The organism is Stagnimonas sp. FW305-C-60 (assembly GCF_058782965.1).
Genome location: NZ_JBYSYF010000001.1, coordinates 1,438,205 through 1,522,993, shown reverse-complemented (window position 1 = coordinate 1,522,993; position 84,789 = coordinate 1,438,205). Strand labels below are relative to the sequence as shown.

Sequence of the window (84,789 nt, the reverse complement as noted above, 5' to 3'; positions counted from 1 at the left end):
GCCCATGCATGGCCGATGGCGTTCGGCGGGGCGAAGTCATGCTTCGCCCATTTCCGCCTCACCCCCGCAAAGGGGAGTGGGACTTGGGAGGCTGCACGGCCCACGGCGCTTGGCGGGGCGAACGTTTGAGAGGCATATGATTCCCCAATCAGCCCCCGCCTCCCCCGGCCCATGCCCGCCTGCCCCAGCTGCTCCGCCGAAAACCCCGAAGGCTCGCGCTACTGCAACCAGTGCGGCGCCCGGCTCGGCGTGGCGGCGGCGCCGGAGCGCAAGAGCTACACGCCGCGGCATCTCGCCGAGCGCATCCTCAGCCAGCGCGCCAGCCTGCGCGGTGAGCGCAAGCGGGTGACGGTGCTGTTCTGCGACCTGAAGGGCTCGACCCGGCTGGCGCAGCAGGCCGGCGCCGAGGCCTGGCACGGCATCCTCGACCGCTTCTTCGGCATCCTGAGCGCCGCCGTGCACCGCTACGAGGGCACGGTCAACCAGTACACCGGCGACGGCATCATGGCCCTGTTCGGCGCGCCGCTGGCGCTGGAAGACCACGCCCAGCGCGCCTGCCTGGCGGCGCTGGAAATGCAGCGCGAGCTGCGCCGCTACGCCGACGAGCTGCGGCTCTCCAGCGGCCTCAACCTGAGCCTGCGCATCGGCCTCAACAGCGGCGAGGTGATCGTCGGCGCCATCGGCGACGACCTGCGCATGGACTACACCGCGCAGGGCCTGACGGTGAACCTGGCGGCGCGCCTGGAGCAGATCTGCGAACCCGGCCAGGTCTACCTCTCGCGCGACAGCGCGCGGCTGGTAGACGGCTACTTCGCGCTGCGCGACCTAGGCCGCATGCGCGTCGCCGGGCTCGACGAGCCGGTGGAGGTCTACGCGCTGGAAGGACCGGGCCGCCTGCAAAGCCGGCTAGCCCGCTCGCTGGCGCGCGGCAGCTCGCCCTTCATCGGCCGCGAGGCGGAACTCGCGCAACTCGGCGCCGCGCTGGAAAACGTGCGCGCCGGCCAGGGCCAGATCGTCTCGGTGGTCGGCGAGGCCGGCATCGGCAAGTCGCGGCTCTGCTACGAGTTCGCGCAGCTGTGCGGCGAGGCCGGCTTCGAGCTGCACCGCGCCAGCGGCCTGCCCTATGGCAACGCCCTGCCGCTGCATCCGCTGCGGCACCTGGCGCTGTCGCGCCTGGGCCTGCCGCCGCAGGCGACGCCGACCGAGATCCGCCGCCTGGTCGCCGGCACCTTCCTGCTGGAACATCCCGAACACGCGGCGGCGCTGCCGATGGTGTTCGACTTTCTGGGCGCCGGCGAGGCCGCCGAGACCGCGCCCGAGCGCGCGGCGGCGGCCCGCGAGCAGCTGTTCGAGCTGCTCGCGCACTACCTGCCCTGCCCTAGCGAGCGGCCGCTGGTGCTGCTGATCGAAGACCTGCACTTTCTCGACCGCGCCAGCGAGGAGTTGCTGAGCCGGCTGTGCGAAAGCGTGCGCGGGCACCGCGCGCTGCTGCTGCTCAACCACCGTCCGGACTACGCCGACGACTGGCTGCGGCCGGAGCTCGATGCCCGCATCGGCGTCTCGGCACTGGCGGCGCCGCAGCTGAGCGAGCTGGCACGCAATCGCCTGGGGCCGGATGCGAGCCTGGCCGCACTCGCCGCCGAGCTGGGCGCACGCGCCGCCGGCAATCCCTATTTCGTCGAGGAGGCGGTGCAGGCCCTGGCCGAGGCCGGCCATCTGCGCGGTGCGCCCGGCGCCTATCAGCTCAGCCAGCCGATCGAAAGCTGGCCGATCGCGGACAGCGTGCACGCGCTCCTGGCGGCGCGCATTGACCGCCTGCCCGAGGCCGCCAAGCAGCTGCTGCAGACCGCAGCGGTGATCGGCCAGGAATTCAGCCCCGAAGAGCTGGCCGCGCTGCTCGCGCCGGAAACGCCGGCGCTCGAATCGGCGCTGGCCGCACTGGAAAACGGCGGCTTTCTGCACCAGGAGACCGGGCCGGCCGGCGCGCGCTACGCGTTTCGCCACCCGCTGCTGCGCGAGGTGGCCTATGACGGCCAGCTGGAAGCGCAGCGCGCGCAGACCCATGCGCGGCTGGCGCAGGCGCTGGAGCGGCAACACCCCGCCCGCGCCGGTGGCAATGCCGCCTCGGTGCGCATCGCCCACCACTGGCAGCACGCCGGCGACTGGGCGCGCGCCGGCGAATGGAACCTGCAGGCGGCGCGCTGGGCCGCCACCCGCGACACCCGCATCAGCATCGAACAGCAGCAGCTGGCGCTGCGCCATCTCGACCTCGCTCCCGCCGGGCCGGAGTTGCAGGGCCTGCGCATCGCCGCCCGCGCCGGGCTGATCCGCATCGCGCTGTTCACTCCGGTGCCGGAAGCCGAGGTGGAGCGCGCCTACGCGGAAGGGCGGCAGATGGCCGCGGCCAGCCGGAATCTGGCCGGCACCGCCGAACTGCTGATCTCCTACGGCAACGAGCAGCTGCACCGCGGCCATGCCGATGCCGCCGTCGCGCTGCATGCCGAGGCGGTGCGGCTGTGCCTGGCCGAGGGCGAGCTGGAGCTGGTGCAGCGTTTCCGGCTGGCGATCCTGCTCAGCCATTTTTCCGCCGGCCAGCTGCGCGAGGGCATCGCCCTGGTCGACACCGCCGACGCGGGCCGCTGGCGGCAGGAGGCGATCGGCGAGGACAACTTCGTTTCCCGCGGCTTCCATGCCCTGATGCTGGCCTGGATGGGCCAACTGCCGCAGGCCCAGCGGCAACTGCAGGCGGTGCTCGACTACGCCAGTCGCGAGGCGCGCAATGCCAGCTGGATGCATGCCTTCAAGGTCGATCTGGCCTGGTTCAGCGGCGACTACCGCGAGGCGCTCAGCCATGCCGAGCTCGCCATGGAGCGCGCCCAGGCCACAGGCGGGCCCTATTTCCAGGCCATCGCCGGCCGCGCGCTGGGGCTGGCGCTGAGTTTCCAGGGCCAGCATCAGCAAGCCATCGCGCTGCTCGAAAACCTGCGGCCGATCACCGCGCCCGGCGGCCTCGCGCACCAGTTCGAGGCCAGTCACTACGCGGCGCTGGCCCTGGTGCACCGGCGTGCGGGGCTCTTCGAGTCGGCACGCGAGCACGCCGAACGCGGCATCGCCAGCGCGCAGGGCTCGCAGTCGCGCATCTGGGAGATCTACGCCTGGCTGATGCTGCTGGAGCTGCCGCAGGAGGCGCTCGCCGCCGAGCGCGCCGCCGAGGGCCTGGCGCGCATCGCGGTGCTGATCGACGAGGCCGGCGCCGAGGGCTTCCAGGCCTGGCTGCTGCTGCACCGGGCGCGCTGGTGCCCGAGCTGCGCCGAGCGCGAGGACTGGCTGGCCCGCGCCGCCGAGCAGTTCGAGCGCGTCGGCGCGCCGGCCCAGGCCGCGCGCCTGCGCAACAGCCGGCAAGCGGAACGGACCTTGCTTGAGGCATAGTTTCCCGGGTTCCCCGAGGCACACCATGCGCATCCACCGCTCCCACCCCGGCGCCACACTGGCGCTCGTCGCCGCCAGCGCGCTGACGCTCGTCGCCTGTCACAAGAACGAGACACCGCCAGCGCCCTTCCCCAGCAGCTACAGCGCGCCCGCCGCGCCGGCGCTGCTGATCACCCATGCCAGCATCCTCACCGGCACCGGCCGCAAGCTGGAAGACGCCTCGCTGCTGATGCAGGACGGCAAGATCGTCGCCGTCGGCGAGGAAGTCGCGCCGCCGCCGCAGGTGGAGGTGATCGACGCCCGCGGCCGCTGGCTCACGCCCGGCCTGATCGACGCCCACTCGCACCTGGGCGTCTACCCCAGCCCCGACGTCTGGGCCACCGCCGACGGCAACGAAATGGTCGATCCGGTGACCCCCGGGGTCTGGAGCGAACACGCGGTCTGGCCGCAGGACCCGGGCTTCGAGACCGCGCGAGCCGGAGGCATCACCAGCCTGCTGGTGCTGCCCGGCTCCGGCAATCTGATCGGCGGCCGCGGCACGGTGCTGAAGAACGTGCCCTCCACCAGCTATCAGGGCATGAAGTTTCCCGGCGCGCCCTACTCACTGAAGATGGCCTGCGGCGAAAACCCCAAGCGCGTCTACGGCAAGGACGGCAACAAGGCGCCGATGACCCGCATGGGCAATGTCGCCGGCTACCGCGCCGCCTTCGCCAAGGCCAAGGAATATCTGAAGAAGGAAGAAGCCGGCGGCGTCGAGGAGCGCGACCTGGGCATGGAAACCCTGGTCGGGGTGCTCAAGGGCGAGATCCTGGTGCAGAACCACTGCTACCGCGCCGACGAGATGGAGACCATGCTCGACGTCGCCAAGGAATTCGGCTTCAAGATCACCACCTTCCACCACGCGGTGGAGGCCTACAAGATCGCCGACCGGCTCGCCGAGGAAGGCGTCTGCGGCGCGCTCTGGGCCGACTGGTGGGGCTTCAAGCTGGAGGCCTTCGACGGCATCCGCGAGAACATCGCCATGGTCGACGCGGCGGTGAGCAAGGACGGTGCGCGCGGCTGCGCCATCGTGCACTCCGACGATCCCTACGGCATCCAGCGCCTCAACCAGGAGGCTGCCAAGGCGATGGCCGCCGGCCGCCGCGCCGGCTATGTGATCCGCGACGAGGACGCCATCGCCTGGATCACCAGCAATCCCGCCAAGGCGATCGGCATCGGCGATCTGACCGGCAGCCTGGAACCGGGCAAGGCCGCCGACCTCGTGCTGTGGAACGGCACGCCGTTCTCCAGCTATGCCCGCGCCGACCGCGTCTACATCGACGGCGTGCTGCGCTTCGACCGCTACACCCCGAAGCCGGTGGAAAGCGACTTCGCGCTCGGCCTGGCACCGCCGGAGGAGCAGGAAGCCGGCACGCCACTGACCGCGCCCTCGGCGGCGGTGCCCGCCAGCGCCGCACCGAACACCGACCTCGCGCCGGCCGCCAGTCCCGCCGAACCCGCCACCACCGAACCGGCTGCTGCCGCCGCCTCGGAGACCCAGCCATGAACCGCCATCCCTGGTTGCGCCGCGCCCGCGTGCTGGCGCCGCTGGCCTTAGCGCTGGCGCTGCCGGCGCAGGCCGGCCTGCTCGCCATCACCAATGCCAAGCTCTACACCGTCAGCGGCAGCGCGCTGGAAAACGCCACCCTGCTGATCCGCAACGACCTGATCGAGGCGGTCGGCGTCGGCCTGACCGTGCCCGAGGGCGCCAAGCTGATCGACGCCGGCGGCGCCAGCATCACCCCCGGCCTGTTCGACGCCTACACCCACATCGGTCTCGAAGAGATCAGCGGCATCGACGAAACCCGCGACGACGCCAGCGGCAACCCGCGCTACAGCGCCGCGCTCGACGTGCTCGACGGCCTCAACCCGCGCTCGGTGCTGATCCCGGTCAACCGCATCGAGGGCATCACCCAGGCGATGAGCGCGCCCACCACCGGCGAAGGCGGCCCCTTGCTGGCTGGCCGTGGCGCGGTGATCAACCTCGGCCAGCTCGGCCCGCAGAACTTCATCGCCCGCGCCCACGCCGCGCAGTTCGTGCCCTTCGGCGAGGCGGCAATGGCGCAGCTGCACGGCGGCCGACCGACGGTGCTACTGGCCCTGCGCGAAGCTTTTGAAGAAGTGCGCAACGGCGGCCACAGCGGCGTGCAGCGCGACTCGCTGCTGGGTGCGCTGGACATCGAAGCCCTGCGGCCGGTGCTGAACGGCGAGCAGCCGCTGGTGGTCGATGCGCAGCGCGCCGCCGACATCCGCGCCCTGCTCAAGTTCGCCGACGACTACGGCATCAAGCTGGTGATCCACGGCGGCGCCGAGGCGCACCTGCTCGCCCGCGAGCTGGCCGAGAAGCAGGTGCCGGTGATTCTCGACCCCACCTACAACCTGCCGATCCACTTCGAAGCCCTGGCCGCGCGTGCCGACGCCGCCGCCATCCTGCATCGCGCCGGCGTGCTGCTGGCCTTCTCCGCCGCCAGCGACATGGGCAGCCACAACAGCCGCAACATCCGCCAGCTGGCCGGCAATGCCGTCGCCTACGGCCTGCCCTGGAGCGCGGCGCTGGCGGCGGTCACGCTCAACCCCGCCAAGGTCTACGGCCTCGACTCCACGGTCGGCAGCCTGGAGGCCGGCAAGCAGGCCAACTTCGTGATCTGGGACGGCGATCCGCTGGAAGTCACCAGCTATCCCAAGCAGGTCTACGCCGCCGGCGTGGCCATCCCGATGAGCAGTCGGCAGACGCAGTTGCGGGATCGTTATGGCAAGCGCTGACAGCGAGCTCTCGCGCTGCCCCTGGAGCCTCTCTACGCCCCAGTACCAGCAGTATCACGATGAGGAATGGGGCCGAGCGCGACACGGTGCCGCGCAGCGTGGGTGCGGGAGCGCGAGGAGGCGGCCCCATGACTGAACGTTGCCCCTGGAGCCTCTCTACGCCCCAGTACCAGCAGTATCACGATGAAGAGTGGGGCCGCCCCTGTCATGACGAGCAGCGACTGTTTGAGATGCTGTTGCTCGAAGGCGCGCAGGCGGGCTTGAGCTGGCGCACCATCCTGGAAAAGCGCGAGGGCTATCGCCTGCTGTTCGACCACTTCGACGCGAAGAAGATGGCGCGCTACACCGACGCGCAACTGGAAAAGAAACTGCTGGACGCCCGCATCGTCCGCAACCGGCTCAAGGTGTTCGGCTTCCGCCGCAATGCGCGGGCTTATCTGAAGCTCTGCGAGGAATTCGGCAGCCTCGACGCCTGGCTGTGGCAGCAGGTCGGCGGCCAGCCGGTCATCAACCGCCGGACCGCGATGGGACAGATCCCCGCCAGCACGCCGCTTTCGGATTCGATCAGCAAGGCCCTGAAGAAACGCGACTTCACCTTCGTTGGCTCCACCATCATCTACGCCTATCTGCAGGCGGTGGGCGTGGTCAACGACCATCTCACCACTTGCTTTTGCTACCGCGAGAAGTAGCGCGCCGTGATTCCCCTCCCCCTTGTGGGGGAGGGGCTAGGGGAGAGGGGAACAGTGCGTAGGGTGGGCGCAAGCCCACCGTGCCAGCTCAAATGGGTATGCGGTGGGCTGCGCCCACCCTACGACAAGGAGAGAGGGGAACAGCATCTAGCTCGGCAGGATCAACCGCACTTCCAGCCCGCCGCCCTCGCGATTGGCGAGCACCAGCCGCCCCTCGTGCGCCTCGACGATCTCGCGGCAGAGGGTGAGGCCCAGGCCGGTTCCCTCGCTCTTGGTCGAGTAGAACGGCAGCAGCGCGTTGGCGAGCACCGTCTCCGACATGCCGGGGCCGCGGTCCAGCACCCGCAGCACAAAGACACTGCCCTCGTCGCGCACCGCCAGCGTCACCGCCTCGGCGGCACTGCCGGACTCGTGGGCGTTCTTGATGAGATTGATCAGCACCTGCTGGATCTGCGCGGCGTCGAAGCGGCCGGCGCGCGTCGGTGGCGGTTCACTCAGCCGCACCGCCACCGCTGCCTGTAGGCCGGCCAGGAACGGCGCCCATTCCACATTCTCCAGCCGTGGTCGCGGCAACTTGGCGAAGCGCGCGTAGTCCTCGAGAAAGCCCTTGAGCCGCTGGGCGCGGTCGTCGATGGTGTCGAACACCAACTTGAGCTTGTCGGTGCGGCCCTGCTCGGCGAGCAGGCGGCCGCTGTGCGCCATCGAGGCGATCGGCGCCAGCGAGTTGTTCAGCTCGTGGCTGATGACGCGGATCACCTTCTTCCAGCTCTCCAGCTCCTGCCGGTTCAGCTCGCGGGTGAGGCGCTTGAACAGATGCAGGTGATGCTCGCGGGTGTTGAGCATGAAGCGGCGACGGGTGACGTGATAGACCTCCGGCTCCTCGCCGCCGGCAATGGTGTACAGGCCATCGACCTCGGCCCTGGCCGCCTCGCGCAGCGTCTCGGGCGCCTGGTCGAGCAGGGTCGAGAAATTGAGCCCCTCCATCTTGCGGCCCTGGTGGAAGAGCTGGCGCGCGGAGGCATTGGCATAGAGCACCGCGCCCTGGGCATTGGTCAGCACCAGCGCCCAGGGCGTGGTCTGGATCACCGTGTCCAGCAGCAGCTCGCGCTGGAACAGCTCCTGGCGCTCGCTGCGCAGCACGTCGCCGATGTGGTTGTAGAGCTCGCCCAGCTCGCCCAGTTCATCGCGGCGGTCCACCGCGATGGACAGCGAGTAGTCGCCGTCGCGGAAGCCGGCGACGCCGTCGCGCAGCACCCGCAGGTAGCGGTTGATCGGCCGCATCACCCGGCGCAGGGCGAGCAGCGACAGCGGCAGCAGAATCAACAGCGCGAACAGCGCGGCCTGCGGCAGCGGCGCATCGATCCGCGACATCAGGGCGGTGACGACGACGGCCGCGACCACCACGACCGCCAGCAGCAGGCCCAGGCGGGCTTCGAGCGACAGGGATGGACGGGAGGGGCGGCGGTTCATGAGACGGAAGGGTACGGCTTTCCTCGGTCGGCGCGTCGCAGATTGGCGCGAGTTGGAGGGGCTTCAGGCGGTCGCCAACCCGAACTTCTCCATGCGCCGGTACAGCGCCTGCCGGGACAGCCCCAGCTCGCGGGCGGCGATGGCGATGACGCCGTTGGCGTTGTCCAGCGCGCGCTGCACCGCCTCCTTGTCGGGCTCGCCGGGCGCCGGTTCGGCGCCGGCGGCGGCGGGCCTCTGCAAGCCCAGGTCGGACGGCTGGATCTCGGCGCCGGCGGCGAGGATGCAGGCGCGCTTCACGCTGTTCTGCAGCTCGCGGACATTGCCCGGCCAGGGATGCGCCAGCAGCGCGCGCTCGGCCTCGGCGCTGAACTGGTGGGCGCCGTCGAGAAAGGCGCGCGCCAGCGGCAGCACGTCGTCGCGACGGCTGGCCAGGGCCGGCACGTGCAGCTCGATGACGTTGAGGCGGTAGTAAAGATCCTCGCGGAAGGTCCCGGCCTTGATCGCCGCGCGCAAGTCGGCATTGGTGGCGCTGATGACACGCACCTGCACCTTGCGGGTCTGGCTGCTGCCCAGGCGCTCGAACTGGCCGGTCTGCAAGACCCGCAGCAGCTTCACCTGCCCTTCCAGCGACAGCGTGCCCAGCTCGTCGAGAAACAGGGTGCCGCCGTCGGCGGCCTCGAAGCGCCCCGGCCGCGCCTTGTTGCCGGCGCCGGTATAGGCGCCGGGTTCGGCGCCGAACAGCTCGGCGCTGACCAGTTCGGCGGGGATGGCGCCGACGTTGACGCGGATGAAGGGGCCGTCGGCGACGCTGGAATTGGCCTGGATGATCTCGGCGATCTTCTCCTTGCCGGCGCCGTTGGGGCCGGTGATCAGCACCGGCACCTCGGCGCGCGCGACGCGGGTGGCGAGCGACACCGTCTCGTGCATGGCATCGCTTTCATAGACCAGGCCGCAGAGGTCAAAGGCGCCCGCCACCTTGCGCCGTACCACCTGCCGCGCCGACTGCAGGCGGCGGTTCTCACGGGTGGCGGCGTGCAGGCGCAGCAGGTTGTGTACCGTGGTGAGCAGCTTGCGGTCGTCCCAGGGCTTGCCCAGGTAGTCGGCCGCACCCTCCTTCATCAGGTTCACCGCCGTCTCCAGATTGGTCCAGGCGGTGAGCAGGATGATCGGCAACTCCGGCTCGCGGGCGCGGATGGCGCGGAACAGCTCCACGCCCTCCTCGCCGGAGGTGGTGTCGCGCTGGAAGTTCATGTCCTGCACCACCAGATCGACCGCCGACTCGTCGAGCACCGCCAGCGCCTCGTCCGGCGAATGCGCCAGGCGCGTCTTCAGGCCGTGCAGCGAGAACAGCAAGTCCAGCGCGGTGCAGACCGCGAGGTTGTCGTCAACAATCAGAACCGTGCTCACACCTCAGACCCCAAGACTCACCCCGAACAGGATCATACGCTGCGGGTCGCCAGCGCCGGCGATAGCTGCGCCGCGCGCAGGGCCGGGCCGAGCACGGCGATCACGCCGAGCAGCAGCATCAGCAGCACGCCGACCAGCAGGTAATCCAGCGGCAGGCGCGGCACCGACAGCTCGCTCATCAGCACCCCGTTGAGACCCCAGGCGGCGAGCACGCCGACGGCGATGCCGGCGCTGGTGATGATGAGGTTCTCGGTGAGGAAGTAGCGCACGATGTCGCCACGGGTGGCGCCGAGCGCGCGGCGCACGCCGATCTGCTTGCGGCGCAGGTTCACCCAGAGGCTGGCCATGCCGACGATGCCGCTGGCGGTGACGCCGAGCAGGAACACCGTCACCGACACCAGCAGCCAGGCCAGGGCGCGCTCGCCACGGTAGCGGCGGTCGCGCATCTCCTGGATCGAATACTGGCCGACGCTGACGCGGCCCGGCTCGTTCTTTTCCAGCGCCGCCTCCATGGCCTTGCGCACCTCAGCCTCGGCGCCCGGCTCGGCGCGCACGACGTAGTGGTTGTAGGGGTTGAGATAGCGCGCCGGGAACACCACCGCGTACTCGTTCTCCGGGCCGGTCTGCGCCCAGGGCGTGGTGAAGCGCTCGATCACGCCGACGATGCGCATCTCCTCGGCATCCGGGCTGTTGCCCTGGTAGAAGATGCGCCCGACAAACTGGCTCTGCCCCGGGAACAGCGCCTCGGCCAGGCGGCGGGTGAGCAGCACGCCGTTGGGTGGCGGGTTCTGCACCTTGGGGTCGATGTTGACGATCTCGTCGTCGCGAAAGCCGCGACCCTCGACGATCTTCAGGCCGAAGGTTTCCAGCAAATGGCCGCCGTCGAAGTACAGGCCGGCGCTCTGGCTGGGCGCGGTCGGCACCCGCTCGGTGGCGAAGGTCGAGCTCCAGCCGCTGCGCCCCATCGGCACCTGGTTGGTGATGGTGACCGATTCCACGCCGGGGATCGCGCGCAGGGCGTCGAGATCGGTCTGGATCAAATTGGCGAGGTCGATCTGCGAGAACAGGATCGGCCGCTGGGTGATGATGCGCGACTCGGCATCGACGCCGGAGTCGCGCTGCGAAACCGCCAGGCGGTCGCGGATCACTGAGGCGGAGTTGCTGATGATCGCCAGCGTCAGCGCCACCTGGGTGGCGATCAGCAGCGCGCCGGTCATGTTGTGGCGCAGCGCCGAGAGGATGGGACGGATTTCCATGCGATGGCTCCTTGTGGGCTCGCGGATTACTGCGATTTGAGTTGCAGGGCCGGCACCACCTGCGTCGCGCGCAGGGTGGGCAAGAGACCTGCGATCACCGCCGCCAGCACCGACAGCACCACGGTGGTCGCCAGCATGGTCGGGTCCATGCGCGCGTACTGCTCGAGGTCCGGTGACTGCTTGGCCAAGAGGTGCAGCATGCCGAAAGCGCCGGCCACGCCGATGACGCTGCCGACCAGGCCCAGCGCCGCCGCCTCGCTCAGGTATTGCAGAAAGATCTGCGCGCGGGTGGCGCCCAGGGCGCGGCGCACGCCGATCTCCGCCGTGCGGGCGGTGAACTTGGCGAGCAAGAGGCCGATGGTGTTGACCAGGCAGACGCTCAGAAAGCCGAAGGCCAGCCAGGTTTGCAGGCGGGTGTCGTCGTCCACCACCTCGATCTCCTGCAGCCATTCGCGCACGTTGTAGAGCCCGCTCTTGTCCGGGCGCGGCAGGCGGCCGAGCTGCTTCTGCCGCTGCACGTAGGCGCTCAGGTAGTCGCGGTATTCGGCGCGCTCGGACGCCGAGCCCAGCTCCACCCAGTAGCGCAGCCAGATGCACTCGGAGCGCATCAGGCCCTCGAAGCCGGGGTCGGCATTGCTGAAGCAGCTGGTGTTGCCGGACACATCCCGATGCGCCGCCAGGGCGGCGCTGAGCGGGATGAAGATGTCATCGGCATCGTTGCCGCCGCTGGCACTGCCGTCCATGCGGTAGAACTTCGGCGTCGGCTTCCACTCGTCGAGCACGCCGACCACGCGGAAGTCCTCGCTGTCCATGCGCAGGCTGCGGCCAATGGCGGACTCCTTGCCGAAGAGCTTCTCGGCCAGCGGCTTGGCGATCACCGCCACCCGCGCCTCGCTGCGGTCCTCGGCGGCGGTCCAGGCGCCACCGGCGATGAAGGGCGCATCCATCATCGGGAAGAAATCGGCATCCACCGCCACGCCGTCGGCGAAGAAGTTCTTCACGCCCTCCTGGTTGGGGTAGACGATGCCGGAGATGCCGTAGAGCCCGGTGCGGCGCAGGCCCTTGCCGTCCTCGCGCAGGTTGCGCACGTCGGTCCAGGTCAGGATCGAGGGCAGCTTCTCCTCGGTATCGACGTAGTCCAGCGGATAGTTGTCGAGCTTGAGCGTGAGCAGGCGCGAGCTTTTCTGCGGGATCGGGTCGCCGGACATCATGTACAGCACGGTGAGCGTGGACATGCTGGCGGCGACGCCGACCGCGAGCGTGAGGATGATCAGCGCGGTGAGCACCGGCGAGCGCCGCAGATTGCGGAAGCCAAGCTGGAGGTAATAGCCGAGCATGGGCGGCTCCTAGGCGGCGAGGCGCTGGTCGAGGTCGGACACCTGGCCATCCATCACATGGATGTTGCGGTGCACGCGGCGCGCCAGCTCCGGATCGTGGGTGACCATGACGATGGTGGTGCCCTGGGTGTTGATCTCTTCCAGCATGTTCATCACCTCGCGCGCCATCAGCGAGTCGAGATTGCCGGTGGGTTCGTCGGCGAGCAGGATGCGCGGCGAGCCGGCCAGGGCGCGGGCGATGGCGACGCGCTGCTGCTGACCGCCCGAGAGCTGCGAGGGCAGATGCTGGTGGCGCGAGGCGAGGCCCACGCGCTCCAGCGCCTCGCTGATCCGCCGCTTGCGCTCGCTGCCGGCCATGCCGCGGTAGCGCAGCGGCACGTCGACGTTGTCGTAGACGTTGAGATCGGGGATCAGGTTGAAGGACTGGAAGATGAAACCGATCTTGACGTTGCGCAGCCGCGAGCGCGCGTGGTCGGAGAGCTTGCTGACATCCTCGCCGTCGAGCCGGTAGCTGCCGGCCTCGAAGGTTTCCAGGAGGCCGGCGATGTTGAGGAAGGTGGTCTTGCCCGAGCCGCTGGGGCCGGTCACCGCCACGAACTCGCCTTCGGCGACGCGCAGGCTGAGCGAGCGCAGGGCATAGGTCTGGACCAGATCGGTCCGGTAGATCTTCTGTACGCCATCCATCTGCAGCATGTTGTGGTCCTCGCTCTAGTTACGAATCGAAACGGTGTCGGCCGCTTCAAAGGCCTGGTCACCGGAAATCACCAACTGCTCGCCAGCCTCGACGCCGGAAACAATCTCCACCTGGTTGATCGAGATCGCGCCCAGCGTCACCGGCGTGCGCACCGCCAGGCCGTCGCGCACCACGTAGGCGTAGCGCCCGCCGCCGGCCTCGATGAACGGCCCGCGCGGCACCCGCAGCACGTCCTGGCGCTGGTCGAGCACGATGCGCACGCTCACCCGCTGGTTCTGGCGCAGCTCGGGCGGCTTGTCGCCGGTGAAGGCGACGCGGCCGGTGACCTGGTTGTTGGCCACCTCCGGCGAGATCGCGGTGAGCCGCGCCGGGAAGGTCTGGCTGCCCAGGCGCACCTCCGCCGGCATCTCCAGGCCCAGGCTGTCGGCATAGGTCTCCGGCACTTGTATCTCCACCTCCAGCGCCGAGAGATCGACCACCGTCATCAGCGCCTGATTGGCAGCCACCGCCGCGCGCTGCAAGACCGACAGCGTGCCGATCACGCCATTCACCGGCGCGGTGATGCGCAGCTCCTCGGCGCGGCGGCGCATGTTGTCCACCACCAGTTGCTGGCGCTCCAGCTCCAGGGCGCGGCCGCGTAGTTGCAGGTCCAGGCTCTTGGCTTGCAGGCGCACTTCCTCCTGGGCGTGGCGGTGGCGCAGCTGGGCGTTGATCAGCTCATCGGCGCGGCGGTCCACTTCCATGATCGGCAGCACGCCCATGCCATAGGCCTCCTGGGCGCGCTTGCGTTCGCGCTCGGCGCCTTCCTCGGCGACCTTGGCGAGATCGACCGCCTGCTGGTTTTGCAGGCGGCGGGTTTCCACCTCCAGGCGCTCGCGCTGGTAGCTGGCGCGCAGGCCGGCGAGATTGGCCTCTTCCTGCGCGTACTGGTTCTGGATTTCCGGGCTGTCGAGCTCGGCCAGCAACTGGCCCTTTTCGACCCGGTCGCCGGCATTGACCTTGAGATTGATGGTGCCCACCGCCGGGGCGTACAGCGTGGGGCTGACCGCCGCCACCACCCGGCCCTGGGCGGAGACATCGGCGATGAACTCGCCACGGCTCACCGTCGCCATCCGCAGGCTCTCGGCCGCCACCGCGCGCTGGCCGCCACCGGCGCGCAGGGCGGCCCAGACCAGCAGGGCCAGCAAGGCCGCGACGGCGGCGAGAATCAGCCCGCGCCGGCGTCGGCCGGGCGCGCGCTCCAGCGGGATGTCCTGCCCCGCCGTGCTGGGGATGCCTGCCATTAGCCCTGCACCTCCAGCGGCTGGCGCTTGAAGCCCAGGCTGCGCCAGACCGCGTGCAGCCAGTTGCGCGACTTGGCCGGGCGCTGCTGCAGCGCCACGAACTGCCGCTCGGCCTGCTGCGCGCGCCACTCGGCCACGCTGTAGTTGCGCGCCGGCGTCACGATCAGCTTGTCGAGCAGCACCGGCGCCGCCTCGGCGACCAGTTGCTGACGGCGGGCCTGACGGCTCTTCCACTCGGCGGCGGTGTAGCGGCCCTTGGGCGTGACGATCACCCGCTCCAGCACCACCGGCTGCACGGCGGCGGTCTGGCTCAGGCCAGCGGCGTAGGTCACCCCGGCGCTGTAGACGACCGGCGCGGTATAGACCACCGGCGCGGTGTAGGTGACCGGCTGGTTGTAGGTGATGCCCGCCGCGCTGGCGGTGGTGGCGGCGGTGCCCAGCGCGAGGCCGAGGGCGGCGAAAGCGGTGAGGGACTTGAGCGAGTGGGTCATGGCGGAACTCCTTGCGGTGGCTTGCAAGACGATTAAAGCCAGGCGCGTGCCAAGCTTGCCAAGTTCGCTAACTCGTTAATTTGTGGACGTTTTATGTTTCACGTCCGCCCCAAAACGCTGTCCGAGGGCGGACAGCGGACACTGTCGCGGACACTTTTCGCCGACCGGCGGACAGCTTGTCCGGACCTCGGCCGACAACACGACCGCTTGCAAGCGGCCAGGCCCAGACCTGCGCATGGCTAGCCCCGCGCAAGGCCGTCGCCCCCGGAGCGTCCATGACGCAAGAGCCCGGCATCGCGACGCGCTGGACGCCGGTTACGGACCTCTACTAGGCTCCTCACAAAGCGCGGGTGGGACCGCGGCTTTTTACCAAACAGGGGAAAGACAGGGATGACGGATTCGCTGACGTATAACTCGGGGCCATTGTCTGGCTCCGGTTCCTATTCTTTATTTCCGTCAGGCACTTGCCTGACATTTCATGCCGAATTGCGCGCAAGATTCTGTCAAGTTAGCCGTCACGGGCGACAGATTAGGCGTCACGGCGTGCAACCTAATCAGCGTTAGGCAATGCAAGAAGGCGCTTTGCCCCAGACCTTCCTGTATCTCAACTTGGGGCTCACCGGAGTAATAGAGATGAGCGATACAGATAAAGAAGCAGCAGCGGCTGGCGTAGTTGGCGGCGTAGCTGGTGCCGCTGGGTCAGTCGGAACCGTGGCAGCAGCTGGCGCTGTTGGAGGCTTGAGCGCAGCCGGAATTACCTCTGGTCTCGCAGCAGTCGGCAGTGTCGTTGGTGGTGGCATGGCTGCTGGTCTTGCCATAACTGCCGCTGCGCCGCTGGCGGTCGGCGCTGCTGCTTACGGTCTTTACAAGTGGATTAAAGATTAGTCCCAATGCTTTGTTGGGCCAGATAAATGCCTAACAAGGCGCTGCACCGGAAAAACCTGCCTTCGCTTCGCTACGGCAGTTTTTCCGGTGAGCTTGGGCGTTGAGGCTGTAGAAATGCCCTCGAATCCCTGCTGATTTGGAACACAAGCCGCTGCGTCTCCGCAGCGGCTTCATCGCTTCTGGAGGAAGCGATTCATGGCCTGAGGGAGGCGCCACCATCACCGCGCGGCATCACGCACGAAGCGTACGTTGGCGTAGCCGCTCTTGTCGTGCAGCGTGTCCTCACCGCTGTAGAAATCGACGATCCAGACACTGTCGCCGCCGCTTTCGCCGGCGATGTACGGGGTGGCGCTGAGCACCTGGCCGCTGATCGTGGAGTCGAAGATCAGCGTGAACACCGACTGGTTCAGTGCCGGCTCCTTGCAGCTGGTTTCCAGCAGCGTGCGCAGTTCGTTGATGTTGGGCAGGCGCCAGCCACCGGTCTGCGCGGAGGCGCGGGTCAGCGCGCCGTTCCAGTCGTGGCCGGTCGGCCGGCCGTCGCATTGCTGCGTGTCGGCGTTCCAGCTCGCGCCGTCGAGGCAGCGCTGCCAGACCAGGCTGGTCTTCAGATCGGTGACTTCGCGGCCGTCGCCGCTGATCTGGTAGCGGCTGTCCGGGCGGCTCGGCGACAGGCTGGCGTTGCAGGTCTGGGTGCGGGTGACGGCATGGGCGCTGCCGGCGGCGAGGCTCAGGCTCAGCGCGGCCAGCAGGGGCTTGAACGGGGTCATGGTCGTGGTCTTCCGGTGGCGGTCGTGATGATCGTGGCGCTCAGCGCGTCGCGGGGGCCGGCTTGCGCACCAGGCGCAGCGAGGCATTGGTGGTCTTGCGCAGCGCTCCGCGACGGCCGTCCGCGAGGTTGATGCCCCAGACCCGCGTGCTGTCCGAGGTCGTGGTCGAGGACCAGTAGGCGGTGGCGTTGAACCACTGCGTGTGGCTGAAGTAGCCGGGGTCGATCATCGAACTCAGTTCTGGCTCGGCGCCCCAGCGGCGGCCGTGGTCAATCAGGCTCTGCAGCTCCTCGATGTCCGGCATGCGCCAGTCGCTGGCGCCGCACAACTGCTGCGCGTTGCGGGTGGCGATGGCCTTGACGGTGTCGCACTGCCCGGCCGGGGCGCAGACGCCGTTGGCGGCGGTGCCGGCGTTGCCGCCGTTGCTGGTCGGCTCCGGGTCGTACCAGCTGTAGGTGTTGTCCTTGTCGCGGCCTTCGATGTCGCCGCGGTCGGCGCCGGAGGGGATGGCGGGATCGCGCTCGTCGGTCTTGTTCTCCCAGATCAGGCCGGTGACGTTGTCGCGGATGCAGCTCCAGAACGGCGCGTCGGCCGGCAGCTCGCTGCCGTCGCCGGCGATCTTGGTGTAGTCGAAGCCGTTGTTGAGCGCCGGCGACAGGTTGGCGTTTGGCGTGCTGGCGCCGATCTTCACCAGCGTGCCGCTGCCGGCCTGGGCATCGCGGCCACGGGTGCCGTCCTGCTGCGCGGCGAACAGCACCGAAGCATCGCCGCTGCAGCGCTTGAGGTTGTCGCCGCCGGTGTCGCGGTTGGTGGTTGCCAGCCCGCAGAAGACCATGCCGGTGTCGTTCATCGGGATCGCCGCGGGCGCGGGGGCGTCGGCCTCGAAGCTGGCGGTGATCGCGCAGTCGGCGCTCATCGCGGCGGTGGTGTAGGTGCTGCCGGCCAGCGTGCCGCCGCAGCCGCTGACGGTGGCGATGAAGAAGCCAGTATCGGCGGTGACCGTGAAGCTGGCGGTCGCACCGGCAGCGACCGTCTGCGAAGACGGGGCGATGCTGCCGCCGCTGCCGGCGGTGGCGGTCGCGGTGTAGTTGCTCGGCGGCGGCGGCTCGTCGGCGATGAACTGGGCACTGACGGCGCAGTCGGCAGTCATCGCGGCGGTGGTGTAGGTGCTGCCGGCCAGCGTGCCGCCGCAACCGCTGACGGTGCCGATCGAGTAGCCGCTGGCGGCGGTCAGCGTGAACGCCGCCGTGCTGCCGGCATCCACGGTGACGCTGCCTGGCGCGATACTGCCGCCGGTGGCGGCGCTGCCGGTGGCGGTGTAGCGCGCCGTGGGGGTCGGGGGCGTCGGCGTGGTGCCGTAGCCGCTCGTGCCGCCGCTGCCGCAGGCGCCTAGGGCCAGCGACAGCAGGGCAGCCAGACTCAGCCGGTCGAGTTTCATGCGGGTTCTCCGTGCAGCGATCGAGGGTCGGTGCACGGATGCTGAGGCCGGTGGCAGTCCGGGCAGCAGTCCCCATATAGGGGGTATTGGTTCAACCCGCCCGCTATCCGGCTTCGGCGCAACCGTACTCGGGTAGTCTTGGCGTATTCAGCTTGGAGATCACATGACCATCGAAACCGAAGACGACGTCGCTGCGCTCAAGCGCATCGGCAGGATCGTTTCCTACGTGCTGCAGGAAATGCTCGACGCCGCCGAGCCCGGCATGACCACGCGCGAGCTGGATGCCCTGGGTGAGCAGTTGCTGGCAAGACACGGCGCCCGCTCGGCACCGAAACTCACCTACGACTTCCCAGGCTCGACCTGCATCAGCATCAACGAGGAAGCCGCGCACGGCATCCCGGGCGACCGGGTGATTCGGGCGGGCGACGTGCTCAACGTCGATGTATCCGCCGAGCTGGACGGCTACTTCGCCGATACCGGCGGGACCCGAGTGGTGCCGCCGAGCAACCCGCAGAAGACCCGCCTGTGCCATGCCACCCGCACGGCTCTTGAAAACGCCATGAAGCAGGCCCGCGCCGGTCGACCGATCAATGGCATCGGCGCCGCCATCGAGCGCACCGCGAAGACCTACGGCTTCCGCGTCATCGAGAACCTCGCCAGCCACGGCGTCGGGCGTGCGCTGCATGAAGCCCCCGAGCACATTCCCGGCTACTTCGATCCGGCCGACCGGCGGGTGCTGAAGGAAGGCATGGTGATCACCATCGAGCCCTTCCTCTCAACCAAGAGCCGCCTGGTGAATGAGACCTCCGACGGCTGGACCCTGGTCGGGGTACAGGGCAACCTGTCGGCGCAGTACGAGCACACGATGATCATCACCAAGGGCGAGCCCATCGTCGTCACGCTGCACTGAGCGGCCGCCTGCAACAGCTTAAGCCGTCCGACACGCGCTCGCGTTCGGACGGCTTTGTCGCTTCTGGGGCTGCGATGCAGGTTGGACCGGCGGGCACGGCTGCCCGCCAGTCGAGGTCAGTCCGCTAGCGCTTGCTCAGCGAGCCCAACACCCCGCGCAGCAACTGCCGCCCGATCTCGCGACCGACCTGCGAGCCGGCGCTGCGGATCACGCTCTTGATCGCCGCCTCGGTCACGCTCTGGCGGTTGGACGCCCGTGGCGCCGGCGCCGGGCGGCTGGGCGCAGGCGCACGCGCCACCGGCGGCGCGCGGCGGGCGCTGGGTGCCGGCTCGGGCTCCGGCGCGCCGGGCGCGCGCTGACGCGACATCGCCTCCCACCAGTTGCCCAGGCTGCCGCCACCGCTGCTCGGTGCCGCCGGTGCGGGTGCGGCGGCGGGCGCGGGCTCGCTCAGCAGCTCGTAGGCGGACTCGCGGTCGTGCAACTGGTCGTACTTGCCGGCAAAGGGGCTGTGTTGCAGGCATTGCGCGCGCTCCTCGGCGCTGAGCGCGCCCATGCGCGAACGCGGCGGGCGGATCTTCACGCGGTCCACCACCGCCGGCACGCCGCCGTCCTGCAAGGTGCTGACCAGGGCCTCGCCGACGCCCAGCTCCATGATCGCCTCGGCGGTCTTGAAGCGCGGATTGGGGCGGAAGGTTTCGGCAGCCGCCTTCACCGCCTTCTGGTCACGCGGGGTGAAGGCGCGCAGCGCGTGCTGCACGCGGTTGCCGAGCTGGCCGAGCACGCTTTCCGGCAGGTCCAGCGGGTTCTGGGTGACGAAGTACACGCCCACGCCCTTGCTGCGGATCAGGCGCACCACCTGTTCCACCTTCTCGACCAGGGCCTTGGGCGCGTCGTTGAACAGCAGATGCGCCTCGTCGAAGAAGAACACCAGCTTGGGTTTGTCGAGGTCGCCGGCCTCGGGCAGGTTCTCGAACAGCTCGCTCAAGAGCCAGAGCAGGAAGGTCGCGTACAGGCGCGGCTTGCGATAGAGCACGTCGGCGGCGAGCACGTTGACGATACCGCGACCGCCCGGTTCGCAGAGCAGGAAGTCATTGAGGTCCAGCGCCGGCTCGCCGAAGAAGTGCTCGGCACCGTCGGCTTCGAGCTGGATCAACCCGCGCTGGATAGCGCCGACGCTGGCGGTGGAGACCAGCCCGTAATCGGCGCCCAGCGACTTGGCGTTGGCCGACACGTGGTTGAGCGCGGCGCGCAGGTCCTTGAAGTCGAGCAGCAACAGGCCCTGGTCGTCGCAGTACTTGAACACCAGGGAGAGCACGGCCTCCTGCACGTCGGAGAGATCCAGCAGGCGCCCCAGCAGGATCGGCCCCAGCTCGCTGACGGTGGCGCGTACCGGATGGCCGCTCTTGCCGAACACATCCCAGAACACCACCGGATTGGCGCTGGGCGACCAGCCCGGTAGGCCGGTGGCGGCGGCGCGCTCCAGCAGCTTGGGGCTGGAGACACCGGGCGCGGCGATGCCGGAGAGATCGCCTTTCACGTCGGCGGCGAACACCGGCACGCCGATCTCGCTGAAGCCCTCGGCCAGAATCTGCAGGGTGATGGTCTTGCCGGTGCCGGTAGCCCCCGCGACCAGGCCGTGGCGGTTGGCGTAGCGGGCCAGCAAGTAGTGCGCGGTTTCGCCGGTGCCGATCAGAAGGTCTTGGGACATGGACGGGGCTCGAAGAGGAGCCGCTATCTTTCCCCCTGCGTCGCCACTCGGCAATGGCCGCGGCGATGGCGGTTGCGCGCGCAGCGGGGCGAACCTGGCTCGATGGCCTCGAAGGCGACCGGCGCGCAGGCCCGAGAGCCTGCGCGCCAATACTCGGGCGAACGCCCCCACCCCGGCCCTCCCCCGCTGGCGGGGGAGGGAGTTTCGGAGTGCGGGCCTTACCGCAGTATCAGGAGGCCTTGGCCTTGCGGCTGGCGATCCAGGCATCCACCTGCTGCTCCAGCACCGGCAGCGGCAGGGCGCCGCCGCTCAGCACCACGTCGTGGAACGCCTTGAGATCAAACGCAGTGCCCAGCTCGGCCTGGGCCCTGTCGCGCAGGCGGAGGATGCTGATCATGCCGGTCTTGTAGGCCAGCGCCTGCGCCGGCATCACGAGGTAGCGCTCGATCTCGGCGGTGACTTCCTTCTCGCCCATGCCGGTCTTCTCGCGCATGTAGTCGATGGCCTGCTCGCGGCTCCAGCGCTTGTGGTGCATGCCGCTGTCCACCACCAGGCGCACCGAGCGGAACATTTCGGCTTGCAGACGGCCGAGGTTGCTGAGCGGCTCCTTCTGAAAGCCCAGCTCCCAGGCCAGGCGCTCGGCGTACAGCGCCCAGCCTTCCACATAGGCGGTGAACGGCAGCACCTTGCGGAAAAAGGGCACGCCCTCGATGTTCTGGGCGATGGCGATCTGGAAGTGATGGCCGGGAATCGCCTCGTGATAGACCAGCGTGCGCATGCCGAACTTCGCCACCTCGCCCATGTCGCGCAGGTTGGCGTAGAAGATGCCGGGACGGCTGCCGTCGAAGGCCGGCGGGTTGTAGTAGGCGCCGGGCGAGGTGGCCTCCTTGAACACCGGGATGCGCTCCACCTTCACGCCCTGCGGCGGCCGCAGGTTGAAGGCGCTGCCCAGGCCCTGGTCCACCTCGTCGATGATCGCCTGGTAGTCCTTGAGCGCTTGCGCGCGGCCGGCCTCGTCATTGGGGTAGAGCTGCGCCGGGTCGTGCGCGAGCTGCTGCACGCGCGCGCCGATGCTGCCCTCGCTCAGGCCCTGTGCGCGCAGGATGGCGTCCATCTCGGCCTCGATGCGCGCCACTTCCTTCAAGCCGATCTCGTGCACCTCATCGGGTGTCATTCGCGTGGTGGTCTGGTTGCGCACCGCGTAGGCGTAGTAGGCATCGCCGTCGGGCAGCGCCCAGACGCCGTTGTTGCCGGTCGCCTTGGGCAGCAGCGCCTCGCAGTAGGCGATCAGCCGCGCATAGGCGGGGTAGACCGACTCCTCGATGGCGGTCTTGGTACCCGCCAGCAGCGGCCCGCGCTGCTCGTCGCTGGCCTCGACCTTGCCCAGCTTCTCGGCGAACTGCACGTAGAGATCGTTCTGCTCGGCCGGCTTGCCGACGAAGGCGCGCATTTCCACCAGCACCTTCTCCAGCACGAAACGCGGCGGCACGATGCCCTTGTCCTCGCGGATCTTCAGGCCGGCCAGCAGCTGGTCGAACTTGAGCGGCACGGCGTTGAGGCGCGAGACGTAGTCGCGGGCGTCGCGCAGATCGCCGACCTGGTGGATGGTGAGCAGGAAGGTCGGCAGCTCGTTCTGCACGCCGAACAGCTGGTTGACCGGATAGTTGTGCCAGCGCCAGCGCTCGCCCTCGACCGCGTCGCTGAGGAAGAACTCCATCACGTCGTAGGAGAGCTTGGTGCCCTCATCGAGCGAGGCGCGGTCGTAGCGGTGCAGGGTCTCCAGCTCGGAGCGGGTGAAGGCCAGCATCTTAGTCTCGTGTTCCGGCGAGATGTCGGTGAGCCTGGACTGATGCCCCTTGATGCCGAAGCCTTCCAGCAACCGCAGGTTGGAGAGCAGCTCCGGGTCTTCCAGCACGATGCGCAGGAAGGTGCGATTGAACAGCGCGTTGATCGACAGCGGCTTGAAGTACCAGGCGTTGACGCCCAGCGCCGCCACCACCGCCAACAGGCCGAGCAGACCCAGGCCCAGCCACTTGAAGAATTTTTTCACCGTCACTCCCTGTCGTCGGATATTCGCGGGTCAGTTCCGAGCCCGCATACCGGGCTTCGATGCCGCGGCGCACGCCAGGGTTTATACAAAACCCGCGCCGATCATGATCGACGCGGGCTTCGGGTCTTGCAGAGAACCGCCCGGCTAGAGCTCGGTGAAGGCGAAGTCCACCTCCGGCTTGCGGCCGGAGACGATGTCCGCCAGCGCGCGGCCGGAGCCGCAGCCATGGGTCCAGCCCAGGGTGCCGTGGCCGGTGTTGAGGTAGAGCCGGCCGAGCTTGCTCTTGCCGATATAGGGCACGTTGGAGGGCGTGGCCGGACGCAGGCCGCACCAGAACTGCGCCTGGCTGGTGTCGCCGGCACCGGGGAACAGCTGCTCGACGCGGCGGACGATGGCCTGGCAGCGCACCGGGTTGAGGTCGCGGTCGTAGCCGTTGAGCTCGGCGGTACCGGCGATGCGCAGCTTGTCGCCCAGGCGCGAGAACACCAGCTTGTACTCGTCGTCGGTGAGCGAAACCTGATGCGCCAACGCGGCATCGCGCACCGGCATGGTCACCGAATAGCCCTTGGCCGGGTAGATGTTCAGACGCAGGCCGGCGCTGGCCGCCAGCAGCGGGCTGAAGCTGCCCAGCGAGAGCACATAGGCATCGGCCTTGAGCCGGGTGAAGCGGCCCTCGCCGTCGATGGCCTCGACGTAGTCCAGCTCGCCGCCGGCGCTGCGTAGGGCGGTGATCTGATGGTTCATCAGAAACTGCACGCCGCGCTCGGCGCACAGCGCCGCCAGCTTGCGGGTGAACATCAGGGCATTGCCGGACTCGTCCGCCGCCGTGTAGGTGGCGCCGGCGAGTTGCGGATGGATGTGGCGCAGCGCCGGCTCCAGGGCCAGCGCCTCGTCGGCGCTGATGAGACGACGGTCGCAGCCGAGCGCGCGCATCTGCTCGGTGGGGCCGATGGCGGCGTCGAACTCCTTGGCGCTGGTGTAGAAGTGCAGGATGCCCTGGGTGCGCTGCTCGTAGTCGATGCCGGTGTCGGCGCGCAGCGCCTGCAAGGACTCACGGCTGTAGGTGCCCAGCCGCACCATCTGCGCGATGTTGTGGCGGGTGCGCGAGGGCAGGCACTCGATCATGAAGCTCAAGCCCCAGAGCCACTGGCGCAGGTCGGCGCGCAGGCGGAACAGCAGCGGCGCGTCCTCCTTGGCCAGCCATTGCAGCACCTTGAGCGGCGCGCCGGGATTGGCCCAGGGCTCGGCGTGGCTGACCGAAATCTGGCCGCCGTTGGCGAAGCTGGTTTCGGCGCCGGCCTGCGCCTGGCGGTCGACCACCGTGACTTCGTGGCCCTGGCTCTGCAGGTAATACGCGGTGTTGATGCCGACCACGCCGGCACCCAAGACGATGACTTTCATGCACGCACTCCAAAAGCAACGGGACTAGCGGCGCCAGGGGTCCGCCCTGGACCCCGCTTTGCGCCGCTCCCCCTGTCCCGGATGCCTGAGAGTTTCCGTCGCGCCGGGGAGAACCCAGGGGCGGCGTTGCTCCGTCGGCGGACCCGCGCCGTTGTGCCACGGGTCGCTCTTCAGACGGCTATGTCGATGACCGCAGTAACTGGACCTGAGCGTTCATGGGAGTTTGCGCCTTCGGTGGGCGACGCCTAAAGGCGCCGCCGCTCTTCTGCGTGCATCTGCTGTGCTGCTGCGCACCCGATACCACCAAGGGGCGCGGCATTGGACAGCAAATCGCAAGCCAAGGCGAGCCCTGGCAGGCCGATCGAGGCGAAATATTTGCCGACTGCCCGAGTCGCCTTTCAGCGATCCCAGTCGGAGTGACCGCCGCCGGTATTGGCACCTAGCCAGGCGGCCAGGGCGATGCTGGCGAGGACATCGATGGTGAGGAAGATTGCCAGTTCCATGCTGCACTCCTTGCCCTGCGCACAGGGCCCAAGCCTTTAGAGGGACGCTGGCCGACGCGAAAGCGCCGAGAGGCTGGCAGTCAGCAAGCTACGCCTGGCCGCCAACAAGTGCAACCAATTCTCATTTGAGAGCTGCCGCCGACCTTCGCCACAGACGGCGGCCCGATACCTGCCGGAGCTAATCCCCCAACAGGGTCTGCCGGAGGAACAGCACGGTTGCCGCCGTCTGGTAGTCGCGGTTGGATTTCTTCTTGAAGCCGTGGCCCTCGTCCTTGGCGGCCAGATACCAGACCTCGCCGCCATTGCCGCGCATCTTCGCCACCATCTGCTCGGCCTCGCTGGCCGGCACGCGCGGGTCGTTGAGGCCCTGCACCACCAACATCGGCTTGGTGATCTTCTGGGCGTTGTTGAGCGGCGCGATCTCTTCCAGGTAGGCGCGCATCTCGGGGATGCGCTCGTCGCCGTATTCGACGCGGCGCAGGTCGCGGCGGTAGTCCTGGGTGTTGGTGAGGAAGGTGACGAAGTGGGAGATGCCGACCACGTCGACGCCGGCGCGCAGGCGCTCGTTGTAGTCGACCATGCTAGCCAGCGTCATGTAGCCGCCGTAGCTGCCGCCCATCACCAGCGCGCGGCCGGCGTCGAGGTCGGGCTGCTGCGCGATCCAGTCCAAGAGGGCGCCGATGTCCTTCACCGAATCCTTGCGCTTGAACCCGTTGTCGAGCTTGAGATAGCTCTTGCCGTAGCCATCGCTGCCGCGCACGTTCGGCGTGATCACCGCCACCCCCAGCTCCTTCAGGTAGTACTGGGAGATCGGCGAGAAGCCGGGCAGCGCCTGCGCCTCCGGGCCACCGTGGATGCTGACGATCACCGGCGCCTTCGCGCCCACCGCCAGCTTCGGCTTGTAGACGAAGGCCGGGATGCTCAGGCCGTCGAAGCTCGGGTAGCGGATCAGCTGCGGCTCGATGAAGTCGGCGGTGTTCAGGCCGCCGACCTCGCTCTCGGTCCAGCGGCTCAGCTTCTGCTCGCCGACGCGGAAGCTGTAGATGTCCGAAGGCGCGGTGGCGCGATCCAGCGAGAAGGCCAGCCGGCGACCGCGCGCATCAAAGTCGATGCCGCCGATCTGCCCGGCCGGCAGCTTCGGGGTGGCGATGCGCTTGCCGGTCTTGAGATCAATGAGGTGCAGGACGGCGAGGCCGTCCTCGTTGCTGACGAAGGCCAGCCGGCTGCCGCCGCCGGAGAGGCTGAACTCCTCCACATTCCAGGGAATGTCGGCCGACAGCACTTTCGCCTTCCAGTCGTCCAGACGCTGGTAGTGCAGGCGCATGAACTCGCTGCCCTCGTCGCTGACGAAGTAGATGCCCTTGCCGTCCTTGCCGAACTTGGCGCTGCCGAAGGCCACCGGCTGCTCGCTGTCGTGGAAGCGGGTCAGCGCCTTGCTATCGAGATCCAGCAGATACAGCTCGCTCTCGTTGATCGAGATCGACTTCAGCACCAAGAGCGTGCGGTTGTCTGGCGAGAAGTCCAGCGCCGTCCAGCTGCCTTCGCGCTCCAGCACCGGCAGGCTGTCGGTCTCGCCGAACTTCAGGACATGCAGGTCGGTGTCCTTGCCGTTGCGGCGGGTGGTGCTGAGCGCCAGCAGGCTGCCGTCGCCCGACCACTGCGCGCCGCCATTGCGCGATTTGCCGTCGGTGAGCAGGCGGGTTTCGCCGCTGGCGAGATCCTGCCAGTAGAGCTGGTAGAACTCGTCGCCGCCCTGGTCCTTGGCGAACACGAAGCCCAGCTGCCTGGGATGCGGAGCCACCGCGGCCACCGGCTCGGGGAAAAAGGTGAGCTGACTGCGCGCGCCCAGCGGCGTCTTCACCCTATGTACCTGGCTGGTTTCGCCAAAGCGAGTGCTGATCAGCAGGCTGCCATCCGGCAACCAGCCGCCCAGGCCGGCACCGCGCACCTGCTGGTAGCGGTTGAGGCGCTCGTTCAGCTCGGCCGGAATCGCCGGGATGCCCTCGATCAGCAAATTGCCACGCTCGACGCGCGGCGGCGCCTCGGTGGCCTGGGCCAGCGGCGCCAGCAGGCTGGCCAGCAGTACGGGAAGGAAACGGCGCATGGGCAACTCCGGTGATCGGGGCAGCGTCAGTTCTTGATCTTCATCACCACACCGTTCAGCCCCTGCGCTTGCAGGCTGCGCTGCGCGGCCTGGGCGGCGGCGGTGTCGGCATAGGGGCCGAGCCGGACCCGGAACCAAGTCTGGCTGTTGTCGATGGTGACCTGCTCGACCCGCGCGGCCAAGCCGACCAGGGCCAGGGCGGCGCGCTGCTGGTCGGCATCGGCGCGGTTGCGGTAGGAGGCCACCTGGATCAGATAGCGCTCGCCGCCGCCGGGCTTGGCGGTGGCGGCGGTGCTGGCAGCAGGCGCGGGCGCGGCGCGGCTGCGCTCTTCGGCGGCCACCGCCGCCTGCAAAGCCGCCAGGCGCTCGGCCGTCGCTGCGGTCGAGGTCGTAGCCGTGGTCGTGGTCGCGGCCGGCGCCGGGCCGGATGGCGGCGCTTGCGTAGCCGTAGCCGCCGCGGGCACCGGCGGCGGCTTGGTGGCCGCACGGTTCAGCTCCTCATCCGGCACCACCACCTCGTAGCTGGGCAGCATTTCGTAGAAGGCAAAGCGCGACGGCTCCTTGGGCGGCAGCGCGATGGTCTTGGGCTTGTTCTTTTCCGCCGTGCTCGGCGCCAGATCCATGGGCTTGGCCGGGCGGCCGATGTAGACCAGCGCCGCCACCACCAGGCCCAGGCTCAGGCCCAGCACCATCCAGGCCCAGGCCGGCAGTCCGGACTTGCCACCCTTGCCGCCGCGCGAGGGCGGCTTGCGCGCGCCCGAGCGCGCCGGCTTGCGGCGGCTGCCGTTGCGCGGATGACGGTCGGCGTAATCGCGGGCGATGCGCAAGCTCACATCGAGTCTTTCGGTTCCACACCCAGCAGGCCGAGGGCGCCGCGCAGCACGGTGCGGGTGGCCTCGATCAGCACCAGCCGGGCGTTCTGCAACTCGGCGTCGTCGATCAGGAACTTGTGCTGGTTGTAGTAGGCGTGCAGCGCCGCCGCCAGATCCTGCACGTAGAAGGCCAGACTGTGCGGTGTGCGATTGGCGGCCGCCACCCGCAGCAGCTCGGGGTACTTGCCGAGCACGGTGAGCAGGCTCTTTTCCTCCTCGGTGCTCAGTCGGGCAAGCGCGGCCAGGCCGGCGTCGCGATCGTAGGCGCCGCCCTTCTCGGTGAGCTGGCGGAACACCGAGCAGATGCGCGCATGCGCGTACTGCACGTAGTAGACCGGGTTGTCATTGCTCTGGCTGCGCGCCAGGTCGATGTCGAATTCCAGATGCTGGTCGTGCGAGCGCGCCAGGTAGAAGAAGCGGGTGGCATCGGCGCCGACCTCGTCGATCAGATCCTGCAAGGTCACGAAGTTGCCGCTGCGCTTGCCCATCTTGCCGCTGGAGAGCGTCACGAACTGCATCAGCGCGACATGCAGGGCGTCCTTGCGCTGGGTGAGCATCTCGATGGCGGCGCGCACGCGGGCGATGTAGCCATGGTGGTCGGCGCCCCAGACATCGACCAGCAGCGGATAGCCGCGATCAAGCTTGTCGACGTGGTAGGCGAGATCGTTGGCGAAATAGGTGGCGGCACCATCGGCCTTGAACAGCACACGGTCCTTCTCGTCGCCGTAGTCGCTGGTCTTCAGCCACTGCGCGCCGTCCTTCTCGTAGACGTAGCCGGCGGTCTGCAGGCGCTCGATAGCGGTCTTGGCAAAGCCGGACTCGACCAGCGCGCGCTCCGAGTACCACTGGTCGAAGCGCACATGGAAGGACGCCAGGGTGGCGCGGATCACCGCCAGCTGGTCGTCCAGCGCGGCGCGGGTGATCTGGGCATAGCCTTCACCGCCGAGCAGGGCACGGGTGCGCTCGATCAGGCGGTCGAGGTAGGCCTCCTGCTGCAGCTTGATGGCGTCCTTGGTCTTGTCGTCGGCGCCCTCGGGCAGCTGCGGCTCGGGCGCCAGGTCGGCATACAGCTCGGCCGCCGGACGCTGGAAGGCCGCGCCATAGGCGGCGCGGATGTTCTCCGCCGAGCGGCGGATGTAGTCGGCCGGATAGCCGCGCTTGGGGAAGCTGAGCGTCTCGCCACCGGCCTCCAGATAGCGCAGCCAGACGCTGACGGTGAGCACGTCCACCTGCCGGCCGGCGTCGTTGATGTAGTACTCGCGGTGCACCGCGTAGCCGCTGGCGGCGAGCAGGTTGGCGAGGGTGTCGCCGTAAGCGGCGCCACGGCCGTGGCCGACGTGCATCGGCCCGGTGGGGTTGGCGGAGACGAACTCCACCATCACCTTGCCCTTGCTGCCGCTGCGGTCCTGGCCCCAGGTCTCGCCGGCCGTGAGGATCTCCGGCAGCAGCGCGCTCAGCGCATCGCTGGTGAGGAAGAAGTTGATGAAGCCCGGCCCGGCGATCTCCACCTTGGCAACCCGCGGCGAGGCCGGCAGATGGCGCACCAGGGCTTCCGCGAACTTGCGCGGCGGCTGGCCCAGGCCCTTGGCGCAGACCATGGCCAGGTTGCTGGCGAAGTCGCCGTGCGCCTTGTCCTTGGTGGCATCGATGACGATATTGGCGGCGGGTGCGGCGGCACCCAGTTCGGCGCAGGCGGCATTCAGGGCCGCGCGCAGCAAATCTTGCAGATGGGGTTTCATCGGAACTACAGCCTGGAACGAGCGCCGATTTTAGCCGCTACGGCCACCGCGCTGGCTGCACGGCCCGGCACGCGTCAGGATAGGCGCCCCGCTAGCCGCATCCGACGCTTACGCCACCCATGATCCGCATTCTGTTTCTGGCCCTGCTGGCCTTCATCGCCTGGCAGCTGCTGCGGCGCTGGCTTGCCCAGCAACGCTCCGGCCCACAAGCCCCGCCGCCTGGCTTCTCCGCCGAGCCGGAAGCCCTGGTGCGCTGCGAGCGCTGCGGCATCCGCATCCCGGCCTCGCAGGTCGCGGCGGTACGCGCCAACTGCCGACAGTGCGGTGATGGCCAGCAGGGTGGCTGAGCTCAAACCGCCGGTCATCGCCATCACCGACGACTGGCGGCTGCTGCAGGCACAGAACGTCTACCGCCTGCTGCTGCTGGCGCTGCTGATCAGCCTGCAGCAGACCGGCACCCTGGACCTGCTGTTCGAGGACAGCCGCCCGCGACTGTTCTACAGCGTCTGCATCGCCTATGCCCTGGCGGCCCTGGGCATCCTGGTGCCGGCCCTGTACCGGCGGCCGGCGCTGAGCGCGCAGGCATTCGCCAACTTCACGCTCGATACCGGCGCCCTCGTGTTGCTGGTCTACGCCAGCGGCGGCGTCGCCGGCGGCCTGGGCATCCTGGCGATTCCACCGGTGATTGCCGCCAGCCTGCTGCTCTCGACCCGGCTGGCGATGGCGGCGGCGGCGATGGCCACTCTGGCAATGTTCGGCGAGGAGGTGCTGGGGCACTACCCCAACCTCTATTCGACCTCCAATTTCACCGGCACCGGCGTGCTGGGCATCATGTTCTTCATCACCGCCGGCGTGGCCAACGCGGTGGCGCGGCGCGCTCGTGCCAGCGAGGCGCTGGCGCTGCGGGTGGGCAGCGAGTTCGAGGATCTCGCCCGGCTCAACGAGACGGTGATCGACACCATGCAGACCGGCGTGCTGGTGGTCGATGCCAGCGACACGGTTCGCGCCCTCAATCACGCCGCCGCGCGCATGCTGCACTGTGGGCCGGACGCTGTCGGCACGGCTCTGCTGCAGCATTCGCCGGCGCTGGTGGAGGCGGTGGCACGCTGGCGCGACGGCAGCGCCGCGCCGGAAGAAGCGATCAGCCCCAAGCGCCAGGGCACCTCGGAGCTACTGCCGCGTTTCCGCCGCCTGGGCGCGGGCCCTGACTCCCCCACCCTGGTGCTGCTGGAGGATGCCCAGCGGGTGCGCGAGCAGGCGCAGCAGATCAAGCTGGCAGCGCTGGGCCGGATGTCGGCCAGCATCGCCCACGAGATCCGCAATCCGCTGGCGGCGATCACCCACGCCGGGCAACTGCTGGCGGAATCGACCGCCCTGCCGGCCGCCGACCGGCGGCTGCTGGACATCATCCAGCGCCATGGCCAGCGGATCGACCGTATCGTCAAGGACGTGCTCAACCTCTCGCGCGGCGCCGCCGACCCGCAGGTGTTCGCGCTCGCCCCCTGGCTGAAGCAGATGTTGGCGCAGTACCAAGAGGCCCATCCCGAACGCCAGCCGCAACTGGAGCTGCGCGAGCCACTGCTGGTGCGCTTCGATCCCCACCATCTGCAGCAGGTGCTGTTCAACCTGCTGGACAACGCCTGGCTGCACGGCCGCCAGGGCGAGCGTACGCCGCAGGTGCGGGTGCGGGTCAGCCAGCGCCACCCGCGCGGCGGCGCACTGGACGTGCAGGACAACGGCCCAGGCATCCCGCCGGAAACCGCCCAGCACCTGTTCGAGCCCTTCTTCACCACCACCACCCAGGGCACCGGACTGGGGCTTTATCTGGCCCGCGAGCTCTGCGCCTACAATCAGGCCCGGCTGTCCCTGCTCGCGCCCGAGGCGCCGGCGGGCGACGGCGCCCACGCCACCGGCGCGCTGTTCCGCATCGCCTTCGTGGCCCCCGAATCCGAAGAATCCAGCCGCTGATGTCCACCGCTCCCACCGCTCCCGCCCTGGCCCTGATCGTCGATGACGAGGCCGACATCCGCGAGCTGGTCGAGCTAACCCTGATGCGCATGGGTCTGCGCACCCAGGCCGCCGGCGATCTCGCCCAGGCGCGCGAGTTGCTGGCCGCGCAGAGCTTCGACTTCTGCATCACCGACATGCGCCTGCCCGACGGCCTCGGCCTGGAGCTGGTGCGCGAGTACAGCGGCCGGCTACCGATCGCGGTCATCACCGCCTACGGCAATGCCGAGATGGCGGTGGAAAGCCTCAAGGCCGGCGCCTTCGACTTCGTCAGCAAGCCGGTGGATCTCGGCATGCTGCGCAAGCTGGTGGATAGCGCGCTGAAGCTGCGCGCGCCCGCACCCCCGGCGGCCGCTGCGGTCACGCCGGCCGCGGCCGCGCCTGCACGCGCCGATTCGGCCAGCGGCGGCGACAGCGGCGGCCTGCTTGGCGAGGCACCGGCGATCCAGCAGTTGCGAGGTCTGGTCGAGCGGCTGGCGCGCAGCCAGGCGCCGGTGCACATCGCCGGCGAGTCCGGCACCGGTAAGGAGCTGACCGCCCGGCTGATCCACGCCAAGAGCCCGCGCAGCGCCGGTCCCTTCGTGGCGGTCAACTGCGGCGCCATCCCCAGCGAGCTGATGGAGAGCGAGTTTTTCGGCCACCGCAAAGGCTCGTTCACCGGCGCCAGCAAGGACAAAACCGGTCTGTTCCAGGCCGCCGAGGGTGGCACCCTGTTCCTCGACGAAGTCGCCGACCTGCCGCTGCACATGCAGGTGAAGCTCCTGCGCGCGGTGCAGGAGCGCGCGGTGCGGCCGGTGGGTGCGGACAGCGAGCTGCCAGTGAACGTGCGCATCATCTCCGCCACCCACAAGAGCCTCACCGACCTGGTCGCCAAGGGCGCTTTCCGGCAGGACCTCTACTACCGCCTCAACGTCATCGAGGTACGCACCCCGGCGCTGCGCGAACGGCGCGAGGACATCCCGCTGCTGGCCAACGCGATCCTCAAGCGGCTGGCGGCGACCAATGGCCTGGGCAAGCCGCCGAGCCTGGACCGCAGCGCGCTGGAACTGCTGAGCGGCTACAGCTTTCCCGGCAATGTCCGCGAGCTGGAGAACACCCTGGAGCGGGCGATCACCCTCAGCGACGGCGCCCGCATCACCGCCGACGACCTGCAGCTGCGCCCCTGCCTGCCGACCGAAGGGACGTCCGAGACCGTCGCCGTCCCCGCCAGCCCGGCGGCGGCCAAACCCGCCGGCCTGCCGGTCGTGGGTACCGGCGCACTCGACGCCCATGTCGAGGAGCTGGAAAAGCAGGCGATCCGCGAGGCCCTGGAAAAGACCCGCTGGAACAAGACCAAGGCCGCCGAGCTGCTGGGCATGAGCTTCCGTTCACTGCGTTACCGCATCAAGAAGCTGGGCATCGAGTAGGCTGGCCTGGGGTTTGCGTTTCCTTTCGACGAGGGGCTCAAGCACAATGAACCCGTCGTCACCTTTGGGATGGGTGGGAACCACGATGCAGGACATACTCTGGCTGGTCATCAATCGGACGGACAGTTGCGAACGCCTGCGCCTGATGCAGGAGCAGGCGGAGCGCCTGCGACTGCCTCTGGTCCGGGTACCGGCGGTCTGCAAGAAGACCCTCAGCACGCGGCAGTGCCATGAAGCGGTTCGCCAGAACCGCTTCAAGCGTCGGCTCACCACCGGTGAGCTGGCCTGCGCCCTGAGCCACCGCAAGGCGATGCGCCAGTTCCTCGACAGTCCGCAGCGCTACTGCGTGCTGCTGGAAGACGACGCGCTGCTCTCGCCCGATATCGAGCGGGTGGTGCGGGCGGCGATCGAGGCCCGCAACGGCCCGGGCCAGGCCTGGGATCTGCTCAAGCTCGATGGCGCCCGCCGTAGCCGCTTCGTGCACCGGCCGCTGGCCGGTGAGTTCCAGCTCGTGGAATATTTCTTCGAGCCGCCGCCTTCGGCGATGGCAGTGGCGATGAGCCGCGAATTCGCCGAGCTGTTCCTGCGCGCCAGCCCGGAAGTCACCCGCCCCATCGACGAGGACTACAAACATCACTGGCAGTACGGTTTCCGCCTGAAGTCGGTACACCCGGCGCTCGCTCGCCCCGCCGATCTCGGTTCGGAAATTGGTGGCCGCAGCAAGCTGGTGGTGCCACACCGCAATGCCGGCTACATGCTGCGGCTGGTCGCGGGGCTCTGCGGCTATTACCTGCGTGCCTACCCGCTGCGTGACCTGGGCCGCATCCTGTTCCACAGCGTGGTCAGCTACCCGCAGGCGCGACGGGCGCGCGCCGGCGGAAGGGCGACGGCTCAGGCCGTCACCACCACCACGATCACCCCCAGCACCGCCAGCCCGCAGCCGACCATCTGACGGGCCTGCAGCTTTTCCTTGAGCACCAGCGCCGCCAGCAGCACGATGAAGATCGCCGACAGCTCGTTGAGCACCGCAGCGATCGAGGCATCGGCGTACTTGTAGCCGGCCAGCCAGAACAGGTTGGAGACATAGGTGCCCATCAGCGAGCCGGCGACCACCTGCGGCCAGTGGCGCACGCCGCGATAGGCCTGCGCCAATGCCGACCACTGGCGGCGGACGCTGAGCAGCAGGGTCATCACCGCCACCCCGCCAAGCAGGCGCAGGAACACCACCCAGAGAAAATCCTGGCTCTCCAGGATCGGCTTGGCGATCACCACGCCGGCGGCCATCACCGCCACCGAGGTCACGCCCAGCAGCACGCCGCGGCGCAGGGTCTGGGCGTCGAGCCTGCCCACGGTCTTCACATAGGTGACCAGGGCGATGCCGCTCAAGGTGATGGCGACGCCGGCGATCTGCAGCGGCGACAGGCGCTCGCCGAGGAAGATCGCCGCCAGCAGGATCACCGAGGGCGAAAAGGCGGTGCCGGCGACGCCCATGCGCGCGGCGCCGATGCTGTTGAGGGCGCGGAAGTAGAGGGTATCGGCCAGTGCGATGCCCAGGGTGCCGGAGAACAGCGCCAGCGCCACCTGCTCGCCGGGCATGCCCGGCCAGCGGCCGCCATGAGTGACCAGCAGGGTCAGCGCCAGGGCCAGCAGGCAGAGCAGGTTCTTGATGTAGTTGAGCGCGAAGGGGCTCAGGCTCTCGCCCGACTTCTTCAGCAGGATCACCGCGATGGCCCAGCACAGCGCGCAGGCCAGTGCGCACCACTCTCCAAAGCCCAATATCATGCGGATGTCCCCGAGCGAAGGCGCGCAGTTTAGGCGGGCTGTCGCGCTCGGCAAGTGCCAGCAGGAAGCCGAGCCTTGATTCCATCCCGCGGTCTAGTCGCTGTATCGAGCTGGCTGCTGGCCGGTGCGGCGCTGGCCGATCCGCCTTCGGCCACCCCACCCGCGGCTCCGCCGACAGCGAGTGCCGCCGAGCCCGCGCCCGCCGCCAGGCCGCTGCTGCAATGGAACCTGAAGAGCGCCACCCAGGCGCCGGCCGGGTCGGTGCTGCTGCCCGAAGTCAAGGTCACCGGTCACCGCGACGCCTTCCAGGAAGCCGACGAGAAGCTGCGCAAGGCCGCCGCCGCCCTGCCCTGCACCGGCTGCGGCGGCAATACCGCGCAGGAGCGCCAGAGCCTCACCGAGAAAGTCGTACGCGGCGCGGTCGGGGTACTGGAGAGCGCCCTGGTGGCACCGGAGAACGCCGGCGAGAAGGCGGCGGTGGAAGATCAGGCGGCGGCGATGGCCAACGACCATCGCTTCATCCGCGACGGTCAGGACCCCTGAAGGCGCAACCGGGACTCAGCCGCGTGCGCGCTCGATCAGCCGGGTGGTGGAGTATCCGTCGTGGAAGCTGAGCACCCGCACCTCGCCACCGTGGGCGAGCACCGCCTCGTGGCCGGCGATCTGCTCGATCCGGTAGTCGCCGCCCTTCACCAGCACGTCCGGCAGCACCGCCTCGATCAGCCGCGCCGGCGTGTCTTCGCCGAAGGGCACCACCCAGTCCACGCATTGCAGCGCCGCCAGCAGGGCCATGCGGTCGGCGGTGTTGTTGAGCGGCCGGGTCGGGCCCTTGAGCCGCTGCACCGAGGCGTCGGTATTGACCGCGACGATCAGCACATCGCCCAGTTCGCGCGCCGCCTGCAGATAGCGGACATGACCGACGTGGAGGATGTCAAAGCAGCCATTGGTCATCACCAGGCGCCGGCCACGGGCGCGCGCCTCGGCGACTCGCGCCAGCAGCTCGGCCTCGTCGAGCACGCCGTCGCCACCGGCCCGCTGCGGATTGGCGGCGCGCGCCAGCTCCTCGCGGCTGACGGTGGCGGTGCCCAGCTTGCCGACCACCACGCCGGCGGCGATGTTGGCCAGCCGGCAGGCCTGCGGCAGCGCGGCGCCGGCGGCGAGCGCCGCCGCCAGGGTGGCGATCACGGTGTCGCCGGCGCCGGTCACGTCGTAGACCTCGCGTGCCTCGGCCGGCAGGTGCAAGGGCGGCTTGCCGGCTTCCAGCAAGGTCATGCCGTGCTCGCTGCGGGTCACCAGCAGCGCGGCCAGCCCCAGGTCGGCGAGCAGGGCCTGGGCCTTGGCGACCAGGGTTTCGACATCCGGGCAGGGGCCGACCACCGCTTCCAGCTCGCCGGTGTTCGGCGTCAGCAGGGTGGCGCCGGTGTAGGGGCGCCAGTCACTGCCCTTGGGGTCGACCAGCACCGGCTTGCCGGCGGCGCGGGCGGCGGCGATCAGACCGGCGACACCGGCCAGGCTGCCCTTGCCGTAGTCGGAGAGCACCAACACATCTACCGCCGGCAGGCGCGCGCGCAGACGCCGTGCGAATTCGGCACCGTCGTGCGCCGCCGCCAGCGGCTCCTCGAAATCCAGACGCAGCAACTGCTGGTGCCGCGACATCACCCGCAGCTTGGTGATGGTGGGGGCCGTGCCGGTCAGCAGGTCGGCGGCGACACCGCGCTGCTCCAGGCTGCGCGCCAGACCCACGCCGGCTTCGTCGGCGCCGACCACGCCCAGCACGCTGGCCTGCGCCCCCAGCGCCGCGAGGTTGAGCGCGACGTTGGCAGCGCCGCCAGGGCGCGCCTCGTCCTCGCGCACCCGCACCACCGGCACCGGCGCCTCCGGCGAGATGCGCGAGGTGCTGCCGGACCAGTAGCGGTCCAGCATCACGTCGCCCGCCACCAGAACGCGGGCGGAGCTGAAATCGGGAACGGCGGTGCTCATGAGTTGACCGGGCGGGCGCCGTGAGCGGCCCAGCCGCCAGCGGCTGGGCGTTCGCCGCTGCCGGCCATGCCATTCAAGGCATGGCCGAAGCGCAGCGCCTCACCATCGCCCGCCACCAGGACGCAGGCCAAGCGGAAATCGGGGAGCGGCGTGCTCACCGGCGAGCGATCAGACCGCCGCCAGCCACTGCGGATAGCTGTCGCTCTCGCCCTTCACCAGCGACAGATAGGCCGCCTGCAGCTTGGTGGTGATCGGGCCGCGCTTACCGCCGCCAACCTGCTTGTTGTCCACCTCGCGGATCGGCGTGACCTCGGCGGCGGTGCCGGTGAAGAAGGCCTCGTCGGCGATGTAGATCTCGTCGCGGGTCAGGCGCCGCTCGCGCACCTCGTAGCCGAAGTCCTTGGCCAGCTGCATGACCGTGCGGCGGGTGATGCCGTCCAGGCAGGAGTTGAGGTCGGGCGTGGAGATGATGCCCTCGCTGATGACGAAGATGTTCTCGGCCGAGCCTTCGGCGATGTGGCCGGAGGTGTCGAGCAGGATGGCCTCGTCGTAGCCGTCGCGCATCACCTCGTTGAGCGCCATCATCGAGTTGATGTAGTTGGCGTTGGCCTTGGCGCGGCACATCACGCTGTTGACGTGGTGGCGGGTGAAGGAGCTGGTGCGCACGCGGATGCCGCGCTCCATCGCCTCGGCGCCCAGGTAGGCGCCCCAGGGCCAGGCGGCGATGATGATGTGCACCTTGAGGTTGTCGGCGCGCAGGCCCATGCCTTCCGACCCGTAGAACACCATCGGCCGGATGTAGCACTCGCGCAGCTTGTTGCTGCGCACCACTTCCTTGATCGCCTCGTTGATCTGGTCCTGCGTGTAGGGGATCTTCATCCCCAGGATCTTCGCGGAGTTGAACAGGCGCTTGGTGTGGTCTTCCAGGCGGAACACCGCCGGACCGCGCGGGGTGTAGTAGGCGCGGACGCCCTCGAAGCAGCCGACGCCGTAGTGCAGGGTGTGGGTCAGGACGTGGGTGGTGCACTCGCGCCAGGGCTTGAGGTCACCGTCATACCAGATGAAACCGTCACGATCCGCCATGCTGCTCATCGGAACACTCTCCAGAGGGGTATAGAAACGCTTGGTCTGCGCCCATGCGGCGCAAGCCGATATTGTACGCCGAGCCCAAAGGCCGGCGACCTGTGCCCAGGGGTAACAGGCCATAGAATGCGCGACGTCGCCACCGACCAGCCTACGAATCCGCCGTGCCTTTCCCGACAGTACCGACCGCCCCACGCCGCATTCTGCTGGTGCGCCTGTCGGCGATGGGCGATCTGGTGATTGCCACCGCCTTGTTCGAGGGTCTGCGCCAGGCTTGGCCCGAGGCCGAGATCGACTGGCTGGTGCAGTCCGAATTCGCCGGACTATTGCGCACCCAGCCGGCGATCCACGAGGTGCACACCTGGGAGCGCCGCAGCTGGGCCGAGCTGCTGCGCCGCGGCCACTGGCGGAGCCTGCTCAGGACCATCCTGGAATTCCGCCGCCGGCTGCGTGCGCGCCGCTACGATTGGGTGATCGACGCCCAGGGCCTGGCGAAGTCGCGGGCGCTGGCCTGGCTGGCCGGCGGGAAGCAGCGCATCGGCTACACCTCCAAAGAACCGCTGACCAGCCTGCTGCACCAGACCGTGGTGCGCCAGAAGGAGGCCGCACCGGGGCGCGAACGGATCGGCGACGAGCACGCGCCGCTGCTGCGCCAACTCACCGGCGGTGAGATCGGCGCACCGCGCCTGAGCCGCCCGGACGGCCAGTCACCACGGCCGGCCACCCTGGTGCTGGCACCCTTCACCACCCGCCCGCAGAAGCACTGGCCGGAAGCCTACTGGCGGAAACTGATCGAGCAGCTCGCCGCCCGTGGCGAGGCGCTGAGCCTCTTGGGCGGCCCCGGCGACCGCGCCGCCGCCGCACGCATCCTCGACGGCCTGCCGGCCGGCACCGTCAACAACCTGGTCGGCGCCACCAGCCTGCCCGAGGCGCTCGCCTGGATCGCCGACGCCCGCGCGCTGATCGGCGTCGATACCGGTCTCACTCACATGGGCATCGCCTACGACCGCCCGACGGTGGCGATCTTCGGCTCCACCCTGCCCTACCGCGCCGGCGGCCGCGCGCCGCTGCGGGTGCTGTGGAAGGGCCTGCCCTGCTCGCCCTGTGCGCGCAAGCCGACCTGCGGCGGGCGCTTTGACTGCCTGACCGGCATCAGTCCCGCCGAGGTGCAGCGGGCACTGGACGAGGTGCTGGCCGGAAAGCCGGCCTAAGTCGCCGCCACCGCCCGCTGCAAGGCGGCACGGATCGCCGGCAGATAGGGTTCGATCGGCCAGCGGCGGCTGGCCTGCAGCACCAGGAAGTCGGTGTCGGGCTCGCTGAAGGCAGCGTCGATGGCGGCATGCACCGCGGCTTCGTCCTCTGCGGACAAGACCCAACGGGTGCGGGCATTGGCCGTCACCTCGTAATGGTGGGCGCCGGCGGCGACCCAGCGCACATAGGCGCCGTAGATGCTGAATTCCGACAGATCGCCGGGCTTGAGGTCCAGCAGCGCCCGCCACCAGGGCTTCTGGTGTCGGGCCTCCAGATGTGCGTGCAGGCCGCGCACGGCCTGGGGCTCGAACACGAAGGGGTGGGCGACGAAATTGCTGCCGCGCACGGTCTCGGCCGGCAGCCCCAGCACCTCGGCGGCGGCATCGGCCCAGTGCCGAAAGCTGGGATTGTCCTCGGCCATCAGTGCGGCGCGACCGTCCTGCCAGTAGCGGTCGGCATGCAGCGGCGCGGTCGGCACCAGGTCGGAGTCGAGCACCAGGTAGGCGTCGTGCTCGCCGCGCGCCGGCACGGTCAGCTTCACCAGCTGCTGGGCATGCCAGCCGTCGCAACTGGCATCCGGAAACCAGCCGAAGCGCTTCTGCAGGCTGCGCCGGAAACGGCGCAGGCGTTCGGGCATCGCGCTCAGGCGCCGGCGCGCGGCCTCCACTTCAGCCGGCAGCACCTCGGCGCTGGCCAGCCAGTGCACGCGATCTTCACCCAGGCGCTGCCGGAACAGCGGCAGATCCTCGGTCTGCACCACCGCGTAATGCGGCCAGTCGCAGCCCCAGGCCTCCAGCGCCTCGCGCAGCATGGCGAAGCGCTCCAGATCGCCCCGGTAGGTGGGCGTGAGCAGGGCGATGCGGGGTGCGGCGGCGGCGGTCACGGCGGGCTGGGCCTAGGGCGGTCATGGAAGGGCCGAAGGATATACTTCGCGCACTGCCGCCGGCTCGAAAACTCAACCGCGATGCCTCGCACCACGCCCCTGGTCATCGTCGACAACCCCTATCACCAGCAGACCGCGAGCAGCCGCTTTTTCCTGGAGCTGTTCGCTGAGCTAGAGCCGGTGGTGCTGCACCAGGACCTCGGCGAGCCGGCCCTGCTCGAACAGCTGCGGCAGACACCCAGCGCGGCCCTGGTGTTCTTCCAGATCCAGCCCAAGCCGCGCCTGCTGCGGGCGCTCGGCCACCGCAATGTCACCTGGGTGCCGATGCGCGACGACCTCCGCTACGACGCCAGCCGGGTACGACAGCTGCGTGGCAGCACGCTCAAGTTCGTGAACTTCTGCCAGGAGGCGCACCGGGTATTCGAGAGCCGTGGCCAGTCCTCGCTGGCGGTGCAGTTCTGGCCCCAGGTCCCCGAGCCACCGCCACGCCCGGCGCGCGCGGCGCCGCGCATCTTTCTCTGGGATCGCGGTTATCTGCAGTGGCCGCTGCTCAAGCAGTTGCTGGGCGAGCAGGCAGTGGACAGCGTGGTGCTGCGACTCTCGCCCGACCCCGGCCGGCAGGCGGCGCGTCCCAGCGCGGACGACATCCGGCGCTACCGCATCGAACTGGTCGAGGGCTGGCTGCCGCGCGAGGACTATCAGGCGCTCTTGGCCGGCTGCGACCTGTTCTTCGCGCCACGCCCGCTGGAGGGCATCGGCATGGCGACCCTGGAGGCGATGGCGCTCGGCCAGGGCGTGATCGCGCCCGACCGGCCGACCATGAACGAATATCTGCGCACCGGCGAAAACGGCGCGCTCTACGACCCCGAGCAGCCACGGCCGCTGGATCTCTCCGGCTGGCGCGACTGGGGCGCGCAGGCCCGGCGCGACTGCCTGGCGGGCACCGAGCGCTGGGCCGCACAAGGGCAGCAGATCGTCGACTTCGTGCGCCGGCCGCCGGCAGGCCGGAGCGCGCTTTGGTGGCGACTGGCTGCGACAATGGGCGTATGAAGCCGCTCCCACCTCCGCTTGCTCCCCTGCGCCTGCCGCCCGCCTGGCCGGGCGCTCGCCCGCCACCGGTCGCCAGCGCGCAGGGCGAGCTGCCGCGCATCACCGTGGTCACGCCCTCCTACAACCAGGCGGAGTTCCTGGAAACCACGATCCGTTCGGTGCTGGAACAGGGTTATCCGGCGCTCGACTACTACGTGGTCGACGGCGGCAGCCGCGACGCCTCGGTGGAGATCCTGCGCTACTACGCGCCCTGGCTGAGCGGCTGGGTGTCGGAGCCGGATCGTGGCCAGGTCGATGCCATCGTCAAGGGCCTGGCTAAGGCGCAGGGCGAATGGTTCAACTGGATCAATTCCGACGACCTGCTGGCCCCCGGCGCGCTGTGGGAAGTGGCGCGCCTCGCCGACGCCGATCTGATCGCCGGCCGCACCCAGAACTTCTACGCCGAGCGGCTCGACCGCCTGCGCCTCAGCCGTGGTTTCACCGCTCGCGAGTTCGTGCGCCTGCCGGTGGAATCGCGCACCCGCTGGCACCAGCCCGGCATCTGGTACCGCACCGCCGCGCTGCGCGAAATCGGCATCGACGCCAGCCTGCACTACCGCTTCGATCTCGACCTTTTGATCCGCTACTGCCTGCGCTATCCACGGGTGTGCTACAGCGAGGCGGTGCTCGCCTACTTCCGCCTGCACGGCGCCTCGAAATCGCTGAGCCAGGCCGAGAAGTTTGGCCAGGAGCATGTGCAGTTGCTGGAAAAGCTGCTGCGCCTGCCGGAAGCCGCCAGCCTGCACGGCGACGCCCGTGACGCCTTGGCGGCACTGGCCTGGCGCCAGACGCTGGAGGAACTGCAACTGGATCACCAGCGCCCGCGCCTGCAACGCGCCGGCGAGCTGCTGCGCAGGGCCGCAAAGACGCCCGGCGCCTGGGGCATCAATGCCACCGTCGATACGTTGGGGCGCATCCTGTTCCGCAAGCCGCGTAGCTGAGCGCTTCGTCGCCGACCGCCCCCACCCAGCACTCCCCCGCAGACGAGGAGAGGGGCCGTCAAAAGCGAAGCCGCTTCAGCCTCCGCGCAGCCAGCGGCGCAGGCGCCGGCTCCAGGCCTTGCGCAGGGTTCTGGGCCGGTAGCCGTGCATGCGCTCGGTGAACTGGTCGGCCTGGTCGTCGCGGATCATCCAGCGCGGATGCACCAGCTCCACATCCAGCGCCTGCAAGGGCAGCTCGGCATAGGGACCGGCGGTCTGGGTGTGGGTGGCGCCGGCGCCGTAACCGATGTTGCTGATCAGGTTCACCGCCGGCAGCACCGCCAGCTGGTTCTGGGTCCAGCAGCAGTAGGTCCACTGGTAGTCCCAGGTATCGACCTTGCCGGCGTGCACGTCGTCGAAGATCTTGCTCCAGCTCAGCACCAGCTCGGTATCGCCAAGCAGGTCGCGCAGCCAGCCGCCGTCGCGCAGCGCCGGCCACTGGCGCAGGCTCACGTCGTACTGCGCCCAGGCGCGGCGCCAGGAGGCCCAGCCCCAGACGTGGTTGTAGCGCGAGTAGTAGTAGCTCTCCGGCCCGCGCCGGCGGCCGAATTGCAGATTGCTGCCGCCGATGTGGCCGATCCGCGTGTCGTCGCGGTAGCGGCTCAGCATCGCCTCGCAGAAACGGAAGAAATCCGGGTGCGGCAGGCAGTCGTCCTCCAGGATGATGGCCTGCTCGCATTCCGCGAACACCCAGTCCAGCCCGCTGTGCAGGCGCCGCTGGCAGCCGAGGTTGTGCTCGGCGTAGTTGCGCTTGACCGTGCAGGGCCAGTCCACCTGCTCGACCACCGACCGCGCCTCGGCGCACAGCTCGGCCTCGCCGGGGCGGTCCGGGCGCGGCGCGTCGGCGATCAGCAGCAGCACCGGCGGTTTGGCGCGGGCGATCTCGGCGAAGACGCGGGCGGTTTCTTGCGGCCGCTTGAACAGGAACAGCGCGACCGCCGTGTTCAACGGCGCGCTCACGGCCCGCCGACCCGCCGCTGGCGGTTCTCCGGCGCGAACTTCGGATCCGGCTTGGCACCGGAAAGCTGCAAGGTATAGAGCGCCGCGTACTTGTGGTAGGCGTACTGGCTGAGCAGCACCGCCAGCAGGAAGCCGCGACGGCCATCCAGCACCAGGCCGCGGATCAGGTATTGCAGGATGAATTCCCAGACGAAACGCAGCGGCCCGGCGAGCAGGAAGGTGCGCTTGCCGCGCGCCAGCTTTTCCTGCGCCAAGAGCCAGGCGTACTGGGTGTGCTTGTCGACCATGTGCCGGTAGTCGCGGTAGCTGTCGTGGTCGAGCCGGCCGCTCAGGCGCCCGACCGGGCCGGGCGGGAACTTCAGCGTCTCGTGCACCTGCGCCATCGGAAACTCCGCGCCCTCGCGGCGGAACAGCCGTGCCTGCGGGCTGGCGTAGCGGCCGCCGAAACGCAGGCGCTTGCCGAAGAAGATCGGCCCCCAGGGCATGCGGTAGACCGCGCAGGGCACGGTCTCCTTGGCCAGCTCGGCGTCGATCTGCGCGCGCAGCTCCGGCGTCACCCGCTCGTCGGCGTCGATGGTGAACACGTACTCGCCGCGCGCCGCCTCCAGGCTGCGCTGGCGCTGCGGGCCATAGCCCGGCCAGTCGGTGATCCACAGCTGGTCGGTGTAGCGGCGGACGATCTCCACGGTGCCGTCGGTGGAGCCGGAATCGAAGACGATCAGCTCGTCGGCCCAGCCGGCGACCGATTGCAGGCAGGGCTCGATGCGATCCGCCTCGTTCTTGCAGATCAGGCAGACGGACAGGGTATGGCGGCGCGGCGCGCGCGGCTTCAGGGGCTCGGACATGGGCGGATGGTGCGGATGCGGGCGGCGGCGCGCAAGCGGCGGCGCTGCACCCGGCCGCCGCGCCTGACCATAATGGTCGCGCCGCGCACCGCGGCCACAGCAATTCACAGCTCCAGCAAAGGATGAACATCCTCGTCACCGGTGGCGCCGGCTTCATCGGCTCGGCCCTGATCCGCCAGCTCCTGGCGGAGAGCCCGCATCGCGTGGTGAACCTCGACAAGCTGAGCTACGCCGGCCATCTGGACTCGCTGCCGGATGCTGCCGGGCACCCGCGCTACGCCTTCGTGCAGGCCGACATCGGCGACGCCGAGGCCGTGCGCGCGGTGTTCCACGAGCACGCGCCAGACGCAGTGCTGCACCTCGCAGCGGAAACCCATGTCGATCGCTCGCTCGACGACCCCGAGGCCTTCGTGCAGACCAATCTGGTCGGCAGCTACCGTCTCTTGCAGGAGTCGCTGCGCTACTGGCGCGGCCTGCCGGCGGCACGCGCGGCCGCCTTCCGCTTCCACCAGGTTTCCACCGACGAGGTGTACGGCTCGCTGGGCGCGACCGGCCGCTTCCGCGAGGACAGCCCCTACGCGCCGACCTCGCCCTACTCGGCCAGCAAGGCCGGTGCCGACCATCTGCTGCGCGCCTGGCGGCACAGCTATGGCCTACCGGTACTGCTGAGCAATTGCTCGAACAACTACGGGCCCTACCAGTTTCCGGAAAAGCTCATCCCGCTGATGATCCTCAACGCCCTCGCCGGCCAGCCGCTGCCGGTCTATGGGCGTGGCGAGCACGTCCGCGACTGGCTCTATGTCGATGACCACGCGCGGGCGCTGCGGCTAATCCTGGAGCGCGGCCAACCCGGCAAGCAGTACAACGTCGGCGGCGGCAACGAGCGGGGCAACCTTGAGGTAGTGCACCACCTCTGCGCCCTGCTCGACGAACTGCATCCGCAGGGCGCGCCGCACGCGCGGCTGATCGCCTACGTGCCCGACCGCCCCGGTCATGACGCGCGCTATGCCATCGACGCCGGCAAGATCGAGCGTGAGCTGGGCTGGCGCCCGCAGGAGAGCTTCGACAGCGGCCTGCGCAAGACCGTGCTCTGGTACCTGGAGCACCGCGACTGGTGCGCGCGCGTGCAGGGCGCGTACCGGCGCGAGCGGCTCGGCCTGCCATCGCCCGGCCCCGGATAACCAAAGCTGTCACCAGCGCCGTGGCAAGATCAGCCACCCCGACCGCCCGACCCGCCCCGGATGCCACAGCCCGCACCCCGCATTGCCTTCATCAGCTCCCTGGGCGGCATCGCCTGGGGCGGCAGCGAGGAGCTGTGGGCGGCAACCGCGCTGGAACTGCACCGGCGTGGCTGGCCGGTGCTGGCTGCCTCGCAGGCTCTGCCGCAGCGACCACCGCGCTTGCAGGCTCTGGCCGAGGCCGGTGTGCCGCTGTGCGCCTTCCAGCCCAGCCGGGAAGCGGCGGTGGCGCAGGTGTTCCAGGCGCTGGACGCCCTGCAACCGCAACTGGTCGTGGTCTCGCAGGGCCATTACCTGGTCGGCTTCGAGTGGATGGAGCTGCTGCGCCAGCGCGGCTGGCGCTACGCGCCGCTGGTGCATGTCGCCAACGACTGGCGGCTGACCGAGGCACAGATGGAACGGGTGGCGCGGGTGTTCGACGGCGCGGTGGCCAGTTTCTTCGTGTCGCAGGCCACCGAGCGTCAGGCGGCGCGCATGCTCGCCTGGCCGATCCCTCGTGCCGAGACGGTGCGCAACCCCTATCTCGTACCCTGGGACGGCGAGCTGCCCTGGCCGGAAACCGCTGCACCCCGGCTGGCCTGCGTGGCGCGCCTGCAGCATCCGGTGAAGGGCCATGACCTTCTGCTCGAGGCCCTGGCCGAGCCCGGCGTACGTGCCCTGGCCGAGCCTCTGGGCGTGGAAGTTTCGTTGTTTGGCGAGGGCGCGCACCAGGCCTACGTCGAACACCTGCTCGGCTACTACCAACTGCCTTGGGTGCGCTTGCGCGGCCAGGTCAGCGACATCGCCGAAATCTGGCGCCAGCACCAGTTGCTGGTGCTGCCCTCGCGTTACGAGGGCCTGCCCCTGGTCATCGTCGAGGCCATGCTCAGCGGTCGGCCGGTGCTCTGCACCGACGTCGGCGGCAACACCGAGCTGGTGGAGGACGGCATCAGCGGCTACATCGCACCGGCCGCCAGCGGCCACCAATTGGCCCTGTGCCTGCGTCGCGCGCTGGGCGAACGGGAGCGCTGGCCGGCGATGGGCCGCGCCGCCGCCGAGCGCGCCCGCCTGCTGATGCCGCGCGATCCGGCGGCGCGCTTCGCCGACCGGCTGGCGCAACTGGCCAACGGCCTCTAGAGCTCGCCGAACACCCGCTGCCAGCAGGCCTGCACCCGCGCGCGTTCGCTAGCGAAATCGGTCTCGCTGGCGTCGGGCGATTCGCCCCGCAAGAGGCGCGCGTGCAGCCATGCGCGGTAGGCGCGCTGCGCGGCTAGCAGCGCATCGGCCTCCTCGCGAGCCACCAAACCGGCGGCGACCAGGGCATCGAGCTGGCGCCAGACATCGGGGTATTCGATCACCGCCGGATGCGCGGCAGCGGCGTCCAGCACCCAGCACTGGACGATGAACTCGACGTCGATCAGGCCACCGCGCCCCTGCTTCACATCCCAGCGGCCAGGCTTGGGCTTGTCGAGATGGGCGCGCATCTTGGCGCGCATGCCGGCGATCTCCTGGCGCAACTGGGCGCCATCGCGTGCCCGCGTCAGGGTCTCCCGCCGCACCCGCTCGAAGGCCTCGCCCAGCGCCGGCGTGCCGGCGATGTGGCGGGCGCGGCTCAAGGCCTGATGCTCCCAGGTCCAGGCCTTGTGCGCCTGGTAGTCGGCAAAAGCGGCGAGCGTCACCACCGGCAGGCCAGAGCCGCCGTTGGGACGCAACTCCATGTCCACCTCATAGGCACGGCCAAGATGGGTCTGGGTGGTGAGCCGGTGCACCACCCGCTGTGCCAGACGTCCCATCCAGGTCGATTGCGGCAGCGGCTTGGTGCCGCCGACAGTATCGGCGTCGGCCGGTTCGGCGTCGTGCATGAACACCAGGTCGAGGTCGGAGCCGTAGCTCATCTCCAGCGCGCCGAGCTTGCCGTAGCCGATCACTGAGAAGCCGGCCGGAGAGCCGTCGGCGCGGCGCGGGTGGCCGTAGCTGGCGCGCATCTCGCGCTCGGCGTCGGCGACGGCCGCCTCCACCACCGCTTCCGCGAGCCAGGTCAGGCGGTCGCTGACTTTCACCAGCGGCAGCGCTTGCACCACCTCGGCGGCGGCGATGCGCAGGGTGGTTTCCTGCACGTAGCGACGCAGCAGATCCATCGCCGCCTCGATGTCGCCCAGTGGCAGCGCCGCCATGCGCGGCAGCAGGCCCTCGCGCAGCTGCTCGCGGTCGGGCGGCGCGTAGAGGCTGCGACTGTCCAGCAGCTGGTCGAGCAGCACCGGATGGCGCGCCAGGGTGGCGGCGATCCAGGGGCTGGCGGCGCACAGGCGCAGCAGGTTCAGGCGCGCGCCCGGCGACTCGCGCAGCAGGGTCAGATAGGTGCTGCGGCCGAGCACCGCGCTGACCACCTCCAGCGCCCGCTGCAGCGCCAGCGAGGGCGATTGCTCGGGGCCAGCGGCGGCGAGGGCGTCTTCGGCCAAGAGCGGCAGCAGCTGCGCCAGCTTCTGCTGGGTGGCTTCCGAGACCGAACGCAGGCGCGGGTGCTCGCGCAGGGTGCGCACCGCCTGCAGCAGGGCGGCATCGGGCTCGCGGAAACCCGCCGCCGCCAGTTCCGCCAGCGCCGCCTCGTCGGCATCGCGCCAGAGCGCGGCGGCGGCCTGGGCGGCAGGTTTCTGCGGCACCGCCTCGGGCTCAGCGAACAGCTCGGCGAACAGCTGGCTGACCCGCAGGCGGGCGGCGCGCAATTCGGCGTCCAGCGCCGGCCAGTCCGCATAGCCCAGAGCCAGAGCCAGCCAGGCGCGCTGCTCTGGCGCCTCCGGCAGGGCGTGGGTCTGGTCGTCGTCGCGCGCCTGCACCGCGTTCTCGGTGCGGCGCAGCAACAGGTAGGCGGCATCGAGATCGGCCGCCGCGGCGGCGGGCAGATGGCCCAGCTCGGCGAGCCGGCGCAGCATCGGCCGCCACTCGCGGCCGCGCAGGCGGGCATCCTGGCCGCCGCGCACCAGCTGGAAACTCTGGACGATGAACTCGCATTCGCGGATGCCGCCGTCGCCAACCTTCAGATCATCGGCGGCCAGTCCGCGCGCGGCGGCGTCGGCGGCGATCTTGCGCTTGAGTTCGCGCAATCCGGCCAGGGCGTCGAAATCCAGATAGCGGCGGTAGACGAAGGGCGTCAGCCGCGCCAGCAGAGCCTCGCCGGCGGCCAGGTCGCCAGCCACTGGCCGCGCCTTGATCAGGGCGTAGCGCTCCCAGTCGCGGCCGTGGTTCTGGTAGTAGTCCTCCATCGCCTCCACCGGTATCGCCACCGGCGCGGCACTGCCGAACGGCCGCAGCATCAGGTCGACGCGAAACACGAAGCCCTCGGCGGTGCGCTCGGACAGCAGGCGTACCAGCTCCTGCACCAGCTTGACGAAGTACTCGCCATTGCTGAGCCGCTTCGGGCCATCGGTTTCGCCGGGCGCGGTATAGACGACGATCAGGTCGATGTCGCTGGAGAAATTCAGCTCGCGGCCGCCGAGCTTGCCCATGCCCAGCACGATCGGATGCACCGGCTGCCCCTGCTCGTCGCGCGGCAACCCGAAGCGCGGCGCCAGGCTGGTGCGGGCGGCTTGCAGCGCCACCTCGCAGGCGGCGTCGGCAAAGGCCGAGAGATCGCCCAGGGTTTCGTCCAGGCCGGCCAGACCAAAGCGGTCGCGCAGGGCGATGCGCGCCCACTCGCGGTTGCGCACGCGGCGCAGCTCGGCGCCAAGGTCGGCGGCGGCCGGGTCGGGACGCTGCGGCGGCAGCGCCGCCAGGGACCAAGCCTCGCCGGCTTCGCGGCGCAGCACCTCGGTCAGATAGGGGCCGTAGTCGGTGGGTTCGCTCATCCACTCATTATGCGATGCAAACAAAAACCCCCGGATGGCTTCCCATCCGGGGGTTTCGATACTGCGAGAGACTTCCCTGGCGGATCAAGCCGCGCCCAAGGGGCGTCGGCTTGAGTCCGACAAGTTATCCCGGCGCCAGCGCCGGGATAACGGGTTTTAGAAGTCGCCCATGCCGCCCATGCCGCCGCCGCCCGGAGGCATCATCGGCTCGTCCTTCTTGGGCAGCTCGGCGATCATCGCCTCGGTGGTCAGCAGCAGGCCGGCGACCGAAGCCGCGTTCTGCAGCGCCAGGCGGGTGACCTTGGTCGGGTCGATGATGCCGGCCTCGAGCATGTCGACGTACTCGCCGTTGGCGGCGTTGTAGCCGTAGGCGCCCTTGCCTTCCAGCACCTTGTTCAGCACCACGCTCGGCTCGGCACCGGCGTTCTTGACGATCTGGCGCAGCGGCTCGTTGATGGCGCGGCGCAGGATGTTGATGCCGATGGTCTGGTCTTCGTTGCTGCCCTTGAGGCTTTCCAGCACCTTGGAGGCGCGCACCAGGGCAACACCGCCGCCGGCGACGATGCCTTCCTCGACCGCCGCACGGGTGGCGTGCAGGGCGTCTTCGACGCGGGCCTTCTTTTCCTTCATCGCGACTTCGGTGGCGGCGCCGACCTTGATCACCGCAACACCGCCGGCCAGCTTGGCCAGGCGCTCCTGCAGCTTTTCCTTGTCGTAGTCGCTGGTCGCGGCTTCGGCCTGGGCCTTGATCTCGGCGATGCGGGCCTTGATCTTGGCGGTGTCACCGGCGCCGTCGACGATGGTGGTGTTTTCCTTCTCGATCACCACCTTCTTGGCGTTGCCGAGATCTTCCACGGTGACCTTCTCGAGGCTCATGCCCAGCTCTTCGCTGATGACCTGGCCGCCGGTGAGGGTGGCGATGTCCTTGAGCATTTCCTTGCGGCGGTCGCCGAAGCCCGGGGCCTTGACGGCCGCGACCTTCAGGATGCCGCGCAGATTGTTGACCACCAGGGTGGCCAGGGCTTCGCCGTCAACGTCTTCGGCGACGATCAGCAGCGGACGGCCGGACTTGGCCACGCCTTCCAGCACCGGCAGCAGGTCGCGGATGTTGGAGATCTTCTTCTCGGTGATCAGGATCACCGGGTTTTCCAGCGCCACCTGCTGGCTCTGGGCGTTGTTGATGAAGTAGGGGGAGAGGTAGCCGCGGTCGAACTGCATGCCTTCGACGACGTCGAGCTCGTTCTCCAGGCCCTTGCCTTCCTCAACGGTGATCACGCCTTCCTTGCCGACCTTGTCCATCGCCTTGGCGATGATCTCGCCGACGGCTTCGTCGGCGTTGGCGGAAACGGTGCCGACCTGGGCGATGGCCTTGGCGTCCTTGCAGGGGACGGCGGTCTTCTTCAGTTCGGCGGTGATGGCTTCGACGGCCTTGTCGATGCCGCGCTTGATGTCCATCGGGTCAACGCCGGCGGTGACCGACTTGATGCCCTCGTTGACGATCGCCTGGGCGAGCACGGTGGCGGTGGTGGTGCCGTCGCCGGCGGCGTCGTTGGTCTTGGAAGCGACTTCCTTGACCAGCTGGGCGCCCATGTTCTCGAACTTGTCCTTCAGCTCGATTTCCTTGGCGACGGAAACGCCGTCCTTGGTCACCGTCGGGGCGCCGTAGGACTTGTCGAGGATGACGTTACGGCCCTTGGGGCCGAGGGTGACGCGCACCGCGTTGGCGAGAATGTTGACGCCGGCGACCATGCGGGTGCGGGCGTCGTCTCCGAACTTCACTTCTTTTGCGGACATGATGGGATTCCTTTAATGCTGAATAGGGGTATTACTTGGTGAAGACGGCGACGATGTCGTCTTCGCGCATGACCAGGTAGTCCTGGCCTTCAACCTTCACTTCCGAGCCCGAGTACTTGCCGAACAGGACGATGTCGCCGGCCTTCACGTCGAGGGCGATGTTCTTGCCGTTGTCGTCCTTCTTGCCGGGGCCGACGGCGATGACTTCGCCACGGACGGGCTTCTCGGCGGCCTGATCGGGGATGATGATGCCGCCAGCGGACTTCTTCTCTTCTTCCAGACGCTTGACGATCACGCGATCGTGCAGGGGACGCAGATTCATAAGGTACTCCTGTGGGTTTTTCAGTAAACGGGTTGAACCCGCGAGCGTGCATCGCTGTTGTGTGGCCTGGCTGACCACCCGCTGTTAGCACTCTCCCGCGAAGGCTGCTAATTGTTGAGGGCAGCCCGCCCAGGATCAAGGGGGCGCCGGCAATATTTTCTCTACGGCCGGGCTGCCAGCGGCTCGCGCACCTGCGGCCAAGTCTTATAGCCGGTCTGCGCCGCTAAAATGCCGCACCGCAATTAAACGCCCCTCCCCCTGCTCACGCCTGGAGATTCCCCCAAAATGAAACCCTACGGCCGCAAAGTCGCCATCGTCGGCGGCAGCCGCATTCCCTTCGCCCGCAGCAACGGGCCCTATTCGCACAAATCCAACCAGGAAATGCTGACCGCCGCCTTCAAGGGCGTGGTCGACAAGTTCCAGCTGCATGGCGAGCAGATCGGCGAAGTGGCCGCCGGCGCGGTGCTCAAGCACTCGCGCGACTTCAACCTCTGCCGCGAGTCGGTGCTGTCCTCGGGCCTCTCCGCCCACACCCCGGCCTATGACCTGCAGATGGCCTGCGGCACCGGCCTGCAGGGCGCGATCAACATCGCCAACAAGATCGCGCTGGGTCAGATCGAGTCCGGCATCGCCGGCGGCACCGACACCACCTCGGACGCCCCGATCGCCGTCAACGACAAGCTGCGCCAGATCCTGCTCGACGCCAACCGCGCCAAGACCACCGGCCAGAAGCTGGCGGCGCTGGCGCGTTTCCGTCCCGCCATGCTGGCCCCGGCCACGCCCAACAACGGCGAGCCGCGCACCCGCATGAGCATGGGCCAGCACTGCGAGCTGATGGCGAAGGAGTGGAAGATCTCCCGCCAGGACCAGGACCAGCTCGCCTACGAGAGCCACAAGAAGGCCGCCGCCGCCTATGACGCCGGCTTCAACGACGATCTGATCGTTCCGTTTGGTGGCCTGACCCGCGACAACAATCTGCGCGGCGACACCACCATCGAGAAGCTCGCCAGCCTGAGCCCCGCCTACGACAAGAAGAGCGGCCAGGGCACCCTCACCGCCGGCAACTCCACCCCGTTGACCGACGGCGCTTCCGCCGTGCTGCTGGCCAGCGAGGACTGGTGCAAGGCGCGCGGCGTCAAGCCGTTGGCCTACCTGACCCAGGCCCAGACCTCGGCGGTGGACTTCGCCGGCCCCGGCAAGGAAGGCCTGCTGATCGCCCCCGCCTACGCGGTGCCGCAGATGCTGGCGCGCGCCGGCATCAAGCTGCAGGACTTCGACTTCTACGAGATCCACGAAGCCTTTGCCGCCCAGGTGCTGTGCACCCTCAAGGCCTGGGAGAGCGAGGACTACTGCAAGAACGTGCTCGGCCTGCCGGGCGCGCTGGGCTCCATCGACCGCAGCAAGCTCAACGTCAAGGGCGGCTCGCTGGCGGCCGGCCATCCCTTCGCCGCCACCGGCGGCCGCATCCTCGCCGCGCTGGCGAAGATGATCGACGAAAACAAGGGCGGCCGCGGCCTGATCTCGATCTGCGCGGCCGGCGGCCTGGGCGTTACCGCCATCGTCGAGCGCTGAAAGCCGGTCGCGGGCGAGCCCGCTGCTAGAAGATAGGAGCGGGCTCGCCCGCGACCCACAAAGCCCGCACGGCTTGAAAAACCGCGCGGGCTTTTTTGTGGCCATAAGCACCCTCGCAGCCCCCGTGCCGACAGCCCAAACCGAACCTGAACGGCTGCCAAGCTCATCCGGCATACTTCTAGCGTCAAGCGGCAGAACCATTTCAGGGACCCACCAAGCATGAGCCTGTTCCGTACCAAGCCCATCGACTCCGACCTCACCCGCGACCGCGGCCTCAAACGGGTGCTAGGCGCCTGGGATCTCACCCTGCTCGGGGTCGGTGCGGTGATCGGCGCCGGCATCTTCGTGCTCACCGGCATCACTGCCGCGACCATGGCCGGCCCGGCGGTGATCCTGTCCTTCGTGCTCGCCGGCGTCGCCTGCGCCTGCGCGGCGCTCGCCTATGCGGAACTCGCCAGCGCCATCGGCGGCTCCGGCTCCGCCTATGGCTATGGCTATGCCGCGTTGGGCGAGTTGCCGGCTTGGATCATCGGCTGGATGCTGCTCTGTGAATACATGGTGGCGATCCCGGCGGTGTCGGCCGGTTGGTCCGGTTATTTCAACAACGGGCTGGAGTCGCTGGGCATCCTGCTGCCGACCGCGATCACCCACACCCCCTTCGATCCGGCCACTCCCGGCCTGATCAATCTGCCGGCCTTCGTGATCGTACTGGTGCTCGGCGTGCTGCTGGCCACCGGCGCCAAGATCAGCGCCCAGTTCAACGCCATCATGGTGGCAGTGAAAGTCGCCGCCATCGCCATCTTCATCGGCGTCGCCTTTGGCCATGTCGACCCCGCCAACTGGTCACCATTCATTCCGCCGGAAGTCACCAACCCCGACGGCAGCAAGCACTTCGGCGTGCAGGGCATCGCCGCCGGCGCGGCGACCATCTTCTTCGCCTATCTCGGCTTCGATGCAGTCTCCACCGCCGCCGACGAAACCCGCAATCCGCAACGCGATTTGCCGCTGGGCATCCTCGGCTCGCTGGGCTTTTGCACCCTGCTCTATATCCTGGTCTCAGGCCTGCTGACCGGCATCGTCAGCTACACCGAGCTGAACGTCGCCTCGCCGGTCGCCCACGCGCTGCTGAAGATCGGACAGGGCTGGGCCGCCGGTCTGATCTCGATCGGCGCCATCGCCGGTCTCACCACGGTGATGCTGGTGATGTACTTCGGCCTCACCCGCGTGCTGTTCGCCATCGCCAAGGACGGCCTGCTGCCGCCCTTCTTTGCCTATGTCAGCCCGAAGACCGGCACGCCGCTGGGTTCGATCCTGGCCTCCGGCGTGGTGATGCTGGTGTTCGCCGGCTTCGTGCCGCTGGGCCGGCTGGCCGAGCTGGCCAACATCGGCACCCTCGGCGCCTTCGTGGTGGTCTGCGCCGGCGTGATCGTGCTGCGCAGAACCAAGCCCGACCTCAAGCGCGCCTTCAAGACGCCGTTCTCGCCGGCGATCCCGGCACTGGGTGTGGTGTCCTGCAGCTATCTGATGGCGAATCTCGGCAGTCACACCTGGGTTTCCTTCGGCACTTGGATGGCGGTCGGCCTCGCGGTCTACTTCCTGTACTCGCGCCGGCACAGCAAGCTGGCCGCGAACTGAGCCACCTCCATGAACCCAGCCGATCACCGACGCGCCCTGAACCTGCTCTGGCTGGGTCTGCTGGCCGCGCCGGCCTTGATCGGCCTGTCGCTGAGCCTGCTGCCTCCGGGCAGCTTCACCCCGGTACTGGCGGCCACGCAGTTGCAATGGCTGGTGGCAGCCGGGTTGGTGGTGGGCTTATCCAGCCTGATCCTGTTGAGCCGTTACCGGGCGGAAGAAGTCCGTGGCGACCCGAAGGCAACCCGCCTGGCTCTGATCCTCGGCGCCAGCGTCGCCGACGCGCCGACGATGCTCGGCGCGGCCTACTACGTCCTCGGCGGCGAACAGACGGTGTTCTGGGCGCTCTGCGCCTCGGCCTTCATCCTGATCGCCCAGTTCCGTCCAGGAACGCGTTGAGTCGCGCGCGATTCGGGCATTCTTGTCGCCCGATTGAAAATCCCGATTGGTCAACTGCCGGCCGCGGCCCCAGGGTGACGGCCGCCTCGCCACCACAGTCGTCCTAACCTGCCATGGATATCGCCGCCCACCGTCAGCCCGCTCAGGCTGGCGTCCTGCTGATCAATCTGGGCACACCAGACGCACCGACGCCGGAGGCGATCCGCCGCTATCTGCGCGAGTTTCTCTCCGACGACCGCGTGGTCGATCTCGAACCCTGGCTGTGGTGGCCGATCCTCAACGGCATCATCCTGCGCACGCGGCCCAAGAAGCTGGCGGCGCGCTACGCCGCGATCTGGAGTCCGCAAGGCGCTCCCCTGCTGGCCATCGGCCGTCAGCAGGCGGCCGGTCTGGCCAGCCGACTGCAAGCCCAACTGGGTCGACCGATCCCGGTGGTGCTGGCGATGCGCTATGGCAAGCCCTCGGTACAGGCCGGGCTGGCCGAACTGGAGCAGCAGGGCGTGCGGCGAGTGCTGGTGCTGCCGCTGTTCCCGCAGTACTCGGCCAGCACCACCGCCTCGGCCCTGGATGCGGTATTCGACGCCTTGAAGCTGCGCCGCTGGCTGCCGGAGCTGCGCACCATCAACCACTACCACGACGCGCCCGGCTACATCGCCGCGCTGGCCGACAGCGTGCGTACGCACTGGCGGCAAGCGGGCCAGGGCGAGCATCTGTTGCTCAGCTTCCATGGCATCCCGCATCGCTACTTCGCGCTCGGCGACCCCTATTACTGCGAATGCCAGAAGACCGGCCGCCTGCTGGCCGCAGCACTGGGCCTGGCCGAGGGCGACTGGAGCCTGAGCTTCCAGTCGCGCTTTGGCCGCGAGGAATGGCTAAAGCCCTACACCGACGAGCAGCTGCGGCAGCTGGCGCAGCGCGGCATCAAGACCCTGGACGTGATCGCGCCGGGCTTTGCCGCCGACTGCCTGGAGACCCTGGAGGAGATCGCCGAGGAGTATCACGCCCTGTTCGCCGGGCTGGGTGGCGAACTGCGTTACATCCCGGCGCTCAACGCCAGCGCAGGACATCTCGACGCGTTGGCCGGCCTGGTCGGCGATCAGCTGAAAGACTGGCTGCCGGTGGACAGCCTCGCCGCACCGACGATCGAAGGCGAGCCCCGGGTCGACCAAGGAAGCGCGCAGGCCTAGTCGGCGGTACGGATATCCACCCGGCGGTTGCCGGCGGCCTCGCCGCTATCCAGTACCCGGATGCTGGTGCGAATCCGCTCCGCGGGAACCCCGTGCGCCAGCAACCAGGCGCGCACCAGCTCGGAACGCCGTATGGCGTAGCGACTGGCCTTGGTCCCTTCGCCTTGATCGGCGTAGGCGGCCACACTGACATGAGCGCTCGCGCTACGGGTTGCCAGCGCCTTGAGTGCGGGTGCCAGGGCCTCCAGCTTTCTGGCAGCAGCCGGCGACAGCTCGGCGCTGCGCACGGCAAAGACCAGGGACTCCGATATCGACTCGGGCAGCGGCACGGCCGGCGCTGGCGTCGGCGTCGGCGTCGGCGTCGATACCGCGACCCGACTGGCCGCAGGACTGAGCGCCTGGGCCGGCGCGCCGGCAAGCCTGGCGGCCCGAGACTGCTCCTCGGCCAGCAGTGCCGCCTGCAAGTCCGCCGAAGCTCGCGCTTGCGGCGGCGGCTGAGTCGCCGCAACCACCGGCAGCGCCGGCGCGGCGGGTATCGATGCCGATACCGCGCCCCCGGAATGGCCCAGGGGTGCGAGAGGCGTAAGCGGCACCAGCAGCTCGGGCATTGCCTGCAAGCTCTCGCCTTGCGGTGTGACCTGCTTGGCCGGCTTGGTGACAACGGTGGCCGGCGCTGGCACCGGAACCGATGGCGGAGGCGCGGCGAGCGGCGGCGGGGCCGGTCGGGCACTGAGCAGGGCCGCCGGCACCTGCCCGACGGCGCAACCGCGCTCATCGACCAAGGCTCCCAGCGCGGTGTTGAGACAACGGTCGATGCCGTTGGCGACGCCGTCAAAATCGGCATCGAGTGCACAGCCCTGCGCGTCCACCACCGCGTCAGGCGGGGTATAGGGGCAATCGTCCTGGGGATCGGCAACCCCGTCGGCATCTCCATCGTCGGCGTGCAAGGGGCAACCCCGCTCGTTCATCTGGATGCCGGGCGGGGTGTATGGGCAATCATCGACTTCGTCGGAAACGCCATCGCCATCGCCATCGACGATCAAGGGCGGCAAGGCCGCCTGCGCGGCCGCGCTCAGCAGCAACAGGCTCAGAAACCAGCGGGCGCGTTCGATCATGGTCCCCAGGGCAAAGCGCAGAGTGCGATCGGCATTTGTCACAAATTTACACGATGCATTCCGATCGAAGACTGACGGGCATAAAAAAACCCCCGCCGTAGCGGGGGTCTTTCACTACCGAACAGCTGCGACTTATTCGCCGGCAGTGGTGCGGACTTCGGCGCGACGGTTCTTGGCGCGGCCTTCGTCGGTGGCGTTGTCGGCCACCGGCTGGCTCTCACCGTAGGCGAAGGTGCGGATGCGGCTGGCGTCCACGCCCTTCTTGACCAGGTAGGCCTTGACGGTGTTGGCGCGACGCTCGGACAGCGCTTGGTTGTAGCCCTCGGAGCCCACCCAGTCGGTGTGACCGGAGACGTTGATGCGCAGGCTCTTGTACTCGCCGGTGGTGACCACCTGGGCGGCGTTGTCGAGGATGGCGACGCCTTCCGGAGTCAGATCGGACTTGTCGAAGGCGAACAGCACGTCGTCGAACTGGCGCTCGGAACCGGCCGCCAGCTGCTCCTTGGTGCAGCCGTAGGCATCCACCGGGGCGCCCTTGGCGCTGCCCGGGCAGCGGTCCTTGTCATCCGGCACGCCGTCGCCGTCGCTGTCGAGAATCTTGACCACCGGCTTGGCCACCGTGCCTTCAGTGTTGGTCACCGGCTTGGCACCCAGCGGGACGGCGAAACCAACCTTCAGCACCGGTTCCGACAGGCTGTCGATGCCAGTGGCGTTCTTGATGTCGTCCAGGCCGGTCCAGCGGTAGCGCAGGTCGGTGCGGAAGGCGACATCGTGGTCAGCCACGGTGAAGTACTTGAAGAAACCCAGGCCGGCATTGACCAGCGGCTCGGTGTCGCTCAGGCCGGTGTTGGTGATGTCGGTGCGCTGCACGCCAGCGCCGATGCCGAAGTAGGGCGAAAAGGCGCGGCTACGCGAGTAGAAGAACAGGCCGTCCAGGGTCAGGCCGATGTCGCGCCACTCGGCGCCGCCGGTCTGGGCCTTGTACTTCTGGTAGAGAGCGCCGATTTCGACGTTCCAGTACTTGTTGAGCACCTTGCCGCCAGAGATGGCGAAACCGAGACCGTGCTCGGAATTGCGGTCTTCGTCCTGGAAGGTGTACGCAAACATCGGCGACAGGTAGGGGCGCTTGTCGAGAAGCTCTTCCGCGTGCAGCGGCAGCGCCAGCCCGACGAGCGTGGCCGCAATCGCGGCGCGTGTAATGTTCTTCATGTTGTTTAAGACTCCAAGGCCTAACTAAGGATAACGAAACGATGTGCAGCGCAATAAAATTATAGTCACTTCATTTTGCAGGATAAATGGGGCGGAGCATAGAAATTGCTCTGATGCCCCCCCTCACCAGGCGCCCAAGTGCAAGAATTCATTCTGGAATACGGCCTCTTCCTGGCCAAGACAATAACTCTGTTTCTCGCCGCCGGCTTGTTAATCGGAGGTTTGGCCACTGCCTTGCGAGAAGCGCGCCACCAAGAATCAGAAAAATTGGAGGTGGAACCCCTCAACGAGCGCTACCGGCACCTGCGCGAGACCCTGACCGAGCAGATTCTCGACGAGGCCGGCCTCAAGGCCGAGCGCAAGCTGCGCAAGCGCGAGGCCAAGGCACGCCGCAAGAATGCGCCGAAGGAGCCGCGCAAGCGGCTGTTTGTGCTGGACTTCCATGGCGATCTCCAGGCCGGCGCGGTGACCGAGCTGCGTGAGGAGATCACCGCCCTGCTGCAGCTCTTGCGCAAGGAGGACGAGGTCCTGCTGCGCCTGGAAAGCGAGGGCGGCCTAGTGCACGCCTACGGTCTGGCCGCCAGCCAGCTCAAGCGCCTGCGCGACCGCGGCTTTCCGCTCACCGTGGCGGTGGACAAGGTGGCGGCCAGCGGCGGCTATCTGATGGCCTGCGTCGCCGACCGCATCCTCGCAGCCCCCTTCGCGGTGGTCGGCTCGATCGGGGTGGTGGCGCAGATCCCCAATCTGCACCGCCTGCTGAAGAAGCACGATGTCGACATCGAGCTGCACACCGCCGGCGAGTACAAGCGCACCCTCACCCTCCTGGGCGAGAACACCGACGCCGCCCGCGCCAAGTTCCGCGAGGAGCTGGAGGACACCCATCTGCTGTTCAAGCAGTTTGTCAGCGAACACCGGCCGCAGGTGCCGATCGAACTGGCCGCCACCGGCGAGCACTGGTTCGGCTCCCGCGCGCTATCGCTGAATCTGGTCGACCAGCTGCGCACCAGCGACGACTACCTGCTCGATCATGCCGACAGCGCCGACCTCTACGCGGTGCGCTTCCGCCGCAAGAAGCCGCTCTCCGAGCGCCTGCATCTGAGTCTGCTGCGGCTCGCCAGCGGCCTGCGTGGACGCGCTCTGAGCGAGGGATTGCCGAGCCCCCGCTCCTTCATGCTGTAATGACCTACACCAATAACTACCGGCAAGACGCCCTCGGCGCCCCATGAAACTGACCAGCGACAGCTTCGAAGACGGCGATGTGATCCCCGGCCGCTGCGCCTTCTGCGTCAAAGACCCGAAGACCTTTCTGCGGCTGTCGCAGAACCTGTCGCCGGAGCTCAGCTGGCGTGGCATCCCCGAAGGCACCCTGAGTTTCGCGCTCAGTTGCATCGACCCGACCGCGCCGGCCACCAAGCCCGACTACGTCAACACTCCCGGCAGCACCATCCCCGCCAAGTACCCGCGTGGCGAGTTCGTGCACTGGCTGGCGGTCAACATCCCGGCCAGCGTCACCCAGCTCGCCGAGGGCGCCTGCTCGAAGGCGGTAATCCCGGGCGGCAAGCGCATTCCCGACGGGCCGGACGGCTGCCAGCAGGGGCTCAACGACTACACCGGCTGGTTCGCCGGCGACAAGGACATGGAAGGCCCCTACCTGGGCTATGACGGCCCCTGCCCGCCCTTCAATGACAGCATCCCGCACCAGTACCTGTTCACCGTCTACGCGCTGGACGCCCAGCTGCAGCTGCCGGAGCACTACAACCTGGCCGATTTCCGCAAGGCGATCGAAGGCCATGTGCTGGCGCAGGCCAGCCTGACCGGCCGCTACGCCACCAATCCCGACATCCGCTTGAAATAGGCGACTGCTGCCGCCATTGAACTGCGGAACGGTGGCGTGGTCTGTCGCGCTGTCGTACTCGCGACTTTTCGATCAGGACACTTGAAGATGTCTCGCAATTCCTTGCTCAAATCCAGCCTGGCCGCCGCTGCGGTCGGCTTTGGCGTGACCGCCGCCGTTCTCTCGCTGTCGACCACGGCCCCACAGCCGGCGCATGCCGACCTGCCGGCACCGATGATCGCCGCCCCCAGCACCGGCGGCCTGCCCTCGCTGGCGCCGATGCTGCGCGAGGTGATGCCGGCGGTAGTCAACATCTCGGTGACCAGCAAGGTCGAAGTGCAGAACCCCTTCGGCCCGATGATGGACGACCCCAATTTCCGGCGCTTCTTCGGCATCCCCGACCAGCCGCAGCAGCGGCAGGCGCAGAGCCTGGGCTCGGGCACCATCGTCGATGCCGCCAAGGGCTACATCCTCACCAACAACCACGTGGTCGCCGACGCCGACGAGATCAAGGTCCGGCTGTCCGACGACCGCGAATTCGCCGCCAAGCTGATCGGCAAGGACGCCGACACCGACCTCGCGGTCATCCAGATCAAGGCCGAGCGCCTCAAGGCCTTGAGCCTGGGCAATTCCGACGGCCTGCAGGTCGGCGACTTCGTGGTCGCCATCGGCTCGCCCTTCGGCCTGCGCCAGACTGCCACCACCGGCATCGTCTCCGGCCTCGGCCGCGCCACCGGCGACGGCATCCAGGACTTCATCCAGACCGACGCCTCGATCAACCCCGGCAACTCCGGTGGCGCGCTGATCAACCTGCGTGGTGAACTGGTCGGCGTGCCCAGCCAGATTCTCTCCCGCAGCGGCGGCAACATCGGCATCGGCTTCGCGATCCCGGTCAATCTCGCCAAGAGCGTGATGAACCAGCTGATCGAAACCGGCAGCGTCACCCGCGGCCGCATCGGTGTGCAGGGTCAGGACCTGACGCCGGAACTCGCCAAGTCCTTCGGCCTTAGCAATGCCCGCGGCGTGGTGGTGTCGCGGGTGGTGCCGGACGGCCCGGCCGCCCGCGCCGGCCTGAAAGTCGAGGACATCATCCTCAAGGCCAACGGCCGCGAGATCACCGACTTCAACCAGCTGCGCACGGTCATCGGCCTGCTGCGGGTGGGCGAAAAGGTCCAGCTCGACATCCTCCGCGAGGGCAAGCCGCGCACCGTCACCGTCGCGATCGGCAAGGACAGCGAGCAGGCCGCGCCGGGTGCCGCAGTCAACCCCAAGCTGCAAGGCGCGACCTTCGCACCCACCGACGAGAGCAATGTCGAGGGCGACATCCGCGGCGTCGTGGTCGCCAAGATCGACCCGCGTTCGCCGGCCGCTCGCACCGGCCTGCGTCAGGGCGATGTCATCATCGGCGTCAACCGTCGCCCGGTGAACAGCATGGAAGATTTCACCAAGCTCACCGCCGGTAAGGACGAGTTGCTGCTGCATCTGCGCCGCGGTGACAGCGCGCTGTTCCTGATCGTCCAGTAAGCCCTTCGCCGGGACCATCAGCCCCGCCGGTGCCCGCGCGCCGGCGGGGCTTTCTGTTGGCGCCATGCTCGGCCGTATACTTGCCCCATGTTGCACACCGAACTCGACCAGCTCGAAGCCCGCATCAGCCGACTGACCGCCGCCTACCGGCAGGAGCGGCTGGAGAAGAAGCGCGCCTTACAGGAGCGCGACCGGCTGCTGGCGCTCAACGCCGAGCTGAAGCGCCGCATCGAGGGCGTGGTCGAACGGTTGCGGCTGATGGAGGGAGAATCCGCCTCATGAAGCCGGCCGCCAAACCCGATGTGCTGACCGTCACCGTCAAGATCATGGGCCGCGAGTACGCGGTGCAATGCGCGCCCAACGAGCACGAGGCCCTGGTCACTTCCGCCGAGATGCTCAACGAGCGGATGAACGCCATCAAGAAGCGCGGCCGTGCACTCGGCGCGGAGAAGATCGCGGTGATGGCGGCGCTCAACCTCACCCGCGAGCTGCTGGCCTTGCAGGGCGATGCCAATGTCGTCACTCCCGACAGCCAGGCGCTGGAGCGCCTGCGCCAGTTTGGTCACGACATCGACAGCACCCTCAACGACGCGGAGTAGGTTTTTTTGTCGCGCCGACCGGCGCCACGAGCCGGTGTAGAATGCCGGCGTGTCTCCTGCGGTGTTCGACGGCTCCGTCCAAACCCCTTGAGCCTAATTGCAAAACCCCGGGAGCCTTACCTGGTTCTGGCGTGCAGGCCCACCTTGCAGTGGGAAGCCCAAAGGCCGGCGCGGTGCCCACTTGAGACGTTCGTCTCAAGGTCAGTGACGATGGCTACGGCACAGGCGGGAGACACACTTTTTCTGGCCACCGGCTCCAAGGTCGGTGCGATGGCAGCCAAGAACCCCGGATTGCCAATCGGGCACGGCGCCTTCCGAAACAGGCTCTCCAATTCATGAGTGCCTCAGCGCCCACCGAAATCAAAAGTCGCCTGCGCGCCGAGTTGCGCGCCCGCCGCCGCGCCATTCCGGCATCCGAACGCCGCCGCGCCGCGCGCCGACTGGCTCGGCACTACCTGCGCCTACGCGCGCTGAAGCAGGCCCGCAGCGTGGCGCTGTATCTGCCGATGGCCTCGGAGATCGACACCGCACCCCTGCGCCAGGCACTGGCGGCGCGCGGCGTCGCGCTCTATGTACCGAAGGTCGCGCGCGGCAGCCGCCTGCGCTTCCTGCGCCTGGGCAAGGCAAACCTGGAATGGCACCCGCACGGCATGCCGCAGCCGCGCAGCGGTCACAGCCTGCCACTGCGACGTATCGGGATGATCCTGCTACCACTCTTGGGCTACGACGCCCAGGGCCGGCGACTGGGCCAGGGCGGCGGCTACTACGATCGCGCCCTTTCCCGCCTGCGTGGCGCCCGCCGCCCGCTGCGCATCGGGCTCGCCTACGCCTGCCAGCAGGTCGATGCCTTGCCCCACGAGCCTCACGATCACCCGCTGCAAGGCGTGCTCAGCGAGCGCGGCCTGCAACGCTTCCATCACCGCCACCCCTGAATCCGAGCACCCCATGCCCCAGCGCTTTTGGCTGATGAAGTCCGAGCCCGAATCCTTCTCCATCGACGATCTGAAGAAGCGGCCGAAGAAGACCGAGCCCTGGGACGGCGTGCGCAACTACCAGGCGCGCAATTTCATGCGCGACCAGATGCAGGTCGGCGACGGCGTGTTGTTCTATCACTCCAACTGCGAGGTGCCGGGCATCTACGGCCTGGCCGAGATCGCCAGCACCGCGTATCCGGACCCCACGCAGTTCGACCCCAAGCACCACCACTACGATCCGGGCTCCAAGCCCGAGGAGCCGCGCTGGCTCTTGGTGGACGTGCGCTACCAGCGCCACCTGAAGCGCCCGATCACGCTGGAAACCCTGCGCCAGCACGAGGAGCAGTTGCAGGGCCTGGCGGTGATCGCGCGCGGCAACCGGCTGTCGGTGATGCCGGTGCGACCGGAGCACTGGCAGGCGATCCTGGCGCTGGAATGAGTAGCCCGCGCTCGACCTGAGCCGACCATCACGGCTTCGTAAACTGCCGTCGCTAGGCTGCGCGGTTTGGGGATCCCCTCCCCGTTCCACACCCAGCCATGCCGCTCTCCGACACCGCCTCTCTCCGCCGACTTTTTCGGGCCTGCATCCTGCTGCCGCTGAGCTGGCTGGCCGCCTGCGGCGACTCCGGCCAGGCCGAGCCTTTCCCGGACCCGACAGCATCGGAACCGGCTCTGGTCGAATACCGGCTCGACAGCGAGGTGGTCAACGAGTCCAGCGGCCTCGCCCGCTCGCAGCGACGCGACGACGTGCTCTGGACGCTCAACGACAGCGGCGGCGCCACCGAGCTGTACGCGATCAGCAGCAGCGGCAAGCTGTTGGCGACGCTCAGCATCCAGGGCGCCTTGCTCAATCTCGACTGGGAGGATCTCGCCAGCTACACGCAGGGCGGCAAGGCCTACCTGCTGATCGGCGACATGGGTGACAACAGCGCCTTCCGGCCGGTGCTGAGTTTCTATCGCGTCGAGGAGCCGGAGCTGATTCCTTCCGCTACGCCGCAGGCGCTCAGCGCCACAGCCACCGTCTACACCGTCGCCTACCCCAACGGCCCACGCGATGCCGAATCGCTGGCAGTCGATGGCGAGGAGAACATGGCCTATGTGCTCTCAAAGCGCGATGACCAACCGACGCTGTACCGCTTCCCGCTGGCGAGCCCCCTACCGCTCGCGCTGCCGGCAATCATGGAAAACCTCGGCGCCATCAACATCCCGCGCGCGCCGGCCGATTACGCCGGCAATGCCGAGTCCTACAACTGGACCACGGCGATGGACTTCGACGACAGCCTGAGCCGCGCCTATGTCGGCAGCCTGGTCAACGGCTACTTCTGGGACCGCGCCAAAGGCGAAACCTGGGCTGTAGCCTTCGCCCGCCCACCCCGCAGCTTCGACCTGCCGGACTATCCGCAGATCGAGGCCGGCAGCTTCGCGCTCGGCCGCCGTGACAGCCTCTACATCAGCAGCGAGAGCGTGCCGATGCCGCTGGCGCGCCTGCATCCCTGACGACCAGGCGCCGGTTCAGGGCGTGAACCAGGGCCCCTCGACACAATAGGTGATGCCGGCGAAACCGGTGACGCCACCAGCGTTCGGTCCGCGCTGGCTGCTGAAGTAGAAGTAGCGGCCATCGGGCGAGAACGCCGGGCCGGTGACCTCCGAGCCGTCCTGGCCGACCAATTGCACCAGCACCGCCAGGCTGCCGTCGGGCTGGATCGCCACCGCCTGCTGGTTGGCTTCTTCCTTGTCTTCCACCACCACGATGTCGCCGCCCGGCGTCATCACGATGTTGTCCACCGAATCCAGGATCGGAGTCGGCGCGAAGAAGAAGTCGTCGTAGATCACTTCCAGCGTCTGCTTGCCGAGATCGTGCGCCCACACTCGGCGGTCGCCCTTGCTGGTGAAGTACACCACGCCGTTCTGACACCAGATGCCCTCGCCGCCGTTGAAGTGGCTGGCCTCGGTCTGCAGGCGCGTCGGCGTCTGCGGCTGCAGCTCGGCGGGCAGTTCCGGCAGTTGCAGCGGATTCGGATTGGGCACGTCCAGCCAGCTCACCGGCCAGGGGCCGCGTGCGCCTTCGGCGTCGAGTTCCTCCTGGCTGATAGCGACCTTCAGCGCCTGAAGCTTGCCGCTGGTGCCGGGCCGGCCGCCGAGGTTCGGCTCATCGGGGACGAACCGGTAGAAGCAACCGTCGCCCATGTCCTCGGTGAGGTAGAAGGTATTGCTGGCCGGGTCCACCGCCGCGGCCTCGTGGGTGAAGGTGCCGCAGCCGTCGATGCGGCGCGCCGCCGTCACCCCGTTCTTGTTGTAAGGATCGCATTCCCAGATGTAGCCGATGTCGGTTTCCTCACCCGACAGCCAGGTACCCCAGGGCGTGACACCGCCGCCGCAGTTCAGACGGCTGAGTACGCCCGAGAGAATGTTGTAGGCATCGACGATGGCGCCGTCCTTGTCGAAGCGGATGGCGTTGACGCCGCCGAACAGGAACTCGCGATTGGAGACATAGACCCAGCCGCCGTCGTCGGCGGGAAACACCGCGCCGGCGTCGGGATCGCTGTGCCAGACGAAGCCGGTATCGCCGACCGGCCGGTTGGCCTGGGCGATGACGCGGCTCTTGAAGCCCTGCGGGATCAGCAGGCCGTTCTCGTCCGGCGTCTCCGCCAGCGGCGGCACCACCAGCCGACCCCGCACCGGGGTCGGCGGCGGCACCACTGGATCATCGACGGCCGGCGCTTCCGAGGAACTGGTGCAGGCGGTGAGCGCGCCGCCGACGCCGACCAGGCCCAGGCCGAGAAAGCCCCGGCGCAGGATCTCGCGGCGCGACAGCGCGCGACGCAGCAGGGGTTGGGCCTTGCGGAAGTTAGTGACGACACTCATGACAATCTCCGATTCAAAACAGCAGAAAGCTCAGGGCAGCTCGGCGGCCGACACACCCGGCGGCAAACTGGCGCCGACGCGCACGAACAGCGGCAGCTCGTCCAGTGCCGCCACCACCGGCACCACGCGCGGACCGTCAAACTCGATGCCGTTCCAGAAGTGCCGCCAGCGGCCCGCCGGCAGGTAGACCGTGCGGATGGCGAGGCCGAGATCGACCAGTTCGCCGGTGATCGGCGCCACCAGCAAATCCGGGCCGTAGAGATATTGATCCTCGGCGGCGCGCGCCAGCGCATCGTCCGGGTAGGCATAGGCCATGGGCCGCACGATGGGGATGCCCTGCTCGATGCTGGCCCGCGCCAGCTCGGCGGTGAGCGGCGCCAGGCGGTCATGCAGCGTGGCGTAGCGGCGGTAGTTGTCGATGGCCGCCGTCGACACCCACCAGGGCGGGATGGCGCTCTGCATCACCGGCGAGAGCGCGCCCAGCTGCGTCCAGCGGATGTAGAGATTTGGGGTGGGCAGCAGCAGCGGATTGCCGGCGGCGCCCTCGCCCAGGTCCTGGCGCAGACCGACATAGCCGCCGATGTCGGCACCGTTCCAGGGAAAGCCGCTGGCGGAGAGCGACAGCAGCGAGTTGAGCGCCTGGCCCAGGCCGAGCAGACCCGGCAGGCTCAGATTGTCCGCCGCCCAATGGCCGGTGTAGCGCGCCGAGCCGGTCCAGCCGCCGCGCGCCAGCAGGGCGTAGTCGCTCACCCCCTCGGCATTCGCCGGCCGCTCGGCGGCGAAGGCCTCCCAGGCAGCGCGCTGGTAGAGCACGCAATAGGGATTGTGGTTGGCGCGGTTGGGCAGGCCATTGGCCCAGACCGAGGTGTCGGAAAGATCTTCTTCGCAACGGTCGAGCTTGACGCCATCAACGCCGCGCGCGATCAGTCCGCGCAGACCATCGCGCCACCACGCGAAGGCTTCGGGATCAGTGAAGTCCAGCGCCGGGTCGATGCCGCGCGACGGGAAATAGGTGGCATCGTTGCCATCCTCGCGGGTGCCGCTGACCACCCAGCCGCGTTCGCGGGCGTAGGTCTCGGCCGCGCCACCGACATAGGGCGAGAGCCAGACCATCAGCTTCACGCCGGCCGCGTGTACCGCCGCGATCAGCGCCGCCGGGTCGGGGAAGCGCTCGGCGGAAAACTCGAAGCTGGCGCGCCCGGCGTCCCAGGGGTTGTCGAGCCAGACCGCGCCCAGCGGAATGTCGCGGCTGGCCATGCCCTCGACCAGGGCCAGCACCGACTCGCTGCTGGTGTCCTCGTCCTGCCAGATCATCGGCCGCCACATCCACTCTGCCGGTCGCCACTGCGGGCGGCCGGCGCGCGCCGTATGCGCGCTCAGGATTTCCTGCGGCGTGCCGAGATAGAAGACGTGATGCAAGCTGGCCGCCTCGCGCATCACCTGCACCGCGTCGGCGCGCTCCAGGGGATTGGCGAAGTTGAACTCGCCGCGCTCGTCCTGCGCGCTCCACAGCCCCCAGCCAGCGCTGCTCCAGAAGAACGGCGCGGCGACCTCGTTGGTGGACAGGAGCGAGCGGTCCGAGCCCAGGCCGTGGCTGATCCACAAGGGCACCGACAAGCCGCGCAGATTGAACCGGCCGAAGCGCTGGCCGGCGCCGTAGTAGCCGGCGCCGGTGACGGCCGCCCAGGCATCGGCCACCGCCTGCACGTCGGCGGCCTTGGGCCGGTAGTCGAGTTCCAGGGCGCCGTCCTCGGCAAAGCCGACGCGCAACTCGGCGCCGGCGCCGTCGCTGGTCGCGAGATCCAACCAAAGCTCGCGGCGATCGGCCTCGCGCAGGCTGGCGCCGCTCGCTGCCTGCCAGCCGGCGGCGCTGCGATAGGCCAGCGGCTGGTAGCTGACATCGACCAGGCCGGGATAGCAGCGGTCGATGCCGTCCTGCACGTCGTTGCAACCGTAGTAGTCGAGATTGAGCGGCAGGGCCAGACCGCTGCCGACCGACTCCAGCACCCGCTCGCCGCGCTGGATGCGGTAGTGGCCGCTCTGCTTGGCGATGACGAACACCGCGCCTGTGAGCGGATCGCTGGCGCTCAGCTCGCTGTCGGTCTCACTCAGCACCAGCGCCGGCGGCAAGGCCTCGAAGCGCGCCTGCACTTGTCGGTCGCGATCCATGCGCAGCGTGCAGCTCTGGCCCTGGCAGCCGCCCGCGTAGCCGGCAAAGCGAAAGCCCTCGGCGGCGTTGGCGCGCAAGACCAGCGTGCTGTCCCGCGCGAACTCGGCCTCGCAGCGGGCCGGGCAATCCAGACCGGCCGGCTCGGACTGCACGCGACCCTCGCCGGTGATCTGCACCTGCAAGCGCTGGCGCGCGGCCGATGGCGGCTCCGGCTCGCCGGCCGGCGGCGCCTGTCCGGGCGCACCGCCGCAGGCCGTCAGCAACAACAGTAGCGGCCACAGCGCGGACGACATCGATGCGCGCCGACCTGGCAAGGAAATCATGGGGACCGGTGAAACGGGGAGGCGACCGCTGAAGTTAGCGACCGCAGATTGCAGGGTATTGACAGTCAGCGCGCCGCGTCATCAGCGCATCACATCGCCTGGCTAATTTACAGGTTTCGCCCCAGCTCCCCTCTCCGCCAGCCATGCTTCGTCTACTGCTGACCTTGCTGCTGTTGTCTGTCACCAGTGTCGGAGCGGCGGAGCTGCCGAAGGCCAGCGAGGCCTGCGATCAGAGCGCCGACCAGGCCCGCTGGCTCGAAGTCGGCACACCAGACCTCGGCCGCCGGCCGCCGCTGATCTCGGCGCACCGGGGCGGCGTGAACCTGGCGCCGGAGAACACCCTCTGGGCCTACCGCCACGCTTTCGCCTACGGCATGGACTTTGTCGAGATCGACGTGCGCGAATCGCTGGATGGCGTGCTCTATTCCATGCACGACGACGCGGTGGCGCGCACCACCGGCGGCAGCGGCAACATCTCGACGCTGCTCTCCAGCCAGATCGACGCGCTCAACGCCGCCAACTTCGAGCCCTGGATCGCCGGCGAGTACGACCCCTCGCCGGTGCCGCGCCTGGACGACATCCTGGCGCTGGCGCGTGACAGCCAGCGCGGCATCGAGTTCGACATCAAGTTCGTGAAGAACTACCTGGGCTTCTTCCAGAAGGTGCAGGACTACGGCCTGATGCAACGCAGCTACTTCAACATGAGCGGATTCACCGTCAGCCTGGCGCAGCTGCTCTACCCCGAGCTGCGGGTGATCTACAACATCGACGACAAGCCCGACGCGCAGACCGCCTACGACGAGACCGGCCGCTCGATCATCTACGGCTCGGCGATGGACAAGTTCACGCCGGAGCTGATCGCCGCCATCCACGACGGCTGCTCCTTGGTGCTGCCGCACAGCTACGACGACGGCCACGAATACGAGGCGGCGGAATTTCTGCGTGGCCTGGCGATGGGCGCCGACGGCGCGCAGTCCAATCAGCCGGACGTGATCCGTGCGCTGCTCAACGCGCCGCTGGCGGTGAAGCTGGCACCGGGCAGCGCGGCCGAGGCCGGCAGCAACAGCGTCTGCCTGACCAACGCCGAAAACGGCCTGGGCCTGCCGCGCAAGACGCTGAGCTACAGCCGACGCGATGGTGGCGAACCGGCCGAGGCGCTCAGCAACCGCTACGGCTGCGTCAGCCTGCCGGGCGCGGTGCAGGACTATGTGGTGCGCTTTGCCGGCGATGCCACTGCGCAGGCCGCGCAATACAACCAGCTCGACACGCCGCCACCGGTCGCCACGCCAACCCACACCGAGGGCGGCAGCCTGCCGCTGCTCGCCAGCCTGCTCTACCTGCTGATCGCCGCGCTGCGGCGCCGGACCCTGCCATGACCCACGCCCTGCCCCCAGACCTGCGCCGCCGCCGCTTTCTCCAGCACGGGGTCTATGGCGGTAGCGCCCTGCTGCTGCCGGCCTGGCTGGGTGGCTGCGGCGCCAGCGAGCGCGGCACCCCGCCGACCACGCCGGAGCCGCCGGTGACACCGCCGGTCACCCCGCCCAGCGCCAAGTTCGCGCCGCGCGGCAGGCATCTGTCCTGGACCAGCGACCCGCTGCGCAGCCGCACCGCCACCTGGTTCACCGACGGCGCCGACGCGCCGCGCAGCTATATCGAGTTCGGCCCGGTGAGCGAGGGCATGAGCGCGGCGGAGATCGCCAGCGCGCCCTTCCCCGGCCGCGCCGAAGCGACCACCACCGCCACGCCCGGCGTCGCCAGCTTTACCCACAAGGCCACCGCCAGCGGCCTCGACCCGGCGCTGCCCATGCGCTACCGCGTCGGCTCCGACGAGGGCTGGAGTCCGGTGCGGGTGGTGCGGCCGACACCGGCCGGCGAAGGCTTCCGCTTCTGCCACTTCGGCGACCACGGCATCGGCACCAGTTCCAGCGCGGTGCTGCGCGCCATCGCCGCGCGGCAGCCGGACTTCGCCCTGCTGGCCGGCGACATTTCCTACGCCAACGGCGAGCAGCCGCTGTGGGACGACTACGTCAATGCCATCGAGGCCGACTACGCCGCCGGCGGCATCCTGATGACCGCGCCCGGCAATCACGAGGAAGAGGACAACAACGGCCAGACCTACCGCAACCGCTTCGCCTGCCCGAGCTCGACGCAGAGCCCGGACGGCACCTTCTACAGCTTCGATCTCGGCCGCTGCCACTTCGTGATTTCCACCGGCGGCTGCTTCGCCACCGACGGCACGCTGGTGAGCGAGCTGGCCTTCCTGGAAGCCGACCTCGCGCAGGCGGCGCTGCGCCGCGCGGCCGGCGAGATCGACTTCATCATCGTCTCCCAGCACTTCACCCTCTGGACCGACAACGAGGGCCGCAACCCGGCCAACTTCACCCTGGTGCTGCTGCAGGAAAACATCTTCGTGCGCTACGGCGTCGATCTGCTGGCGGTGGGCCACGACCACATCTACCAGCGCAGCAAGCCGATGAGCTTCGGCCTGCCCAATCCGCTCGGCTACACCCAGGTCACCGCCGGCACCGGCGGCAAGAGCTTCTACGTGCTGCTGCCGCAGTCCGGCTGGAGCGCCTTTGGCCTGCAAGACACGCATGTGTTCGTCGAGTACACGGTGAGCCGCAGCGAGATCAAGGCCACCACCTGGGCGGTCGATCCGCTCAGCGGCGCCACCGCCGTGGCGGATACGTTCAGCATCCCGCGCCGCAGCCTGCTGGCCGCCAACCAGGCGGTGCAGCCGGTGCGCTCGGTCGCCGCGCTGGGCAGGCCCATCGACGGCAACTTTGATCTGCTGGCCCGACGCACCCAGGTCGCCAACCGCCTGAAGCGCGCGCACTGCGCCGCGCTCGATCATGCCTAGTTGGCACCGACTGCCGCTGCTGGCGGCCTTGTGGCTCGCGGCCTGCGCCGAAAGCCTGCCGCCGGACGCGCTGCCGACCCCGACCGAGCCGCCGACGGCGACGGAGAAGTCCCTGCGCCGCGCCCATGCGCACAACGACTACCAGCACGAGCGGCCACTGTTGGACGCCCTAGACCAGGGCTTCGCCAGCGTCGAGGCCGACGTCTACACCCTGCCGCTGCTGGGCCTCGGCGGGCTCTATGTCGCGCACGATCCGCAGGACATCCGCCTGGAGCGCACGCTGGCCGCGCTCTACCTCGAGCCGCTGAAGGCGCGCGCGCAAGCCAACGGCGGCTGCATCCAACCCGACTGTGCGCCCTTCAGCCTGCTGATTGACGCCAAGACCAGCGCCGAGTCCACCTGGCAGGCGATCGAGGCGGAGCTGGCGAAGTACGGCGATCTCTTCACCCGCTACGAGAACGGCGCGGTCATCCCCGGTGCGGTCACCGCCATCCTCTCCGGCAACCGGCCGAAGGACGCCATGCTCGCCGCCAGTAGCCGTTACTGCTTCTACGACGGCCGTTTTGCCGACCTGGGCAGCAGCGAGCCGGCCAGCTTCATGCCGCTGATCAGCGATAGCTGGACCACCGAGTTCGGCTGGGATGGCAATGGCGCGATGCCTGCCGACCAGCAGGCCAAGCTGCGCGGCAGCATCGCCCAGGCGCATGCCGCCGGTCGGCGGGTGCGGCTCTACAACGTGCCGGATGCGGCGGGCAGCGCCCGCGACAATCTCTGGCGCGAGTTCATCGCCGCCGATCAGGACCACATCAACACCGACGACCTGCCGGGGTTGCGTGCCTTCCTGCTCGCCAACGATCCCTTGCAGCGTTAGCGCAGTCCTGCGCATGGCAAGCTGTGCGCATCCGCAGGCGCTCCCGCCATGACCGATCTCTCGTCCTACCCCATCACCCGCAAGTGGCCGGCCCTGTACCCGGACCGCATCCAGCTCTACTCGCTGCCGACGCCCAATGGCGTGAAGGTCTCGATCCTGTTGGAGGAAACCGGCCTGCCCTACGAGCCGCACAAGGTCGATTTCGCCAGCAACGACCAGCTCTCGCCGGAGTTCCTCTCGCTCAACCCCAACAACAAGATCCCGGCCATCCTCGACCCGCAGGGGCCGGGCGGCCGGCCGCTGGCGCTGTTCGAGTCCGGCGCGATCCTGCTCTACCTCGCCGACAAGGCTGGCGCCTTCCTCCCCGCCGAACCGGCCAGGCGTTACAAGGCGATCCAGTGGCTGATGTTCCAGATGGGCGGCATCGGCCCGATGTTCGGGCAGCTCGGCTTCTTCCATAAATTCGCCGGCAAGGACTACGAGGACAAGCGCCCGCGCGACCGTTATGTGGCCGAGACCCAGCGGCTGCTGACTGTGCTGGAGCGGCAGCTCGATGGCCGCGACTGGCTGCTCGGCAAGGACTACAGCATCGCCGACATCGCGACCCTCCCCTGGGTTCGTAACCTGATCGGCTTCTACGGTGCCGGCGAGCTGGTGCAGATCCAGAACTATCCGAACGTGCTGCGGGTGCTGGAAGCCTTCCTGGCGCGGCCGGCGGTGCAGCGTGGATTGAGCATTCCGGGCTGAGCAAGTTCAGTCCCGGACAAAGCAAAACGCCCTCTTGTGAGGGCGTTGTGTTTGACTTGGCGGACGAGGAGGGATTCGAACCCCCGTGCAGGGTCGCCCCCACCATCTGATTTCGAGTCAGCGCCGTTATGACCGCTTCGGTACCCGTCCTTGGCGCGCATTTTAGCCGAAAGCCGTCGGCGAGGGCGACCATGCGGGCGTTTCCGGCGGCTGTGATACGGTGACAGGCAGAGGAGTTGCACGCCGCCGATCGCCCCAAACCAGAGCTGCGAACCCCGCCCATGTCTGCCCGCCCCGCCCGCCTTCGCCTGCGTAGCCGCCTGCCCGCGGCGCTGTACGGCTGCGTGGCGCTGGCAACCCTAAGCGCCTGCTCGGAGCTGCGCCCGCCGCTACTGGACCAGATCCGCGAAGAGGGCGTGCTGAAGATCGCCTCCACCTACAGCCGCACCAGCTGCTACAGCGGCCCCACCGGCCTGATCGGCTACGAATGCGAGCTGGCCCAGGGCCTGGCCAAGAGTCTGGGGGTGAGTGCCCAGATCAGTTTCAGCAACAGCCCGGCCGACGCCCTGCAGGCGGTGCTGGACGGCCGCGCGCATCTGGCGGCGGCCGGACTCACGGTCAATTCCGAGCGCCGCGACCGGGTACGGTTTGCCACCGCCATCGACCAGGTGGTGCCGCAGCTGGTCTACCGCATCGGCAGCCCGCGCCCGAAGTCGCTGGGCGAGCTGAATGGCCGCCTGCTGGTCTCTGAGGGCGGCAATCACGTTGCCCGGCTGCGGGCGCTGGCGCGCAGCTTTCCGCAGCTGAAGTGGGAGGCGACCACCGCCTACGATTCCGAAGACCTCCTGTTCCAGGTCGCCAGCGGCGAGCTGGACTACACCATCGCCAGTTCGGCGCTGGTGGCGATCAACCAGCGCTACTACCCGCGCCTGCGGGTGGCCTTCGATGTCGGCGCCGCCGAGGACATCGCCTTTGCCTTTGCACCCGGCCGCGATACTTCGCTCTACGACGCCGCCCAGGACTATCTCGCCCGCCTGCCGCCGCGCAATCTGGCGCGCCTGCACGACCGCTACTACGGGCATGTGGAGGAGGTGGACTACTTCAGCTCGGTGCAGATCGCCAACCACATGCGTAGCCGCCTGCCCCGGCTGCGCGGCTATTTCGAGCAATCGGCCAACCGCCACGGCCTGGACTGGCGGCTGCTGGCCGCCATCGGCTACCAGGAGTCGCACTGGGACAGCAGCGCGCTGAGCCGCACCGGCGTGCGTGGGGTGATGATGCTCACCAACGACACCGCCAGCCGCTACAAGGTCGCCAATCGCGAAGACCCCGAGCAAAGCATCGAGGGCGGCGCGCGGGTGTTGGCCGACATCCTGCGCGGCATCCCCGAAGACGTGCCGGAACCCGACCGCAGCTGGATGGCGCTGGCCGCCTACAACCAGGGCCTGGGGCATCTGCTCGACGCCCGCGAGCTGACCGCCCAGCGCGGCGGCGACCCCTTGCACTGGCTGGATGTGCGCGATGTCTTTCCGCTGCTGTCGCGGCCGCGCTGGTATCAGCAGACCAAGTACGGCTACACCCGCGGCCGCGAGGCGGTGGACTTCGTCACCAACGTGCGCGCCTACTACGACATCATCAGCTGGCTCACCTCCGGCGCGCCGGTGCTGCCGCCGCCGCCGCTGCGGCTGGAGCAGAAGCTGCGCGTCGCCGACAACAGCCTGCCCTCCACCGCCGAGTTGCTGCCTGCGGGGCTGGAGACTCCGGTGCTCAGCGGACTCACCCCTGCCCCTGCGGCGGCCAGCGAGCCGCCAGCGCCGGAGGCCACCCCCGCCGAGGCCGCCACCGCACCCGAGCCGGCTCCTGCCAGCTAGACCCTGTGGCCCTCTAGGCGAGCACCGCGCGGCGAGGAGGTCGGCGGCGGCGAACCTTTGCCAACGGCGCGGTCTTAGTCCGCAATCCGCAATCCGCAATCCGCAATCCGCAATCAGAATGCGCCTGCTGCTGGCCGAAGACGATCCCGATATTGGCGCTGCCGCCGTCCGCGGCCTGGGCCAGCGCGGCTTTGCCACCGACTGGGTGCGCGACGGACCCAGCGCCCTCACTGCGCTGGCCAGCGGTGAGCATTTTGATGCCCTGCTGCTCGACCTCGGCCTGCCCGGCCTCGACGGCCACGGCGTGCTGCAACGCCTGCGCGCCGAAGGCCACGAGCTGCCGGTGCTGGTGCTTACCGCCCGCGACGCCGTCACCGACAAGGTGCGCGGCCTCGACGAAGGCGCCGACGACTATCTGGTGAAGCCCTTCGACCTCGACGAACTCGCCGCCCGCCTGCGCGCGCTGCTGCGCCGCCAGGCCGGCCGCGCCGGACCGCGCATCCGCCATCGCGAACTGGAACTCGACCCGGCCCAGCACCGCCTGACCCAGGCCGGGGTCGAGCTGCCGCTGTCGCCGCGCGAATTCGCCCTGCTGCACACGCTGATGGAGCGCCCCGGACAGGTGCTGTCGCGCCAGCAGCTGGAAGAGCGCCTGTACAGCTGGGACCACGCGGTGGAGAGCAATGCCGTGGACGTACACCTGCACGCCCTGCGCAAGAAGCTCGGCCCCGGACTGATCCTGAACGTGCGCGGCGTGGGTTGGCGCCTGGCGCCATGAGCCAGACCCAGGCCAGCCCTAATCGCCAGGCTTCGGCGCCGCGTCTGGGCTCGCTGCGCACGCGCCTGCTCGCCGGCCTTCTGCTTGGCCTCCTGGTCGCGGCGCTGGCCGGCGCCGCGCTGATCTACCGCATCGCCCTGGCCGAGGCCAACGAGGTGTTCGACGAGCATCTGCGCGACACCGCGCTGAGCCTGCGCGACCAGATGTTCGGCGGCCCCTTCGCCCCCGGACCGGAACTCTCCGCCCAGGACCGCGCCGCCGATCTGGTCGTGCAGGTGTTCAGCCTCGACGGCGTGCGCGTGTACTACTCCCAGCGCCACCAGGTGGTGCCCGGCCTGACCACGCTGGGGTATTCCAACGTGCAGACCTCCGAGGGCCGCTGGCGCGTGTTTGGCGTGCAGACGCCGCTGCACGTCATCCAGGTGGCGCAGCCGATGGCGATACGCGAGGCGCGCGCGGCGCGGCTGGCGCTGCGTGTGCTCGCCGGCTTCGCGCTGTTTGTCCCGCTGTTCGCGGCGCTGGTCTGGGTGATCGTCGGCCGCGGCCTGCGGCCGCTGCGCCAGCTCGCCGCCCAGGTCGAACAGCGGCCCGCCGAAGCGCTGTCGCCGCTGCCAGAAAGCGATCTGCCCGCCGAGGCCCAGCCGCTGGTCACCGCCTTCAATGGCCAGCTGCAAAGACTCTCCGGGCTATTGGACCGCGAACGGGCCTTTCTTGCCGACGCCGCCCACGAGTTGCGCACGCCGCTCACCGCCCTGCGTCTGCAAGTGCAGGCCATGCAAAACGCCCCACCGGAAGAGCGGGCCGCAGCGAGCGCCGAAATCCTCCAGGGCATCGACCGCGCCAGTCGCCTGATCGAGCAGCTACTGGCGCTGGCGCGGCAGGAGCAGTTACCGGCGCCGCCGGCGCAGGCGGTCGCACTCGATGCGCTGGCGCGGCAGGTGATCGCCGAGCGGCTGCCGCTGGCCGATGCCAAGCGCATCGATCTCGGGCTCAGCGAGGCCGCGCCCTGCGTCGTGCAGGGCGATCCCGAAGCCCTGGCGCTGTTGCTGAAGAACCTGGTCGACAACGCCATCCGCTACGCGCCAGACGGTGCGCGCGTGGACGTGGCCGTGCGCGTGGCCGAAGGCCGGCCGGAGCTCAGCGTGAGCGACAGCGGACCGGGCATCCCGGAGGCCGAGCGGCAAAACGTTTTGCGCCGCTTCTACCGACTGCCCGGCAGCGGCGCCAGCGGCAGCGGCCTGGGGCTGGCCCTGGTCAACCGCATCGCCGAGCGCCACGGCGCCCAGCTGCGGCTGGAGAGCGGACCTCTGGGCGGACTACTGGTGCGGCTGCGGTTTTGCTAGAGGCCACGCCGGCCGGCGATCTCCCCTCGGGCCGGCGCAGAGCGAATTTCACCACTTCGCGCGGTTCGGACCTTTCGTTACCGTAAGGTGACAATCAGTCCAGCTCAGCAAGTACGTCCAGGGAGGACAGCCCGTGCGTCGAGTTTCACCCCAAGTCCGTCTGAGTTCGCTCCTGGTGGCTGGCGTCCTCGCCGGCTGCAACTCCTCGGAGCCGCCGGCGGTCAGCACGCCCGAACCCAACGCCCCGGTAGCGACGCGCTACGACCTCGCCAACCGCTGCCTGGTAATGAAGGCCAACGGCGGCTATGCGGTGCGCAGCGGCTCCAGCTTCCTCGCCAACGGCCAGGACGCCAGCGCCGCCGAGCGCTTCTACATGAAGCCGGCCGGCCTCGGCCGCTATCTGTTCTACACCGCCGACAAGACGCTGATGACCGGCAGCGGCGCGGCGGTGAGCGCCGCTGCCAGTCCGTCCGATGGCTCCGACTGGACTCTCGATGGCGGCGACGGCCGCTACTCCGCCACCACGCTCGGCCAGAGTCTGAGCGTGGCCAGCGACGGCAAGCTGGGCCTGGGCACGGTGCCGGCGACACTCAGCTTCGAACCGGCGCAGGGTTGCACCGAGTACCCGGAAATGCCGGTGGGCATCGACGGCCCGACCTTCACCGGCCCGGCGCCCGGCAAGCCGGTGCTGGGTTTCGCCGAGGTGCACGCGCACATGGCGATGGGCTCGGACATGTCCGACGGCAGCGGTGATCGCGGCCCCTCGGCCGGCGGCGTGATGTACGGCCACGCGGTGGACCGCTTCGGCGCGCCCGAGGCGCTCAAGAACTGCATCGCCATGCACGGCCCCGAGGGCATCCTCAGCGCCGAGAACATCATCCTCGACACCAACCCGCTGCAGACCCACGACACCGTCGGCTGGCCGACGTTCATCGACTGGCCGAAGAGCGACTCGCAGCTGCACCAGCAGATGTACTACAAGTGGGTGGAGCGGGCCTACAAGGCCGGCCTGCGCACCATGACCGTTCACGGCACCACCATCGAGGCGCTGTGCAACATCGCCAAGCTGACCTTCGGCGACAAGACCGCGGCCTGCGTCGACATGGATGTCGGTACCCGCCAGGTCGAATACCTCTACGACATCGAGAAGTACGTCGACGCCCAGGAAGGCGGCCCCGGCAAGGGCTGGTTCCGCATCGTCAAGGACCCCAGCGAGGCGCGGCAGGTGGTCGGCGACGGCAAGCTGGCGGTGATTCCGGGCCTGGAGTTCGCCAACATCTTCCATTGCCGCGTGCAGTTCCTGCCCGGCATCGGCGAGACCAGCGACTGCACCAAGGAAGACATCGACCGCGAGATCGACGAGGTCTGGGATCTGGGCGTGCGCCAGGTGTTCCCCTACCACGACGTCGACAACGCGCTGGGCGGCACCGGCATCTTCAGCTCGATCCTGAACTACGTCGGCTTCACCAACACCCTGGGCTTCTGGAAGACCTACCCCTGCGAGAACGGCGGCGAAGGCCCGACCTACTTCTACAACGCCGGCGCAGTGCTGGAAACCGCCACGCTCACCCAGTTCAACGACCCGGTCACGCAGTTGCTGATCGCCACCACCGGCGGCGTGCTGCCGATCTACGGCCCCGGCCGCCAGTGCAATGCCCGCACGGTGACCGATCTCGGCAAGTACGCCATCGACAAGATCATGAAGAAGGGCTTCATCCTCGACATCGACCACGCCGAGATCAAGAGCAAGCAGTACATGCTCGACCAGGGCGCGCTGACCACCCCGGCTTACCCGGTGATCTCCGGCCACGGCGGCCACGGCGGCATCAGCAATGCCCAGGCCGAGCAGATCTTCCGCCAGGGCGGCATCATTTATCCGGCCCTGCCCAACGGCAAGGAGTTCGCCGACTTCGTGCAGAAGGTCAAGCCGATCTGGCAGGCCTCCGGCACCAAGCGACCGCTGTCGGTGGGCTATGGCGCCGATGCCAACGGCCTGCGCAATCTGGCCGTTTCCCGAGGCGCCGGCAGCGAGCCAGTGCACTATCCCTTCACCCTGTTCCAGGGTCCGGGCTGGGGTCCGCAGTACGCCGCCGCCGGCATCAAGCCGATCACCGTCCAGCAGCTGTCGATCCCAGATGGCAAGACCTGGAACATGGACGAGGAGGGCATGTCCAACTACGGCCTGGTCGCCGACTTCGTGGAGGAGGCCCGCATCGAGGGCGGCGAGGAGACCACCAGCGCGCTCTACAACTCGGCGGAAGCCTTCCTGCAGCTCTGGGAGCAGACCCTGAAGGCCTCGGCCGACGCGCAGAAGCTGCCGACGCCGTAAGCGCCCAGGCAGGAACAGCGCGAGCGTGAGGACACTGCCGAGATTCGCCGGCCTGGCGGCGCTGGCCGCACCGCTGCCGGTCGCCGCCCACGGCTTCGGCCGGCTCTACAACCTGCCGGTGCCGTTCTGGCTCTATGCCTGGGCGGCGTCGGCGGCGCTGCTGCTGTCCTTCCTGCTGGCCGCCTACTTCGCCACCGCGCCGGCGGCGGCGCGCGCAGGCGGCAGCCGCGATCTCGACGAGCAGGCCCTAGGCCGCGGGCTGCATCGCGCGCGACCGGCGCTGGGCGCGCTCAGCCTGGGCCTGCTGTTGCTGTGCATCGCCACCGGCCTCGTCGGCAACCGCGACCCCTACCGCAATTTCAGCATGACCTTCTTCTGGGTCGTGTTCGTGCTCGGCGGCACCTATCTGAGCGCGCTGGTCGGCAACTTCTACGCCGCGCTCAATCCCTGGCGGGTGATGGCCGGACTGCTGTCCCGCACCTGGCACGGCTATGCGCGCGGACGCTTGCGCTACCGCGAGGCCTGGGGCGACTGGCCGGCACTGGCGCTCTACCTCGGCTTCATCGCCTACGAGCTGTTCGGTCACAGCAAGCCGCCCTCGCTGGCGCAGGCCCTGCTCGCCTACAGCGCGCTCAATCTCTTCGGCGTCTGGCTGGTCGGTGCCGGCGCCTGGTTCCGGCACTGCGAGCTGTTCTCGGTGTTCCTGCGGCTGATCGCGCTGATGGCGCCACTGGACTACCAGCCCGCCGAAACCCCGGGCGCACGCGGCCGGCTGCGGCTGCGCTGGCCGCTGGCCGGGCTGATCGAGGAACGCCCGCAGAGCCTGAGCACGGTGAGCTTCGCGCTGGCCATGCTCTCCACCACCGCCTTCGACGGCCTGCGCGCGACGCAGTGGTGGGTCTGGCTGTTCTGGCGCGACAGCACGGGCTGGATCACCGCACTGGTCGGCGGCCGGCCGATCACCGCCTACGCTCTGCTGCGGCCCTGGTATGTCCGCTGGGAACTGTTCTGGCTGCTGATCTCGCCCTTCCTCTACCTCGCCGCCTACCTCGCCTGCCTGTGGCTGGCGAAGAAGCTCACCCGCAGCGCGCGGCCGCTGCGCGCGCTGGCGCTGGACTTCGGCTACAGCCTGCTGCCGATCGCGCTGGTCTACCACGCCACCCACTACTCCACCCTGCTGCTGACCCAGGGCCTGAAGATCGTGAGCCTGTGCTCCGACCCCTTCGGCTGGGGCTGGAACCTGTTCGGCAGCGCGCGGCTGCTGCGCGCGCCGATCCTGCCGGCCATGGGCCTGGTCTGGCACACCCAGGTGGGCCTGATCCTGCTCGGCCATGTGCTGAGCGTCTGCGTCGCCCACCGGATCGCCCTGCGCCTCTGGCCCGACCGCCGGCAGGCGCTGCTGAGCCAGCTGCCGATGCTGCTGCTGATGGTGGCGTTCACCGTCGCCGGGCTGTGGATACTGGCCCAGCCTCTGACCGTGGAGCGGATGCGCTGACGCCGCCTTAACTCTTCCCTAAATCTACGCGCGCATCGTCCTACTCAGTCCCGGCATCCCGCCGGGGTGAGAGACCGGAGCAGATGCCCGATGAACGTACCGAACTTCGTCCGCAAACCCATGGCCGCCGCCGCTCTGGGCGCCGCACTCGCGGCACCCGTGGGCGCGCTGGTCGCACTGGGCTACCACAGCCACGCCGAGGCGGGGATGCCCACCGCCACCGCCAGCAGCACGTTGTCACTGCCCGCCAGCACGCCGCAGATGGTGGTGCCCAACTTCGCGGCACTGGTAAAGCAGTACGGGCCGGCGGTGGTGAACATCACCACCAAGGAAACCATCAAGACCGCCGCCCGCGCACCCCAGCAGGGGCAGTTGCCACCGGGCTTCCCGGGCTTTGGCAATGGCGGCGGTGATGATCCTTTCTCGCAGTTCTTCGGTCTGGTGCCGCAGCCGCCCCAGGGCCGCGGGCAGAACGCGCCGGTGCTGCGTGGCGAGGGCTCCGGCTTCATCGTCGGCAGCAATGGCGTGATCCTGACCAATGCCCATGTGGTCGCCGACGCCAAGGAGGTGACGGTGAAGCTGGTAGACCGCCGCGAGTTCACCGCCAAGGTGATCGGCCAGGACGAGACCAGCGACGTCGCGGTACTGAAGATCGACGCCAAGGACCTGCCCACCGTGAAGCTCGGCAACCCCGACAACGTCGCGGTCGGTGAATGGGTGGTGGCGATCGGCGCGCCGTTCGGCTTCGAGAACAGCGTCACCCAGGGCATCGTCAGCGCCAAGGGCCGCACGCTGCCGGACGGCAGCTATGTGCCCTTTCTGCAAACCGATGTGGCGATCAACCCCGGCAATTCCGGCGGACCGCTGTTCAATCTCAACGGCGAGGTGGTCGGCATCAACTCGCAGATCTATTCGCGCAGCGGCGGCTATCAGGGCGTGTCGTTTGCGATCCCGATCGACGTGGCGATGAACGTCAGCCAGCAGTTGCAGACCAGCGGCCATGTGGCGCGCGGCAAGATCGGCGTGACGGTGCAGCCGCTCGATGGCCAGCTGGCGCAGAGCTTCGGCCTGGATAAACCGGTGGGCGCCCTGGTGGCGCAGGTGCAGAAGGGCAGCCCCGGCGAGTCGGCGGGGCTCAAGTCCGGCGACGTGATCCTGCGCTTCAACGGCGCCGAGATTCGCGATTCCTCGGAGCTGCCCTCGCAGGTGGCGCGCCTGGCGCCCGGCACCAAGGCGACGCTGTCGGTCTGGCGCGACGGCAAGGAGAAGGAGCTGGTGGTGCAGCTCGCCGACATGGGCGGGCAAGAAGTCGCCAGCGCCAGCGACGACAGTGCGTCCGGCAAGCTGGGGCTGTCGGTGCGGCCGCTCAGCAAGGACGAGCTGAAGCAGATCGAGAGCGACAACGGCCTCCTGGTGCAGGACGTCGCCGGCGCCGCCGCCGAGGCCGGCATCCGCCCCGGTGACGTGGTGCTGGCGGCCAATGGCAAGGCGGTCGGCAGCGTGGCCGATCTGAAGGCGATCACCAGCCAGGCGTCCAAGCACATCGCCCTGCTGGTGCAGCGTGGCGAGAGCCGGCTGTTTGTGCCGGTGGATCTCGGCTAGGGCTAGGCGCTTCGGCGGCTCGCGCGCGATGCGCGAGCCGCCGGGGCGCGCCGGGCCCTAAACTGCGGCATCGCCGGCCGGACTGCTTGGGCCGGCCTTATTACCGCCCCAGGAATCACCATGAGCCACGTCCCCTCCCAGGATTACCTGCAATCCGCCGTCCGCTGGTTTGGCCGCAGCGGCGACCAGCTGAGCAAGACCGAGCGCAAGGCGCTGCGCCATGCCTCGCAAAGGCTGGCGGTTTCCCAAGACCCCAACAAGCTGCTGGACGAGCGCGCCACGGTCGGTGAGCGCCTGGCCGACGGCGTGGCGCGCTTCGGCGGCTCCTGGACCTTCATCATCGTCTTCTTCGTACTGCTGATGAGCTGGACGCTGGTCAACACCCAGCTGCTCGGCGACCACGCGTTCGACCCCTATCCCTTCATCTTTCTCAATCTGGTGCTGTCGATGCTGGCGGCGATCCAGGCGCCGATCATCATGATGAGCCAGAACCGCCAGTCGACCAAGGACCGGCAGATGGCGGCGCACGATTACGAGGTCAATCTCAAGGCGGAGATCGAGATCATGGCGCTGCACGACAAGCTCGACGCGCTGCGCAACGAGAATCTGACCGTGATCCTGGCCAAGCAGCAGGAGCAGATCGAACTGCTCACCAGGCTGCTGGCGGAGCGGCATCGGCACTAGGGCCTGTCACCCATTGCGGGGTCGCCGCTGTCTTTGCAGGGACATCCACATTTGCAAGACTGCGGGCCTATCAGCCTTGCAACAGGAAATCCTCGCATGCCCGGTCACAGCACCTATGTCCTCGCCCGCGTGCTGCTCGCCAGCGTCTTCGTCGGCCTGGGCGCCGCCCGGCTGCTGGCCGGCCTGGGCCTGATGGCCGGCGGTGAGACGGCCTACAGCCTGGGCGCGTTGGCCTTCTCGGCCTTCGAACTGGCCGCCGGGCTGGCGATCGCCTACGGCTGGAAAGTGCGCTGGCTGGCATTGCTGATGGCCGGCTTTCTCGCCTTCGACGCGGTGCTCTCGCACCCGTTCTGGAGCCAGCAGGGCGCCGAGCTGCACGCGCAGCTGCTGCACTTTTTGAAGAATCTCGCGGCCATCGGCGGCCTCTTGCTGCTGTCCTGGGTGGAGGGTGGCGGCCGGCTGTCGCGGGGCTCGCTGTAATGGCGGCGGGCCTGCTGCGGCAACGCAAGGCGCACGAGCACGGCAAGGTCAGCTTCGTCGAGCTGTTCTTCGACCTGGTGTTCGTATTCGCCATCACCCAGCTCTCGCATTCACTGCTGGGCCATCTGACGCCGCTCGGACTGGCGCAGACCGCGCTGCTGATGCTGGCGGTGTGGTGGGTATGGATCTTCACCTCCTGGGTCACCAACTGGCTGGACCCGGAGAAGCTGCCGGTGCGGCTGGCGCTGCTGGTGCTGATGGGCCTGGGGCTCTTGATGTCGGCCTCGCTGCCGCAGGCCTTCGAGGCGCGCGGCCTGGTGTTCGCGCTCGCCTACGTGGCCATGCAGGTGGGACGCAGCCTGTTCTTCCTGTGGGCGGTGCGCGGCGAGCCGGGCATGGTGCGCAACTTCCAGCGCATCCTCGCCTGGCTGAGCCTGGGCGGCGGCTTCTGGATCGCCGGCGGCCTGGCCGAGGGCGAAACCCGCCTGCTGCTCTGGGGCCTCGGCCTGGCGCTGGAATACGCCTCGCCGTCGCTGGGCTTCTGGGTGCCGGGGCTGGGGCGTTCGGAGTCCACCGACTGGAACGTCGAGGGCGGGCACCTGTCCGAGCGCTGCGCGCTGTTCATCATCATCGCCCTGGGCGAGTCGGTGCTGGTCACCGGCGCCACCTTCGCCGAGATGCCCTGGTCGGCGGTCACCGTGGCCGCCTTCCTGACCAGCTTCGTCGGCAGCCTGGCGATGTGGTGGCTGTACTTCGACAGCACCGCGGAAACCGGCAGCCACCGCATTGCCCATGCCCGCGATCCGGGCCGGCTGGCGCGGCTGGTCTACACCTATATCCACCTGCTGCCGGTGGCCGGCATCGTCGTCAGCGCGGTGGCCGACGAGCTGGTGCTGGCGCATCCCCTGGGCCACGCCAGCGCCGCCGCCAGCGCCGCCATCCTCGGCGGCACGGCGCTGTACCTGCTGGGGAGCCTGCTGTTCCGCTGGACTATCGGCGGACAACTGCCATGGTCCTGCCTGCTCGGCCTCCTGGCGCTGGCGGCACTACTACCACTGGCCTCGCAGCTGGCGCCGCTATGGCTGGCGCTGGCGACCACCACGGTGCTGGTGCTGATCGCCGTCTGGGAAGCCAGCGACCGCCACCGGCGGCAGTGCGCCGCGGTGCTGGAGCTGTCTGAGTCTTGAGGCCTAGAGTCCCAGTGCCTCGCGCTGGGCTTCCATCAGCTGGCGGATGCCAAGCGTGGCGAGGTCGAGCAACTGGTCCAGCTCCTCGCGGCGGAAGGCATGACCCTCGGCGGTGCCCTGCACCTCGATGAACTGGCCGGCCTCGTTCATCACCACGTTCATGTCGCACTCGCAGCCGCTGTCCTCGGCGTAGTCGAGGTCGAGCACCGGCGTGCCGTTGTGGATGCCGACGCTGATCGCCGCCACCTGGCCGTGCAGCGGGTCCTTCTTGATCAGCTTGCGGCTCTGCAGGCTGCGGATGGCATCGACCAGGGCGACATAGCCGCCGGTGATCGCCGCGGTGCGGGTGCCGCCATCGGCCTGCAGCACGTCGCAGTCGACGGTGATGGTGTAGGCGCCCAGCGCGTCGAGATCGACGCAGGCGCGCAGGCTGCGGCCGATCAGACGCTGGATCTCCTGGGTG

At 68.8% G+C, this 84,789-nt stretch carries 70 protein-coding genes, 1 tRNA gene, 1 other RNA gene, 1 pseudogene and 1 riboswitch (1 of these 74 running past the window's edge); of the genes and pseudogenes, 42 read left to right on the top strand and 31 right to left on the bottom strand.

From position 1 onward, the window contains the following. Window positions 1-171 precede the first annotated feature (171 nt). From AC3WT6_RS06910 to AC3WT6_RS06895, 4 genes and pseudogenes are all read left to right on the top strand, one after another. Window positions 172-3,429: an AAA family ATPase gene (locus tag AC3WT6_RS06910; RefSeq protein ID WP_492652827.1), complete on the top strand. Its 3,258-nt coding sequence runs from the start codon at window positions 172-174 to the stop codon at window positions 3,427-3,429. A 25-nt stretch (window positions 3,430-3,454) separates the two neighbouring features. Next, window positions 3,455-4,810: pseudogene (locus AC3WT6_RS06905) on the top strand (amidohydrolase); the annotation flags it as partial. Window positions 4,811-4,971: 161 nt separating this feature from the next. Next, a complete protein-coding gene (locus tag AC3WT6_RS06900) occupies window positions 4,972-6,231 on the top strand; it encodes an amidohydrolase family protein (RefSeq protein WP_492652826.1) in 1,260 nt (419 codons plus the stop codon). 128 nt (window positions 6,232-6,359) lie between these two features. After that, window positions 6,360-6,920, top strand: coding sequence for a DNA-3-methyladenine glycosylase I (locus tag AC3WT6_RS06895; protein WP_492652825.1), 561 nt, complete (start codon window positions 6,360-6,362; stop codon window positions 6,918-6,920). Between the two features lie 147 nt (window positions 6,921-7,067). Here the strand turns inward: AC3WT6_RS06895 and AC3WT6_RS06890 are convergent, their stop codons facing one another. The 7 genes from AC3WT6_RS06890 to AC3WT6_RS06860 all read right to left on the bottom strand — a co-directional run bounded on the left by AC3WT6_RS06890 (window position 7,068) and on the right by AC3WT6_RS06860 (window position 14,858). Further along, entirely contained in the window at window positions 7,068-8,390 is a 1,323-nt protein-coding gene (locus AC3WT6_RS06890) for a sensor histidine kinase (RefSeq protein WP_492652824.1), read from the bottom strand. 63 nt (window positions 8,391-8,453) lie between these two features. Then, window positions 8,454-9,797 carry a sigma-54-dependent transcriptional regulator gene (locus tag AC3WT6_RS06885; protein ID WP_492652823.1) on the bottom strand — a complete coding sequence of 448 codons (1,344 nt, stop codon included), beginning with the start codon at window positions 9,795-9,797 and terminating at the stop codon, window positions 8,454-8,456. A 32-nt stretch (window positions 9,798-9,829) separates the two neighbouring features. Then, the gene (locus AC3WT6_RS06880) at window positions 9,830-11,053 is read right to left on the bottom strand and encodes an ABC transporter permease (protein ID WP_492652822.1); all 1,224 of its coding nucleotides are present in this window, start codon (window positions 11,051-11,053) and stop codon (window positions 9,830-9,832) included. Between the two features lie 26 nt (window positions 11,054-11,079). Next, window positions 11,080-12,390, bottom strand: a complete 1,311-nt coding sequence (locus AC3WT6_RS06875; protein ID WP_492652821.1) for an ABC transporter permease — start codon at window positions 12,388-12,390, stop codon at window positions 11,080-11,082. A 9-nt stretch (window positions 12,391-12,399) separates the two neighbouring features. Beyond that, window positions 12,400-13,083, bottom strand: a complete 684-nt coding sequence (locus AC3WT6_RS06870) for an ABC transporter ATP-binding protein (RefSeq protein ID WP_492652820.1) — start codon at window positions 13,081-13,083, stop codon at window positions 12,400-12,402. Between the two features lie 15 nt (window positions 13,084-13,098). Then, on the bottom strand, window positions 13,099-14,367 hold the full coding sequence (locus AC3WT6_RS06865; RefSeq protein ID WP_492652819.1) for an efflux RND transporter periplasmic adaptor subunit: 1,269 nt from the start codon (window positions 14,365-14,367) through the stop codon (window positions 13,099-13,101). After that, window positions 14,367-14,858 carry a hypothetical protein gene (locus AC3WT6_RS06860; protein ID WP_492652818.1) on the bottom strand — a complete coding sequence of 164 codons (492 nt, stop codon included), beginning with the start codon at window positions 14,856-14,858 and terminating at the stop codon, window positions 14,367-14,369. The genes AC3WT6_RS06865 and AC3WT6_RS06860 overlap by 1 nt, the downstream gene beginning before the upstream one ends. Before the next feature lie 633 nt (window positions 14,859-15,491). Between AC3WT6_RS06860 and AC3WT6_RS06855 the strand changes: the two genes are divergently transcribed. Next, window positions 15,492-15,743: a hypothetical protein gene (locus tag AC3WT6_RS06855; protein WP_492652817.1), complete on the top strand. Its 252-nt coding sequence runs from the start codon at window positions 15,492-15,494 to the stop codon at window positions 15,741-15,743. A gap of 218 nt (window positions 15,744-15,961) precedes the next feature. On the opposite strand, the gene AC3WT6_RS06850 is transcribed toward AC3WT6_RS06855, so the two are convergent. Both AC3WT6_RS06850 and AC3WT6_RS06845 read right to left on the bottom strand, forming a co-directional pair. After that, the gene (locus AC3WT6_RS06850; RefSeq protein WP_492652816.1) at window positions 15,962-16,510 is read right to left on the bottom strand and encodes an Lcl C-terminal domain-containing protein; all 549 of its coding nucleotides are present in this window, start codon (window positions 16,508-16,510) and stop codon (window positions 15,962-15,964) included. Between the two features lie 40 nt (window positions 16,511-16,550). After that, window positions 16,551-17,948: an Lcl domain-containing protein gene (locus tag AC3WT6_RS06845; protein ID WP_492652815.1), complete on the bottom strand. Its 1,398-nt coding sequence runs from the start codon at window positions 17,946-17,948 to the stop codon at window positions 16,551-16,553. Window positions 17,949-18,111: 163 nt separating this feature from the next. Here AC3WT6_RS06845 and map point away from each other — a divergent pair, with 163 nt between their 5' ends. Next, window positions 18,112-18,858, top strand: coding sequence for a type I methionyl aminopeptidase (gene map / locus AC3WT6_RS06840; RefSeq protein WP_492652814.1), 747 nt, complete (start codon window positions 18,112-18,114; stop codon window positions 18,856-18,858). 124 nt (window positions 18,859-18,982) lie between these two features. Here the strand turns inward: map and AC3WT6_RS06835 are convergent, their stop codons facing one another. The 6 genes from AC3WT6_RS06835 to argS all read right to left on the bottom strand — a co-directional run bounded on the left by AC3WT6_RS06835 (window position 18,983) and on the right by argS (window position 29,235). Continuing rightward, window positions 18,983-20,566 carry a helicase HerA-like domain-containing protein gene (locus AC3WT6_RS06835; protein ID WP_492652813.1) on the bottom strand — a complete coding sequence of 528 codons (1,584 nt, stop codon included), beginning with the start codon at window positions 20,564-20,566 and terminating at the stop codon, window positions 18,983-18,985. A gap of 229 nt (window positions 20,567-20,795) precedes the next feature. Further along, window positions 20,796-22,616, bottom strand: a complete 1,821-nt coding sequence (locus AC3WT6_RS06830; protein ID WP_492652812.1) for a DUF885 domain-containing protein — start codon at window positions 22,614-22,616, stop codon at window positions 20,796-20,798. Between the two features lie 144 nt (window positions 22,617-22,760). After that, window positions 22,761-24,017, bottom strand: coding sequence for a D-amino acid dehydrogenase (locus tag AC3WT6_RS06825; protein WP_492652811.1), 1,257 nt, complete (start codon window positions 24,015-24,017; stop codon window positions 22,761-22,763). Window positions 24,018-24,200: 183 nt separating this feature from the next. Next, a riboswitch (glycine riboswitch) is annotated at window positions 24,201-24,295 on the bottom strand. Between the two features lie 403 nt (window positions 24,296-24,698). Then, the gene (locus tag AC3WT6_RS06820; protein ID WP_492652810.1) at window positions 24,699-26,624 is read right to left on the bottom strand and encodes a S9 family peptidase; all 1,926 of its coding nucleotides are present in this window, start codon (window positions 26,622-26,624) and stop codon (window positions 24,699-24,701) included. A gap of 26 nt (window positions 26,625-26,650) precedes the next feature. Then, window positions 26,651-27,457, bottom strand: a complete 807-nt coding sequence (locus tag AC3WT6_RS06815; protein ID WP_492652809.1) for an SPOR domain-containing protein — start codon at window positions 27,455-27,457, stop codon at window positions 26,651-26,653. Beyond that, complete coding sequence (gene argS / locus AC3WT6_RS06810) at window positions 27,454-29,235, bottom strand: arginine--tRNA ligase (protein WP_492652808.1); 1,782 nt, start codon at window positions 29,233-29,235, stop codon at window positions 27,454-27,456. The genes AC3WT6_RS06815 and argS overlap by 4 nt, the downstream gene beginning before the upstream one ends. Before the next feature lie 119 nt (window positions 29,236-29,354). Between argS and AC3WT6_RS06805 the strand changes: the two genes are divergently transcribed. The 4 genes from AC3WT6_RS06805 (at window position 29,355) to AC3WT6_RS06790 (ending at window position 33,600) form a co-directional block, all read left to right on the top strand. Beyond that, complete coding sequence (locus AC3WT6_RS06805) at window positions 29,355-29,582, top strand: hypothetical protein (RefSeq protein ID WP_492652807.1); 228 nt, start codon at window positions 29,355-29,357, stop codon at window positions 29,580-29,582. Next, complete coding sequence (locus AC3WT6_RS06800; RefSeq protein WP_492652806.1) at window positions 29,563-31,203, top strand: sensor histidine kinase; 1,641 nt, start codon at window positions 29,563-29,565, stop codon at window positions 31,201-31,203. The genes AC3WT6_RS06805 and AC3WT6_RS06800 overlap by 20 nt, the downstream gene beginning before the upstream one ends. Then, a complete protein-coding gene (locus AC3WT6_RS06795; protein ID WP_492652805.1) occupies window positions 31,203-32,648 on the top strand; it encodes a sigma-54-dependent transcriptional regulator in 1,446 nt (481 codons plus the stop codon). Before AC3WT6_RS06800 ends, AC3WT6_RS06795 begins: the two co-directional genes overlap by 1 nt. Window positions 32,649-32,733: 85 nt before the next feature. Further along, a complete protein-coding gene (locus AC3WT6_RS06790; protein WP_492652804.1) occupies window positions 32,734-33,600 on the top strand; it encodes a glycosyltransferase family 25 protein in 867 nt (288 codons plus the stop codon). Here AC3WT6_RS06790 and AC3WT6_RS06785 read toward each other — a convergent pair. Then, window positions 33,540-34,430 (bottom strand): DMT family transporter, encoded by an 891-nt coding sequence (locus tag AC3WT6_RS06785; protein WP_492652803.1) that lies wholly within the window; start codon window positions 34,428-34,430, stop codon window positions 33,540-33,542. The genes AC3WT6_RS06790 and AC3WT6_RS06785 overlap by 61 nt on opposite strands. A gap of 75 nt (window positions 34,431-34,505) precedes the next feature. Between AC3WT6_RS06785 and AC3WT6_RS06780 the strand changes: the two genes are divergently transcribed. Then, entirely contained in the window at window positions 34,506-34,973 is a 468-nt protein-coding gene (locus AC3WT6_RS06780) for a hypothetical protein (protein ID WP_492652802.1), read from the top strand. A 15-nt stretch (window positions 34,974-34,988) separates the two neighbouring features. On the opposite strand, the gene hldE is transcribed toward AC3WT6_RS06780, so the two are convergent. Genes hldE through AC3WT6_RS06765 form a run of 3 tightly spaced genes read right to left on the bottom strand, consistent with a single transcriptional unit; the run spans window position 34,989 to window position 37,502 of the window. Continuing rightward, window positions 34,989-36,410, bottom strand: a complete 1,422-nt coding sequence (hldE, locus tag AC3WT6_RS06775; RefSeq protein ID WP_492652801.1) for a bifunctional D-glycero-beta-D-manno-heptose-7-phosphate kinase/D-glycero-beta-D-manno-heptose 1-phosphate adenylyltransferase HldE — start codon at window positions 36,408-36,410, stop codon at window positions 34,989-34,991. Further along, a complete protein-coding gene (locus tag AC3WT6_RS06770) occupies window positions 36,407-36,568 on the bottom strand; it encodes a hypothetical protein (protein ID WP_492652800.1) in 162 nt (53 codons plus the stop codon). The genes hldE and AC3WT6_RS06770 overlap by 4 nt, the downstream gene beginning before the upstream one ends. A gap of 10 nt (window positions 36,569-36,578) precedes the next feature. After that, window positions 36,579-37,502, bottom strand: coding sequence for a branched-chain amino acid transaminase (locus AC3WT6_RS06765; protein WP_492652799.1), 924 nt, complete (start codon window positions 37,500-37,502; stop codon window positions 36,579-36,581). Window positions 37,503-37,657: 155 nt separating this feature from the next. Here AC3WT6_RS06765 and waaC point away from each other — a divergent pair, with 155 nt between their 5' ends. Next, entirely contained in the window at window positions 37,658-38,704 is a 1,047-nt protein-coding gene (gene waaC / locus AC3WT6_RS06760; RefSeq protein WP_492652798.1) for a lipopolysaccharide heptosyltransferase I, read from the top strand. On the opposite strand, the gene AC3WT6_RS06755 is transcribed toward waaC, so the two are convergent. Continuing rightward, entirely contained in the window at window positions 38,701-39,627 is a 927-nt protein-coding gene (locus AC3WT6_RS06755; RefSeq protein ID WP_492652797.1) for a DUF6492 family protein, read from the bottom strand. The two genes, waaC and AC3WT6_RS06755, sit on opposite strands and share 4 nt — an antisense overlap. 81 nt (window positions 39,628-39,708) lie before the next feature. On the opposite strand from AC3WT6_RS06755, the gene AC3WT6_RS06750 reads away from it, so the two are divergent. Both AC3WT6_RS06750 and AC3WT6_RS06745 read left to right on the top strand, forming a co-directional pair. Beyond that, window positions 39,709-40,677, top strand: coding sequence for a glycosyltransferase (locus AC3WT6_RS06750; RefSeq protein WP_492652796.1), 969 nt, complete (start codon window positions 39,709-39,711; stop codon window positions 40,675-40,677). Continuing rightward, window positions 40,674-41,657, top strand: coding sequence for a glycosyltransferase family 2 protein (locus AC3WT6_RS06745; RefSeq protein WP_492652795.1), 984 nt, complete (start codon window positions 40,674-40,676; stop codon window positions 41,655-41,657). Before AC3WT6_RS06750 ends, AC3WT6_RS06745 begins: the two co-directional genes overlap by 4 nt. 75 nt (window positions 41,658-41,732) lie before the next feature. Here AC3WT6_RS06745 and AC3WT6_RS06740 read toward each other — a convergent pair whose 3' ends face one another. Together AC3WT6_RS06740 and AC3WT6_RS06735 are read right to left on the bottom strand one after the other, a co-directional pair. After that, window positions 41,733-42,644 carry a glycosyltransferase family 2 protein gene (locus tag AC3WT6_RS06740; RefSeq protein WP_492652794.1) on the bottom strand — a complete coding sequence of 304 codons (912 nt, stop codon included), beginning with the start codon at window positions 42,642-42,644 and terminating at the stop codon, window positions 41,733-41,735. 8 nt (window positions 42,645-42,652) lie between these two features. Then, window positions 42,653-43,501, bottom strand: a complete 849-nt coding sequence (locus AC3WT6_RS06735) for a glycosyltransferase family 2 protein (protein WP_492652793.1) — start codon at window positions 43,499-43,501, stop codon at window positions 42,653-42,655. Between the two features lie 122 nt (window positions 43,502-43,623). Here AC3WT6_RS06735 and rfbB point away from each other — a divergent pair, with 122 nt between their 5' ends. Both rfbB and AC3WT6_RS06725 read left to right on the top strand, forming a co-directional pair. Further along, window positions 43,624-44,682, top strand: coding sequence for a dTDP-glucose 4,6-dehydratase (gene rfbB / locus AC3WT6_RS06730; RefSeq protein ID WP_492652792.1), 1,059 nt, complete (start codon window positions 43,624-43,626; stop codon window positions 44,680-44,682). Window positions 44,683-44,742: 60 nt separating this feature from the next. Then, complete coding sequence (locus tag AC3WT6_RS06725; RefSeq protein ID WP_492652791.1) at window positions 44,743-45,855, top strand: glycosyltransferase family 4 protein; 1,113 nt, start codon at window positions 44,743-44,745, stop codon at window positions 45,853-45,855. Here the strand turns inward: AC3WT6_RS06725 and glnE are convergent. The 3 genes from glnE to groES form a co-directional block, all read right to left on the bottom strand. Next, complete coding sequence (gene glnE / locus AC3WT6_RS06720; RefSeq protein WP_492652790.1) at window positions 45,852-48,560, bottom strand: bifunctional [glutamate--ammonia ligase]-adenylyl-L-tyrosine phosphorylase/[glutamate--ammonia-ligase] adenylyltransferase; 2,709 nt, start codon at window positions 48,558-48,560, stop codon at window positions 45,852-45,854. The genes AC3WT6_RS06725 and glnE overlap by 4 nt on opposite strands. Before the next feature lie 156 nt (window positions 48,561-48,716). After that, entirely contained in the window at window positions 48,717-50,354 is a 1,638-nt protein-coding gene (gene groL / locus AC3WT6_RS06715; protein ID WP_492652789.1) for a chaperonin GroEL, read from the bottom strand. A 31-nt stretch (window positions 50,355-50,385) separates the two neighbouring features. Then, complete coding sequence (gene groES, locus AC3WT6_RS06710; RefSeq protein WP_492652788.1) at window positions 50,386-50,676, bottom strand: co-chaperone GroES; 291 nt, start codon at window positions 50,674-50,676, stop codon at window positions 50,386-50,388. A gap of 285 nt (window positions 50,677-50,961) precedes the next feature. On the opposite strand from groES, the gene AC3WT6_RS06705 reads away from it, so the two are divergent. From AC3WT6_RS06705 to hemH, 4 genes are all read left to right on the top strand, one after another. Continuing rightward, on the top strand, window positions 50,962-52,248 hold the full coding sequence (locus tag AC3WT6_RS06705; RefSeq protein ID WP_492652787.1) for an acetyl-CoA C-acetyltransferase: 1,287 nt from the start codon (window positions 50,962-50,964) through the stop codon (window positions 52,246-52,248). 219 nt (window positions 52,249-52,467) lie between these two features. Beyond that, the gene (locus AC3WT6_RS06700) at window positions 52,468-53,883 is read left to right on the top strand and encodes an amino acid permease (protein ID WP_492652786.1); all 1,416 of its coding nucleotides are present in this window, start codon (window positions 52,468-52,470) and stop codon (window positions 53,881-53,883) included. A 9-nt stretch (window positions 53,884-53,892) separates the two neighbouring features. Then, a complete protein-coding gene (locus AC3WT6_RS06695) occupies window positions 53,893-54,279 on the top strand; it encodes a hypothetical protein (RefSeq protein ID WP_492652785.1) in 387 nt (128 codons plus the stop codon). A 113-nt stretch (window positions 54,280-54,392) separates the two neighbouring features. After that, the gene (hemH, locus tag AC3WT6_RS06690) at window positions 54,393-55,466 is read left to right on the top strand and encodes a ferrochelatase (RefSeq protein ID WP_492652784.1); all 1,074 of its coding nucleotides are present in this window, start codon (window positions 54,393-54,395) and stop codon (window positions 55,464-55,466) included. Here hemH and AC3WT6_RS06685 read toward each other — a convergent pair. Then, on the bottom strand, window positions 55,463-56,581 hold the full coding sequence (locus AC3WT6_RS06685; RefSeq protein WP_492652783.1) for an OmpA family protein: 1,119 nt from the start codon (window positions 56,579-56,581) through the stop codon (window positions 55,463-55,465). The two genes, hemH and AC3WT6_RS06685, sit on opposite strands and share 4 nt — an antisense overlap. Window positions 56,582-56,713: 132 nt before the next feature. Continuing rightward, window positions 56,714-57,790: an OmpA family protein gene (locus AC3WT6_RS06680; RefSeq protein WP_492652782.1), complete on the bottom strand. Its 1,077-nt coding sequence runs from the start codon at window positions 57,788-57,790 to the stop codon at window positions 56,714-56,716. A gap of 138 nt (window positions 57,791-57,928) precedes the next feature. On the opposite strand from AC3WT6_RS06680, the gene sohB reads away from it, so the two are divergent. The 9 genes from sohB (at window position 57,929) to AC3WT6_RS06635 (ending at window position 64,218) form a co-directional block, all read left to right on the top strand. Continuing rightward, window positions 57,929-58,969 (top strand): protease SohB, encoded by a 1,041-nt coding sequence (gene sohB, locus AC3WT6_RS06675; RefSeq protein ID WP_492652781.1) that lies wholly within the window; start codon window positions 57,929-57,931, stop codon window positions 58,967-58,969. Window positions 58,970-59,012: 43 nt separating this feature from the next. Next, window positions 59,013-59,645 carry a YbhB/YbcL family Raf kinase inhibitor-like protein gene (locus AC3WT6_RS06670; protein ID WP_492652780.1) on the top strand — a complete coding sequence of 211 codons (633 nt, stop codon included), beginning with the start codon at window positions 59,013-59,015 and terminating at the stop codon, window positions 59,643-59,645. 87 nt (window positions 59,646-59,732) lie between these two features. Further along, window positions 59,733-61,148 carry a DegQ family serine endoprotease gene (locus AC3WT6_RS06665; protein ID WP_492652779.1) on the top strand — a complete coding sequence of 472 codons (1,416 nt, stop codon included), beginning with the start codon at window positions 59,733-59,735 and terminating at the stop codon, window positions 61,146-61,148. Between the two features lie 87 nt (window positions 61,149-61,235). Beyond that, entirely contained in the window at window positions 61,236-61,430 is a 195-nt protein-coding gene (locus AC3WT6_RS06660; protein WP_123210183.1) for a hypothetical protein, read from the top strand. Continuing rightward, window positions 61,427-61,747, top strand: a complete 321-nt coding sequence (locus AC3WT6_RS06655) for a cell division protein ZapA (protein WP_492652778.1) — start codon at window positions 61,427-61,429, stop codon at window positions 61,745-61,747. The genes AC3WT6_RS06660 and AC3WT6_RS06655 overlap by 4 nt, the downstream gene beginning before the upstream one ends. 50 nt (window positions 61,748-61,797) lie before the next feature. Continuing rightward, window positions 61,798-61,983, top strand: a non-coding RNA gene (gene ssrS, locus AC3WT6_RS06650) — 6S RNA. A 99-nt stretch (window positions 61,984-62,082) separates the two neighbouring features. Beyond that, the gene (locus AC3WT6_RS06645; protein ID WP_492652777.1) at window positions 62,083-62,679 is read left to right on the top strand and encodes a 5-formyltetrahydrofolate cyclo-ligase; all 597 of its coding nucleotides are present in this window, start codon (window positions 62,083-62,085) and stop codon (window positions 62,677-62,679) included. Between the two features lie 13 nt (window positions 62,680-62,692). Continuing rightward, complete coding sequence (locus AC3WT6_RS06640; protein WP_492652776.1) at window positions 62,693-63,160, top strand: EVE domain-containing protein; 468 nt, start codon at window positions 62,693-62,695, stop codon at window positions 63,158-63,160. A gap of 98 nt (window positions 63,161-63,258) precedes the next feature. After that, the gene (locus AC3WT6_RS06635; protein ID WP_492652775.1) at window positions 63,259-64,218 is read left to right on the top strand and encodes a hypothetical protein; all 960 of its coding nucleotides are present in this window, start codon (window positions 63,259-63,261) and stop codon (window positions 64,216-64,218) included. A 15-nt stretch (window positions 64,219-64,233) separates the two neighbouring features. On the opposite strand, the gene AC3WT6_RS06630 is transcribed toward AC3WT6_RS06635, so the two are convergent. After that, window positions 64,234-65,586, bottom strand: coding sequence for an alkaline phosphatase PhoX (locus AC3WT6_RS06630; RefSeq protein ID WP_492652774.1), 1,353 nt, complete (start codon window positions 65,584-65,586; stop codon window positions 64,234-64,236). A gap of 30 nt (window positions 65,587-65,616) precedes the next feature. Continuing rightward, on the bottom strand, window positions 65,617-68,049 hold the full coding sequence (locus AC3WT6_RS06625; RefSeq protein ID WP_492652773.1) for a TIM-barrel domain-containing protein: 2,433 nt from the start codon (window positions 68,047-68,049) through the stop codon (window positions 65,617-65,619). A 173-nt stretch (window positions 68,050-68,222) separates the two neighbouring features. Here AC3WT6_RS06625 and AC3WT6_RS06620 point away from each other — a divergent pair, with 173 nt between their 5' ends. From AC3WT6_RS06620 to AC3WT6_RS06605, 4 genes are read left to right on the top strand one after another with little or no spacing between them, the layout of a single operon-like run. Next, a complete protein-coding gene (locus AC3WT6_RS06620) occupies window positions 68,223-69,455 on the top strand; it encodes a glycerophosphodiester phosphodiesterase (protein WP_492652772.1) in 1,233 nt (410 codons plus the stop codon). Further along, window positions 69,452-70,939 carry a purple acid phosphatase family protein gene (locus tag AC3WT6_RS06615; protein ID WP_492652771.1) on the top strand — a complete coding sequence of 496 codons (1,488 nt, stop codon included), beginning with the start codon at window positions 69,452-69,454 and terminating at the stop codon, window positions 70,937-70,939. The genes AC3WT6_RS06620 and AC3WT6_RS06615 overlap by 4 nt, the downstream gene beginning before the upstream one ends. Then, window positions 70,932-71,810: a phosphatidylinositol-specific phospholipase C/glycerophosphodiester phosphodiesterase family protein gene (locus tag AC3WT6_RS06610; protein WP_492652770.1), complete on the top strand. Its 879-nt coding sequence runs from the start codon at window positions 70,932-70,934 to the stop codon at window positions 71,808-71,810. The genes AC3WT6_RS06615 and AC3WT6_RS06610 overlap by 8 nt, the downstream gene beginning before the upstream one ends. Window positions 71,811-71,858: 48 nt before the next feature. Then, on the top strand, window positions 71,859-72,557 hold the full coding sequence (locus AC3WT6_RS06605; RefSeq protein ID WP_492652769.1) for a glutathione S-transferase N-terminal domain-containing protein: 699 nt from the start codon (window positions 71,859-71,861) through the stop codon (window positions 72,555-72,557). A gap of 57 nt (window positions 72,558-72,614) precedes the next feature. On the opposite strand, the gene AC3WT6_RS06600 is transcribed toward AC3WT6_RS06605, so the two are convergent. Continuing rightward, a tRNA-Ser gene (locus AC3WT6_RS06600) sits at window positions 72,615-72,707 on the bottom strand. Between the two features lie 131 nt (window positions 72,708-72,838). Here AC3WT6_RS06600 and mltF point away from each other — a divergent pair. The 9 genes from mltF to AC3WT6_RS06555 all read left to right on the top strand — a co-directional run bounded on the left by mltF (window position 72,839) and on the right by AC3WT6_RS06555 (window position 84,326). Then, the gene (gene mltF / locus AC3WT6_RS06595) at window positions 72,839-74,428 is read left to right on the top strand and encodes a membrane-bound lytic murein transglycosylase MltF (RefSeq protein WP_492652768.1); all 1,590 of its coding nucleotides are present in this window, start codon (window positions 72,839-72,841) and stop codon (window positions 74,426-74,428) included. Window positions 74,429-74,546: 118 nt separating this feature from the next. After that, window positions 74,547-75,206, top strand: a complete 660-nt coding sequence (locus tag AC3WT6_RS06590) for a response regulator (RefSeq protein ID WP_492652767.1) — start codon at window positions 74,547-74,549, stop codon at window positions 75,204-75,206. After that, window positions 75,203-76,549, top strand: a complete 1,347-nt coding sequence (locus AC3WT6_RS06585) for an ATP-binding protein (protein WP_492652766.1) — start codon at window positions 75,203-75,205, stop codon at window positions 76,547-76,549. The genes AC3WT6_RS06590 and AC3WT6_RS06585 overlap by 4 nt, the downstream gene beginning before the upstream one ends. Window positions 76,550-76,682: 133 nt before the next feature. Then, a complete protein-coding gene (locus AC3WT6_RS06580; RefSeq protein ID WP_492652765.1) occupies window positions 76,683-78,878 on the top strand; it encodes a peptidase M19 in 2,196 nt (731 codons plus the stop codon). A 25-nt stretch (window positions 78,879-78,903) separates the two neighbouring features. Next, window positions 78,904-80,373: a hypothetical protein gene (locus tag AC3WT6_RS06575; protein ID WP_492652764.1), complete on the top strand. Its 1,470-nt coding sequence runs from the start codon at window positions 78,904-78,906 to the stop codon at window positions 80,371-80,373. Between the two features lie 90 nt (window positions 80,374-80,463). Further along, window positions 80,464-81,975, top strand: coding sequence for a DegQ family serine endoprotease (locus AC3WT6_RS06570; protein WP_492652763.1), 1,512 nt, complete (start codon window positions 80,464-80,466; stop codon window positions 81,973-81,975). 120 nt (window positions 81,976-82,095) lie between these two features. Next, complete coding sequence (locus AC3WT6_RS06565; protein WP_492652762.1) at window positions 82,096-82,659, top strand: DUF1003 domain-containing protein; 564 nt, start codon at window positions 82,096-82,098, stop codon at window positions 82,657-82,659. Between the two features lie 96 nt (window positions 82,660-82,755). Next, on the top strand, window positions 82,756-83,139 hold the full coding sequence (locus AC3WT6_RS06560; protein WP_492652761.1) for a hypothetical protein: 384 nt from the start codon (window positions 82,756-82,758) through the stop codon (window positions 83,137-83,139). Then, complete coding sequence (locus AC3WT6_RS06555) at window positions 83,139-84,326, top strand: low temperature requirement protein A (protein ID WP_492652760.1); 1,188 nt, start codon at window positions 83,139-83,141, stop codon at window positions 84,324-84,326. The genes AC3WT6_RS06560 and AC3WT6_RS06555 overlap by 1 nt, the downstream gene beginning before the upstream one ends. Before the next feature lie 3 nt (window positions 84,327-84,329). Here the strand turns inward: AC3WT6_RS06555 and rph are convergent, their stop codons facing one another. After that, window positions 84,330-84,789: the 3' portion of a ribonuclease PH gene (gene rph, locus AC3WT6_RS06550; protein ID WP_492652759.1), read on the bottom strand. Its footprint extends 254 nt past the window's final position; only the last 460 of its 714 coding nucleotides appear in the window; its start codon lies beyond the right edge, outside the window — the gene reads right to left on this strand; it ends in the stop codon at window positions 84,330-84,332.

What these genes read in the sequence shown, in the direction of transcription:
- rfbB (WP_492652792.1), top strand. Translation starts at nt 43,624, where the DNA reads ATGAACATCCTCGTCACCGGTGGCGCCGGCTTCATCGGCTCGGCCCTG.
- AC3WT6_RS06695 (WP_492652785.1), top strand. Translation starts at nt 53,893, where the DNA reads ATGAACCCAGCCGATCACCGACGCGCCCTGAACCTGCTCTGGCTGGGT.
- AC3WT6_RS06635 (WP_492652775.1), top strand. Translation starts at nt 63,259, where the DNA reads ATGCCGCTCTCCGACACCGCCTCTCTCCGCCGACTTTTTCGGGCCTGC.
- AC3WT6_RS06565 (WP_492652762.1), top strand. Translation starts at nt 82,096, where the DNA reads ATGAGCCACGTCCCCTCCCAGGATTACCTGCAATCCGCCGTCCGCTGG.
- AC3WT6_RS06790 (WP_492652804.1), top strand. Translation starts at nt 32,734, where the DNA reads ATGCAGGACATACTCTGGCTGGTCATCAATCGGACGGACAGTTGCGAA.
- mltF (WP_492652768.1), top strand. Translation starts at nt 72,839, where the DNA reads ATGTCTGCCCGCCCCGCCCGCCTTCGCCTGCGTAGCCGCCTGCCCGCG.
- AC3WT6_RS06590 (WP_492652767.1), top strand. Translation starts at nt 74,547, where the DNA reads ATGCGCCTGCTGCTGGCCGAAGACGATCCCGATATTGGCGCTGCCGCC.
- glnE (WP_492652790.1), bottom strand. Translation starts at nt 48,560, where the DNA reads ATGAGCGAACCCACCGACTACGGCCCCTATCTGACCGAGGTGCTGCGC.
- AC3WT6_RS06570 (WP_492652763.1), top strand. Translation starts at nt 80,464, where the DNA reads ATGAACGTACCGAACTTCGTCCGCAAACCCATGGCCGCCGCCGCTCTG.
- AC3WT6_RS06890 (WP_492652824.1), bottom strand. Translation starts at nt 8,390, where the DNA reads ATGAACCGCCGCCCCTCCCGTCCATCCCTGTCGCTCGAAGCCCGCCTG.
- AC3WT6_RS06655 (WP_492652778.1), top strand. Translation starts at nt 61,427, where the DNA reads ATGAAGCCGGCCGCCAAACCCGATGTGCTGACCGTCACCGTCAAGATC.
- AC3WT6_RS06860 (WP_492652818.1), bottom strand. Translation starts at nt 14,858, where the DNA reads ATGACCCACTCGCTCAAGTCCCTCACCGCTTTCGCCGCCCTCGGCCTC.
- argS (WP_492652808.1), bottom strand. Translation starts at nt 29,235, where the DNA reads ATGAAACCCCATCTGCAAGATTTGCTGCGCGCGGCCCTGAATGCCGCC.
- AC3WT6_RS06555 (WP_492652760.1), top strand. Translation starts at nt 83,139, where the DNA reads ATGGCGGCGGGCCTGCTGCGGCAACGCAAGGCGCACGAGCACGGCAAG.
- AC3WT6_RS06750 (WP_492652796.1), top strand. Translation starts at nt 39,709, where the DNA reads ATGCCTCGCACCACGCCCCTGGTCATCGTCGACAACCCCTATCACCAG.
- AC3WT6_RS06855 (WP_492652817.1), top strand. Translation starts at nt 15,492, where the DNA reads ATGAGCGATACAGATAAAGAAGCAGCAGCGGCTGGCGTAGTTGGCGGC.
- AC3WT6_RS06865 (WP_492652819.1), bottom strand. Translation starts at nt 14,367, where the DNA reads ATGGCAGGCATCCCCAGCACGGCGGGGCAGGACATCCCGCTGGAGCGC.
- AC3WT6_RS06910 (WP_492652827.1), top strand. Translation starts at nt 172, where the DNA reads ATGCCCGCCTGCCCCAGCTGCTCCGCCGAAAACCCCGAAGGCTCGCGC.
- AC3WT6_RS06680 (WP_492652782.1), bottom strand. Translation starts at nt 57,790, where the DNA reads ATGAAGAACATTACACGCGCCGCGATTGCGGCCACGCTCGTCGGGCTG.
- AC3WT6_RS06735 (WP_492652793.1), bottom strand. Translation starts at nt 43,501, where the DNA reads ATGTCCGAGCCCCTGAAGCCGCGCGCGCCGCGCCGCCATACCCTGTCC.
- AC3WT6_RS06685 (WP_492652783.1), bottom strand. Translation starts at nt 56,581, where the DNA reads ATGATCGAACGCGCCCGCTGGTTTCTGAGCCTGTTGCTGCTGAGCGCG.
- AC3WT6_RS06630 (WP_492652774.1), bottom strand. Translation starts at nt 65,586, where the DNA reads ATGAGTGTCGTCACTAACTTCCGCAAGGCCCAACCCCTGCTGCGTCGC.
- AC3WT6_RS06805 (WP_492652807.1), top strand. Translation starts at nt 29,355, where the DNA reads ATGATCCGCATTCTGTTTCTGGCCCTGCTGGCCTTCATCGCCTGGCAG.
- AC3WT6_RS06850 (WP_492652816.1), bottom strand. Translation starts at nt 16,510, where the DNA reads ATGACCCCGTTCAAGCCCCTGCTGGCCGCGCTGAGCCTGAGCCTCGCC.
- groES (WP_492652788.1), bottom strand. Translation starts at nt 50,676, where the DNA reads ATGAATCTGCGTCCCCTGCACGATCGCGTGATCGTCAAGCGTCTGGAA.
- AC3WT6_RS06745 (WP_492652795.1), top strand. Translation starts at nt 40,674, where the DNA reads ATGAAGCCGCTCCCACCTCCGCTTGCTCCCCTGCGCCTGCCGCCCGCC.
- AC3WT6_RS06660 (WP_123210183.1), top strand. Translation starts at nt 61,236, where the DNA reads ATGTTGCACACCGAACTCGACCAGCTCGAAGCCCGCATCAGCCGACTG.
- AC3WT6_RS06845 (WP_492652815.1), bottom strand. Translation starts at nt 17,948, where the DNA reads ATGAAACTCGACCGGCTGAGTCTGGCTGCCCTGCTGTCGCTGGCCCTA.
- AC3WT6_RS06765 (WP_492652799.1), bottom strand. Translation starts at nt 37,502, where the DNA reads ATGAGCAGCATGGCGGATCGTGACGGTTTCATCTGGTATGACGGTGAC.
- AC3WT6_RS06585 (WP_492652766.1), top strand. Translation starts at nt 75,203, where the DNA reads ATGAGCCAGACCCAGGCCAGCCCTAATCGCCAGGCTTCGGCGCCGCGT.
- AC3WT6_RS06880 (WP_492652822.1), bottom strand. Translation starts at nt 11,053, where the DNA reads ATGGAAATCCGTCCCATCCTCTCGGCGCTGCGCCACAACATGACCGGC.
- AC3WT6_RS06800 (WP_492652806.1), top strand. Translation starts at nt 29,563, where the DNA reads ATGGCCAGCAGGGTGGCTGAGCTCAAACCGCCGGTCATCGCCATCACC.
- AC3WT6_RS06705 (WP_492652787.1), top strand. Translation starts at nt 50,962, where the DNA reads ATGAAACCCTACGGCCGCAAAGTCGCCATCGTCGGCGGCAGCCGCATT.
- AC3WT6_RS06620 (WP_492652772.1), top strand. Translation starts at nt 68,223, where the DNA reads ATGCTTCGTCTACTGCTGACCTTGCTGCTGTTGTCTGTCACCAGTGTC.
- AC3WT6_RS06670 (WP_492652780.1), top strand. Translation starts at nt 59,013, where the DNA reads ATGAAACTGACCAGCGACAGCTTCGAAGACGGCGATGTGATCCCCGGC.
- AC3WT6_RS06835 (WP_492652813.1), bottom strand. Translation starts at nt 20,566, where the DNA reads ATGTCCCAAGACCTTCTGATCGGCACCGGCGAAACCGCGCACTACTTG.
- AC3WT6_RS06820 (WP_492652810.1), bottom strand. Translation starts at nt 26,624, where the DNA reads ATGCGCCGTTTCCTTCCCGTACTGCTGGCCAGCCTGCTGGCGCCGCTG.
- AC3WT6_RS06870 (WP_492652820.1), bottom strand. Translation starts at nt 13,083, where the DNA reads ATGCTGCAGATGGATGGCGTACAGAAGATCTACCGGACCGATCTGGTC.
- AC3WT6_RS06900 (WP_492652826.1), top strand. Translation starts at nt 4,972, where the DNA reads ATGAACCGCCATCCCTGGTTGCGCCGCGCCCGCGTGCTGGCGCCGCTG.
- AC3WT6_RS06895 (WP_492652825.1), top strand. Translation starts at nt 6,360, where the DNA reads ATGACTGAACGTTGCCCCTGGAGCCTCTCTACGCCCCAGTACCAGCAG.
- AC3WT6_RS06610 (WP_492652770.1), top strand. Translation starts at nt 70,932, where the DNA reads ATGCCTAGTTGGCACCGACTGCCGCTGCTGGCGGCCTTGTGGCTCGCG.
- AC3WT6_RS06795 (WP_492652805.1), top strand. Translation starts at nt 31,203, where the DNA reads ATGTCCACCGCTCCCACCGCTCCCGCCCTGGCCCTGATCGTCGATGAC.
- AC3WT6_RS06875 (WP_492652821.1), bottom strand. Translation starts at nt 12,390, where the DNA reads ATGCTCGGCTATTACCTCCAGCTTGGCTTCCGCAATCTGCGGCGCTCG.
- AC3WT6_RS06625 (WP_492652773.1), bottom strand. Translation starts at nt 68,049, where the DNA reads ATGTCGTCCGCGCTGTGGCCGCTACTGTTGTTGCTGACGGCCTGCGGC.
- map (WP_492652814.1), top strand. Translation starts at nt 18,112, where the DNA reads ATGACCATCGAAACCGAAGACGACGTCGCTGCGCTCAAGCGCATCGGC.
- groL (WP_492652789.1), bottom strand. Translation starts at nt 50,354, where the DNA reads ATGTCCGCAAAAGAAGTGAAGTTCGGAGACGACGCCCGCACCCGCATG.
- AC3WT6_RS06645 (WP_492652777.1), top strand. Translation starts at nt 62,083, where the DNA reads ATGAGTGCCTCAGCGCCCACCGAAATCAAAAGTCGCCTGCGCGCCGAG.
- AC3WT6_RS06725 (WP_492652791.1), top strand. Translation starts at nt 44,743, where the DNA reads ATGCCACAGCCCGCACCCCGCATTGCCTTCATCAGCTCCCTGGGCGGC.
- AC3WT6_RS06615 (WP_492652771.1), top strand. Translation starts at nt 69,452, where the DNA reads ATGACCCACGCCCTGCCCCCAGACCTGCGCCGCCGCCGCTTTCTCCAG.
- AC3WT6_RS06825 (WP_492652811.1), bottom strand. Translation starts at nt 24,017, where the DNA reads ATGAAAGTCATCGTCTTGGGTGCCGGCGTGGTCGGCATCAACACCGCG.
- AC3WT6_RS06700 (WP_492652786.1), top strand. Translation starts at nt 52,468, where the DNA reads ATGAGCCTGTTCCGTACCAAGCCCATCGACTCCGACCTCACCCGCGAC.
- hldE (WP_492652801.1), bottom strand. Translation starts at nt 36,410, where the DNA reads ATGAGCACCGCCGTTCCCGATTTCAGCTCCGCCCGCGTTCTGGTGGCG.
- AC3WT6_RS06785 (WP_492652803.1), bottom strand. Translation starts at nt 34,430, where the DNA reads ATGATATTGGGCTTTGGAGAGTGGTGCGCACTGGCCTGCGCGCTGTGC.
- AC3WT6_RS06560 (WP_492652761.1), top strand. Translation starts at nt 82,756, where the DNA reads ATGCCCGGTCACAGCACCTATGTCCTCGCCCGCGTGCTGCTCGCCAGC.
- hemH (WP_492652784.1), top strand. Translation starts at nt 54,393, where the DNA reads ATGGATATCGCCGCCCACCGTCAGCCCGCTCAGGCTGGCGTCCTGCTG.
- AC3WT6_RS06605 (WP_492652769.1), top strand. Translation starts at nt 71,859, where the DNA reads ATGACCGATCTCTCGTCCTACCCCATCACCCGCAAGTGGCCGGCCCTG.
- AC3WT6_RS06640 (WP_492652776.1), top strand. Translation starts at nt 62,693, where the DNA reads ATGCCCCAGCGCTTTTGGCTGATGAAGTCCGAGCCCGAATCCTTCTCC.
- AC3WT6_RS06665 (WP_492652779.1), top strand. Translation starts at nt 59,733, where the DNA reads ATGTCTCGCAATTCCTTGCTCAAATCCAGCCTGGCCGCCGCTGCGGTC.